Below are 115343 nucleotides of genomic sequence, written 5' to 3'. Positions count from 1 at the left end.
AGCACGATCACCGCAAACAGGATCGTCGCCACCGCGCTCAGCTTCGGCTCGGCCCGGGTCATCGCGGCAGGGGCCACCGCCCGCGCCCCCAAGCCAAGCGTGACAGGCACCACCGTCAGGGCAAACATGGTGACAGCGGTTTTGGTGATATCGATCTCGGGCGCGGCATCGCCCATGAAATATCCCATCGACAGGCCCAAAATCAGCGGCACGGTCACCACACTGGCAAGGCTGATCACCGCCGTCAGCGACACCGACAGCGCCACATCCCCTTTCGCCAGCTTCGAGATCACATTGCTGGTCACCCCACCGGGGCAGGCCGCCAGGATCATGAACCCCACGGCCATTTCCGCGCGGATGCCAAAGGCCAGCACACAGATAAAGGTCACGAGCGGCAGCAGGATGCTTTGGTTCAGCGCCCCGATGAAAAACGCGAGCGGCCGCTGCCCGACGCGGGCGAAATCCGCAGGTGTCAGCCCGACACCCAAGGTAAACATGATAAACGCCAAGCCAAGCGGCAAGACGACCGAAATCAGTACATCCACGATTATCCCTCCCAAGACATCTGTGAAAAACAGAATATATTTCCGGTATAGCCGTCAAGTGCCGATTCACCTAAGAGAAATCCGCTCTGCCGTAACGTCGCGCGATGGCCCCCGATGGACCCTTCCCCAAAGTAAGGTTACCTTAGCGTAAGGGAACGAAACAACTTGCCCGCCCGAAGGTGGCGGGCAGGCATTGGCACGATGGGAGTACATCTAATGTCGGATACGGTGATTGCGGATTTTGATCGCAAGCTTGCACGAGAAGCGTTTGAACAGCGCGCGGCACAGGGCGCTGCAGCGCTCACGCGTCTGGGGGCGGGGGCGGATGTGCCTGTGGCGCTGATCATGCGCAACGATCTGACCCAGCTCGAGGTCATGCGCGCGGCGGCGATGGCGGGCACGGTCATCGTGGCGCAGAACTGGCACGCTGCGGCAGAAGAGGCCGGCGCCATTTGCGACGACAGCGGCGCACAGTTCGTGATCATCCACCGTGATCTGATCGACGCGCTGCGTCCCGCTCTCGAAGGGCGCACGGTCATCGCGGTCACCCCTGATACCGCGCTGCGTCAAGCCTATGGCATTGATGACGCCGCCGCAAAGACCGACCCCGAGACACCGGAATGGTCCGCGCTGGTAGAGGCTGCCGACCCTATCAACCCGCGCGAGATGATGCGCCCGCTGATGCGCTATACCTCGGGCTCGACCGGCAAGCCCAAGGGCGTGCGGCGTTTGGGGGGCGGGCCCAAGCGCGACTTTGAAGAGGTGCTTTCACGTGTAGGCACCGAGATGTTGCAGCTCAAACCCGGCTCGCGGTTCTTTACGGCCGCGCCGATTTATCACTCGGCACCGTCAACGCTGACCTCTGCCGCGCTGGTCACCCCGGGCGTATCGACCTTTGTCGCGCCCAAGTTCGACCCCGAAAGCTTCCTTGCCACGATCGAGGCTCAGCGCATTACCCATATCTATCTGGTCCCCACCATGATGAGCCGGATGCTGAAGCTCCCCCAAGAGGTGAAGGCGAAATATGACCTGTCCTCGGTGGAATTCTGCGTCTCAACGGGGTCACCGTGGCCACATGACTTGAAAGTTGCGATGATCGACTGGTGGGGGCCTGTGTTCTGGGAAAGCTACGGCGCGACAGAGATCGGGTTCATGACGATGGTATCCTCGGCAGATGCTTTGGCACGGCCTGGCACCGCAGGGCGGATGCAGATGGGCGGCACGTTGATGATCCTTGACCCCGATGGGAACGAGCTGCCCGCCGGTCAGGTGGGCGAGATCTATGCCCGCATGGATGCCTTCGGCGGGTTCGACTATTCCAACGATCCCGAAAGCCGCGCCTCGGCTGAAAAGCACGGGCATTTCTCTGTCGGGGATCTGGGATCGGTGGATGACGACGGGTTCCTGTTCATCACGGATCGCAAGAAAGACATGATCATCTCGGGCGGGGCCAATATCTTTCCCGCCGAGATCGAAGCGGTGCTGATGCGCGCGCCTTTCATCCGCGATGTCGCCGTCTTTGGCGCGCCTGACCCCGAATTTGGCGAACAGATCGTCGCGGCGGTTGAACTGGCCGATGGGCACAGCGCCGACAAACAGAAGGTGCTGGATTTCCTTGACGGCAAACTGGCCCGATTCAAAGCGCCTCGGATCGTCGATTTCCACGAGGCCCTGCCCCGCGAAGACAGCGGCAAGATCTTCAAACCCCGCCTGCGCGCGCCCTACTGGGACGGGGCGGGCCGGTCGATCTGACCCTGACCTGACGCCCTTACACCAACTAAGACCGGTGCGAATTGCGCCGGTCTCCTTGTGTTGGGGCGCGGGGTTTCCTACATCGCGCCGGTACACACGCCGCCCCGAGCGGCCAAAAACAGGATGATCACGATGACCAGCACCCTACTAGAGCAGTTGAACTGGCGCTATGCGACCAAGAAGATGGACCCGTCCAAGAAAGTCCCTCAGGAAAAAGTCGACACCATCGTCGAAGCCATCCGCATGACCCCCACCTCAAGCGGCACCCAGCCCTTCGAGCTGCTGGTCGTAACCAACCCCGACAAGCTGGCGCAGATCCAGAAAGCCGCCAGCGACCAGACCCAGATCACCGAAGGGTCGCATCTGCTGGTATTCGCGGCGTGGGATAACTACACCAAAGACCGCATCGACGCGGTCACCGATCTGAATGTCGAAGCCCGTGGCGACCTGCCCTTGCTCAGCGCCTATTACGAGAACCTGAAAAACAACTACCTGCCCCGCGATGCCGAGGTAAACTACGCCCATGCCGCGCGTCAGGCCTATATCGCGCTTGGGGTGGCACTGGTTGCCGCCGCTGAACAAGAGGTCGACAGCACCCCGATGGAGGGTTTCGACCCAGCGAAGGTAGACGAGATTCTGGGCCTTAAAGAGCGCGGCCTGCGGTCGGTGATCCTGCTGCCTCTGGGCTACCGCGACGCGGAATCCGACTGGCTGGCCCCGATGAAAAAGGTACGCAAATCCGCGGAAACGCTGGTCACCCATATCGACTGATTGTTGCGGGGCGAAGGGGCGAACACCCGTCTCGCACCGTCAGAAGCATACCAACGCGGGGCCGGTTCTTTGCGACCGGCCCCGCGGTTTTCGTCAGACCGCCGCCTCGCGGGTCAGACGTTTTGATGCCATCCCCGGCTCTGCCCCCCAGACCGCCACATAGCGGTAGAACACCGGCGTGAGGAATAGGGTGAAGATGGTGGCAAACCCAAGCCCGCCCACGATCACCCAGCCCACGGCGATGCGCGCTTCGGCCCCCGCGCCCGAGGTCAGGATCAACGGCAAGCCGCCAAAGACGGTCGATACCATCGTCATCATCACCGGACGGATCCGCAGACGCAGCGCGTCCCGGATGGCGCTGTCGATATCCTGCCCCGCCTCGCGCAACTGATTGGCAAATTCGACGATCAAGATACCATTCTTCGCCATCACCCCGATCAACATTACCAGCCCGATCTGACTGTAGTAGTTCAACGATCCACCGCTAAGCGAGATCGCGAAAAGCGCCGCCGCCAGACCAAAGGGCACGGTCAGCATGATGACGACAGCGCTGGCGATGCTTTCGAACTGCGCGGCCAGCACAAGGAACACCACCACCAACGCGACGCCGAACACCATATACATCTCTGTCTGGCTGTCGCTCAGCGTCGCCGCCTCGCCGGTAAAGATGATCCCCATCCCGTCGGGCAGCACGCTATCGGCAATCGCCGTCAGACGGTTCATCGCGACGCTAAGATCGATACCGTCGTTCAGGTTCGCCTGCGCCGACACCGCCAGCGACCCGCCCTGCCGTTCGAGCGTGGACTGGCTGACCACGGGCACCAGCTCTGCCGCCGCGGACAGGGGCACATAGGCACCGCCGGGCAACTGCAGCTGGATGTTATCAAGATCAGACGGGTCATCGATCGGCGGGCCACCGGGCACGACATTCACATCCGTCTCGATCTCGTCTGCAAAGACGGTGACGGCGACCTTGCCTTGGGTCATTGCGCCGATGGTCTGGGTGATCTCGGCCTTCTGTCAGGCCAAAGACGCTCGCCATTTCGGGATCAACGCGGACCTCGTATTGCGCCTGCACCGCGTCGTTGGAAAGTTGCGGGTTCAAAAACGCCTCATCCTGCGCCATCGCCGCGACCAAAGCCTCGGTTGCCGTGGTCATCGCCGCGATGTCCTTGCCCGTCACCGCGAATTGCAAGCCCTGCCCGCCGCCGCGGATATTGAGGCTGTTGGTTCCCCGCGCACTGGCCTGAACGCCGGGCACCCGCGCCAGCTTGCCGCTGATCTCGGCGACCAGTGCGGATTGGCTGCGGTCACGATTGCTCCAGTCATCGAGCCGCACGATGATGAAGGCGCTGGTGCCACCGCCGACGCCAACGATGCTTTGAACCGAGGTAACCTCGCCGCTTTCCTGATAGGGGGTCAGGATCTCTTCGACCTGATCAACCTGGGTATCAAGGTAGTCGATCGTGGTATCAGAGGCGCCGCGCGCCTGTACCAGAAAGAACCCGCGATCCTCGTCGGGCGTGATGGCAGAGGGCAAAGTACCCGCCGCGCCCGCCGCCACGATCACAAAGGCCCCCGCCGCCCCCAGCACCACCAACGGCATGCGAATGGCTTTGTCCATCACCGTGTCGAACATCCGCCCGGCCCAGCCTTGCGGCTTTGCCGTTGCCTCAAGCGCGGATTTCCCCGGATCAAGAAAGGCCGCTAGAACCGGTGCCAGAGTCAGCGCGGTGATGGACGACAGCGTGACAGCAAAGGCCAGCACAAAGCCGAACTCGCTGAACACCCCGCCGGCCTGACCGGGCAGGAAAGAGATCGGGATAAACACCGCCGCCAGCGTCGCCGTGGTAGAGATCACGGCAAAGAACACCTCGTTCGTGCCCGCCGCCGCGGCTGCAAAAGCCCCCATTCCCTGTTTACGTTTGCGCACGATATTCTCGATCACGACAATCGCGTCATCCACCACCATCCCCGTTGCCAGCACCAGCGCCAGCAGGCTGATGGTATTGACCGAGAACCCCGTCAGCCAGATCGCGGCGACCGTGCCCACCAGCGACACCGGAATGGTCACCGCCGGGATCATCACCGCACGGGGGGAGCGTAGAAAGGCAAAGATCACCACAACCACAATCCCCGTCGCCAAAGCGATGGATTTCATCACCTCGGTCAAAGACCCTCTGATGAATGTCCCGTCGTCAGAGGTCACGAAAAGCCGAACGCCGTCAGGCAGCGCCGATTGCAGATCAGCCACCGCAACGGCAACATCTTCCGAGATCGACAGCGTGTTGCCCACGGATTGCCGCGTGATGTCCATGCCCACGGCGGTCTGCCCGTTCACGCGGGTCAGCACGGCGTCCTCTTCCGGCAGCAGCCGCACGAACGCCACGTCAGAAACGCGCGTATTCGCATCAATCGGGATCTGGCCCACGGTATCAACAGTGACATTCGCGTTGCCGACCCGCAGCGCCAAGGTTTGCGCATCTGAATCCAGCGATCCCAGCGGCGTGTCATCGCGCAGCGCTGCCAGCGCGTCAGAGACATCGAACAGGGTCATCCCCCGACTAAGCAACGCGGGCATATCCAGCGTCACGCGGAACTCGTTGGGTTGTTCGCCGCGCAGGGTGACCTCTGCAATGCCGTCGATAGTGGACAGCCGGTCATAGACGACGCCCTCGGCCAGCTCGGTCAACGCATCAAGGCTCGCGTCGCCCATGAGCGCCAGCCGGATGATCGCATCCGCGTTGCTGTCGCTTTTGGTCACGGTCGGATCATCCTCGATATCATCGGGCAGGTCGCGCAACGTGGACGAAACGATCTCGCGCGCCTCATTTGCCGCGACATCGACATCGGTGCCTTCGGACAGATCAATGGTGATCCGGCTCGACCCCGTGGTCGAGGTGGATTCCATATAGGATAACCCCTCAAGCGCGCTCAGGGCATCCTCAAGCACCTGCGTCACCTCACGGTCGACGGTTGCGGGCACCGCGCCTTCATAGGTGGTGCGCACGGATAGAACCGGCTGGTCAACGTCGGGCATTTCCCGCACGTCCACAGCCACAAGCGCCGCGAGACCTGCGATCAGGATCAGCAGGTTGATGACGATCCCGAAAATCGGCCGCGAGACGAATAGATCGGCGAGCCCGCCACGGGGCTTTGCAGGGGTATCGCTCATGACGGTGCCTTTTCAGTCTCGGCACCGACCGCCGTGATTTTCGCCCCGTCCCGCAGTTTTTGCGCGCCTTCGGTTACGACCATCGCGCCATCGGCGATGTCGGCCTCGACCCAGACGAATTCGTTTTTACGGTAAAGGATCGTGATCGGCACCCGCACCGCCGTCCCGCCGTCATCGACCCAGACCGCAGGCCCCATGCGCGACCACGTCACCGCGGTCGATGGCAAGACCGGCAGCGGTTCGCTTTCATGCAGCAGGCGCACCGCAAAGGTCATGCCCGGCCAGAGGATGCGTTCCGCATTGTCGATCTTGGCCTTCACCGTGACCGAGCGCGTGACCGCATCGATCCTGCTGTCGAACGAAAGGATCTCTCCGGTGATCGACCTGCCTACAAAGGCAGAGGTAGAGACCAGCACCTCATGCGCCTGCCCCAACACGCCAATAGCGCGTTCGGGCAGTTCGAATTCGACCACGAGCGTTTCGGTCTGGTCAATCGTCGCAATCACGTCATTCGCGCCGAGAATGTCGCCGACCTCAACCTCGCTAAGCCCCAAACGCCCCGAGATGGGCGCGCGAATGGTGCGGTCTTCCAGCGCGACTTCGGCCAGACCCACCTCGGCATCGGCCAGTTGCTGGGCCACGCGCGCCTCTGACTGTGCGACATCGGTAATGGTGGAATTGCCGCCGGCCCGCAGCCGGTCATAGCGGTCGACCGTATCGGTTGCCTGCTGCAAATTGGCGCGCGCGATTTCAAGGTTCAGCTCTTGGGTCCGCGCATCCAACCGCACAAGGACTTCGCCCTGTTCAACGTCGCGGTTCGCGGTCAGTCGGGTTTCGACCACTGTACCGGCGGTTTCAGTCACCACATCCGCACTGCGCAAAGAGGAGGCCGTGCCGGTCGCGTATAAAGTCACCTCGTAGGGGCGTTGTTTCAACGCGGTCGTCACCACCGAAGTCGCCCCCCGTGTACGCCCGGCCCCAGGGGGGCCACCTGCAGTGCGCCCACCCGCCGCGGATTGAGGCTGCGCCGCCTCGCTTGTGGCATCCGTGCCGGGCAGGCCAAAGGTGATGGCATACGCCCCGAACAAAAGCCCGACGGCCACCAGCAAACTCACAAATTTCCGCATTATTCCAACTATCCAGATCAGGTCATCAAGCCGTTTAACGTAGGGCGCGAAAATTCCGTCGCTGAAAACGCGACTAAATGCAGAAAAAATTCCAACTGTCCTGGGGTAGCCTATTTATCGGGCTTCACGCTCAGGGTGACCACGCGCCAGGCGTCATCCTCGCCCACCAGCTCTTTCGCGCGCTCTGGATCGGGCAGCAACTCGTCGTCGTCGCCGATAACCACGTGCAGATAGCGTCCGGCCTCGCGCAGCTTGACGACGGGCGCGCCGTCCATGCCTTTCTGAACACGATCCGCCAGATGTTGACGCTCGGCAGAGCCAAGCTTGCGCGGCGCACCGTCCAACAGCTCCGCGACCGAGATACGCAAGTTGCGCCCACCGTCCTTCAACACGTCCAACCCGATCAGCCCCGCGGCCACGGCATCGGTCCACCAGAACCCCATGGAAATACCGATGATGCCCAGAATACCCGCAACGCCGGTCTTCCAGTCTGCGGCGTTCATGTCAGCGTCCGCATGCAACACCTTGTCTTGAATATCAGGCGCAATGGCCAGCTTCTTGCGGCCCAAGATCACCGGCGGGATGATCGAATAGACCAATGCCGCCACCATCAGCCAGCCCATCCAGACCTCGGTGCCGAACAGGTCGATACTGCCGATGGTGGGGTGTTCTTGCCGCACCAGCGTGACCACCGCATCATACACCAGATAGCCGCCCATCAAGGTCAGCGCCGCCGCCGAAAGGGCAAAGGCCAGGGTGCCGATACGGTGCAGGCCAAAGGGGTACTTCGGGCTTGGTGGCATCCGTTCAAGCCGCGCGGCGATCAAGAACAAGATCGGCGGCAACAGCGATAGCGTGTCTTCGATCCACGCCGCCTGCATCGCCTGACTTGATCCCATGACCATGAACATCACGAAAATGATCGTGGCCAGCCAGAACAGCGTCCACCATTCCAGCCGACGCGCTTTCGCGATTTTCTTGGCAATCTCTGGCGGCAGCGGGGGGTAGCGGTTCATTCTTGCGCCTCCCGCGTCAGCGGACGCAGCGCCATATTGGACCGCATGAGAAACCGGTTCTCGCCGCGCCGCAACAGCAAGACCCGTTCGGGACGGTCGGCCCCGACGGTCACATATCCGATGGGGTTGGTCACGCCCGTATGCTCTGTCAGCGGTGAATCTTTCGGTATCCCGCCCGCCAGCAGATGCAGATCGCCCCCCTCAAGCGCGTCGAGCATCTGGTGCGGGTTCTCGCGATGCCATTCGATTTGGGCATCCAGCGCCGCGGCGATCAGTGTTACCGCCTGCAAGTCTTGCTCCGGCAAAGGATCTTGCAACGCGCCGACCTTCAGCACGGCACCTTGCACGGTATCAGTCGTGTTTTCGGGATCTTTCGGCAACTGGCAGGCAGCCAGAACGACCAAAAGAGCAGCGGCGATGAGGTGGCGGTACATGATCAAAACCCTTCAGGGCGTCAACTGCACAGATCATGATTTCGTTCCCAAGGGACCGACACCCGCAGGAACCAGAGGCACCACAGCCCCCTTAAGCAACAGATCACCCGTTAAAGCGGGGTGCCCGTTTTTCAAGGAACGCGGCCACGCCCTCTTTGAAGTCTGGGGTATTCCCCGCCTCTTTTTGCCACTTGCGCTCGTTCGCCAGTGCGGTGTCAAAATCAGTGTCGGCAGCGCTCCACGCGGCTTTGCGGATCAGGGCAAGGCTGCGCACCGGCCCGTTTGCCAGTTTGGTCGCGATCTCAAGCGCGGTGGCGTCAACCGCGTCATTCTCGACCAGCCGCGTCACCAGCCCCCAGTCAAACGCCGTCGGCGCGGGAATTTTCTCGGCCAGCAGCATCATCTCCATCGCGCGTACGCGGCCCACGGCGCGGGTCAGCAGCCACGTAGCCCCGCCATCGGGAATCAGCCCGATCCGCGCAAATGCTTCAAGGAAATAGACATCACGACCGGCGACAATCACATCACAGGCCAGCGCAATCGACGCGCCCACACCCGCGACCGCCCCCTGCACGGCAGAGACCACGGGCACCGGCAGATCGCGAAGCGTCATCATCAACGGGTTGTAGGCATTTTCAAGCGCGGCACCCGCGTCGAGCTCTTTTCCGCTTTCGATCGTCCCCTGCTTGAGGTTCGCCCCCGCCGAAAACGCGCGCGGCGACCCCGCCAAGACAATCGCCCGCGCTGTCTGTGATTCCTGTTGCAGCAGGTCACGCAGTTCTAGCGCCATGGCCGATGTCAGCGCGTTCATCGTCTCGGCATCATCAAGCCGCAGCACTGTCGCCGGTCCGTGCCGTTCGACCTTTATCTTATCCGTCATCCTGCTCTCCTCCCACGCATTCTACGGTCTGTGTCGGGGTATCCCACCACGGGAACAGGGCATGGTAAAGGCACCATCACCGGAACCCGCAGCGTCGAAGGCTCAGCAATCAAATATCGCCAAACGTCGCGGCGACCCACTCCGGCAAGGTCACCCGCTGCTCGAACACTGTCGATTTCGCTCGCAGCACGTTTTCTTTGGCGTCGCGCACCGGATCCGCGCTGATCGTGGCATAGGCGTGATCGCGCGCGACCTCCCATGTCTCGTCGCGATATCCCGCCAATCGGGCATAGAACCGTGCCGCCGTCTGGTCCGCCTCCTTCCACGCGGCACCGGGCAAGCCCCGCCCCGGCATGTTCCCCACATCGACCCGATGCTGGTTTGCCGTCTCTAACGCGTCGATATTAGCGTATTTTAGGTGCATCAAATAGACACCGCGCGGCAGTTCAAACACCGCCGTTTCAATGCGCTTGGGCCCGACCCATATGCCGTGGCGCCACAGGCCCGTGCCGCGCTTTGTCGCCCATGCCTTACTGTAGTGCCCCGAGAACACCGCCGTGCGCCGATGGCCAAGGGCCATTTGCCCCGTCGCGAGCACATCATCCTCCAAGGTCTCTGCCACATTGAGACCAAGCGCGAACATCGACTTTGCCGATGCCGTCTCTAACACCGCGTGCAGAGACGTATAAAGTGCGGGATCATAGCAGATCAGCTCGTCCGCATCGGTGCGGATCACCCAGTCGAAAGACACAGCCAGCCCATCGGCAAAACTGTTCAGCACCTGCCCACGTCGCCGGTCGAACCCTTCCAGCGTTTCGCGGGGCACGGTGATCACGGTCGCACGCGGGCAAAGGCTGGCGATCTTGGCGTCGGCCCCGTGGGCGACGATATAGAGGTTATCAAACCCCAGCATGCGCCCATAATGCGCGTACCACTGGGACAGCGCCCAGTAGTCTTTGTAAACCATTGTGATCGCGCAAATATTCATGGTTTCTTTCTACGCGCTTTGCGATTTTCCGAACAGGGTATTTTGACGCGCACCGGTTCGAGGCCTTCACGCGCCTATATAAACAAGGCGAACCGCCTTATTCCGACCATATTTTATGTTGCTTTTTGGCGACACCGTTGCCATTATGTTGCCTAGGCTGGGGGGCGAACATGTCATTGGAAAAGCTGATCGATTTGGCAGGTGCCGCGAAAGCGGGCACGGGCGATGTTGCGTTTTGGGACAGCTGCACCCAAACCTTCGCCGATCTGGGCGTCACCGGCATCGGCTATGGCATCATCCCTTACGCCAGTGACGCGACCGTGCGCGGGTTTACCCAAGCCGGTTTCTTTCGCCACACCTACCCCGAAGACTGGGTCACCGCGGTCGAGGAACAAGCGCTGGTGGATGACGATATCTCGGTCGAGTTAATCGCCAATGGCACGAAAGAGGTGCTGTGGAATGACGCCAGCCTGTTGGACCACGCGACCGAACCGCAACAGATGCAATCCGAGCTTGAGAATGACATCGGCATGCAGTTCGGTGCGTCTTTCGCGCTGAACCGCACGCCTGCGGGTCAGGCTATCTCCGGCATCGGTCTTTGGGTGAGCGAGACACGCAGCGACCGCGAATTTGCGCTCTACTGGCAGCAGCATCGCAGCGCGCTACGACGTTTGTCCTTTGCAATGGATGAAGCGATCCGCCGCGATCACATGAGCGTGCTGGTCAACCTCACCCCGCGCGAACGGGACTGCCTCAGCTATCTTGCCATTGGCCTGCGCCCGGCCGAGATCTGCTGGACCCTCAAGATCAGCGAAAAAACCTTCGAGAAACACATCAAGGGCGCGAAAGAAAAGCTGCGGGCCAGCACACGCGATCATGCGGTCGCCAAATCACTGGTTTTAGGGCTAATCCAACCGTAGATGGGGGTTTTCCCCCGCTTGATCTACCCTTGGGTTACTGGCAGGTAGGGCGCATAGAACGGCATCACGATTTTCTCCAAGCAGGCCGGTGAGATAGGGCATATTCACGCTGCCTTTTCTCGTCATACTGGCATTGCTTCGCAAGTAATTCTTAGACCAAAGCGCGGGGTGGCAGTAATGCCGCCCCCATTTTGTATCCACTGGTCATAAAACGTGAACCGTCGCCCCATCCACAACTGACACGAGAAGGCCGCTACGTCAACTTATCACAAAGCCGTTAAATCCGTTGCCAGATGCGCATACCGCGATAAAAGAACGTTAGTTTTTTCACGATTTGCGAAACCTTTGCCGACTTCGGACCGTGGTTTCTTGCAGAAATCACGCGGAGCAGACGACAATGGCAGCGATCAACGGCACGACGGGGACAGACACCCTTCAAGGTACAGCAGAAGACGACCGGATCGATGCAGGTGCCGGCAACGACCGCGTGTCTGGCGAAGGCGGCGACGACCGGATCGACGGTGGCGCGGGCGATGACCTGCTGTATGGCGATGCGGGCGTAGGCACGGCCCCGGGCAACGACGCGTCCCCGATCACGTTGTCTTATGCCAGCCGCCTTTTCAACACGGGTAACTCTGCCGACGAAGGCGACAGCGTCTTTTATGACAACGTGGCAACGTTGGACAATGGCGGCGGCGTTTTTGCGCGGCTGGTGCTGGTCGACACCTCGAATGACGACATGCCCATCGACCTTACCGGTGGCACCGGCTTCGAGATCCTGCTGAACTCCGGTGATGGAAGCAGGAGCAGGTATGCCGGTGAAACCGCGACCTTCCGGCTCGAATTCTACGACCGTCAGCACTACATCGATACGGGCGAGTTCAAGCCGATCGCGCTGAATTCCACCGCGACCTTCAACGATCTGGATCGCAACAACCCCGGCGATCAGGAATCCGTGACGCTGGACACCAACAGCTTCACCTCCTTCGCGACCAGCGATGACACGTCGTTGAATGTCACCAATGCCGATGGCACCGTAACCGCAGCGGGCACCGAGGCGAACTCCCCCGACGATCAGGATGCCTGGTTCTCTGGCCAGTTCGAGAACCGCGAGTTTATCGAGTTCACGCTCGAAACCCGTTCCACACAGTCGGGCTTCACACTGTCTGGCGACCTGATTGATGACGCCGTTGTGACCCCGATCGAAGCGGGCAATGACACCATTCTGGGCGGCGAGGGCGACGACACGATCTTTGGCCAGGGCGGGAACGACAGCCTGGACGGTGGCGAAGGCGACGATCAGATCGAGGGCGGCGACGGGCAGGATACCATCACCTCGGGTGGCGGCAACGACCGCGCCGAAGGGGGTCAAGGCTCTGACCTGTTCAACTTTACCTCGGGCGGCAATCACACCATCGTGGGCGGCGAAGATGCCGACGGAACAGATGTCGACGTTCTGAACCTCAGCGGGCTGGATCGGTCGCAGTACACGCTGACCAAAACGGGCCCTGAATCCGGCACCATCGAATTCCGCGATGCCGACGGCAACGTGACCGGCACCACAACCTACTCCGAGATCGAAGAGGTCGTGATCTGCTTCACCCCCGGCACCACCATCGCCACGCGACGCGGCGAGATTCCGGTGCAGCAGATCAAGGTCGGCGATCTGGTCGTCACGCGGGATAACGGCCTGCAGCCGGTTCGCTGGGTGGGCCGCCGCAATCTGGGGCGCGACAACCTGCTGCGCACCCCCGGCTTTAACCCCGTTCGGATCAAGGCCGGTGCCTTTGGTGAAGGCGTGCCGCAGCGCGATATGATGGTCAGCCCGAACCACCGCATGCTTGTCGCCTTCTGAGACGGCCGAGGTGATGTTCAGCGAACGCGAAGTTCTGGTCGCGGCGAAACACCTGGTCGGCCTCGACGGGGTCGACACTGTCACGCCGGACAAGGTCAGCTACATCCACATGCTGTTTGACAACCACGAAGTCGTGTTTGCGGACGGCACATGGGCCGAAAGCTTCCAGCCGGGGGCACATTCGATGGCCGGAATCCAGTCCGAACAGCGCAGCGAGATCCTGTCGCTGTTCCCCGAGCTTGAGCTGGCTGACGGCATGTCCAACTTTGTCGCCGCGCGCCGGTCCCTGCGCGCGCATGAGGCGCAACTGCTGGTATCCGCCAGCGCCGCGTAAGGCGCGCCATCCGGTTCAACTAACGAAAAGGCAGCCCGTTCACCGGCTGCCTTTTTTGTCTCAATGACAGCGCGTTACCAAAAGGCCGAGATATAGGACCGCTCGGCCGCGCCGCCATGCTCTTTCCACGTCTTGCGCACCTGCGCCGCCAACGCCTTTTGCCCCGCGAACCATAAAAACCCGTCCGCTGCAGATAACACCGCGTCGCAGGCCGCCTGCCCCATCGTGGCACGCTCGGCCTCGTTGGCGATGACGACTTCCAGACCTGTGTGCTTTGGTAACGGATAATGCGCGGCATCTACATGGGAGGGGTAGAGCATGATGCGCCCGGTCAGATCGGGGTTCGCCTCCATGATACGGGCGATGGCCGGAAAGGCGGTATCATCGGCAAATCCGAACACCGGGCCCGTAATCGTACAGCCGCCACCGCCCGGTCCGGTGACAAGGATTTGCGTCCCCAGTTCAACGCTGCGCGCCCAATCGGTGGTGCGCCCACCTTCGTGAATAAACAGATCAAACACCAGCAGCCCGTTTTCCCGATCCACCCGCCGCGCGGTATAGACCGGCAGATGCAGCTTGTGTTCACCCTTGGGCCAGACCGTTGCCCCGTTCTCTCCGATGCGGGGCCATTGGGGGGGCTTGCCGGGTTGCGCGATGCCAAGGCGGAAATGGATCGCACTGTCAGAGAACCGCGCCACATCGCCCGCCAGCGTGACCCGCATAAACCCGCAGTCCAACATCTCGCGGTGCTGCACCGTCATCAACCGTGCATTGTCGGGCAAGGCACCCTGACGTACCCCATCCGACCAGCGGATCGCCTGCGCCGCATCGGGCATGACGCTGCCGATCTGATCTACTAGGCTGTCCTTCAATGTCTGCAAGAAATCGGCGCGCGCGGTCGAAATCTCGGCCTTGCAATGGGCACCCGACGGGGCAAAGGCGATCCGCCCATAATAGGTGCCCACGACAATCCCCTGCGCGCCATCCTGTTCGACGTGCAGGTCATGCTCTGCCGCTTCGGCCAAGGTGGCCTGACGCAGCGCGGCGAAGTTGACGCCGGGCAATTCGGTTTGTGCAGTATGATCAGACATGGGCCACCCCCTGTTGCGGTGCGCGCTGCCCCGAGACCCGCCAGATCAGCGGCAATGCCGCAAGCGAGACGGCACAGGCCACACCAAAAAAGAAACCGTAACCAAGATGCTCGGCGATGATCCCGGCGACCATGCCCGAGACCATGCTCACCGCCGCATCCATACATTGGAACAAGGTAAAATCGACGCCGCCCTGCCGCGGATCGGACCAGTTCATGAACTGCCCGTAAAGGGCGACGAACCCGAAGGCCATGACGGCCGCGCTGCTGACCATCGCAATCGGGGCCACCGTCGCGGCGGCGAAAATGCCGCCCGCCGCCGACAGGCCAACCACCCCGAGGATCAGCGCCTGAAGCGCCACCGCGCCGGCCAGCACCACGCGGGTGCCGAAACGGCGCACCACCGCGCCACCGGTCAGCGCCCCCGCAAAGCCCAGGGTCAGGCTGCCGACCCCGCTGAGCAGCCCAAGCTGGCCCAGATCATAGCCCGCATCGATAAAGTAAGGCCCGAACATCCCCATCGCGGTTTTCTGCGCCACGACATAAAGCGCCGCGACCAGCAAACCCTGACGCACCTCGGCGCGGGCCAAGGCGGTTCTAAGCCGCGGCTGATGCGGTCGCGCCTGCGCCGTTTTCGCCCGCGCGATGATCGCAAAGGGGACGCAGAGCACAGCAATCACCGCCGCCATCCCCCATGCGCCCACCAGCCATCCGGCGCGGTCCACGAGGATCAGGAACACGCCCCCGCCGATCGCAGCCCCCAGATAGGCGCCGCCCACCTGCGCCGCATTGCCCCAGCCGTATTCCGTGTCCTTCAACGCCGCCACGGCATAGCCGTCGCAGGCAATATCCACCGTGGCCGTCGCAAAGGCCGCCACCATCAGCACCGCCAAAACAGGCAGCACCGGCGACGGGCCGATCAGCCCCACCACGAAAAGCGCCGCGACCACCACCGCGGCGCCCAATGTTACAACTGTGACCGACCGGTCCCGCCCGCCGTCGGGCAGGCGGAACCGTTCAACCCTCGGTGCCCAAAGGAACTTGAGCGCCCAAGGCAGCACCAGCACCGAGATCAACCCGATCTGGTCCAGCGGCAGGTTCTGCGCGCGCAACACCCCCGGCAACCCGGACCATGTGACGCCCGCAATGACGCTTTGCGCGATATAGATGCCGCCGATCGCGCCGACGACACCCCAAGTTCCCTCAAGCCGCGCCATCAGAAGCGGTAGCTGACGCTGGCCGTCGCTGTGCGCCCTTCGTAGCGATAGCAATAGTCCGCGCTACAGGTCTGGTCGGTGTTGTCAAAGACGTTCTTGACGTTGATCTGCGCGCTCAGCCCGTCATAGCCGACTTCGCCAAAGTCATAGGACAGCGACAGATCAGCAAAGACCTCGGCATCGTTCTTGTAGGTATTTGCATCGTTGCCATAGCTTTCGCCGACATAACGCAGACCCGCCCCGAAGCCAAAGCCCTTGAACGCCCCGCTTTGCGGCTCGTAGAAGCCCCAGATCGATGCGGTGTGATGCGGCGTGGCCGACAGCTGGTTGCCCACGGTGCCGGTGGACCCTGCCTCGATCTCCATATCCAGATAGGTATAGGCGCTAGTCACGCGCAAACCATTGGCAAAGTTGAACTGGCCTTCAATCTCCAGCCCGCGCGACCGCAGATCATAGGGCACCTGCACTTGGTTCAAGCCATTGAACGTGGCCGGATCAACCGTTTGGAAGACCACACCGTCCTCTTGACGGATGTCAAACAGCGACGCGGTTACAAGGCTTTCGGTACCTGGCAGTTGGTATTTCACGCCCACTTCCTTTTGCAGCCCGCGCGTCGGCTCTGCTGCGCGGGCACTGTTGGGATCGCTGCTGTCGTCATAAACCAACCCTGTGGTCGGCACGAAAGAGCTGGACACATTGGCATAGACCGACAGATCGGTGTTGAACGCATAGCTCAGCCCGACACGACCCGAGAAACCGTTGTGCGATGTATCGGTGCCGTTCTGATTGGCATCAAAGGTGGTCATGTCGACCCAGTCGTAGCGCCCGCTAAGGAACATCGTCCACGGGCCGGAGCTCAGCTGGTCGTGCACATAGACGCCATACTGATACATTTCCTGACCGTTGGAATAGGGTTGTTCCACCGCGTCCGTGTCAGCGGCAGAGACATAGCCGACACCACCATAATAGGCGTCATAGGACGATTGCGTATAATCGAAACCGGCCACAACCGTGTGGTCAAACGCACCGGTAGAGAAATGCCCCTCGGCATAGGTATCGACCGAGAAATTCTCGGAGTTCTCAAGGTAATAGCCCCAGTAGCGCCCGAACCCCGTGCCCGCCGCATAGATGCCGCTAAACTCAAGATCGGCATCCACTTCGGAATACCGCAGGTTCTGGCGCAGGGTTACGCCATTGTCCATTTCGTGCTCAAGCTCGTAGCCGACGCGCCATTGTTCGTTCACAAAGTCATTGTAATCAGGATCGCCGACATAAATATCAGACGCCTCGCCCTGTGACGGGTTGTAGTAAGACGCCGTGCCGCCGCGCGTTGATTTAGAATATTCTGTCAGCACAGTGATCTTGGTCCGGTCCGTCAACTGATAGGTGAAGGACGGGGCCAGCAGCGCCAGATCATCGCTATAGCCCGGCAGCGGCGTATCCGCATCCCGCGCCACACCGGTCAGACGATAGCTGAGCCGTCCGTCGGTGCCGACGGGGCCGGTGAAATCGAACGCCAGCTCTTTGCGGCTGTCGGTGCCAAAGGTCAGCTTCAGCTCGTTATATTCTTCGTCCTTGGGGCGTTTGGAAATGATATTCACCAGACCGCCCGCACCGCTGACGCCATACATCGACGACGATGGCCCCTTGAGCACGGAAACGCCCTCGAACGTGTAGGGGTGGTTCTGGAACCACGCCGACGGCCCATTCACCTGACGCAAGCCATCGCGGAACAGCCCGTCATAGTAGGCCGAGAAGCCGCGTAGATAGACCGCGTCATAGCGCGAGTCGAAACCGAAGTTGGTGACATTGGCGCCCGAGGTATAGCCCAAGGCGTCCAGCAGCGTGCGCGGCTCCTGATCTTCGATCTGGTCCTGCCCGACGGTGCTGATCGCTTGGGGGATGTCACGGATGGGGGTGTCGACCCGCGTGGCCTGACGACCCGATTCGGCCACGTAACCGTTTTGCAGCAGCGTCGCGTCGCTTTCCGCCTCAAGCGTGAGCGTCCCCAGATCAAGCGTATCCGCCTCCTGCGCATAGGCGGGGTGTGATGCAGCCAGCGCGGCCACCAAGGCAATCCTTGAAATTTGCATGGAATTCTGTCCCTTACTGTTTTAGTCGGAAATGAACCGCCACGCGGCTATTGTCAAACTGAAATAGTAAGGTATTCGCCCACCCGAGACCTAATCAGGTCAGCGCGTCGGGGCAAGCCGCTGCGTCACAAACTTAGCGATCACAGGCGGAATCCCGCCTATACCCATGTATTTACATAATATTTTCAAATACCCCACTAAAACACTCCCCCTTGTCGGGGCGATGGTTATACCCTATAAATAAAGTAAGATATTCAACCGGACAGGTCCGAACCCTGCCCCATGTATGGACTTCTCTTGATATGGCATCTCTGGCGACCCTTCGGATCCTCGACCGCGACGACGCACCAGCACAGGCTCCCGCCCCCCGTATCACCCCCGAACAACGCGCCGCGCTGACCCATTTCCGGATGTCGGCGATGGCCTGTCGCGTCGCCGCGCGCACCGATCTTTACGAAGCCTGCGCCCTGCTCAGCCTTGATGGCGAGGACGCGAAACGCACATTTGTGGATACGCTGATCAAATGTCTGCCGAATGCAGTGCAGCGCAAGGTCGTCTGGTTCGCGCCGGGCACAGACACGCTTTCGTTTGACGAAGCATGGATCCTGCGCTGCCTGACCAGCATCCGCGAGGACGATCCCGCCAGTCTCAACTTCCTGATCAAGTCGCGCGTCGCCCCCGCGGACCGACGCTATATCGGCTATCTTCTCGGCCAAATTTCCGAGCAGTTTTCTCAAGTTTAGAATAATTCCAAAAAGACCTTGGCAAACCGTTTTTGGTGTCTATGTTGAATGGACAGCAAGCTAGTACCGTGCCAGCCAGTCAGAATTTTAATCACTTGGGGACGAGAAAATGAACCAGACAGCAGCTGCTTTGACAACCGATGCGAAAACAGCAATCGCCGATGCATTGAACCAATGCGTTGCGGAAACCGCCGTGACGACAATGCTGGCGCAAAACTTTCACTGGAACGTAAAAGGCATGGGTTTCGGCCCGCTGCATGACCTGTTCCAGAAGATCTACGAAGACCACTTTGTCGCGCAGGATGATCTGGCAGAGCGTATTCGCGCCCTTGATGTCCATGCCGAAGGGATGCTTGCGGGCATGCTGAAGCGGTCCAAGATCAACGAACACGATGGCTACGCCAACGACAAGGAAATGATCCGCATCATGATGGAAGCGCAGGAAACGCTGGCCTCCACCATCGCGGGTGCGGGCCAGTTGGCCGCCGACCACGGCGATACGCTGACAGAAGATCTGTGTATCGCACGCGGGACAGAGCACGAGAAATTCGCGTGGTTCCTGCGCGCACACCTCGCAGGCTAAATAGCCCGCCCGCTGATCCCGTCAGCACCCAAAATCAAATCGCGGCTAGAGAAGCTTCTCGGCCGCGATTTTGCGTTTTGCCAGCTTCTTGCGATAGGCCAGATCCCAATGGCTGTATTTGCCCAGACGTTCCTGTTGCGCGGTCAGCATCTGGATAAAGCCGACGCGGTGGCTTTCTTTCTTCAGCGATTTGAACATGGATTTCTGCGCCTTGGTCATCGAACACCCGATGCAATGGCCTTCGCGTTTGAACTTGCACACGTCGATACAGGGGCTGGGTGTTTTTGCCATGGGAAACCTTGCTGATTGATCCGGCGGTTTGCCCCCTGCCCGTGCAGGGTGCCAGCGGTAGCCTATGCCAGCAAAAGCAAGGCCGCGCCAGTGGGGGCGCGGCCTTGGTCGTTCAAATCATCGTTTGCCGAAGGGTGATCAGGCGGGATCAGCACCAAAGACACCGCAGGCAATCCGATCGCCCGCATCGCCTGAGGGTTGCGAGCTGTAGTCATCCTGCCCGCCGTGAATAACAAAGGCAGCGCCGTCATCATCCATCAGATGCTCTTCGACATTCAGGAACGGTAGGAACACTTCCTGCTCTACGGTGCCATCAGTGCTCACCGTGACATTCGGCATATCACCGGGGTGTGGGCCACCGGCGGTCAATACACCATGTTCGCGGTCCCCCGCGATATGTCCGCCCGCAGACTTGAACCCGTCGCCCGAACAATCACCGGTTTCATGCAAATGCACCGCGATGCTCCCTGCGGGCAGGTTGGACAGCGACAGTTTTGCCAGCGCCACGCCGGACTCGGTATCCTGGACCGTCACGGTCCCGACCTCTGCCCCCTCGGCATCCATAACCGGCGCAGTCGTCTCGGCGGCGAAAGCGGCGCTTGTCATCAGCCCGCAGGCCACGGCGGTGGTGAGTGCGAATTTCATTGGAATCTCCCTTTTCATGCTTGGGTTTGAACCGGCCAGCTGTGGTCGATTGGTCAAAGACCAACCCGCCGCATTTACCCAAAGTTCCAAGCCCCCGTGCCCACACGGCCAAACAACGCGCATCGGCAGAAGTTAGCCGCCCGCAGGAGGACGCGGAACCGCCGCGCCGCCTCTGTCGTTTCAACTACAGGTAACCACGACACAGGAGAGTTTCGACATGACTGCGACAACACATTCTAGCCTCGTATCTTCCTTCTGACGTGAATGGTACGAATGTTTACAGCCGCGACGGCACGCATATCGGGTCCATTGATCATCTGATGATCGACAAGCAATCCGGCAAGGTCGCCTATGCCGTGATGGGCTTTGGCGGGTTTCTGGGCTTGGGCGAGGATCACCACCCCGTGCCGTGGGGCAAGCTTGAATACGACACCTCGAAAGACGGGTTCATGACCGACATCACCGAACAGCAGGTCAAAGGCGCACCAACCCGCAGCGACGGTTGGGTGACAGACCGCGAATGGGAACGCCGGACCCACGAACACTATATGGTGCCGAACTACTGGATTTGATCCACAGAAGTTGACCACCGCAGGCCGTCCCCGCATTGGGGGCGGTCTTTTTCTGTCACCGCCCTATATCCAACCCAACAGCTTTCAAGAGACCGGATTGCCCCCATGCCCAGTTCCGCCCCCTGCACCCCTCTCCCGCACCCGTCTTGCGCGCAGGAGACGCGCTGATGTGGGAGGATCTGCTGAACGAATTCGCCCTTGCCCCCAGCCTGCCCCTGTCGGTCGTTGTGGCACGCACCCTTGCGACGGTGGTATTCTGCGGGCTGATCGGGCTTGAACGCGAAACCTCCAAACGGCCGGCGGGTCTGCGCACACATATGCTGATCGGCCTCGCGTCCTGCATCTACTGTCTGCTCACCCTCGCCCTGCTCGCCCGCAGCGCCGAATTCGGCGACACCATCCAGATGGACCCCCTGCGTATCATCGAGGCGGTGACCAGCGGCGTCGCTTTCCTTGCCGCGGGGCTGATCGTCTTTTCCCAAGGCAAGGTGCGCGGCCTGACAACGGGGGCCAGCATGTGGGTCGCCGCCGCCGTTGGCGTGGCTTGCGGCTTAGGCGAATGGACGATCGCGGGCATGACCGTAGTCCTCGCGCTGATCATCATCGCGCTGGTGCGAAAGCTAGAAAAACACGCAGGTACCTATGAAGAGCACGACTAGTCGCGGCCATCGGCAGCAATGCAACAGTTTGTGACCCAGAAACACGCGCCCTTGTTTTACAACTCCGGCGAAATACCCTAGCTGCATAGCAAATTCATATGAGGAATATCACGATGAGCGTTCGGGTTTGGATTGCAGGCTGTGCCGTATTGGCGCTGGCTGCTTGTGCGGATGTACAGACCACCACTGACAAGATGACAACGGACGACGGGTTCTTCAAGGAACTGCCCGAAGGGGTACGCCTGGTCGCGGCAAAAAATCAGGACCTCACAGCGGTTAAGATCGACCCCAGCAACGGATGCTACGTCTATCGCTACCGCGGGCCGGTCGAAACCACCTTCCTGCCCCTGCGCGCCGACAATGGCCGTCCGATCTGCACCCAAACGATCGCGGCTGCTGCGGCGGGCTAATCGCGCCCCGCGTCGTGACGTAAGAAAGCCGCCCGAAGCATCTCGCTTCGGGCGGCCCTTTCATGTCTGCAAAGGTCCGGACTTAGGTCGCAGCCGTCACCAGCTCTTCCGGCGGGTACAGGACCGCGCGCGATCCGGTGTTCACGTTCTCGTACAGGTCGTTGATATGCGCCATGATCATCCGCACGCAGCCAGAGCTTGCACGCCCGCCGATCGATTGCGGGTTAGGCGACCCGTGGATGCGCAGATAGGTGTCGCGGTTACCGACAAAAAGATACAGCGCACGCGACCCCAAGGGGTTCTGCGGGCCTGCGTCCATCCCATCGGCGTGTTGTTCATAAAGCTCTGGATCGCGGCGGATCATGTTCTGCGTCGGCGTCCAAGTTGGCCATTTCGCTTTGCGCTTGATCGAATAGGTGCCGGGCTCGTACAGGTCACCCCGCGCGATCGCCACGCCATAGCGCATGGCGGTGCCATTGTCCTGAATGTGGTACAGATACCGCGCGACCGCATCGACGTGGATATCGCCCGGCGTCAAACCGGGGTTCGCCTCTACCAGTCGGGGCAGAAAGCGGGGCGCGACGCCCCAGGGATTCGTCGTTGCAGGATCGTAGCCCGCAGGCGTTACCTGCGCATCCCATGCGTCCCACATCGACTTGTCTGTTGTCGCAGCGGCGGCGAGACTGGGGGCCAGAGGGGCAGAAAACAACGCGGCAGCGGAGCTGGTGATAAAATGGCGTTTGGTCAGCATGCGTGCACGCTCCTATTTAGTTAGTGCTTGACGATGTAACCCCCAATAGCGCGACCCTGTTCCCAAGAACCAGTCACATGGCTGTGTGAGTTTGTTTCGGCCCGCGCAAAATAGACCGCCCCCGGCAGAAACGCCACGGCTAGTTTCGCCTTAATTTCATGCAAAAACTTGGAACATTCCCGCGGGGGAGGCGTTATTTTAACAAGTGACCAATCTTTTGGGGTTTGCATGCCCATGTATTCCAGACGATCAGTTCTATTCGGCTTCGGTGCCGCAGTCGGCCTTGCGTCCCTGCCGCGCCATGCCTTTGCCGCCCTTGATGGCACCCCCTTCACCTTCCTGTCCGATACCGAGGCCCGAAGCCTCGCGCTGCTGTGTGACACGCTGATACCGCAGGATGATTTTCCCTCGGCCAGTCAGGCCGGCGTGGTCGATTTCATCGACCTGCAGCTCGCGGGCGGATACGGGCGCGGGGAGCATCTGTATATGGACGGCCCCCACCCCCAAGGCACACCGGAACAAGGCTATCAATCTCCCATGCCCCCCGCCGATCTGTGGCGCGAGGGGCTGGCGGCGATGCAGACCGTCATCGGCCCGCTTGAAGGGCAACCGCAATCCGCGCTTGACCAGCTGATGACCGACCTGTCCGAGGATAGGCCCGCGCTTGCCGGTCGTGTCGGGGCCAAAACATTCTTTACCGAACTCCACGCCCTGACGAACCAGGGCTATTTTGCCGACCCGATCTATGGCGGCAACAAGGGCTATGCCGGTTGGCATATGGTCGGCTTCCCCGGCGCATTCGGCTATTACACCGACACGGTCGACGACCACAATCGCCCCTACCCGCAGCCCCCCATGGGCATTGGGCATCAACCGGGCACAAGCGACTTCAACTCGGAAAGGTAGATCATGGCACGGCGGCTGGCGAAAACAGATGTGGTCATCATCGGGGCCGGTTGGACGGGTCTGACAGCTGCATATGAACTTGCCCATGCCGGGAAACGCTGTGTGGTGCTGGAGCGCGGATCCTACCGCCATGATGCCGATGATTTCGCCGCCCCCAAGGAACATGACGAACTGAAATATGCGGTGCACCACGCGCATATGATCAACACCCGCAAAGAGACCCTGACTTTCCGCAACAACGCCAACCAACAGGCGCTGCCGATGAGAAGGCTCGGGTCGTTCCTGCCCGGTGTCGGGCTTGGCGGCGCGGGCATCCACTGGAACGGCCAGCTTTGGCGGCCCCTGCCGTCTGACCTCAAAATGCGCAGCCACTACGAAAACCGCTATGGTGCCGACTTCATTCCCGATGATCTGAATGTGCAAGATTGGGGCGTCACCTATGACGAGCTTGAGCCTCATTTCGATTTCTACGAGAAGATCTGCGGCACCTCTGGCACCGCGGGCCAGATGGCAGACGGCCCGCGTGAAGGCGGCAACCCCTTCGAAGGGCCGCGCAGCGCCGAATATCCCAACCCGCCCATGCGCCAGCCCATCGGCCCCACAAAATTCGGCGAGGCGGCGCAAAAGCTTGGCTATCACCCTTTCCCCATGCCTGCCGCCAACGCCACCAAGGAATACACCAACCCCTACGGGGCCAAGCTGCATCCCTGTACCTATTGCGGCTTTTGCGAACGCTTCGGCTGCGGCTACTATGCCAAGGCCGACCCGATCATCTGCGTCTATGACCAGATCAAATCCCACGAGAACTTCGAGATCCGCTATCAGGCGCAAGTCTTGCGGGTCGAGAAGTCAGAGGACGGCAAGACCGCCACCGGTGTCACCTATCTGACCGACGCGGGCGAAGAGGTGTTCCAGCCCGCCGATATCGTCTGCATGAACGCCTATGGCCTGTGGAACGCGCATCTGATGCTGGTCTCCGGTCTGGGCAAACCCTACGACCCGAAAACCCGCAGGGGCACCGTGGGCCGGAACTATGCCTATCAGACGATGGCAGGCGTGAACGTATTTTTCGATGATCAGGTGGTGACCAACCCTTTTATGGGGGCGGGGGCGCTCGGCACGGTGATCGACGATTTCAACGGTGACAACTTTGATCACAGCGATCTGGGGTTTCTGGGCGGCGGCTATATCGCCTGCACGCAGACCAATGGCCGCCCGATCAACTACCAGCCCACGCCCGAAGGCACGCCCGCATGGGGTGCCGACTGGAAACGTGCCGTGCGCGAGAATTACCTGCACCACGCCAGCCTGACCGTCCACGGGTCATCTATGGCGACGCCCGATAACTACCTTGACCTCGATCCAACATGGAAAGACGCCTATGGCCGCCCGCTGCTGCGGATGACCTTCAACTTCCCCGAAAACGACCGGCGCATGGCCGACTATGTGATGGGCAAGGCGCATGAGATCGCGCGCAATATGGAGAACGTGACATCCACCTCCGCCAGCAACCGCGCGGCGAAGGGCAGTGATTATTCCATCGTGCCCTATCAGACCACCCATAACACCGGCGGCACGGTGATGGGCACGGACCCGACCACCAGCGTCGTGAACCGTTTTGGCCAGATGTGGGATCATCACAACGTCTTTGTCTTTGGCGCAGGGCTGTTTCCGCAGAACCTTGGCTACAACCCAACGGGGCCGCTGATGGGCGTCGCCTATTGGACGCTCGATCACATGAAGAACGACTATATCGCCAACCCGCGCCCGCTGATGGACGCCTAAAGCAGAGGAGCCACCATGAAAATCCGTCACCGCCCCCTGCTCTGCCTCGCCCTCGCAGCCCTTTTGCCTGCGCTGGCCACCGCGCAGGCGATCCCTGCGGATCAGCCCTATGGTACGGCGCGCGATCTGTTCAACATGACGGTCGATACGCCGCCCGACGCCGACACGCTGGCACGGGGGCAGGCCATCGCGCTGCAAGGCGCGGGCGATGTGCAATCCTGCGTGACCTGCCACAGTGTCGACGGTCAGGGTGACGGGTCGGGCAGCTTCCCACGGCTGACCGGACAACCGGCGTGGTACCTCGACAAGCAGCTGGATGATTACGCCAGCGACGCGCGGCCCGACGACCTGATGACGCCCGTCGCGCAATCCCTCTCTGAAGATGACCGCGCCGCGGTCAGCGCCTATTACGCCTCTCTCGCCGCGCCGCTGCGGGTGGCGCGCGGGCAGGTCTCGATGCAAGACATCCAGAAAGGTGCCGCCATCGCGCGGGCCGGATCGCCTGACAAGGGCCTGCCCGCCTGCACCAACTGCCACGGGCCCGACGGCACGGGCAACCCGCCCTCGGTGCCCTATCTTGCCGGTCAATACGCCAACTACATGGTCCTGCAACTGGACCGCTGGAAACGCGGCCAGCGGGACAATGACTTTGGCGGCATGATGTCCGCCATCGCCCGCAAAATGACCGCCGAGGATATGCGCGCCGTCAGTGAATACTATGAACGCGTGGCCAACCCGCTGACGACGAAAGACCCTGAATGACCCACCACGCCCCTTCCCCCGCAACGCAACAGCACCGGAGACCCCATGTTTGACTGGATCACCGGCCTACTGGACGCCGCAGGCTATCTGGGCGTCGCGTTTCTGATGTTCGCGGAAAACGTCTTCCCGCCCATCCCGTCCGAGCTGATCATGCCGTTGGCGGGGTTTCTGGCCTATCAGGACCAGATGAACTTTGTCGGCGTGGTGATCGCGGGCAGCATCGGTTCGCTGGCGGGCACTTACCTTTACTACATCATCGCGCGCAAGATCGGGCACGATCGCGTGCGGCACCTTCTACAAAAGCATGGCCGCTGGCTCACCATGTCCCCCGAGGATCTTGACCGCGCGTCGGACTGGTTCGACCGCCACGGCAATCTGGCCGTGTTCATGGGGCGCATGGTGCCCGCGATCCGCACGCTGATCTCGGTGCCCGCGGGGCTAACGCCGATGCATCACCTGCCGTTTCTGGCCTTCTCGCTGGCGGGCACGGTGATCTGGAACACATTGCTGACCGGGCTCGGCTACGCGCTTGGGTCGCAATACGATCTGGTCGCGGACTACATGAACCCCGTGTCCAACGTTGTCATCGGCGCCTTGGTGCTGACCTACATCTACCGCGTGATCCGCAAGAAAGGCGGCAGCGCACAAGACGCCACGGGCTAGCCGTCGCTACGGGCGTGAACTGGTGACGGCTGTGATGTCGGGGCCACGTCCCCGGCAAGGGGGAAGGGAGTGTCCCATGACCAAGGATGTTTCAACAACGCCGGATCAAGACGGCGAGAAAACCGAACTTAAACGCGTGATGGGGCCCGGCTTGCTGCTGCTTTTCGTGGTGGGCGATGTCTTGGGCACAGGGATCTACGCGCTCACAGGCGAAGTCGCGGCAAAGGTCGGCGGCATTGTCTGGCTGCCGTTCCTCGTGGCCTTTGTCTTGGCCACCGTGACCGCTTGCAGCTACCTTGAACTTGTCACCAAATACCCCAAGGCCGCCGGTGCCGCGCTTTATACGCAAAAGGCCTTTGGCGTGCACTTCCTCACCTTCCTCGTGGCTTTCGCTGTGATGTCGAGCGGGATCACCTCGGCCTCGACCGCCTCGCAGGCCTTTGCCGAGAATTTCGGCAAAAGTTTCGGTCTGGGCGACGGGGCCTTCCTGATCACCGCCATCAGCATCGGCTTTATGGTGCTGCTGGGGCTGATCAACCTGCGCGGCGTCGGCGAAAGCGTGAAGGCAAATGTGGTGCTCACCTGCATCGAACTGACCGGCCTGCTGATCATCATCATGATCGGCGCCGCCGCGCTCATGGGCGGGCAAGGCGATTTCGGGCGCGCGTTCGATTTCAGCAGCGCCGGAGAGCAGGGCCTGTTCTGGCCCGTGATCGCCGCGACCACGCTGGCCTTCTTTGCGATGGTCGGCTTCGAGGATTCCGTGAACATGGCCGAAGAGGCCAAGAACCCCTCGCGCATCTTCCCCAAAGTCCTGCTTGGCGGGCTGCTGATCACCGGCGTGATCTATCTGCTGGTGTCGATCACCGCCATCGCCCTTGTCGACGCGAAGGCTTTGGGCGAAGGGGCCACACCCCTGCTCAAGGTCGTCGAAGCCGGCGCGCCCTGGTTCCCGCTCAGCGTCTTCGGCATCATCACCATGTGCGCCGTGGCGAACTCCGCACTGATCAACATGCTGATGGCCAGCCGCCTGCTGTATGGGATGGCGCAGGAAAAAGTCCTGCCCTCCATTCTGGGCAAGGTGCTGCCCAAGCGGCGCACGCCCTATACGGCCATCGTCTTTACCACCGGGCTTGCGATCGCGCTGATCACCTTTGTCGGCGCGGTGCCTGATCTGGGGGGCACCACGGCGCTGCTGCTGCTTGCGGTGTTCACGCTGGTCAATATCGCCGTGCTGGTGCTGCGCAGTGATACGGTGGACCACGACCATTTCACCAGCCCCCTCGGCCTGCCCTATATCGGCGCGATATCTTGCGCCTTTTTCGTCGGCCCGTGGACGGGGCGCGACAGCGTGCAATACCTCATCGCCGCGGTGCTAATCGGCTTGGGTGTGGTGCTCTGGGGTGCGACCGTGTTCTACATGAAATCAAAGGGGCAGGACCCGCTTGCCTCGGACATGGACAAATTGTCAGAGTGAAAGGAGCCCCCTTGCAACACCCTTGGCGCATCTATGCAATCGCCCCGGCCGCCCTGCTTCTGGCGGGCTGCGAGGGGCGTCAATCCGTGCTTTCCCCCGCCGGTCAGGACGCGTCGGATGTGCTGAACCTCTTTTGGGTGATGCTGGTCGGCGCGGTGATCCTGTGGACCCTCGTCGCAGTGCTGTTCATCTACGTCACGCGCATCAACCCCGGTGCCATGCGCCGCTGCACTGCCGAGATGCTGATCGTCGGCGGGGGCATCCTCTTTCCCGTGGTCCTGCTGGGGGGGCTGCTGATGTACTCGCTGCCGCTGATGGGACCGACCCGCGCCGAAGGGGACGGGCTGGTCGTGCGGGTCACCGCCGAACAATGGTGGTGGCGCGTCGAATACCAACAGCAAGGAGAGACCAGAACAATCGTCTCGGCAAATGAGCTCCGCCTGCCCGCCGGCGCCCGGACCGAGCTTGTGCTGAACGCCCATCGGGTGATCCACTCCTTCTGGGTGCCGGCCCTTGGTGGCAAGACCGATATGTTCCCGGGCCGTGAAACCCGCATGACCCTCGCGCCCACCGATCCCGGCATCTACCGTGGCCAATGCGCCGAATTCTGCGGTGCCTCCCATGCGTTGATGGCCTTTGAGACCGTGGTGATGCCCCCCGATGAATTCGACCAATGGCTTAGCGCAGAGGCGCGCGATGCCAAGCCGCCCCAAGACGCGCTGGCCCAAGCTGGCGCGACCCTGTTCATTGATGAAGGCTGCGGCGCCTGCCACAGCATTCGTGGCACCAAGGCCATCGGCAAGACCGGCCCCGACCTGACCCATCTGGCAAACCGCCACTCGCTCGCCGCGGGCACTCTGCCCCTGAACGCGCAGGCTATTGCCAGATGGATCGGCCACACCGACACGATCAAACCCGAGGTCAATATGCCCACCTATGACTTCCTGTCCGACGACGACCTCGCGGCGCTCGCCGCCTATCTGGGGGGGCTGGAATGACCCGCAGATACCCCGATGTGCTGGACCCCCAAGGCACCTACCCCCCGACCGAGGATATGCTCGCCGAACCCGTCCCGCAGGATGTCCAAGAGGCGCAGAAAAAACGCCTGCGTGCGGCTTGGAAAACGCCGCAAGGCTGGCGCTACTGGTCGGCGGTGAACAACACCGAGGTCGGCATCTGGTACACGATGACCGCGTTCTTTTTCATGCTCTGTGCGGGTATTCTTGCGGTGCTCATGCGCACCCAGCTTGCCGTGCCCGAGAATGACTTCCTCGACGCCGACCGCTATAACCAGTTCTTCACCATGCACGGCTCGGCGATGATGTTCCTCTTTGCCGTGCCCATGTTCGAGGCGATCTCGATCCTGCTGCTGCCCGGGATGCTAGGCGCGCGCGACATGCCGTTCCCGCGGCTCAGCGCCTATGGCTACTGGTGTTTCCTGATCGGCGGCATCTTTGTCTTCGGGTCCATCCTGTTCGATTCCGGCCCCAAGGCGGGCTGGTTCATGTACCCCCCGCTCGCCACGAAGGAAGAAGGCATCGGCCCCGATGTCTGGCTTCTGGGCCTCTCGTTTATCGAGGTCGCCTCCATCGCCGCGGCGGTCGAGCTGATCGTCGGCGCGCTCAAATGCCGCCCGCCGGGGATGCGCGTCAACATCATGCCGCTGTATGCGTGGTATGTGATGGTCGTCGGCGGGATGATCCTCTTTGCCTTCCCGCCGCTGATCGCGGGGGATTTCCTGTTCGAACTCGAACGTTCCTTCGATTGGCCGTTCTTTGATCCCGTCCGGGGCGGCGACCCGATGCTCTGGCAGCATCTGTTCTGGATTTTCGGCCATCCGGAGGTCTACATCATCTTCCTGCCCTCCATCGCGATCGCCGCGATGATCGTGCCCACCGTCGCGCGCACGCCCATCGTGGGCTATTCGTGGATCGTGCTCAGTGCGGTTGGCACGGGGTTCTTGTCCTTCGGGCTTTGGGTGCATCACATGTTCACCACCGGCCTGCCCCAGATCAGTCTGGGTTTCTTCTCGGCCGCGTCCGAGGCCGTGGTGATCCCCACCGGCATCCAGCTTTTCGCCTTTGTCGCGACGCTGATGGTGGGACGGGTCAAGATGACCCTGCCGATGCTCTGGATCGCGGGGGCGCTGGCGATCTTTGTCACGGGCGGGCTCACAGGGGTGATGCTGGCCATCGTGCCCTTCAACTGGCAGGCGCATGACAGCTATTTCGTGGTGGCCCACCTGCATTACACGCTGTTCGGTGGCATGGTGTTTCCGGTCATGGCGGGGGTCTATTATTTCTTTCCGTTCTTCCGTAAAAAGCTTCTGTCCGAAACCCTTGGCCGTTGGGCCTTCTGGCTGATCTTTGTGGGCTTCAATGTCACCTTCCTGCCGATGCATCTGACGGGGCTCAAGGGGATGCCGCGCCGGATCTTCACCTACCCGGGCAGCGCCGGCTGGGACTGGCTCAATATGATGTCCACCGTCGGGGCCTATATCACCGCCGCAGGCTTTGCCGTCTTCGTCTACGATCTGCTGCGGCCCAAAGCCTATCAGGGCCAGATCAAGCGCAACCCTTGGGGCGGCGGCACGCTGGAATGGGCCCATGACGTGCCCGAAGAGGCATGGGGAAACCGCTCCGTGCCCTATATCACCTCGCGCTACCCGCTGTGGGACCAGCCCAAACTGGTCGAGCGTATGGACGCGGGACGCTACTATCTGCCCGACGCCCCCGAGGGCAAACGCGAGACGCTGATCACCTCGGTCATCGACGCAAAACCGCTGATGGTGCAGCGCGTCACCGGCCCCGCGTGGATCACCATGCTCGCCGCCTTTTTCACCGGCGGGGCGTTCATCTTCCCCACCTTCCACATCTACGAACCCGCCATCGTCTGCGGCGCCTTCGCCATTGTCTGCGTGCTCTACTGGCTCTGGACCAGCACAGCACAGGTGCCGGATCAGGAACGTAAAGACGTGGGCCTCGGCCTGAGCTTGCCGACCTACGCCTCGGGGCCGACCTCTGTCGGGTGGTGGGCGGTCTGGATCACGATGCTGGGCGACAGCACCGCCTTCGCCAGCCTCGTCTTCGGATTCTTCTTCTACTGGACCGCACGCCCGGACTTTATCACCATGGGCGCGGACCACGCGACGGGCACCGCCGTGGCGCTCGGGGTCACGCTGTTTGTGGTCTCATGGGCCGCGACCGTGCTCGCGCGCGAGGTCAATAAACGCAGCCATATCACGCTGGCACGCCTCTCATTGGCACTGGCGGCGATCTGCACCGCGGGCGGAGCGGGGCTGATCATCCTGTCGGTCCTCGACCTTGAGCCCACAACCCATGTCTACCCCGCGACCATGTGGGCGCTGATGGTCTGGCTGGTGGCCCATGCCCTGCTGGGGGTCATCATGCAGCTTTACGCGCTGGCAGGGTCGATCTTTGGCAAGGTGACCCCGCAATATGACGCCGATCTGTGCAACGTCACGCTGTTCTGGCACTTCATGGTGCTGACCGCACTGGTCACCGGCTTTATTATGGGCGTGGCCCCAAGGTTGCTGGCATGAACCAGATCTCTACCGAAGAAGAGCAAGAGGAATTCCTCGAGGAACAAGACAGCCTCTGGCGGCTCGCCCTCAGCCCCACGCTTTGGGCGCTGCACTTCGTGATCTGCTACGGTGCCACAACCGTATTCTGCGCCGATCATATTCTTGGCGTGGATTACCTCAGCACGCTGCGCCTTGGCATCGGGCTGCTGACCATAGGCGTTCTGGCGGCGATCATCTGGCTGGGCTGGGGCGCGTGGCGGCAATGGGATGTGGTGCGCGACCGCGAATGGGAAAACGACGCGGGCAACAACGAGGACCGCCACCAGTTCATGGGCCACGCGGCCTTCCTGCTGTCGCTGATCTCGGCGGTCGGGGTGATCTATGTCTCGCTCCCCGTGCTCCTGATCGCCAGCTGCGCATGACCCGCGTGGCGACATATCTGGGGTTTGCCCTGCTTGGCCTGCTCTGGCTGGTCCCGCTGGAACGGCTGACCGGTGCCGCCTTCCCCGTCCATATGCTGCGGCATATGGGGCTGGTCGCCGTGGTCGCACCGCTGCTCGCCTTCGGACTGGGCGACCGGCTGCGCTGGCTGATGATCTCTCCGCTGATCGCGACGGTGCTTGAATTCATGGTGGTCTGGGCATGGCACCTGCCGCAGCTGCACGGGATGGCCTATCTGCTGCCCGCGGGCTTTGCGCTGGAACAGGGCAGCTTCCTGATCGTCGGGCTGCTGGTCTGGGTCAGCGCCCTGCGCGCGCACAACGGTCTGGCGGGGGCCGGATCGCTTCTGCTGACCTCGATGCATATGACCCTACTGGGGGCGCTGCTGATCCTCGCCCCCCGCGATGTCTTTGCCGAGATTTGCGGCCGCGCCGCCGATCTTGGCGGGCAACAACTGGGAGGGCTGCTGATGCTGGGCATCGGCACACCGGTCTATCTGATCGCCGGATTGTGGCTGGTGGGCCGCGACCTGCGCAGCACCGACCCCGCACCCCAAACGTAACGGAGCAAACGCAATGAGAACCGTGATCAAAACCCTGATCGTTCTGGCCCTGCTGGGGGCTGTCGGCGCGGTGACCATCGTGGGGCTGGGGCTGTTCAACGTCTCTGCCCGCGCGGGCCATATTCCGGGCGTGTCCTGGGTGCTGCACACCGCCTATCGCCAGTCGGTCAAACTCCGCGCCCCTAACGCCGAACAGGTGCCCGACCTGTCCGACCCCGATCTCGTCGCCCTCGGCGCGGGGCATTTCGACAGCGCCTGTAGCTTCTGCCACGCTGCCCCCGACCGCATCCATTCCGCCACCGCCGACGCCATGTCGCCCGAACCGCCCCATATCACCGACGCCGTCGCCGACTGGCAGCCGCAGCATCTGTTCACCATCGTCAAGGATGGCGTCAAGATGAGCGGCATGCCCTACTGGCCCGCCGAAAACCGCGAGGACGAGATCTGGGCCATGGTCGCCTTCCTCACCCATGTCCGAACGATGGAGGGCGCGGGCTTTGACGCGCTGCTGGCGTCAAACGCACCGGCCGAAGACATCGCGCTGACCTATTGCGCCTCTTGCCACGGCGCAACGGGCGACAGCAAAGGCAACGGCCATATCCCTCGCCTCGATATCCTCGACGAAGGATACATGCAGGACGCGATCACCGCCTATCGCACAGGCGCGCGGGACAGCGGCTTTATGGCCCACGCAGCGACGCAGCTTCCCCCTGATGCCCTGACCCGCGTGATCCGCCACTATGCCGCATCTTCGCCCGATGGCCCGACCCCGACAGCCCCCCTGCCCCCGACAGAGCTTGAGATGATGGAGCAAGGCGCCGGCGTCGCCGCCATCGGCAATATCGACGCGCCGTCTTGCGCGTCCTGCCACGGCCCCGGTCTGGAACAAACCAAACCCGGCTTCCCGCGCATCAGCGGCCAGCCGCGCCCCTATCTGGCGCAGCAGCTGAAGCTTTGGCGCGATGGCACACGCAGCGGCGGCCCCCGCAAAGAGCTGATGGAAAAAGCCGCCCGCAACCTGTCAGATGCCGAGATAGAGGCGTTGGCGCTGTATTATTCCCAACTTCCCGCGGAGTAGGCAGAGAGGGTAACCCTAGTTGAGCGCGTCGTAATCGCTGCGCAGAAACATCTTTTTGCGCCGCGACCAATGCAGCCCGACATCGCGGGCCGTCCGCTCCATCCCGCGGTGCAGGGCGCGGTGCCGCAGATAGGGCACCCAGCTGCGCAGTTTGATCACATTCGGATCGCCAAACCCGTCCACGATCAGCGGTTGCCACTTACCCTCCTGCTGTCCCCAGACGATGCAGCGGGAGTTCAACCCTGGGGCCACCACCCCAAGCGCAAAGACCGCGCGCGAGAAATCGTTCAACGCCTTCAGCGCCGCCGTATCCAGCAGATCCCGCGCGACGAATTCGTCCAGCGTCATCCCCAGACCGCCGCTTTCCGGCCCGACCCGCTGCATCAACAGCCCCATATCCGTCCGCATCACCCCGCTGGTGAATGCAATCGGCGAAGCAATGCCCGCGTCATGGCTGCGAATCCGCACTTCGATGTCATGGGTCAACTGGCGCAACAGCATGCGGTGTCGCGTCGTCGGGAAATGTTTGTAAAGAAACGGTCTGACCCGCCCCGTGTCCTCCGCCCGCAGCGCTTTCATCGGTACTTTCACAACAAGATCATCGGGCGCTTTCACAGCAAAGACCGCCCGGCCCTGCTCTTGTTTAAGCAACGTACCGGTTTCCATGTGAAGCAATTCGGCTGACTGTGTCATCTACACTATTTATCTTTAACTGTTGGTACTTACTAAGCAAAGCGCGTCACACCGCATGCGTAACCTGAAGTTGCGCACACTGTCAAAAATTATCTTAAAAAGGGCGGACAGCCGCCGCAGATGCGCAATATTTCGCACAGTGAAATGCTGAGACCCCGCTTGACATTCCCCTGCGGCACTTTGATTGACATGCGTTAAGAACGATAGAAACCATAGAAAAGGGTGGAATGTGCGTTTTCTCGCTGGAGTAGCATCCCTCATCTGCGCTGTTAATCTGATTATCGGAAAAGTCTTTTCCTGGCTCGCGCTGGCCATTGTCGTCGTCTGCTTTACCGTAGTGGTACAAAGATACCTCTTTGCCACCAGCTATGTCTGGATGCAGGATCTCTATATCTGGCTGAACGGGGCGATGTTCACCGCGGTGGCAGGCTTTGCCCTGCTGCGCGACGATCACGTGCGCGTCGATATCTTTTACCGTCCCGCCAAACTGCGCACCCGCGCCATCACCGACCTGATCGGCGTGGTCATCTTCCTGCTGCCCTTCACATGGATCGTCTACATCTATTCGATGCCCTTCGTGCAGCGCGCTTGGGGCTATCATGAAGGCTCTGCCAATGTGGGCGGGATGCCGGGGCTTTATATCCTCAAAACCTTTATCATCGTCTTTGCGGCCCTCATTGCGGCGCAAGGCATTGCCATGGCGATCCGGTCCATTCTGGTGCTTGGCGGCAGGGCTGATCTTGTGCCCGCCGCGATGCAATACAGCCCGGACGCCATCAAACCCGCCACCACCGAGGGAGCCGCCTGATGGACCCGATCATGATTGGCGAGATGCTCGCCGCGCTGATGTTCTTTGGGGTCATCGGCTTTTTGCTTCTGGGCTTCCCCGTGGCCTTCACCCTCGCCGGGACTTCGTTACTATTCTGCGGTGTAGGCATGGCTTTGGGCGTGTTCGACCCGTCCAACTTCGGGTCTTTGCCCAACCGCTATATCGGCTTTATGACGAACGAAGTGCTCGTCGCCGTGCCGCTGTTTATCTTCATGGGCGTGATGCTGGAACGCAGCCAGATCGCTGAACAACTGTTGCTCACTATGGGCAAGATGTTCGGCAATATGCGCGGCGGGCTTGGGATCTCTGTGGTGCTGGTCGGGGCGATGCTCGCGGCCTCTACGGGTGTGGTGGGCGCGACCGTGGTGACGATGGGGCTGATCTCGCTGCCCGCGATGCTGCGGGCGGGCTATGACCCGAAACTGGCCACCGGCGTGATCTGCGCCAGCGGCACCCTGGGCCAGATCATCCCTCCCTCTACCGTGTTGATCTTCATGGGCGATATGCTGTCGGGCATCAACTCGCAGGTGCAGATGGCCAAGGGCAACTTTGCCCCCACGCCTGTCTCTGTCGGGGATCTCTTTGCCGGGGCCCTGCTGCCCGGGCTGCTGCTCGTGTCGCTCTACCTCGGGTACGTGCTGTTCAAAGCCGCAACAGACCCTAAATCCTGCCCTGCCACCCCCGTTCCAGCGGATGAGAAATCAAAGCTGCTGCGCGAGGTCTTTGTGGCGCTTGTCCCGCCACTGGCGCTGATTTTGGCCGTGTTAGGGTCTATTCTGGGCGGTATCGCCACCCCGACAGAGGCCGCATCCGTCGGTGCCGTTGGTGCCATGATCCTCGCCGCATTGCGCTGGCGTCTGTCCTTTGGCGTGCTCAAGGAGACGATGGTCGCCACCGCCACAATCACCAGCATGGTCTTTGTGATCCTGTTGGGGGCCTCGGTCTTTTCGGTCGTGTTCCGTATGATGGGCGGCGACAATCTGGTGCATGAGTTCCTCAGTAACCTGCCGGGCGGCACGCTCGCTGCGGTGGCCGTTGTCATGCTGATCATGTTCTTCCTGGGCTTCATCCTCGACACCTTCGAGATCATCTTTATCGTGATCCCGATCACCGCGCCGGTGTTGCTGATGCTGGATGTCGATCCGATCTGGCTGGGTGTGCTTGTGGGGGTGAACCTGCAAACGTCGTTCCTGACCCCACCCTTCGGCTTTGCGCTGTTCTACCTGCGCGGCGTCGCCCCTGCGGACCTGCCCACCAGCGCAATCTACAAAGGCATCCTGCCCTTCGTGATGCTGCAGGTGGTGGCAATCGCGATCCTGTTCATGTTCCCGCAGATCGTGACCTGGTTGCCCAAACTGATCGCAGGCTAAGGGTATCGCCCTCCCTGGGGGGCGATCCGCAGGTTTGAAAGTGGTAGCCCCGGTGCATCAACCGCTGACCGATGCAGATGGCACACCGGGCGGGACGGGGATTAGGCCCCTGCCCCATCACAAAAAAAGGCCCGGTGTTTCCACCGGGCCTTTTCTGTATCCGACGGGCGGAGCTTAGTATTTCAGGAAGCTCTGACGCGCCTGAATGTAGGGGCTGTCGATGTTCTCTGTCCGGGTGCGGACAAGGTTCAGCGCTTCGACAAAGCTTTCTGCGGTTTTCTTGACCAACGGATCGTCGCTGCTGCGCAGTTCTTCGACCACCTCGACCGAGGCTTTGGCACCGGCTTCCATAATGTCGTCGGGGAAGTTGCGGACGGTCACGCCGTGCTCTTCCACCAGCGTTTTCAGCGCGCGTGGATCGTTGGCATAGAAGTCGGCCGCGACCTGATCGTATTCCGCCTGGCTTACATCACGGATGATCGCCTGCAGGTCTTCGGGCAGTTCCTGATACTTCTTCTTGTCGACGACAAGCTCGGTCGCGAGGCCGGATTCAACGAAGGACGGCATGTAGTAGTTCTTGGCAACCTGATGGAAACCGAGCGCCAGATCGTTGTAGGGGCCGACGAATTCGGCTGCGTCCAGCGTGCCCGATTGCAGCGCCTGAAAGATCTCGCCTGCGGCCATGTTGGTGACCGTCGCGCCCAGTTTCTCCCATACGCGACCACCCAGGCCGGGGGTCCGGAAGCGCACGCCTTTGACATCGTCAAGGCTGGTCAGCTCGTCGCGGAACCAACCGCCTGTCTGCGTGCCGGTGTTGCCCGACAGGAAGCCCTGAACGCCGAACTGGTCATAGATCTCGTCCCAGATTTCCTGACCGCCCATATAGCGCATCCAGGCTGTCAGCTCTGGCGTGGTCATGCCGTAGGGCACGCCGGTAAAGAACGACAGCGCAGGTGACTTGTTCTGCCAATAATAGGCGGCACCGTGGCTCATCTCGGCGGAGCCATCGATCACGGCGTCCAGCGATTGCAGCGGCGGCACCAGCTCACCAGCGGAGTAGACCTGCACGGTCAGGCGGCCACCGGAAGCGGCGGTGATGCGGTCTGCCAGACGCTGCGCGCCGACACCCAGACCGGGGAAGTTTTTCGGCCAGGTGGTGACCATGCGCCATGTGATGTTGCCTTGCGCAACGGCGGGTGCGGCGAGTGTTGATGCGGCGGCCCCTGCCCCTGCAATACCTGCGCCACGAATGAATGAACGACGATCCATGATGTTTCTCCCAAGATCAGATTATGTCGATAAGGTCTTTGCTGACATCTGCCAGCCCTCCCCTATGGGCGCACGTTAATCCCGCGTTTCAGGGGATGTCCATGGGTCAACGTCGGGTTCAGGTACTGATAGGGCGGAATCACGGTGAAATCTGCATTATTGAGCCGCAAAGCTGTTTTGAATCAACGCGTTAAGCCGATATTCCCGCCGAAAACCCCCTGTTTTATTGGGAAATGGGGCAATTGCGCTCTCGCCCCCTCAACGAACAAAAAAAGGGGGCGACTCTGCGCCCCCTTCCCTGCCATCTCTATCATTTACCCTTGCCGGTTACCCATGGGTAACCCGATGCGCGGTGGTTACCCATGGGTAACCGGGTGGGCAGCGGTTACCCATGGGTAACCGATTACCGAATCCGCGGCCCGTTGCTGAGCACCTCTTCAAAGGCGCGCACTGCTTCTTCCAGCTGCTTCTTGGGCATGGTGGCAAAGTCGATATCGCTCATCAAACGACATTCTCCGTGGCGGGCGGTGACCTTGGTCTGGCCGACGTAGAATTCAAACTTCTGCTTCGGCTCTGCCTTGGAGGCGGGCTTCTCTGTCGGTTCGGTCGAGGTGGTCAGAAAATCCTTGAGGATTTTGTTTTGCTCGTCCGGTGTCGACGCATCGGAGAGTTTCTCCTGCAAGACGCTGGCTTGATCCGGTGTGCGCAGCGCGCGCGCGACATCGACACCCAGATTACGCGGCACGGCCTTGGGCCACTGCAAGCTCCCCTCCAAAGCAGAGAGAAGGAAGACGAAGCTTTTGATGTAAGACCGCTTGGTCTTGTGCAGCGCGCTGTAAAGACGAGTCACCAGCTCTGCCGGGTCGATCTCTTTCACTGCGTCATCCTTGGCGGCGGTGATTGCAACTTGTGCCATCTCGGCAAAAGACAGGTCTTCGCGCACGACGTTCTCTTCGACCATATCCACATAGCGCGAAATGCGGTCATCCTCGCCCACTTCTACCCGCGCGGTGATCGTGCCAAAGCGGTCGTCTTTGGTTTCGGAAAACAACTGCGACAGGGCGGTGAACCGGCGCCAGCCTTTCTTGAGCTGGTAGCGCCCGTTCGGCCCGACATAGACCTCGACGGGTTCGCGCTGCCCGCGTTCGCGGATCGAGGATTTAAGCTCCTCCATCTCGTCGGACTGCGCGACTTCTTCCAGCGCAAGGCGATCGCGCGGCAGATCGTCGGTGAAGATTTCCGACAGGTCGATCTGGTAGAGCACGCGGCCTTCGCCTTGGGCCTGCCGGAAAGTCTTGGCGTCTTCGGCGTTGCGGCGGCGCTGTTCGATTTTGGCTTCAGTTGCCTCTTGCAGATTTTCAGCCACGTCCCGCACGGCGGCGCCCATTGGGCCCGGCTGGCGGTTGCGGCGACTGCCGGATGTGGGGGCTTCTACCGGCGCGAAGCCGAATTTGTTTTTACTGCTCATTCTGCCTTCTCCTTACGTTTTCCGTTTTCTTTCCACGCTTCGAGCACGGTTTGCAAAAACTCGTCATAGGCACGGTCAAAACTCTGCCGCGCCCGTTTCCATGTTTCGCGCGTCATCTGGCGATAGTCCTGTTCGTAAACCGACATCTGGAACCGGCCCGACTGTTCGACCGCGCGGGTCATTTCAATCGGGTGGGCGCAGACGTCGGCGCCGAAGACGTTCTTGAACGCGTCGATCATGGCGCTGTGCAGCGGATTGTTGGATTCAAAACGGGTCATAAGTAAACGGATGTCGGAAAACTGTTTAGGAAGCGTAATGCCTGCGTCCGCTGCGAGGCTTGCAAACCCTTCCGAGATATCGGCCATCGCGTCGCCAAGCTGGCCCAGATAGCTGGTCGTACTGTCATATTCCCAGTAGCCCGGGCCCGAGGGGATATAGAGGATATCAGCCGCAAACGCGGCGTTTAGGGACTGGTAGCCGATGGCGGGCGGGCAGTCGAAAATGATGATGTCATATTGATCGTCGGGCAGTTCATCGAGGTAGCGCGCGACGCAGCCGAAAAAGCTCCATGCCTTGTGGAGCGCGCGGTATTGGGCCGAGGCGAATTCGACGAAGGCCGCGTTGGCGCAGGACGGGATGATGTCGATCGTGGGCCAGCAGGTGGGCTGGATGAATTCCTGAAACCGCTGCGCGCCGATGGATTGCACGTCTTCGGGCAATTCGTCCGCGGCGGGGTAGGGGCAGTCATCGGGGTCATCATAGCTTTCCATGATCCGGTTGGATTCCCGGCAAAGGTCGCGGCACATGATGCCCCAGACCGTGTGGCTTTCCTTGACCTCGGTCAGCCCCATCGAATGGGTCAGCGTCGCTTGCGGGTCGAAGTCGACGCAAAGCACGCGGTAGCCGTCAAGGGCGGCGGCATGGGCGAGGTGTTGTGCGACGACCGTCTTGCCGACACCGCCTTTGAAGTTCGACACGGCCACGCGCATGGCACGGCCGCGGGGGCGTTCGGGCAGCAGTTTGCGGCCGCGGAATTTGGCACGGCGGCGCAGCTCATTGATCTCTTCGAGGCTGAACCAGCGCTGGCGGCCATCTTCTTCGGTGAGCCCTTGGGGCAGGGTCGGGTCGTCCGCCAGCTTCTTGCGCAGGGTGTCAGCGGGGACGTCAAACATGAACTGGCTGATCTCCCAGATAGAGAAGGGGCGCAGGGCCTTGATCTCTCCGGGGGAGAAGGTCGCGCGGCGCACGGCGGCCTGTTGTTCCAAGCTGCGCTCGTTCATGTTAAGAAGGTCGTTGTGATTTCTCATCTATCTACTCGCGTTTTTAAGCCTCGAATTTCGAATAACGCGAATTCGGCAATTTGGCAAAACCTAATTTTCCCGAAATTCGTGCGCTGATCCTGAAGAACGGGTTTATTTCGCTGCGGTTAACGCGGGGCAAAGAGATTTTGGTGACAGGCAAGGGGCATATGGGGCTGTTTTGGTGACAGCGATCCCCTGATATGGTGACACCTTAGCGTCCCCCTTAACCTATTAACCTTTACCAAATTGAATTTGGATTAAGGAAAAGGGTAATTCCTGTTTTTCCCAGCGGGTTGACAGAAGACGGGATTTAGAGCTTTGTAGAAAGCATAAACGGAATCGGCTCAAAGAGGCTGACCGATAAAAATAAGACGATACATCGAGTAGGCAAAACCATGAACCCATTGCGGCTGACCGGCCCTGAAGCCGGGGTGATCAAGTACGACCTTTTGACCGCTTTGAGCGTGGCGGGGTTGAACGGATCACCGACCTTGCAGACCTCGTTGATGCGGCTGATCGCGGCGGTGACCTCGCGGTATAATTGGCGCGCTGACGAGCTGAGCGTGGGGCAGCGCGACTTGGCGCGGATGTGGTCAGTGAATGAACGCACGGTAAAACGCGAGATCAAACGGCTGACCGACGCGCAGCTGTTGATTTGTACGCGCGGCGGCGTGCGGGGTAGGGTGGCGGCCTATCGGTTGAATTATGCGCAGATCGCGCGGCTGTCAGAGCCGTGCTGGCCGCTGGTCGGGCCGGATTTCGATGCGCGGATGAAAGAGCGGTATCGCAGCGAAACGCCGGTCAAGGTGGTGCAACTGGCCGATTACGCGAAACCCGAGGCGTCGGAGCCCGCGCAGGGCGGGCCGGGCACGTGGCAACGCGCGATGGTGAACCTGTCGCGGGAGAACGCGGATCAGTTCAAGGCGTGGTTCTCGCAGCTTGAATATGTGGCGTTCGAAGGGGGCGTGCTTGAGCTGCGCACCCCGAGCAAATTCGCGCAACGCTATATAGAGACACATCTTCTGCGCCCGCTTGTCGCGGCGGTGGAGGCAGAACTGGGGCCGGTGACGCGGATCGAATTCAAGGGCTAGAAACTGCCGCTGATCGCGCGGGCGGCTTCTTGGGCGATGGGGGCCGCGCGGCGGGCGAAGTCTTCGGCGCTCCATTCAGAAAGCGACCCGGCGATGTGGATGGCGCCCAAGGGACGGCCCTGACGGTTGACGACCGGAACGCCGACGGCGATTTCGCCCAATACAAATTCATTCTGCACCTGCGCAAAACCGTCTCTACGGGCCTGTTCGAGACTGTTCATGATGCTGTCGGGGTCCACGTTGGTATGCGAGGTATAGCTGTGCAGCGGGAAGCGATTGATGATCTCGCGTGCCTCTTCGGGGGGCAGGGCGCAAAGGGTCGCGCGGCCGCCGGCGGTGCAATAAGTCGGGACGCTATGGCCCACAAGCGTGGCGTAGAAGGTCTCGCGTTTGCTTTGCATGCGCAGGGCATAGATTACGCGGGTTTCATCATAGAGGCTGAAGTCGATCCGTTCGTTGATGGATTTACGCATCTCAAGAACAACGGGTGTGGCGACTTGCACCACGGGGTCCAGACGCAGGGTGTCGTGGGTGTGGTCGAGCAAGCGCAATCCGGGCAGGTAGCCGCGGTCATCCGGGCTGCGCCGGATGTGACCCAATGTCATGAGCGTATGCACAAGACGTTGCGCGGCAGATCGGTCGATCTCTGCCTTTGTGGCGATGTCTGACAGGCTGAGCGGGCCGTCGGCCTCGTGAAACGCGCTGAGCACGTGAATGGCGCGGGCGGCGGAGCGCACAAAGAGCCTGTCGGCATCTGCCTGAAAATTAGACGCGACAGAGGAATGTGGTCGTTTGGGGTCTGGCATTGAGCGCTCCGGGTTGACGCGAGGATAGGTCAGTGCCTAGCATCGTATGGCAATACAGCCGTATCGCCAAGCAATACATTCAGTTTTGTGAAGCGTTACATGATTTAAAGGTGGGTTCCCCGATGCGCGTCGCCATGGCCGGATTTCTTCATGAAACCAATACCTTTGCGCCCGAGCCTGCGGATATGGCGGCCTTCAAGGCCGGTGGCGGTTATGTCCCTATGGTGGGTGGCCCCGCGATGATCGACGCCTTTCAGGAAGTGAACCTTGGCATGACCGGTGCGTTGAAGGTGGCGGCGCGTTCGGGCTGGGATGTGGTGCCCGTTCTTTGGGCGGGGGCTATTCCATCAGCACCTGTGACGCAGGATGCGTTCGACACTATTCTGGGCGAGATTCTGGACGGGCTACGTGCCGCAGGGCCGTTGGATGGTGTGTTTCTGGACTTGCACGGCGCGATGGTGGCGACGCATCACGATGACGGTGAAGGAGAGATCGCCCGTCAGGTGCGCGCATTGGTGGGGCCGGATGTGCCGATTGCCGCCGCATTGGACCTGCATGGCAATATCTCGGAAGAATTTGTGAACACGGTGGATGTGCTGGCGGGATTCCGCACCTATCCGCATATCGATATGGCCGATACCGGAGCTATGGCGGCGCGGTTGCTGGATCATGTGATGCAGACCGGCACGCGTCCGGCCAAAGCGTTCCGCCGCATGTCTTATCTGGTGCCGATCCCGTTTCAGACGACGGATATGCAGCCCGCCAAGGGATTGTACGAAAACCTGACAGAGGTTGAGGCGCAAGGCGCACTGTCGGCGTCGCTGTTCATGGGCTTTCCGGCGGCAGATATTGCCGATTGTGGCCCCACGGCGGTGGCCTATGCCGAGACTCAATCGGCGGCGGATGCCGCAGCAGATGCGGTGGCGGATGCCTATGCTGCTGCCGAATCCGAGTTCGACAATGATACATTTACCCCCGACGCGGCGGTTGCCTATGCGGCCCGCGCGGCAAAAGGGGCAGGGCAGGGGCCTGTGGTGATTGCCGATACCCAAGACAATCCCGGTGCGGGTGGGGTGTCTGCCACGACGGGGATGTTGCGGGCCTTGATCGATGCTGATGCCCAAGACGCGGCGATCGGGCTGATCGTGGACCCCCATTCCGCCGCCCAAGCCCATGAGCTGGGGGAGGGCGCACGCGCTGTTTTCCGCATTGGCGGGCACCCCGGTCTGCCCGACGATAGCCCCGTCGAGGTCGAGGCCGTTGTCGAGATGCTGTCGGATGGCAAAGTGAAAGCCACCGGTCCTTATTACGGTGGAACGATGCTGGATCTGGGGCCCTCGGTCTGTTTGCGCATCGGTGGCGTGCGGGTGGCTGTTACAACGCGGATTGCGCAGATGGCTGACCGCGAGATGTTCCGCTTTGTCGGGATCGCACCAGAGACGCAGAAGATTGTCGTCGTCAAAAGCTCTACCCATTTTCGGGCCGATTTCACCCCCAGTGCGCGCGAGATTATCGTCGCGTGTGCTCCCGGCCCCATGCCGTTCGACCCCGCAGACCTGCCCTTTACGCGATTGCGCAAAGGGTTGCGGCTTTACCCTAACGGTCCCGTTTTCGGGGCCGCGCGTGCGGCTGCTGCACGCCCCGATACCGGCGGATCAACCGGCGGTGTCCAAATATAACAATGACCTCAACCAACATGGGAAATTGATATGCTGACTTTACGACCCACATTGAAACAAAGCCGGGGGCTGGCGGCGTCGCTGATGACGACGGCTGCGCTGCTGGTACCTGCCGCGAGCTTTGCGCAGGAAGAAACCACGATCACGGCGGTCATGCACTCGGGCCTGCGGGTGCTGGATCCGGTGATCACCACGGCGCACATCACACGTGACCACGCCTATATGATCTATGACGTGCTGACGGCGGTGGACGAGAATTTCGCCCCGCAGCCGCAGATGGCAAGCTGGGAGACATCCGACGACGGGCTGGTCTATACGTTCACCCTGCGCGACGGGCTGGTGTTCCACGATGGCGCGCCTGTGACCGGTGCCGATGTTGTTGCTTCTCTGACCCGTTGGGGCAAGCGCGACAGCGGCGGGCAGTTGATCTTTGACGTGACCGAAAGCCTTGAGGCGACCGATGACACGACCGTTGTCTGGACGCTGACCAAGCCCTTTGGTCCGCTGATCGACGTGATTTCCAAGCAATCCGCGGTGCCGCCGTTCATCATGCCGGCGCGTGTTGCCGAAACCTCTGCCGATGAGACGATCACGGAATACGTCGGCTCCGGTCCGTTTGTGTTCGATCAGGACGCTTACGAGCCCGGCGTGTCGGTGACCTACGATAAATTCGACGACTATGTGCCGCGCGACGAGCCCGCATCCTGGATGGCGGGTGGCAAGGTCGTGAATGTGGACAAGGTGGTCTGGACCACGATGCCCGATGCGCTGACCGCGCTGAATGCGCTTTCGGCGGGGGAAATCGATTATCTTGAGCAGGTCCAGATCGACCTGATGCCGATCCTGTCGGGCAACGAGGATGTCGTCGTCGAGAAACGCGATGATCTGGGCTATGTCACCATCGGGCGTCCGAACTTCTTGCACGCACCGTTTGATAACAAGCTGGTGCGTCAGGCGGCGATGGCGGCGTTGGATCAGGAATCCATGCTGGCGACGATGCAGGGTGATCCTGAATACTACAAAGTCTGTGGCGCGATCTTCGGCTGCTCGACCCCCTTGGGAGACGAAGCGGGATCTGACTTGCTGACCGGTGGCGCGAATACCGAGCGTGCCAAGGAACTGCTGGAAGAAGCGGGCTATGACGGGACGCCGATTGTTCTGATGGCCCCGACCGATGTGATCAGTCTCAACAACCAGCCTGTGGTCGCAGCCCAAGCGCTGCGCGAGGCGGGGTTCGAGGTCGATATGCAGTCGATGGACTGGCAGTCGGTTGTGCAACGCCGCGCACAGCAGTCGCCAGTGGCTGAGGGCGGGTGGAACCTCTTCTTCACAAACTGGATGGTGCCCGAAGTTTCTGACCCGCTGGTCAACGTGATGTTGAACGGCCGCGGCGATGATGGCTGGTTCGGCTGGCCCGATGACCCTGAAATCGAAGCCATGCGGACCGAGTATGTCTCGGCCAGCGACGACGCGACCAAGAAAGAGATCGCGACGCGTATTCAGGAGCATGTGATGGACAACGTGAACTATCTGATGATGGGCGAATACATCATCCCGCAGGCGCGTCGGTCCAACATCGAAGACATGATCCCGTCGCCGGTGCCGGTGTTCTGGAACATGACCAAAGCGGCAGAGTGATCTGCCTTGAGAGGCGCGCTGCGACGCGCGCCTCTCACCCCTACGACCGCAAGGAGCCTTCGGCATGTTTTTCTATATCCTCAAACGCATATTGGCCACGATACCGGTGATGGTGATCGTTGCGATTTTTGTGTTTCTCTTGCTGCGGCTGACGCCCGGTGATCCTGCCGCGATCCTTGCCGGTGATGCTGCCACCCCTGCGCAGCTTGAACGTATCCGTGACAGTCTGGGGCTGAACGACCCGTTGCTGGTGCAGTTCGGCACATGGATGGGCCAGCTGCTGCGCGGTGATCTGGGCACATCGCTGCTGTCGAATACCTCGGTTGCGGGGATGATCGGCGACCGTTTGGGGCCGACGTTGAATATCGCGCTGATGACGATTGTGATCTCGGTCGCTTTGGCCGTGCCGATGGGGGTGATTGCCGCCTGGCGTCACCGGTCCTGGGTGGATTTCCTTGTGATGTCATTTTCGGTGCTCGGCTTTTCCGTGCCGGTCTTTGTGATCGGCTATATCCTGATCCAGATTTTCGCCATCGACCTGAAATGGGTGCCGGTGCAGGGCTATAAATCGCCAACCGATGGCATCGGGCCGTTCTTTAGCCGTGCGATCCTGCCGTCGCTGACGCTGGCCACGATCTATATCGCACTGATCGCGCGGATGACGCGGGCGTCGATGCTTGAGGTTCTGGGCGAGGATTATATCCGCACCGCCCGTGCCAAGGGGGTGCGCGAGAATGTCGTGCTGTTCCGCCATGCGCTGCGCAATGCGGCGGTGCCGATCCTGACCATCATCGGCACGGGCTTCGCGCTACTGATCTCGGGCGTGGTGGTGACCGAGAGCGTGTTCAACATCCCCGGGATCGGGCGGCTGACGGTCGATGCCATTCTTGCGCGCGACTATCCGGTCATTCAGGCGATGATCCTGCTGACCGCGGGCATCTATGTGACGGTCAATCTGTTGATCGACATTTCCTATTCATTCTTCGATCCAAGGATCCGGTACTGATATGACGCAGATCCCAAGCTCTCGGCACAGCGCCTTTCAAGTTGTGACCGGTTTATTCTCTGTCCCCAAAGCGATGCGGACCGGCGTAGGTCCGACGATTGCGGCGGTGATCCTTGTGGCGATTGTCCTCGCGGCGGTGCTGGCCCCTTACTATGTGCCCTATAACCCGCTTGAGATGAATGCGATGGCGCGGCTGAAGCCGCCGTCGGACGACTTCTTGCTGGGCACTGACCCTTACGGCCGCGATATCTTTAGCCGCGTCATGACGGGGGGCCGTGTGTCGCTGCTGATCGGTATCGGGGCGGCGGTGGTCAGTGTCGCCGTGGGGCTGCTGATTGGTCTGGTCGCAGGCTATTTCCGGCTTGCCGACAGTATCATCATGCGGATCATGGACAGCTTGATGGCGATCCCCGCGATCCTGCTGGCGATTGCACTGGTCGCCCTGAACGGGCCGAGCGTGACATCGGTGATCATCGCGATCACCGTGCCGGAGGTGCCTCGCGTCGTGCGTCTGGTCCGGTCGGTGGTGCTGACCGCGCGCGAAGAACCCTATGTCGAGGCAGCTATCGCGCTTGGGTCATCGATGCCCAAGGTCTTGTTGCAGCATCTGATGCCCAACACCTTTGCGCCGCTGATCGTGCAAGGCACCTATATCTGCGCCTCTGCCATTCTGATCGAGGCGATCCTGAGCTTTCTGGGGGCGGGCGTGTCGACCGAGATCCCCACATGGGGGAATATCATGGCCGAGGGGCGGAGCTATTTCCAGATCAAGCCGGGGCTGATCTTCTGGCCGGGGTTGATGCTGTCTTTGTGTATTCTGGCGATCAACCTGTTGGGCGATACGGCCCGCGATATCCTTGATCCACGTATGAAAAAGCGGGAGGTGTGAGATGGAATTCAAGTCCAAAGACTTTACCGATGCCAAACGCGTGCTGAAAATCCGCGGGCTCACCGTGGGATTGGCGGGGCGGCCCAAGGCTGATCCGGTGTTGCGCGGGATCGATCTGGATATCCGCGCGGGCGAGACCCATTGTCTGGTGGGCGAAAGCGGGTCGGGCAAATCTGTCACGTCGCTGACCGCCATGGGGCTGTTGCCCAAGGATGCGCTGGAGATTCAGGGCGGGTCGATTGATCTGGAAGGGATCGAGATCACCCAAGCCAAGCCCGCGCAGATGCGGGCCTTGCGGGCGCGGCGGATCGCGATGATCTTTCAGGAACCGATGACCGCGCTGAACCCCGTTTTGCGGGTGGGCGAGCAGATCGAGGAAGTGTTGAACATGCACAGCGATCTGTCCCGTGCCGAGGCCAAGGCCCGCACCATCGATATGATGGAGCAGGTGCATCTGCCGGATGTGGAACGGATCTATGCCGCTTTCCCGCATCAGCTGTCAGGCGGGCAACGGCAACGGATCATGATCGCGATGGCGTTGATCCTTGACCCTGATCTGTTGATCGCGGACGAGCCGACGACGGCGCTGGATGTGACGACGCAGTTGCAGATCCTCAAGCTGATTTCAGAGATGCAGGAACGCCACGGCACGGCGGTTTTGTTCATCACGCATGACATGGGTGTGGTGGCAGAGATCGCGGATACCGTGAGCGTCATGCAGAAGGGGCGCATCGTTGAAAGCGCGCCGATCCGGCAGCTGTTGACCGCGCCCAAGGAAGACTACACCCGCAAGCTGTTGGAGGCGGTCCCGAACCTTGATCCGCGCGCCCCTCGGGCAACGGCGGAGGCGCTGGATGTGATCACCGTGGACGGGCTAGAAATGACCTATGGCGGGGGCGGTTTCTTTCGCGCCAGCCAAGGGGTGCGGGCGGCGCAGGATGTGAATTTCACCATCCAGCCGGGGCGCACCCTTGGGATCGTGGGCGAAAGCGGGTCGGGGAAATCGACCGTGGCCCGCGCCATCATGCGGTTGATCGACCCTACGGCGGGAAAGGTGACCGTTGCCGGGACCGAGATCGCGCAGCTGTCGCGCCGTCAGTTGCAGCCGCATCGCAAGCATTTCCAGATCGTGTTTCAAGACCCTTACCGGTCGCTGAACCCGCGCTGGACCGTGGCGCGCAGCCTGTGCGAGGGGCCGATCAACTTTGGCACCAGCCGCGCCGATGCGATGGAACACGCCGCCGAGCTGATGGAGCTGGTGGACCTGCCACGGGATGCTCTGGATCGCTATCCGCATCAATTCTCGGGCGGGCAGCGCCAACGGATCGCCATCGCCCGCGCTGTTGCAATGAAGCCCGATCTGCTTGTCGCGGACGAGGCCGTGTCGGCGCTGGATGTCAGCGTGCAGGCGCAGGTGCTTGATCTGCTGGATGACGTGCAGGAAAAATTCGGCATCGCGATGCTATTCATCACCCATGACCTGCGGGTCGCGGCGCAGATTTGCGACGAGGTGCTGGTGATGCAGAAAGGCGTTGTCGTCGAACATGGACCCGCGGGCGAGGTGCTTGCCGCGCCGCGCCATGACTATACCCGCAACCTGATCGAGGCCTCGCCCGGCCGGCATTGGGATTTCGCCAACTTCCGTGCGCTGGACCGCACGACCCCCGTGACAGGAGCCACCCTATGACCACCATTCCAAAGATCGAATCCTTTGCCAGCGATCTGACCGCGATCCGTCAGGATTTCCACGCCCACCCCGAACTGGGGTTCGAAGAGGTGCGGACCTCGGGTATCGTGGCGGCACAGCTGCGCGCCTATGGGGTGGACGAGGTACACGAAGGCATCGGCGGCACCGGTGTCGTCGGGCTGATCAAGGGGCAGGGGGGTGGCAACCGCCGCGTGGGTCTGCGCGCCGACATGGACGCGCTGCCGATCGAGGAAACCTCGGGCGTGGCCTATGCGTCGACCAACCCGGGGCGGATGCACGCTTGTGGTCACGACGGTCACACCACGATGCTGCTGGGGGCCGCGCGCTATCTGGCGGAAACCCGCGATTTTGACGGTACCGTGGTGCTGATCTTTCAACCCGCCGAGGAAGGTCTGGGCGGTGCGCGCCGCATGATCGCCGAGGGGCTGTTTGAAAGCTTCCCCTGTGACGAGATCTACGGGATGCACAACGATCCCAATTCGGAACCCAATGTTGTGTCCGTCACGCCGGGGCCCGCGATGGCGGGGGCGAGCTTTTTCGACATCACGATCAAGGGCACCGGCAGCCACGCCGCCGCGCCGCATCAGTCGAAAGACCCGATCGTTATCGGGTCCGCTTTGGTGCAACAGCTGCAAAGCATCGCCAGCCGCAATATCATCCCCACCAAGCCCATCGTTCTGTCGGTGACCAAGTTCAATGCGGGCTCTGCCTATAACGTGGTGCCCGATACGGCGACGATTGCTGGCACGATCCGCTATTTCCACGACGATGTGTCCCAGCTCGCCGATCAGCGCATCCGCGATATCTGTGCGGGTATGGCGCTGTCTTACGGGGTGGAGATTGACGTGGACCTGCGCAATGTCTTTGACGTGTTGATGAACGACCCCGATCTGACCACCGCATATGTCGCAGCCGCCGCAGATGTGGTGGGCGCTGACCTCTCGTCAGAATCGACCGAGCAGGCCACGGGATCAGAGGATTTTGCCGATATGCTGAAAGTCGTGCCCGGTGCCTATTGCCGTGTCGGACACGCGGGAAATGTGCCGCTGCATAATCCGGGCTTTGTGCTGGATGACGCGATGCTGCCCGTGGGGGCGTCGATCTATGCGCGCATCGTGGAAACACGTCTGCCCAAGGCCTAAAGATACTCTATCATCAAAAAACGTCTGGCGGTGCCGCAGATTACGGCATCGCACGAGGGAGGAGACCCGACATGACCAATCCGCTTGAGCTGCCGTTTGACACGGACGAGATGATCGCAGGGCTGCGCCCCTGGATCGAAACCGAAAGCCCGACCTTTGACGCGGGGGCCGTGAACCGGATGATGGATCTGGTGCAGCATGATCTGGCGGCCTTGGGCGCGCGGGTTGAACGGATCCCGGGCCGGATGGGGTTTGGCGACAGCGTGCGCGCCACCATGCCCCACCCCCGCGCCGGCGAGGGGGGGATTCTGCTCTTGGGGCATATGGATACGGTGCACCCTGTGGGCACGTTGCAAAAGCTGCCGTTCCGCCGCGAGGGGGGGCTTTGTTATGGCCCCGGGCTGATGGATATGAAGGGCGGCAATTATGTCTTCCTTGATGCGCTGCGCAAATTGCTGGCCGCCGGGGTCGAAACTCCACTGCCTGTCACCGTGCTATTCACGCCGGATGAAGAGGTTGGCACACCGTCGACCCGCGCATTGATCGAGGCCGAGGCCAAGCGCCACAAATATATCCTTGTACCCGAACCTGCCTGCCCCGACGGCGGCGCGGTGATCGGGCGCTATGCCATCGCGCGGTTCAACCTGCAGACCCGCGGCAAACCCAGCCACGCGGGATGGGCGCTGAAGGATGGCGTATCGGCGATTGCCGAAATGGCAAAGCATGTCGCCGTGATCGAAGGCATGACCAGCGACGACTGCACCTTCTCGCTGGGGGTGTTCAACGCTGGGCAATGGGTGAACTGTGTTTCCTCTGTCTGCGATGCCGAAGTCCTGTCGATGGCCAAGACCCAGGAACAACTGGATGCGGGCATCGCCAAGATGATGGCGTTGAACGCGGACCAGGGGAATGTGGTGATGGAGGTCACGCGCGGTGTGACCCGCCCCGTCTGGGAACCGGACCAGCCCGGCACGATGGCGATGCTGGGGGTCGCGCAAGAGATCTCGCGCGAGCTGGGGTTCGAGATCACCGGCCAATCGGCAGGCGGCGGATCGGATGGGAACTTTACCGGTTACCTCGGATTGCCCACGCTCGATTCCATCGGGGTCCGGGGGCAGGGGCTCCATACGTTGAACGAACATATCGAAGTCGACAGTCTGGTAGAGCGCGCAAAGCTGGCCGCGGGGCTTTACTGTCGGCTTGGGGCATAGGGGCCGTAAAGGGGGCACAGCGCCAGCAGCACGCGATATCAGCGCGGTTCCGAATAAAATCGAAAAAACGAAGTTTTTTGAAAAAAGCTGTTGCAGCCCCCAAATCACAGGTCTATAGAGCGTTCTACCGGAGACGCAAAGACGCAGACACGGGGCGCTAGACGGAGACGACGGGTTACGGTTCGGGTCTTACGTAGCGGAGAAATTCTGAGGTAATTGAGGCGGGGCGCGCTGAGAGTTTACGGCGCATCTTGGTTTCTTTTGTCTCGACGCTCTTTGAAATTGATAGATATCTGAAGAGATATGTGGGCGGTTTGGTTCATTCGATGGATCAACGTCTGTATATCGCGCTCTTAGGCTTCGGCCGATGATGGAGTGTCAGCTTCACTGTTTGGACGGCTTGTTGTTACTTTGGTAACTTTAAGCACTTCAAACGGAGAAAACGCCTGAATCATTCAGTAAGTGATGCAGGTTTGATGTGCAGAGGTTCGACGTCAAGGATACGCAGTAATGCGTTTCAACTTGAGAGTTTGATCCTGGCTCAGAACGAACGCTGGCGGCAGGCCTAACACATGCAAGTCGAGCGCACCTTCGGGTGAGCGGCGGACGGGTTAGTAACGCGTGGGAACATACCCTTTTCTACGGAATAGCCTCGGGAAACTGAGAGTAATACCGTATAAGCCCTTCGGGGGAAAGATTTATCGGGAAAGGATTGGCCCGCGTTAGATTAGATAGTTGGTGGGGTAATGGCCTACCAAGTCTACGATCTATAGCTGGTTTTAGAGGATGATCAGCAACACTGGGACTGAGACACGGCCCAGACTCCTACGGGAGGCAGCAGTGGGGAATCTTAGACAATGGGCGCAAGCCTGATCTAGCCATGCCGCGTGTGTGATGAAGGTCTTAGGATCGTAAAGCACTTTCGCCAGGGATGATAATGACAGTACCTGGTAAAGAAACCCCGGCTAACTCCGTGCCAGCAGCCGCGGTAATACGGAGGGGGTTAGCGTTGTTCGGAATTACTGGGCGTAAAGCGTACGTAGGCGGATTGGAAAGTTGGGGGTGAAATCCCAGGGCTCAACCCTGGAACTGCCTCCAAAACTATCAGTCTAGAGTTCGAGAGAGGTGAGTGGAATTCCAAGTGTAGAGGTGAAATTCGTAGATATTTGGAGGAACACCAGTGGCGAAGGCGGCTCACTGGCTCGATACTGACGCTGAGGTACGAAAGTGTGGGGAGCAAACAGGATTAGATACCCTGGTAGTCCACACCGTAAACGATGAATGCCAGTCGTCGGGCAGTATACTGTTCGGTGACACACCTAACGGATTAAGCATTCCGCCTGGGGAGTACGGTCGCAAGATTAAAACTCAAAGGAATTGACGGGGGCCCGCACAAGCGGTGGAGCATGTGGTTTAATTCGAAGCAACGCGCAGAACCTTACCAACCCTTGACATCCTGTGCTAACCCGAGAGATCGGGCGTTCACTTCGGTGACGCAGTGACAGGTGCTGCATGGCTGTCGTCAGCTCGTGTCGTGAGATGTTCGGTTAAGTCCGGCAACGAGCGCAACCCACATCCTTAGTTGCCAGCAGTTCGGCTGGGCACTCTAAGGAAACTGCCCGTGATAAGCGGGAGGAAGGTGTGGATGACGTCAAGTCCTCATGGCCCTTACGGGTTGGGCTACACACGTGCTACAATGGCAGTGACAATGGGTTAATCCCAAAAAGCTGTCTCAGTTCGGATTGGGGTCTGCAACTCGACCCCATGAAGTCGGAATCGCTAGTAATCGCGTAACAGCATGACGCGGTGAATACGTTCCCGGGCCTTGTACACACCGCCCGTCACACCATGGGAGTTGGTTCTACCCGACGACGCTGCGCTAACCTTCGGGGGGCAGGCGGCCACGGTAGGATCAGCGACTGGGGTGAAGTCGTAACAAGGTAGCCGTAGGGGAACCTGCGGCTGGATCACCTCCTTTCTAAGGATGATCTTAGCAGCGAGAACTTGTTCTCACTCGTAGATCACTTAGCAGGTCAGTAAACAAAACTGACCATATTCAAGGCATCGCAAGATGACCTTTCGGACCGAGCCGTCCTCATATCTCTTCAGCAAGCGTCTCACGCAGTGAGGCGCGAAGCCCCGACAGGGTACCGCGCAGCGGTGTCCCGAAAGGGGCCGGGTTGCTTCATGCAGCCAACGTAACACGCAGCCCTCGGGCTACGCTGGGGCCTTAGCTCAGCTGGGAGAGCGCCTGATTTGCATTCAGGAGGTCAGGAGTTCGATCCTCCTAGGCTCCACCAAGCATACGGCCCTTGAATAACCGCTTGGGCTGGTCCCTCTCGGGACATTCCTTCGGAATGCCCTGCCGGGACGTCGCGGTTTTGCTTTGCAAAACACGCTGGGTCGGTAGCTCAGGTGGTTAGAGCGCACGCCTGATAAGCGTGAGGTCGGAGGTTCAAGTCCTCCTCGACCCACCAAGATCTTTGCCAACTAAAGATCGTCGCCCAAACAGGGTTTTGCGCAGCAAAGCACGCGTTGGGTAAGCACACGATTTGACCATTAAGCACTGTACGCAGTTCTTAATCGTCCAATCGGACGGCGCGAAAGCGCATGGGTGACATTCCTTTGGAATGCATCTGATTGACATCGTAAAGAGAGATACAGTTACTTTGAGAGTAATCTTGAAGTAACAAACAACACGATCTGATCGCACCGCGTTAGGTGATGATCTCGGTTGCTGCTCCTTTTGGAGCCGGCGTTTACTTGACTGTTTCCTCGGTCTTTTGAACGTATCGCGACTGAAAGCGACGTGTTGTCCAAGTCAAGTACACTAACCAGAGTAGTGACGCCTGCTTCCTGCACGGAAGGTAGGCTAGATGCACTACTCGCTGTCCACTCTGAGAGAGTGGGCGGGTAAAAGTATGCTTTTGATCTGGAATAAGGGAAGACAGTTTCTTACCAGCTTCTGTCTCCCGCGTTGGACTGACGTCCTGCACTCTACCGGCCGTTTGAGGGTCTAAATTGTCCTCAAGTAGCCGAATAGGCGGTAGGACATTAAATCAGTCTTTCTTTTTCTGGATCAAATCAAGCGCGAAAAGGGCGTTTGGTGAATGCCTTGGCAGTAAGAGGCGATGAAAGACGTGATACTCTGCGATAAGCCATGGGGAGCTGAGAATAAGCTTTGATCCATGGATTTCTGAATGGGGCAACCCACCTGATTGTTTATTGTTGTCCTACCGCTTTGCTACTTGAGGACGTAAGTTCGCAGGTAACAGACGGTGGGTTCATCAGTAAGCAGAACCAGGTATTTATAGACTGAATACATAGGTTTATAAAAGCAAACCCGGGGAACTGAAACATCTAAGTACCCGGAGGAAAGGAAATCAATTGATACTCCCCTAGTAGCGGCGAGCGAACGGGGACCAGCCGAGCCATGAATGTGGTTAGAATGCGTTGGAATGCGCAACCAAAGTGGGTGATAGTCCCGTATAAGAAGCATGATTGGACGTATTAAGTAGGGCGGAACACGTGAAATTCTGTCTGAAGATCGGAGGACCACCTTCGAAGGCTAAGTACTCCTTACTGACCGATAGTGAACCAGTACCGTGAGGGAAAGGTGAAAAGCACCCCGACGAGGGGAGTGAAACAGTACCTGAAACCGAACGCCTACAATCAGTTGGAGGGTCTTTACGGCCTGACAGCGTACCTTTTGTATAATGGGTCATCGACTTGGTCTCACAAGCAAGCTTAAGCCGTTAGGTGTAGGCGTAGCGAAAGCAAGTCTTAATAGGGCGTTGAGTTTGTGGGATCAGACCCGAAACCGAGTGATCTAGGCATGGCCAGGTTGAAGATAAGGTAACACTTATTGGAGGACCGAACCCACATCCGTTGAAAAGGATCGGGATGAGCTGTGCCTAGGGGTGAAAGGCCAATCAAACTCGGAGATAGCTGGTTCTCTGCGAAATCTATTTAGGTAGAGCGTCATCCGAATACCCTCGGGGGTAGAGCACTGGATGGGTAATGGGGCCCCACAGGCTTACTGATCCTAACCAAACTCCGAATACCGAGGAGTACTAGATGGCAGACACACAGCGGATGCTAACGTCCGTTGTGAAGAGGGAAACAACCCTGACCTACAGCTAAGGCCCCTAATTCATGGCTAAGTGGGAAAGCAGGTGAGACGACCAAAACAACCAGGAGGTTGGCTTAGAAGCAGCCATCCTTTAAAGATAGCGTAACAGCTCACTGGTCTAAATAAGTTGTCTTGCGGCGAAGATGTAACGGGGCTCAAGCCATGAGCCGAAGCTTAGGATGCATTAATTGCATGGTAGCAGAGCGTAGTGTGACATAGTTCCATGTCTCCTTAGCCCTTCGGGGTATTGGAGACGCGGAGCTTTCTGTGAAGCCGGCGCGTGAGCGATCCGGTGGAGAGATCACTAGTGAGAATGATGACATGAGTAGCGACAAAGAGTGTGAGAGACACTCTCGCCGAAAATCCAAGGGTTCCTGCTTAAAGCTAATCTGAGCAGGGTAAGCCGACCCCTAAGGCGAGGCCGAAAGGCGTAGTCGATGGGAACCAGGTTAATATTCCTGGGCCAGATGGAAGTGACGGATCTCGAGGGTAGTTCATCCTTATCGGATTGAATGGGCTGCTTAGAGGTCCCTGGAAATAGCTCCATCGCTAGATCGTACCCTAAACCGACACAGGTGGATAGGTAGAGAATACCAAGGCGCTTGAGAGAACTATGTTGAAGGAACTCGGCAAAATACCTCCGTAAGTTCGCGAGAAGGAGGCCCGGTTCCTAGGCAACTAGGGGCTGGGGGCACAAACCAGGGGGTGGCGACTGTTTATTAAAAACACAGGGCTCTGCGAAGTCGTAAGACGACGTATAGGGTCTGACGCCTGCCCGGTGCCTGAAGGTTAAAAGGAGGAGTGAGAGCTCTGAATTGAAGCCCAGGTAAACGGCGGCCGTAACTATAACGGTCCTAAGGTAGCGAAATTCCTTGTCGGGTAAGTTCCGACCTGCACGAATGGCGTAACGACTTCCCCGCTGTCTCCAACATAGACTCAGCGAAATTGAATTACCGGTCAAGATGCCGGTTACCCGCGGTTAGACGGAAAGACCCCGTGCACCTTTACTACAACTTCACACTGGCATTAGGCCGAACATGTGCAGGATAGGTGGTGGGCTTTGAAACGTGGACGCCAGTCTGCGTGGAGCCTCCCTTGAGATACCACCCTTGTTCTGCTTGATGTCTAACCGCGGTCCGTTATCCGGATCCGGGACCCTGTGTGGTGGGTAGTTTGACTGGGGCGGTCGCCTCCTAAATCGTAACGGAGGCGCGCGAAGGTTGGCTCAGAGCGGTCGGAAATCGCTCGTTGAGTGCAATGGCAGAAGCCAGCCTGACTGCGAGACTGACAAGTCGAGCAGAGTCGAAAGACGGCCATAGTGATCCGGTGGTCCCAAGTGGGAGGGCCATCGCTCAACGGATAAAAGGTACGCCGGGGATAACAGGCTGATACTGCCCAAGAGTCCATATCGACGGCAGTGTTTGGCACCTCGATGTCGGCTCATCTCATCCTGGGGCTGGAGCAGGTCCCAAGGGTACGGCTGTTCGCCGTTTAAAGAGGTACGTGAGCTGGGTTTAGAACGTCGTGAGACAGTTCGGTCCCTATCTTCCGTGGGTGTAGGATACTTGAGAGGAGTTGCCCCTAGTACGAGAGGACCGGGGTGAACGATCCACTGGTGGACCAGTTGTTATGCCAATAGCAGTGCTGGGTAGCTATGATCGGACAGGATAACCGCTGAAGGCATCTAAGCGGGAAGCCCCCCTCAAAACAAGGTATCCCTGAGAGCCGAGATAGACCATCTCGTCGATAGGCCAGAGATGTAAGCGTAGTAATACGTTCAGTTGACTGGTACTAATTGCTCGATAGGCTTGATTTGATCCAGTAGAAGAAAGACTTTCTACTCGGACAAAAGCATACACATACAATCAGTCGTACTGACTTGGACAAATCCTTACCCAGAATGGTGAGGGGGGCGGGAACGCGCATCCTTCGGATACGCTCTCTCCCGCTTGTTGCTCTTTTGCCAATGGCAAAAGCAGCAACATAGAGGTTTTACTCGGTTTGGTGGTCATAGCGTAAGCAAAACACCCGATCCCATCCCGAACTCGGCAGTTAAGTGCTACTGCGCCAATGGTACTGCGTCTTAAGACGTGGGAGAGTAGGTCACCGCCAAACCTAGCAAAACCTCTACGTATCTCTCAACGATGACAATTAATAAGCCAATACAAAAACATTGGCACCCGGCGCGGGATGGAGCAGCCCGGTAGCTCGTCAGGCTCATAACCTGAAGGTCGTAGGTTCAAATCCTACTCCCGCAACCAAATAAAACAAAATACGATATAAAAAACGCCCACATCGTTTGCGGGCGCTGGTCACGGCTGGATGAAAGTTCAGTGGCAGGTCAGCAAGCCGAGATGTCTTCAATGTGCATCTTTTGTTCCGTCTTGTATGATCTGAGCCATGGCCCACTTCGAATCTCACTTTCCGCTCAAGACTACCCGCACCCATGAGGTTTGCGGGGCGTCTGCCTATGCTTTTGCATATGCACTGGCCGGTCAGGTCTGTGGCGCGAATGGCGGAGCAGCGCTTTGGGTGCGTGAGGCATGGCACGGCACGCAGATCAATCCGGTGGGGGGCGCGGCATATCTTGATCCATCGCAACTGCTGATCGCGCAGGCGCCGCGTCATATCGATGTGCTCGCCTCGACCGAGGAGGCGTTACGGTCGGGGCATGTGGCAGTGGTGATCGCAGAGCTCACACAGCCCATTGGGTTAACGGAAGGGCGGCGTTTGCAACTGGCTGCGCAAGAAGGGAACGCCACAGGGCTTTGCATTTTGCCTGAAGGAATGGGGAACAATGCCGCGCAGACCAGATGGCACTGCACCCCTGTTTATGATGAAGGCAACACAGCCGAGGACTCAACTCTGCAAAATTGGAAACTTATAAAGAACAAATCAGGAACGGTAGCGGCTTGGACTGTGAAGTGGAATGCGCAAACGCGTCGCATCAGTGTGGTTTCCCCGACTGCCCAGCGATAGGGTGCTGCGCGCGCGGACGCGTGAGGCCGCCAATAGCGATCGCCCTTTCGCGCTGGTGCAACACGCGAAAAATACCGACCGCATCTACTGTTTGAACCAAGCGGCAGAGGCGCAGGGGTTGCATCGTGGCATGGGGTTGTCAGATGCCCGTGCCTATTGCCCCGAGCTTTCCAGCGCAGCAGCCAATCCCCAAGAGGACGCGCGGTTTTTGCAATCACTTGCCCGGTGGAGCAAACGATACTGCCCTTGGGTGGGGGTGGATGGGAGGGATGGTTTGGTCCTGAACATCACCGGGTCAGTGCATCTGTTTGGCGGTGAGGCGGAAATGCTGGATGATATGCGTCACCGTCTTGCGCGTGCGGGGCTGAACGGGCGTATCGCGGCGGCCGATACCCGCGGGGCAGCTTGGGCGCGCACGCATTATGCCCGCAAGCCCGATGCGGATATCACTGCATTGCCCGTTGCTGCGCTGCGTCTTGACGAGAAAACTGACACGGCGTTGCAGCGGCTTGGCTTGCGGAAAATCTCGGACCTGTTGGCTTTGCCCCGCATGACAATCGCGCGTCGTTTCGGGCCGAATGTCATGTTGCGACTGGATCAGGCAATGGGCACCCAGGACGAGACGATCACACCGATTGGCGAGGCACCGCACTATGCTGTGCGTATGACATTGCCCGAGCCGATCGGGCTGAGCGCTGATGTGATGGCGGGCACGAAAAGGTTGCTGGATCAGCTTTGCGACAAGTTGAAACGCCAGGCCATGGGGGCACGGCGATTGCAGTTAACGATGCGGCGGGTGGATCAGGGCGCGCAGCAAATCGAACTGCGTCTCGCGGCGCCAATGCGCGATGCAATGCGTATTTTGCCCTTATTTGACCGGGGGATCCGGACTGTGGATGCGGGTTTTGGCATCGACCAGTTACGGCTTGAAGCGACGCAGGTCGAAAACCTTGCCGACGCACAAATCACCGCGGCCACGGCTGCGCGCCCTGACGGGCTGGAGGATCTGATCACCCGTCTTGGTAACCGGATCGGGCTTGAAAACATTCAACGTTTTCTACCGGCAGACAGTCATATCCCCGAGCGGAGCTTTCAAATCGTACCAGCGGCCTACAGTACCGCCACGGGATCATGGTCCACTCTGCGGCTGCGCCCTTTGTGCCTGTTCCCGCCGGAACCCATCGCAGCCAGCGGGGCACGGCCGCCCGCACAGTTTCGCTGGCGCCGGATGTCGCTGACCACGGGGCGGGCGACAGGGCCTGAACGTATCGCCCCTGAATGGTGGTTGCCAGATGACAACTGGCGGTCAGGTGTGCGGGATTATTGGAAAGTGGACACAACGCAGGGCCGGCGATTGTGGTTGTTTTATACGCCGCAAAATCCGAACTGGTTTGTGCAGGGTGAATTTCCATGAAGGCGCGAAACCCGTCTCTGGATCCCGGTTATGCGGAACTGTGTTGCACGTCTAACTTTACGTTCCTGCGGGGGGCATCCCACCCAGAGGAATTGGTCTCTCGGGCGGCCGAGTTGGGGCTGAACGCCTTGGCCATCACAGACCATAATTCGCTGGCCGGGGTCGTTCGGGCCTATTCCGCTCTGAAAGAGCTTCGGCGCGAGTTGGGGGCTGATGCGCCCTTGCCAAGGCTTGTTATCGGGGCGCGGCTGATCTTGCGCGATAGCGATACCCATTGGGTCGCATTGCCCCACGATCGTGAAGCCTATGCGCGGTTGACGCGGTTATTGACCCTTGGCAAACGACGTGCCCCCAAAGGGGCCTGCTATCTGGACCTGCCCGATCTGGTTCAAGGCTGTGCAGGCATGAGCTTGATTGCAGTGCCGCAAGCGTCCCTAAAAGCCAGCCAGCCCGATATTGCGACGCTGAAAAAGCACTTTCCTGCGGATGTCTTTATCGGTGTCGCGCCGCGCTATGATGGCAGTGATCAACGCTATTTTGATGCCTGCGCCACCCTCGCGCATCGCACCGCAGCGCCGATGGTGGCCGTGGGGGATGTGTTGATGCACCACGGTGCGCGACGGCAGTTGGCTGATGTTCTGACCTGCCTGCGCCACAATATTACGATCGATCAAATCGGCACGCGTGCCTTACCCAACGCTGAAAAACGGCTCAAGCCCGAAGCTGATATGAAGCGCCTGTTCGCCCGTCACCCGGCGGCCTTGCGCCGCACGACACAGATCGCGGCAAAATCCAGCTTTTGCCTGTCCGAACTCAGCTATGATTATCCGGACGAGATCGCAGACAATGAAACGCCCCAAGACCGTTTGGCGCGGTTGGCGTCCGAGGGGCTGAAGGTCCGCTATCCCAAGGGGGCACCCGCGCGGGCGATTGCGCAAATGGAAAAAGAACTGGCGTTGGTCAAGACGCTCGATTTTCCGGCCTATTTCCTCACGGTGCATGACATCGTTCAATTCGCGCGCTCCAAGGGGATCTTGTGCCAAGGGCGGGGGTCTGCGGCCAATTCGATCTTGTGCTATCTGTTGGGCATCACCGACGTCAGCCCCGAGACGATTACCATGGTGGTGGAACGCTTTGTGTCGGAACATCGCGGAGAGCCGCCGGATATCGACGTCGATTTCGAACATGAACGCCGCGAAGAGGTCATCCAGCATATCTACGCCAAATACGGCCGGCACCGCGCCGGGCTTTGCGCCACGGTGATCCATTTCCGCTCGCGCGCGGCGATCTCCGAGGTGGGCAAGGTTATGGGCTTGTCCAAGGATGTCACGGCCAATCTCTCGGGGCAAATCTGGGGCACCAGCAATGGCGGGCCGGACCCCGAGCGCGTTAAACAACTAGGGCTTGATCTATCGGAACCGCGTCTGGCGCTGACCATCAAGCTGATTGGTGAAATCATCGGGTTTCCGCGACATCTGAGCCAGCATGTCGGCGGGTTTGTCATCACCAAGGGGCGATTGGATGAGCTTTGCCCTATCGAAAACGCCGCGATGGATGACCGCACGATCATCGAATGGGACAAGGATGATATCGACGCTCTGAATATTCTGAAGGTCGATATCCTGTCGCTTGGGATGCTCACCTGTATCCGCAAAAGCTTTGATCTGATCGCGCAACATGGGGGCAAAAAATACAGTATCGCCAGCATACCCCAAGATGATGCGCAAACCTATGACATGCTGTGCGTTGCGGACGCCATTGGTGTGTTTCAGGTGGAAAGCCGCGCGCAGATGAACTTTCTGCCGCGGATGAAGCCCCGCGCATTCTATGATTTGGTGATCGAGGTGGCGATTGTGCGCCCCGGCCCCATTCAGGGCGGCATGGTACACCCCTATATCAATCGCAGGCAGGGGAACGAAGCCGTGGTTTTCCCCTCGAAAGAGCTTGAAGACGTGCTGGGCAAAACGCTTGGCGTGCCATTGTTTCAGGAACAAGCCATGCAGATCGCTGTCGTCGCAGCCGGGTTCCTGCCAAGCGAGGCAGACCAGCTGCGCCGGTCTATGGCGACCTTCAGGCGGATGGGGACGATTGGCCAGCTTCGCGATAAATTCATCAATGGCATGTTGGCGCGGGGCTATGAAAAAGCTTTCGCCGAGAATTGCTTTTCCCAGATTGAGGGTTTTGGCGAATACGGTTTCCCTGAAAGCCATGCCGCTGCTTTTGCAATGCTTGCCTATGTATCGGCCTGGCTGAAATGCCACCATCCGGCAGCCTTTGCCTGCGGGTTGCTGAATGCGCAGCCTATGGGGTTTTATGCGCCCGCCCAGATCGTGCGCGATGCCCGCGAGCATCACATCGAAGTGCGCCCCGTCTGTGTCAACACAAGCGAATGGGACAACGCGCTTGAAAAGCGCAGCGACGGGTCGCTGGCTTTGCGATTGGGGTTTCGCCAGATCAAAGGCTTTCGTGAAGAGGATGCAGGGTGGATCGTTGCCGCGCGTGGCAATGGCTACCCCGATCCCGAAGCTTTGTGGTTAAGGGCAGGGCTTTCGCCCTCGGTTCTGGAACGTTTGGCCGAAGCCGACGCCTATGCAGGGCTTGGCTTGGGACGACGCGACGCCTTGTGGGCGGTAAAAGCGATCAAAGGCAACGCGCCCTTGCCGTTGTTCAATGATAAGATCGAGGGCGAGGGCATTGCCGAACAGCCCGTCACCTTGCCCGCAATGCATTTAGGGCAGGAAGTGGTCGAGGATTACGTGGCCATGCGCCTGTCGCTGAAAGCCCACCCGATGGAACTGTTGCGCCCGGCCATGACGGGGCTGACAGCTCATGACGCGCTGCCCGAGGTGCCTTTGGGGCCTATGGCACAAAGGCCCATTTCTGTCTGCGGTCTGGTGATCACGCGGCAACGGCCCGGTACGGCGTCGGGTGTCGTTTTCCTGACGCTTGAGGATGAAACAGGTGTGTCAAATGTGGTGGTCTGGAAAAAGGTCTATGCACAATTCCGCCGCGCGGTGATGACGGGGCGCTTGCTGCGCATCACCGGGCATGTACAACGCGAAGGTATCGTGGTGCATGTGATTGCGCATAGCATCGAAGACGTGTCGCACTATCTCAGCCGTCTCGGCCACCCGATGGATGATGCGGTAGGCATCACGCAACCCCAAGCCGACGACGCACCAAGATCCTGCACCCAACCCCGTGCCATGCACCCCCGCGATCAGGCCAAGCGCTTGTTCCCAAGCAGAGATTTCCACTAGTCGTGCGCTTAGCAGGGCGACCCATGAGCGGGTGCGCATGATGTGGGCAAGCCTTCACGCCGCGCGAAAGTGCAGCCCTGTGGTCAGGCCGTCGAGCATTCAAGAAAGCTTTTTCAATTATAGGCCCAGCCTATTTGCGTAGAAACGGCGATCCGTATTTCTTCTGTTCCAAATAATGCACAACAGGAGAGACCAAAATGAAATCCCCCACCACATTGATCAAAGGCGGCCTGCTGGCGGCCAGCCTTATGGCCTTTGCGCCGCTTACCGCCCTCGCGGATGACGTGTCGATCCGTCTGGGCCACGTTCTGCCGGAAAGCCATAGCTGGCACGTTGCTGCCACTGGTTTCGCCGAAGAGGTCAACAACCGCACAGAAGGTCGCGTTTCGATCAAGGTCTTTGAATCGCCCCGGATTTACCGGAGACCTATAGCTTCATTTCACGCGACCATATCGAGCACGTCGTGCTGTGCATAGAAGTTCTGTTCAGCCTCTGCTGGCGGGATGTTTCCGATGGGACCAAGTAGACGCCGGTTGTTGAACCAATCGACCCAGCCGAGGGTGGCCAGTTCCAGATCCTGCATGTTGCGCCACGGTCCTTGGCGATGGACCAGCTCTGTTTTGTAGAGACCGTTAATTGTCTCAGCGAGGGCGTTATCATAGGAATCCCCGACGCTGCCTACCGACGGTTCGATGCCAGCCTCAGCCAAACGCTCGGTGTAACGAATGGACAAATATTGACCGCCGCGATCCGAATGGTGAACCAATCCACTTTTCTGGACCGGCCGTCGGTCATGCAGGGCCTGCTCCAAAGCATCGAGAACAAAGTCCGTTTTGGCGGATCGTGAGACCCGCCATCCGACGATGCGATCAGCAAACGTATCGATGACGAAGGCCACATAGACAAAGCCCTGCCACGTCGACACATACGTAAAATCGCTGACCCAGAGAAGGTTCGGAGCTGGTGCTCGGAACACGCGGTTCACCTTGTCACGCGGACAAGGCGCTGACGTGTCAGGCACGGTTGTTTTGACCACCTTGCCCCGCACAGCCCCACGGATGCCAATCTGTTTCATCAACCGTTGCACCGTGCATCTTGCAACCTCAAAGCCCTCACGTTTCAACTGATGCCAGGCCTTGCGCACCCCGTAGACCTGATAATTCTCATCCCAGACACGTTTGATCTCCGGGCGCAGCTCTGTATCCCGCTGATACCGGGCAGAAGCTTTGGCCGGATCAGCGAGGCATGCCAGACGATGGTAATAAGTTGACGGCGCAATCGGCAACACCCTGCAGATTGACTCGACACCGTAAACAGCCCTTTGATCATCAATGAAGCCGATCATCGCTTGAGTGGGCGGTCGAGTTCCGCCTGCGCAAAATAAGCTGATGCCTTGCGGAGAATTTCATTCGCTTGGCGCAGCTCACGGTTTTCCCGTTCCAGCGTCTTGATGCGATCACGCTCTTCGGTTGTCACTCCGTCGCGCATGCCGCTGTCCTTCTCAGCCTGCTTGACCCATCCGCTCAAGGTTTGGGGAATACAGCCGATCTTGGGTGCAATGGCCGCGATCGCGCCCGCCTGCGTTTCGTAGGAGCCTTGATGCTCGAACACCATTCGGACCGCGCGAGCGCGGACCTCTGGCGAGTAGCGATTTGCCATTTTGCTTTTTGTCATAACCATCATCCTTACTTAAGTTGATGGTCTCCGACAAACTCGGGGCGATTCAGTGCGGCCTATAGTCCACAGCGATCGCGGAGGCCACTATCGCTGGCCTGGCTGGCTGGAACGTATCGATGCAGCAAAGCTCGTTCGTTCGATGTCACGAAAGGCGAGTTCGCAGGACAATGCCGCATGTGAAGGCTTCTTCGGACGCCTGAAGACTGAGTTCTTCTATCCTCAAGATTGGCGAGCCTTCACCGTGGCCCAGTTTATTCACGAGGTTGACGCCTACATCCGTTGGTATAACGAAACACGCATCAAGATGTCCCTTGGTGGCAGAAGCCCAATCGAGTACCGTAAAAGCCTCGGCCTTATGCCTTAAAAACAGTCCAAGTTTTTGTCCGCACCCCCCAAGGGGTCAGGATTGCCTGCCGATTGACAGTTATGGGGAGCAACTGCGACTACCAGAGATGAACCCTCGTCGATTCCGAACAGCTGGGAAACCGAAGATACGAAGCCACCTTAGAGATGGGGCGCTACGTACCTCACAGCTGCGCTAGATAACGTCGCCAATCGCCGATCTGAGTGATGTCTGTACCATCTGCAACGGCTTCGGCTTCACAAATGAACCCTTTTACCTGCCGCCCGTCGGACAGATCGACAGTGCCGATACCAAGAGGGGCGGGAATGGCTTCCAGAAAGCCGCCGACCTTTTCAAAGGGCAGGGACCACAGTTCTACCGCAATGGAAGCACCTGATCCGGGGGTGCCTTTCACCAAGCCCGGCCTTGCAGGAGGGTCGCCGGCGAGCGCGTAGAAACGATAGCTATCGGTGGTCGTCGCTGTGCCGTGATAGGTCGCGCCCCGCTTGGTCAATTGATGGTTCAACGGCAGCCCGTGCATGTGAGCGCCGCAGACCGCGAGGATCAGACCGTCGGTCGTTGCAGCTTCAAGCGTGGGCGTGCCGTTGAACGGCCAACCTGTTGCGCCTAGGTTCCGCTTCCCTGCGGCCTCCAGTGCAAGACCTGAGGCGGCGATATCCGCATCTTTGCCCGCGGCTGCTAGCAATGTGACGCTGCCCGGACGGCCATCACTGCGCGCCGGCACGGGCACGGCGATACCGCACATATCCAGCAGGTTCACAAAGTTCGTATAGGTGCCGAAGTTCGAGTTCGGACCGATCGGGTCGGCCTCTAGCTCGGCGACAGTGTGGAAGGTCGGAATGGTTGGCACGCAGAGCATATCCAAGCCCTCCAACGCGGTTTCAGCAATGCGCGACAGCTCTTTCAGACGGTACATGCCGCGAAACGCATCTGCGGCAGAAAGCGCTTCGGCCTTGCAAATGACCTGGCGCGTGACAGGCAGGATCGCCTCTGGGTCTGTATGCAAAAGATCCTCGATGACGGTATACCGCTCCGCGACCCACGCCCCTTCATAAAGCATATCCGCCACATCATAGAGCGGCGTGAAATCAATCTCGCGTATCTCGGCCCCTTGGCCGCGTAGCAGGTCCACCGCTGCGTTGAACGAAGCCTCTTGAACGGCGTCACCCGAAAAGCGGATGCTGTCACGGCTGGGGATGCCGATCACTGGGGCGGATTTTGGCGCAGCGAGGGCAGGGGCCGAGATGTGGCGTGCATAGGCATCGGCGGCGTCATAGGCGTAGGCGACAGAGAAAGCAGTATAGGCGTCCGCGACGGTGAGCGCGAAGATCGAGATCGTCTCGACCGACCGGCACGCGGGCACGACACCAGTTGCAGATAAGGCACCGAGTGTTGGTTTCAGGCCTACAATATTGTTCAGCGCTGCCGGCACCCGCCCGGACCCTGCGGTATCGGTGCCAAGCGAGAAGGCGACAATACCATGCCCCACCGCCACGCCCGAGCCGCCCGAGGACCCACCGGGCACGATTTCAGGATCGATAGAATTGCGCGGCGCGCCATAAGGGGTGCGGACGCCCACAAGCCCTGTCGCAAATTGGTCAAGGTTGGTCTTGCCGATGAAAATTGCCCCCGCCTCGCGCAGTTTGTCGACGACGAATGCGTCTTGCGTCGGGGTATAGGCATAAGCGGGGCAGGCGGCGGTTGTCTCGTACCCCGCGACATCGATGTTGTCTTTTACCGCAAAAGGGACACCCCAAAGCGGTTTGGCAGGGTCATATGGGCCAAGAGCGGCCGCTGCTGCTTGGGCGTCGGCCTCGCTTGCCATCGATAGAAAGATGCATGGGTCGTCCACTTCACGCAGTCGGGTATAGACCTGTGCGATGATTTGTTCAGGCGACACACCGCGCGCATAGGCCGCGTGAAGGTCTGGGATAGTCATCGCAATATCGGTCATAGGAGGCTCTTTTATAATTCAAATATGGTAGCCGTCGCGGGCCGTACCGCTGGCTTGCCTCAGTCGTCCTCTGTTGCGCTGCGGAATTCAAATGCTAAGAATTCACAAAAGCGGTGCAAAAAATGCATCATTATAGGTCAGGAGGTCTTTTCGGTGAAACATCTGCAAACTTTCCGCTTCATCGAGGCAGTGTCGCGCGCGGGCTCAATCCGGAAAGCGGCGGACGATATGAACATTACGGCCTCTGCCCTGAACCGTCGGATCCAACGGTTCGAAGAAGAGTTTGGCGTCGAAATTTTCGAACGCCTGCCGCGGGGTGTGCGCTTGAACCCGGCCGGTGAGTTGCTGATGCAGCATTTCCTGATGCAGGAATCCGACTTGCGGCGGGTGAGAAGCCAAGTGGCTGATCTGTCTGGCGAACGACGGGGCCATGTGACGGTAGCCTGCTCTCAGGCGCTGATCCCGTATTTTATGCCTGCGCACACCGCAGCTTATCGGCGTGACCATCCGGGGGTGTCTTTTTCAGTTCAAGTGCGTGATCGCGAAGATGCAGAGCGCGATCTGGCCGAATTCAGAAGCGATCTGGCCTTGGTATTCGAGCCTGTCCATATGGTAGACCTCGATGTGCTGATGCGTATCCCTCAGGTCATCCATGCGATTGTGCGGCATGATCACCCCTTGGCGACAAAGCCCGAGGTGCGATTACGTGACTGTCTGGACCAGCCGCATGTCATCCCGTCCCGCCGGTATGGGGTGCGGGCCATGCTGGACGATGCTGCGGCGCGGGGGTCGCGCCCGCTACGCCCCATTGCCACATCCGACAGTTTCGAGTTCATGCGCCACTATGTGCTGCATGAAGATGCCATCGCATTCCAGATCCCGATCGGGTTGGATATGGAGCGCTGCGCCGAACTGACCTCTCGCCCGCTGTCGTTACGTGACGTCGCGGCGGGTAGTCTGGTCCTGTGTCAGTTGCGTGGTCGAACCTTGCCGGTGGCTTCCGCCCGTTTCGGCTTGGCGCTTTCCACTGCATTGGAACAGTTTTCCGACGTCTAGAACGCGGCCTCGGCGCGACCGCACACCGGGTGATGCATTTTTTGCACCACTTTGTAGAAAAATGAGCAGACGTAAACACCACTTAGATTTTGTAGTCATTGAATCACATCAGATGCGCTCTCTCCTCCCAGGGCGGCGCACCATCATTGGAGATTTGAATGACACATGCACCGTTCCTGAACCGCCGTGGTTTCCTTGGTACTTCCGCCGCTTTGTTGGGCACCGCCGCAATCGGCGGTCTGGCCCGCCCCGCGATGGCGGCTGACCCTTTGACCGTGGGGTTCATCTACGTCGGGCCGAAAGACGATTTCGGCTATAACCAGGCGCATGCCGAAGGGGCAGAGGCGGTCAAGGCGATGTCTGGCGTGGTCGTGCTGGAAGAAGAGAACGTCCCCGAAAGCCAGGACGTGCAGAACTCCATGGAATCGATGATCAATTTTGACGGGGCCAAGCTGATCTTCCCCACGTCCTTTGGCTACTACAAACCTCATGTGCTTGAGACAGCGCCGAAACATCCTGACGTGCGCTTTCAACATTGCGGGGGCCTGTGGTCAGAAAGTGACCCGTCGAACGCCGGGTCCTACTTTGGCTATATCGGCATGGGGCAGTATCTGAACGGCGTTGCCGCAGGTCATGCAACCAAGAGCAAAAAGATCGGTTTCGTCGCGGCCAAGCCGATCCCTCAGGTGCTCAACAATATCAACTCCTTCCTATTGGGTGCGCGTTCGGTTGATCCCACGATCGTCTGTCAGGTGATCTTTACCGGTGAATGGTCGCTTGCCGTAAAAGAAGCCGAAGCGACCAATGCCTTGGCAGACCAAGGGTGCGATGTAGTCACCTGCCACGTCGATGGGCCGAAGGTGATCTGTGAAACTGCTGTTTCGCGCGACATTTTTGTTTGCGGTTACCACGCCGACCAGACGCCGATTGCAGGGGACAAATACCTGACAGGGGCTGAATGGAACTGGGCCAATGTATATACCGACATGGTGGCCAAGACCTTGGCAGGGGAACCGATCCCGAACTTCGTGCGCGGCGGGCTGGCGGATGGCTTCATCAAGATGAGCCCCCTCGGCCCCGCGGTCAGCGATGCGGCGCGTGCACAGTTTGAAGCCACGAAAGCAGAGATCGAGGCAGGCGGCTTTGCCGCGATCAAAGGGCCGCTGAAGGACAACAAAGGCAATGTGATCGCCGCCGAAGGGGAATCCTTTGTCGAAACCGATGTCGCGATCGAGAGCATGGACTACCTTGTCGAAGGCGTGATCGGGTCCACAAGCTAAGATGACGTTGGTTGCTCAAGCTGAAAAGCCCGCGGCCACTGCGGCGCGGTCCTTTATCGGGATCGCGCCGCGGGCCGAGGCTGTGGTGATCCCGATCTGTGCTTTGCTGGCCGGTTTCGCGTTATTTAGTGTCTTTTTGCTGATGGTCGGGAAATCCCCGGTCGCGTTTTACCAGCTGGTCTGGAAGGCGGGATTCTCGTCTGCTTTCTCGTGGCAGAACACGCTGTCGCGCGTGGCACCTCTGGTGCTGGCGGCACTGTGCGTCGCACTTCCCGCGCGGCTGGGGCTTGTGGTTATCGGCGGCGAAGGTGCGATTGTCCTGGGCGGTCTTGCCGCTGCCGTTGCAGGCACCGTCGTTGCGGGGATGCCCGCCGCTTTTGGCATGGTCACAATGGCGATTGCCGCGATTATCGTCGGCGGTGTCTGGATCGGTGCCGTGGGCGCGCTGCGGATCAAACGGGGCGTGAACGAAACAATTGCATCCTTGTTGATGGCCTATATCGCGATTGCGCTGTTGAACCACTTTGTCGAGGGGCCGTTCCGCGATCCGGCATCGCTCAACAAACCCTCCACCGTGCCACTGACAGAGAGTTTGCGCGTCGGGGATATGCCGTTTCTGCCGTCGCATTGGGGCATTCTTGCGGGCGTGCTTGCCTGCCTCTTTGCATGGGTCTTGATCGAACGCACAACGCTGGGGTTTGCCGCGCGTATTGCGGGTGACAATGTGCGTGCCGCGCAGGTGCAAGGGCTACCCGTCGGGCGTCTGGTGATCGGCTTTACCGCACTTGGCGGTGCCTTTGCAGGGCTGGCGGGCTATTTCGAAGTGGCGGCGGTGCATGGCTCTGCAAACGCTTCGCTGATCGCGAGCTATGGCTATACCGGCATCCTGATCGCCTTTCTCGCACGGCATAACCCTTTGGCGATCCTGCCGGTTGCGGTTCTGTTCGGCGGGTTCGAAGCCTCTAGCGGGTTGATTCAGCGACGTATGGAGCTGCCCGATGCGACGATCCTTGTCTTTGAAGGCATCGTGTTCCTGGTGATCCTGCTGAGCGAGGCGCTGTACGGGCGGGTGCCAATCTTTACCGCTGCATATTGGGAGAAACGCTGATGGAACAGGTAGATGTCGGCCTTTGGGGCGTTCTCATCGCCATACTGGGCGGTGCCATCCGCGTCTCGACTCCGTTCATATTTGTCTCGCTGGGGGAACTGCTGACCGAACGTTCCGGCCGGTTCAACCTTGGCTTGGAAGGGACATTGGTCTTCGGCGCAATGAGCGGCTACGCCGTTGCTTACGAGACCAACAGTGCGTTTGTCGGCGTTTTGGCGGCGGCTGCGGCGGGGGCCTGCTTTGGGTTGTTGCACGGGTGGATCTGCAAGTTCAAAGGGGTGAACGACATTGCTGTCGGGATCGCGATGATGCTGCTTGGCATGGGGCTCGCCTTCTTTTGCGGCAAACCCTACATCCAGCCGCAGGCACCTGATCTGCCTGCAATCAGCTTGGGCTGGTGGTCGGATATCCCGCAGCTTCGGGCGGCACTCGAGGTAAATGTGTTGTTCATCGTCGGCGGGCTGCTGGCGCTTGCCATTGCATGGATGCTGCGTACCACCCGCATGGGGCTGCGCTTGCGCGTTGTCGGGGACAGTACCGACGCGGCACGTGCCATGGGATTAAACCCCGATCGCATCCGGCTGCTGGCAACCGGCGCAGGCGGGGCGTTGGCAGGCGTCGGCGGTGCCTATCTGTCGCTTTACTATCCCGGCAGCTGGACGGAAGGCATTTCTTCGGGCCAAGGCCTGATGGCCATTGCGCTGGTGATCTTTGCCCGATGGAACCCGATCAACTGCTTTTGGGCGGCATTGCTCTTTGGCGGGGCGGGCGCACTTGGCCCGGCCTTGCAATCGGTGGGCATCACCGAAGGCTATTACCTTTTTGGTGCGGCACCCTATGCCCTGACACTGGGCCTTTTGATTCTCACCAGCGCGCCCGATCGCGCGGTACAAGGCGCACCGCTTGCGCTGACACTGACGAAATAAGGATAGAGATTATGAATGGTTTAGGTGGACTGAACAAATCTGACCAAGGTGTTGTGATTGGCATGGTTCAGTTGCAATTGCCGACTGTCGCGACCAAAGCCGAGCTAACAGCACAAACCGCCCGTGTGGTTGATCTGGTGGGCAAGGCGCGCCGCAATATGGCGACGATGGATCTCGTGGTATTCCCTGAATACATGTTGCATGGCCTGTCGATGAACACTGATCCCGAGATCATGTGTACGATGGATGGGCCCGAAGTCGCGGCGCTCAAGCAGGCCTGCGTCGACAATGACATCTGGGGCTGCTTTTCGATTATGGAGCTGAACCCCGGCGGCTACCCTTATAATACGGGCCTGATCATCGACCCGCAGGGCGAGGTCCAGCTGTACTATCGGAAAATGCATCCTTGGGTCCCCGTAGAACCGTGGGAGCCGGGGAATGGCGGCATTCCGGTCTGTACCGGTCCCAAAGGGGCCAAGATCGGGCTGATCATCTGCCACGACGGGATGTTCCCCGAAATGTCCCGTGAAGCGGCGTACAAAGGGGCCGAGATCATGATCCGCACCGCGGGCTATACCGCCCCGATGCGCGAGGCGTGGCGGTTTACCAATCAGTCCAACAGCTTCTGTAACCTGATGATCACCGCGAATGTGTGTATGTGCGGCTCTGACGGGACGTTCGACAGCATGGGCGAGGCAATGATCATCGACCACGAAGGCACCGTCATCGCGCATGGCAAAACCGGACGCGTGGACGAGATCATTACCGCCGAGGTCCGCCCCGATATCGTCCGCGAGGCGCGCGTTGGCTGGGGCGTGGAAAACAACCCCTATCAGTTCGGGCATCGCGGATATGTTGCCGTGAAGGGGGGCGCGCAGGATTGCCCCTATACCTATATGACCGATCTCGCGAAGGGGGCCTATCGCCTGCCATGGGAGGATGAGGTCAAGGTCACTGACGGCACAAGCTGTGGCTTCCCGCTGCCCAACCGTAGATTCAACGAGCAGGAGCCGCAGACGTGACCACCGTTCAAAGCCACCCCTACGTCTGGCCCTATAACGGCGATCTGCACCCCGAGAATACGGCGCTGGTGATTATCGATATGCAGACCGATTTCTGCGGGGTCGGCGGGTATGTCGATCACATGGGCTATGACCTGTCGCTGACCCAAGCACCTATTGCGCCAATCAAGTCGCTGCTGGCGGACATGCGGGCCAAGGGCTACCACATCATCCACACCCGCGAAGGGCATCGCCCCGATATGGCGGATCTGCCCGCGAACAAGCGCTGGCGCAGTCAGCAGATCGGGGCAGGGATCGGCGACAGCGGCCCCTGCGGCAAGATCCTGATCCGCGGCGAGGCGGGGTGGGACATCATCCCAGAGCTCGCCCCGCTGGAGGGAGAGACAATCATCGACAAACCCGGCAAGGGCAGCTTCTATGCCACTGATCTGGAGCTGATCCTGCGCACAAGGCAGATCGAAAATCTGATCCTCACCGGTATCACAACCGATGTTTGCGTTTCCACCACCATGAGAGAGGCGAATGATCGCGGGTTCGAATGTGTGGTCGTCGAGGATTGCTGCGGTGCCACCGACCCCGCAAACCATGCTGCGGCGATCAAGATGGTCACAATGCAGGGCGGCGTCTTTGGGGCCGTGACCACCAGCGCTGATCTGATTGCGGGGCTACCGGCATGACAGCCGCCACGCATACCTCAGGCGGGGCCATTAGCGTCGAAGCCGTCGGCATGACCATGCGCTTTGGCGATTTCACAGCGCTCGATGATGTCTCTCTCAAAATACCGGCGGGCAGCTTCCATGTGTTGTTGGGCGAAAACGGTGCCGGTAAATCGACACTGGTGAAATGCCTCATGGGGTTTAACCGCGCGACACATGGCGAGATGATCGTGGATGGGGCGCAGGCCTTCATGACCGATCCGAAGGTCGCGCAATCGCTGGGGCTGGGAATGGTCTACCAGCATTTCACGCTCGTGCCCGCGCTGACCGGTGCCGAAAACCTGGTGATCAGCCGCACCGACACCCCAAGCGTTATCGACTGGGCACAAGAACATCAGTCGCTTCGGTCCTTCATGGCGACGATGCCGTTCAATGTACCGCTCGACCGTCCGGTCAGCCAGCTTGCCGCAGGCGAAAAGCAAAAGCTCGAGATCATCAAACAGCTCTACCTTGGCAACCGCTTTCTGATCCTAGACGAGCCGACATCCGTGCTGACCCCCGCCGAGGCAGATGAGGTTCTGGGCCATATCCGCGCTATGACGGACGCGGGCGCGCTGACTGTGCTCATGATCTCGCACAAGTTCCGCGAGGTGACGGCATTTGCCGATCACGTCACGATCTTGCGCCACGGTAAATACGTCGCCGGTGGCGCAGTGTCCGAGATGAGCGTGGAAGACATGAGTGCGGCCATGATGGGCAAAGCGCCTGTTCACAATCCGCGTGTTCGCGTTGATACGGCACGCAAACCTGTGCTGCACCTAAACGGCATTCGGGCACAAGACCGTAGCGGGTTGAACAGCATCCAGATCGACGACGTGACCCTGCATTCCGGCGAGGTTCTGGGCATCGCTGGCATCTCGGGTAACGGCCAGATGGAGCTGATGGAAATCCTGACAGGACAGCGTCGTCTCCAAGCTGGAGAGATACGGGCAAACGGCACCCCCTACACCGCCACACGGGCGGAGGCGCGGCAGCATAAAATCCGCTACCTGCCCGAAGAACCTCTGCGCAACGCCTGCGCCCCCAAGATGAGCGTCGCCGATAATCTTGCTTTCAAGATGTTCGACGTCGACCGCAACGGCCGGCCGGCCTTCTGGTGCAATCGCAAAGATATGGCGCGCAATGCCGATCGGTTGATTGCCGATTTCAACGTCAAGACAACCTCGCCCGATGCCCGTATCGCCTCGCTTTCCGGCGGGAACGTGCAGCGGGCTGTTCTGGGGCGCGAGCTGACCGGCGAGGTGAATGCGCTGATCATCTCCAACCCCTGTTTCGGGCTGGATTTTGGTGCGGTCTCCGCCATTCGCGACCGCATCATCGAAGCCCGCAACAACGGTACGGCAGTGCTGCTGATCAGCGAGGATCTTGACGAGATCATGGAGCTTTCTGACCGCATTTTGGTTATGTCAGAAGGGCGCATTGCCTTTGAAACCACCGCCGCCGCGGCGGATCTGACAGAGATCGGGCAGCATATGGCAGGGCATACCGCATGACACAGATCCCCGCCCGACCTTTCGATTTTCCGCTTGCACGTGATCGGGTTGCGCTGATCATTATCGACATGCAGCGCGATTTCGTCGAGCCGGGCGGCTTTGGTGCAAGCCTTGGCAACGATGTCCGCGCGCTGCAGGCAATCGTGCCCACGGTTGCGCGGCTGCTTGCAGGCTTTCGCGCCGCTGGCTTGCCGATCTTCCACACCCGCGAAGCACACCGTCCCGACTTGTCCGATTGCCCGCCCGCCAAACGTCTACGCGGTGCGCCTGCGCTACGTATTGGGGACGCGGGGCCCATGGGCCGTGTGTTGATCAAAGGCGCGCCCGGATGCGAGATCATCCCCGCGCTGACCCCGCTGCCGGACGAGCCCGTAATCGACAAACCCGGCAAAGGTGCCTTCTACGCCACAGACTTCGGCGACCAGCTTGCCGCACGGGGGATCACCCAACTTGTCTGCGCAGGAGTCACGACCGAGGTTTGCGTTCAAACCACGATGCGCGAGGCCAATGATCGCGGGTTTGAATGCCTCTTGGCCACCGATGCCACCGAAAGCTATTTTCCAACCTTCAAAGCTGCCGCGATAGAGATGATCGTCGCCCAAGGGGGCATCGTCGGCTGGGCAACCGATACGGATACAATTCTAGGAGCGCTCAATGGCTGAGGGTCTGCCATCACCAAACGTGTTTCGGGGGCTCGTGCCCGACGGTTGGCAAGACATGACGTTCGAGCCCTTCCGTGACGGCGTCGAGATTTGCCACCTCAGCCGAGGTGGCCCGGACGTCGCCCTGCTGCGCTACGCCCCCGGCGCCTCTGTTCCCCGCCACCGCCATCAAGGGTTAGAGGTGATCATCGTCCTGTCCGGCAGCCAAAGCGATGACCATGGGCGGTATTGGGCGGGAGATGTCGTGCTGAACCCGACGGGAAGCGAACATGAGGTCTGGTCCGAGGATGGATGTACGGTCCTGATCCAGTGGGAACGCCCGGTGACGTTTGTCGACTGAGCTGCATGTCTTTCCCGGATCGCCATGCTGATCAAAATCATTTGATTGAGTGCCACGCTACAGAGTTTTAGAAAGCCCGTTTGCACCGCATTAACTGGCCAGTCTCTCATATTTACTATTCCCATCGCTAGCGCGCGCCATCAACAAGAGATATCAAATTGCTAAAGAATTCTTGATCAATGGATCAGCTCGCGTTCCCCTACCATTGGTGACGAGATCGCGCTTTCAGTAGACACAAAACATATCCACGCGTCAGGCGTTTCTTCAGCGGTGGCAGGGTAAAAGGTCATATTTAGCACTACTACTCCGAGCTTTATCTTGCAAACTAAGGAGTTATTGGAAGGAACAAAGCCATCATCGTAAGCGAACCATTTCAATTCAACGGATGTGAGCACAGATGGAACTAAGAGGTCTTCAACGCTGGCAATATAACTCGTATGCTCTTCATCGGAACCCGACATGGACCTGTCACCCTTTCGTGCCGCTCCTGCAACTCATTTATGCGGCCTTTCGTTCAAAAGCCAAGGGGCTTTTCCAGCCGAGTGCTGAGTGTTTTCTTCGTGGGTTATAGAATCCATTTATATAGTTGAAGATTGCCAGTTCAGCAGCGCGTCTGGTTGGCCAGGATTGTCGCCAAATGAGTTCTGCTTTGATGGTTTTGAAGAACGTTTCGACGGCAGCATTGTCAAAGCAATTCCCTTTCCCAGACATGGACACCTTAAACTCGTGCTTGCGTAGGGCCTTCTGGTAGTCATGCGAGCAATATTGCGACCCGCGATCCGTATGATGGATATAATCTTTAGGCGGTTTGCGTAGATTGATTGCCATTTCCAATGCTCGGATTGCCAGATCACGCTTCATACGATTGCTAACAGCCCAGCCGATCACACGCCGGGAATGCAAATCCAAGATAACCGCCAGATACAGCCAGCCCTCGCGCGTCCAAATGTAGCTGATGTCGCCCGCCCATTTCTGGTTTGGCTTATCAGCGTTGAAGTCGCGATCCAGCAGGTTTGGCGCGATATTGAACTTGTGGTTGCTGTCTGTGGTCACCTTGTATTTCTTTGACCTTTCAACGCAGATGCTGTTCTCACGCATGATCCGACCAACACGACGGTGACCCACGTCGACGCCGGTCTCCTTCAGTTCTTCTGTCATTCTGGGGCGACCATAACTACCCAGAGATAAGGCAAACTGTTCCCTGATATGTGCCAACACAACCAAGTCTTTACGCTGGCTGGCGCTCAATGGCCTGGAGCAAAAGGCGCGATAGCCACGCGGGCTAACATCCATGATTTGGCACAGCCGATTGACCGACAGCATGTCCTTATACTTTGCAATGAACGCAAACCTCATTTGCTTCGCTCCGCAAAGAACTGGGTGGCTTTTTTTAACACTTCCCTCTCCTCGCGCAGCAGACGGTTTTCTTTGCGAAGGTCAGCCAGTTCACGTTCTATATCAGATTGCACGGTTGGCTTTTCAGGGCAGCGCTGATCGTGCTGTAACCAGCGACTCAGTGTAGAAAAGCCAACGCCAAGATCAGCCGCAACTTGTTTGCGCGACAGACCGCTGGTTAAAGCTATGTGAACCGCTTCTGCGCGGAATTCTGGAGTTCGTTGTGGTGATGCCATTTCGTTTCTCCTTTGAGGCAAAATACCAAGTCAAAGGAGCGGAACAAATCCGCGACAGGTCCATAGCGCGGAAATCAGGCAGGCGGCATCAATCGAGCGGTTACAAAAGCTATGCTAAGGTTACTGCTGAAATGAACCGCGGTTGCGGGTCTGAAGACGCTATCCGGCACGTCGATCGCAAGCATTTGAACAACCGAATTGAGGGTGATCACGGCGCGTTGAAACAACTTCTCAGGCCCAAACGGGGTTTTCGAAGTCTAAGCGCGGCCAAAAACACATTAAAAGGAATTGAAACACTCAGAGCCATCAAGAAGGGACATTTTGCAAACAACGAAACCGGCGTTCACAACGAAACCGAATTCGTTGCTAACTTGTTCGATGAAGCCGCACAATCTCAAATCCAACGCCGAGCATCTGAAATTTACAAATAATGCAACAGAACCGTTTTGAGCTAGGCATTAAAACCCAGTCATAATTGCCGCACTACGGGGGCCGACAGTCATTGCACGATCTACCTTGATGACAAAGTCAGGAAATCAGCGATCCTCGTCGCGATCAGGGCACGATCATAATCCAATGTTGCGACATGATATGAGCGCTCTAACCAGCGAAGTTGAATATCGGCCGATCCCACCAACGTCGCAATGCGATGACCATTATCGGGATCCACGACATGGTCCTGTCGCGATTGCAGGATGAGCACTGGCTGTTGGATAAGCGGCAGCAAAGCGCCGGTTGTGTTCGTGAGCAGAAAACGCTCTTTCAGCGTTTCTCGCGGGATTTGACCATAGCATATTTCAGACATCCCCGGCTCGGCGATATCCGATCCAATTCCCGCAACGGCATCCTGCCCGTCGGTGTCATAAAGCGGTGCGACGACCTCGGGCCGATAGAGACCGGTCGATCCATTGATGCTGACGACGCCATGTATTTTACTTGGCATCCGCGCAGCGAGGTTGAGCGATAAAGTGGCCCCCAAAGAAAGCCCACCCACAATGATGCGATCACATCGGGACGCCAGGGTTTCCAGCGCGGCTTCTGCGGATGCCACCCAATCGCGATGACCCGTCTGAGCCAGGGCGCTAGGGGTCTTGCCATGGCCGACCAACAGCGGGCAATGCACAGTAGCACCGCTCAGCGAATGTACGTGATGCGCGACTTCGCGTACGCTTTGGGGGGTGCTCGTAAAGCCGTGAAAAAAGAGAAAGCCGATATCGCTGCCTTCGAGAAGGAAGGGCTGCGCCTCGGGCAAATCGAAGGGATAAATCGGGGTCTGTTTCATATTTGCATACAATCGCGCTATCACCGCGCGAAGCAAATAGACTTGCGGTATCGTCCGATAGCTGGACGTGATCAGCCGAGTTGAGGAAAGTGGTTGCGAAACTGGCGCAGAAGACCGGTATCGGCTTTGGTGCTCCAGGCCATAGAGATCGTTGCTTCTGCGTCCAGCTCGTCAATCAGTGAAAGTTCCAGTGCGGCGGGAAGACTGTCGGCCATGCTCATAGGGAAAAACGTAACCCCGCGGCGCTCGGCCACGCGTTGCAATATCACCTGAACGTCCCAAGCCTCATCGACAACTACCGGGCTAAGGTTGGCCTGATCACAAGCGTTGTCGAGAAGCGCGCGCCAAGATCGCCAGTTCTCGCGCAGGCCCATAACAAAAGGCACGCCGTCCAAGTCCTTGACCCGTGCGGGTGCCTCTCCGGCAGGTGTGACGATACCGATGGACGAGCTCCAGACCGGCATCTGGTCAATCCCGGGAGCAGCTACCGTAGGATGGGACAGCAAAAATCCAAGGTCGATCCCACCAGATTTTAAGCTTTTCAACATGTTATCGGTAGACATCACATGCATCTCGACCTGCACCCCAGGGATACTACGATGAAAAGCGTCTAGTGCTTCGGAAATTTGGCGTGAAGCTGCGAGTGCGGAGTATCCGACGATGATATGCCCACGCGCACCCGCTGCATTCTTTCTTGATGCCCGGATCGTCCGCTCGAACTGCGCCACCGTCTGGCGCGCGTCATCAAGAAAGACTACCCCCTCGGGCGTAGGCACCACACGCGGCCCACTGCGATCGAAAATCCGAAAACCAAGATCAACCTCGGTGTCTTTCACCGCTTTCGAAATGGCCGGTTGCGCGATATTGAGCAGTTCAGCCGCCGCTCTGAACCCTTGCGCATCTGCGACGGCCAAGGCGTACCGCAGATGACGAAGGTCTAAGCGGGTGGGTTTCCTGCTGTCGTGCATTCACATGCTCCATGGTGATCGCGTTTCGCTATCACTCGATCAGCCATCGCTATTTGTCAACTGAACCTCGAGAGAGGAGGTTAAATCGGAATTACGGGTACACATCCCGTCTTGGTATGGGGAGGAGGCCCGATGCTGAAGTTTTTCAACAGACTGTGCTCTTGGCTGATGTACGTAGGTGGTTTCGGCGTCATTGCGATGATGCTGAACATCGTAGCTGATGTCGTTGCAAAGCTGGTGTGGAATGCGCCGATCCAAGGCACGGTCGAAATGTCTTCCTACTATTATATGGTTGCGCTGGTCATGCTGCCGATGGCGTTTGTCGAGATGCAGGACCAGCAGATATCGGTTGATCTATTGTTCAATCACTTTCCGAACTGGCTTCAGAAGTTGGCCTTGTTCCTAAGCTGCATAGCCGCCGCGGCGATCCTTGCCGTTATGGCGTGGCGAACAGGTCTTGATGCGGTGCGGGCGCTGCGTGTGGGCGAAGTGGTCATGGGCGGACGCGAGGTCATCGTCTGGCCGTCACGGATGGTTTTGCCGTTCGGTTTTGGCCTTGCCAGTCTCGCTGCTTTTATACGCGCCGTCCTTGTGGTGAGCGGACAGCCTGTGACGCAATCGCAGCTAGATGGAAACATGTCATGAGTAACCTTTTGATCGGTTGGATCGGCGTAGGAGCCTTGTTTGGTTTGTTGGCCTTCCGGATGTCCATTGGCACGGCGCTTATGGCGGTGTCCTTTGTCGGCATTACTGTGATGTTCAACCTGCAAGCCGCACTTGGGATCGTGAGTGCGATGCCTTTCAACTTGATCGGGGATTGGTCGCTGACGGCGATCCCGATGTTTCTGTTTATGGGCTTTATCGCGGCCAATACCGGCCTGACTGCGGGCGCGTTTGATCTGCTACGCGTCTTGTTGGCGCGAGTGCCGGGCGGGCTTGCTTCTGCGAGCGTCGGGGCGTGTGGCCTTTTCGCCGCGGCCTCGGGTTCGTCGATCGCGACGACCGCAGCGATGTCAAAGATTGCCGTGCCCGAGATGCTGAAAGCGAAGTACCATCCGTCGCTGGCCACAGGTGTTGTCGCGGCGTCGGGCACGCTTGGCTCGCTTATTCCGCCATCGATCCTGATGGTACTTTACGGCATCTTCACCGAGCAATCGATCGGCCAGCTGTTTATCGCAGGTGTCATTCCCGGCGTGCTATCGGCGTTTGTCTATATGGCAATGATTACCGTGCGTGCCACGCTGACGCCCGCGCTTGCACCCGCTGTCATTGAACGGGTTGATCGTAAAAAACTGCTGGGTCTGCTCTGGTCGGTCTGGCCTTTTCCTGTGCTGGTTCTGGGCGTCCTTGGCGGCATCTTCGGCGGATTTTTCACCCCGACCGAGGCGGGGGCCGTCGGGGCGTTTCTGGCTGCAACCGTCGCGCTGCTACGCCGCTCACTCACGCGCAAGGCGTTGGCCGAGGCAATCCGCCAGACGACGCTGGCGACGTCTTCGATCTTCTTTCTGTCCATCGGCGCGGTGATGTTCACCCGGTTTATGGGGCTATCCGGTGTGCCACGGGCACTGACTGATATGATGCTATCGGTCTCTGACAACCAGTTCGTAATCATCCTGATGATCGCTTTGCTGTTTGTCGTCCTGGGCATGGTAATCAACTCGATCGGCTTGATCCTGCTCACACTGCCTATCCTGCTGCCGGTGCTAGAAGCCGCCGACATCAACCTGATCTGGTTTGGCATCATCTGCATCAAACTGCTTGAGATCGGCCTTGTGACGCCGCCTGTCGGATTGAACCTTTACGTTCTACACAGCGCGCTATCGGGCGAGGTTAAGCTGCGCGACATCATCTCGGGCACCACGTGGTTCATCGCCATGGATATTTTGACCCTGTTTATCCTGATCGCCTTTCCCGCGATCAGCCTGTTCCTGCCCTCGCTCATGGCGCAGTGAAAACTTTTCAACCGGAGGAGACGACACAATGAAACTGAAGACATCCCTTTTGGCCCTCGCGGCCTGTGGCCTTGGCACTGCTGCCATCGCGCAAAACGCCAACCACTTCTTTGCCGAACGCCATTCGATGGTGCGCGGCCCCTATGTCGAGTTCGCCAAACGCGTGGCCGAGGAAACCAACGGAGACGTGAACTTTACCGTTTTCGCCGGAGGGTCGCTTCTGCCGCCGGCCGCATCCCTACAAGGCGTGCGGGATGGCGTTGCTCAAGTGACCTATCACGCCGGCACCTACACCCCGTCCGAACTGCCTGTTGCCAACCTGATCGGCAACTTTGCGTTTTATAACACCGATCCGATGGTCATGGCCTTTGCGTCAACTGAATTCGGCCTTACCAACGAGGCCGCACTGGCCGAGTGGAAAGAGAATGGCGTCGTTTTCGGCGGCGGCTATTCGACGTCGCAATATTACATGATGTGCAACACACCTGTCGCGACCTACGAGGATATTCAGGGCAAGCGTCTGCGCATGGCGGGTGGTGCCTGGTCACGCTTTGCCGAACATGTGGGCGCGGTACCCGTGTCGATCCCGTCAAGCGAGATGTACACTGGCCTCGACACAGGATCGCTTGATTGTGCAGTTGCGGCTGCGGATGCGTTGGATTCCTTTTCGCTTTCGGATGTGGTCACGCACATGAACACGCTTGCAGTAGGGAACTACTATGCCGGATTTGAATGGGGCTATAACCCTGCGTTTTGGCAAGGCTTGTCCGAGGCGTCGCGCAACGTACTGTTTGACCAGATGGCATACTATCTTGCGCAGCACCGGGTGGAGTTCGACAAGGATGTTGAAAAAGCGGTTTCCGCCGCCAAAGAAGGCGGCATGGAGATTTTCGAACCTGATCAGGCTCTGACGGAAGCGCTGGCGGAATTTGTAACTGCCGACGAGGCCGTGCTGATCGAGAACGCCAAGAACCGCGGTATTGAGAACCCGGAAGCGCTGCTGGCAGACTACAAGCGCATCGTTGATCGCTGGGCTGCGCTGCTGGCGGATGTGGACCACGGCGATACCGATGCATTGGCAGCATTGGCCAAAGCAGAGATCTACGACAAGTTGGACCGCGCAAACTACGGTATGAATTAACCCACATATATTATGGACAGTCCCGGGGCGTTGTCAAAGCGCCTTGGGGTTCCTACCGCCCTGCGACCTGATAGCGTTTTGATCAAAACGCTATCAGCAATGTAGACTGTCATTCGAAAGCGCGCAAATGATCAGAAGACTGTTTGCAGCATATGATGCAGACGCAGGTGGGGTTACCCGGCAGCGGCTTTGAGCACCTCGGTCATTTCCTCCAACTCACGCGGGCGACCAGAAACACTCAACTGCAGCAAATATCGAAAAGCGCCGTCGAAACGCAGATATAGAAGTTCCTTGGCTTTGCGCTCTGAGGCTATCGGATTCATCATCTCGATCAGCTGTTCTTCAATCTCGTCAACGACGGGAACGAAAGCTTGGTCAAATAGCGCTTGGTTTCGAATGTCGTACCAAAGTCGATGAAGCTCGGCTTCGGTACTGATCGTTTCTGCCAAAGCAGTACAGAACGCTGTCTTGATGCGATCTGGGTTGGAAATACCACTGACAGATGCAGAAATTGTTCTGGCAAACTCGCTTTTGTACTGTCGCACACAGTAGATCAGAAGCTCGTCCTTATCCTCAAAATAGTAGTGCAGACTGCCAAGCGACATTTCTGATTGCGACGCAATATCACGCAGGGTGGTACGGGCATAACCATAAAGCTTAAGCGCGCTGATCGCACTTTGCGCAATCTCGCGTTTGCGGTTCTCACGCTTGCGGGCCTTATTCGCTTTTCGGTCCGCAAGCCTACCTGTTTGGGTCATGTCGTTCATCGGGCACTCACATTTGTCCCTGCCGACCTAGCCCAAAAGGGCGTGAAAGAAAATACGCGGCAGCTTGAACCAGCTGGGTTTGTGCTGAAACCGGGTCAGCAAACGACCGATATGATGCTGACGCTTGTTTGACACAAACCAGGGCGGCCGGGGCAGCAGGCTCATCCCGCCGGATAGCAGATTGCGCGGGAAGGGGCGGAACGGGGCCTCGATCACCGTGCGTTCAACGTTTTCAAGCATGAAGGTATTGTGGACGGTGCCCACACCAGACTGGACGTTTTGCAAGGTTGCGCCAGCAAAGCCGCCCCAGGGACAGGCAGTCACCAGAAAGGCAAGGCCGGACCATGCATTGATCGCAATCGCGCCATAGCGGAATTCGGCGATGATCTCTTCGAACCGTTTGCGACCCATAGCGCGGATCGTGGCAGGGTGGATGATGATATTGCCACCCAATGTGCCATAAAGCGTATCATTTGCCCATTTAATCGCCGCGATTAGATAGGTTTCGGCATCTTTTGACTCGATGCGCATAACACCAAGCGCAGATGTGAAAACTTCGGTCTGGGCCAGCCAATCGCTATCACCCTCGGCCATATCGGCAAGATAAAGCGGAGCCACATCCGCCCCACGATCCAGCGTTTGCGGGTTTTCGGCGTGATCGACAAAAGCCTGTTGGCGATCTTCGGCACCGGGGTAGTAAGCGGCCCGTTTGGTGTGTTTGGCCATCACATCGGCAACATTCCCCATCAGCTCGGCTGTCTTATCCCAACCCTTCGGCAAAATAAGGCTCTGCACCGCGACACAGTTAAAGCCACCGTTATGCAGTTTCATGGTGGCGATGCTTTCCGCCTGAAAGCGCAAGTCCGCCTTGGTCCACGGGCCTGGTACGATGATGGTGGGGCAAACGGCACCAAGCTCGGATGTCATGTGGCGGGTGTTTTTCGGCGTGTTGGCGGCCTTGTTCTTCTCGCCTTCCTCGCCTGCGCCCCAGACGATTAGATCATGGGTGGCGCGAGCACCGGTAATGTGGATTTCCTCGACCAGCGGATGCGTCGTAAGATAGGCCCCTGCCGGACCATCGCCACGATGGATACGTAATGCGTCGCGGTCGATCAGCGGTTTCAGGGCGGCCTGCAAAGGCTCGGTCAGGTAGTCGTTGACGGGGTTCATTTTAAGCAAGACCACCTGGTTTTCCAGAAAGAGCTTCTGGAAAGCATCCAGCGGCGTGATCGCGGCGATATTGCCGGCGCCCAGAACCAGCGCGACCTTGCCACGCCGTTGGTCTGCCGGAATATCATAGGCTGATGCAGCGTTGTTCTTGAGGTTGGCGGGGGTCACGCCTTTTTGCATCCAGACATCCGCATGCACGCCCGAAATCAACAGCCGGTCCCAGATCGAATGTGGCACAACGCGCACGGCGGTTTGGCCGCTTGGCAGGCTGCGTTTCTTAAGCCCGTCCAGAAAGGTTTTGCCTTCCATCTGTGACAGTGTGTCCATCAGACCGTTGCAGCAGGACATGACCGCATAGGGGCCCGACGTCCATTCCTCCCCCAACAGGGGGGAATCTTGTGGGATGCCCTTGGCCTTGCCCGCCGCGTCGACCCATTCGTCGGCGACGCGCATCAGATTGTCTTTGACCGCCTGCAAAACCGCGATGCGGTCGTTCAGCGAGGTTTGCGCCCAACGGTGCTTGGCCGCGTCTAGGGCTTTTAGGTCGATGTCGTAGGCCGCTTGCAGATCGGGGGTGAAGTTACTTTGATGTTTCATGCGGCTCCCTCCAGAAGGATGTTCGCGTAGATCTCGCGTAGTTTGAGTTTCACCACTTTGCCTGTGGCACCTAGGGGCAGTTCATCGACAAAGATCACCCGATCTGGCACCTGCCAACTGGCGACTTTGCCGTCGTAGAATTTCAGAAGCTCCGCTTCGGAGACGTCACCAGACTTGACCGCGATCAGGATCGGACGCTCGTCCCATTTAGGGTGATGGGCAGCGATGGCGGCGGCATTTGCAATCGCCGGGTGACCGATTGCGATGTTTTCAAGTTCGACCGTAGAGATCCATTCGCCCCCGGATTTGATGATGTCCTTTGAACGGTCTCGGATCACCATGAAACCATCCGCGTCAATCGTGGCAACATCGCCAGTGTCGAACCAGCCATCGGGGGTCAGCGCCGAGTCTTCTTTGTTAAAGTAGCTGTGGACCACCCAAGGACCGCGCACCTGCAGGTCGCCCTGCGTCGTACCGTCTTCGGGCAGCACGTTACCGGCTTCATCTACCAGCCGGATTTCTATCCCGTAAACCGAGCGGCCCTGGCCCACGCGAATGTCGGTTTGCGCTTCGGTCGACAGACCCTCGTGACACTGCAGCAAACGGTTAACCGTCGCGAGGGGGCTGGTCTCTGTCATGCCCCACGCTTGAATCAATTCGACATTATATTTGTCACGGAACGTCGTATACATCGACGGCGGCATCGGTGCGCCACCGACAATGGTGCGGGTCAGACTTGGCAGCTTAGAGCCGGATTTCTCCAACGCCGCCAATAGCCCCATCCAAATGGTGGGCACGCCAAAGGCCGCGGTCACGTGTTGGGTGTCGATCAGGTTGGCCAGGCTGTCCCCATCCAGCCCCGGACCCGGCAGCACCAGTTTTGCACCGGCCGACGCCGCAGTATAGGGCACGCCCCATGCATTGACGTGGAACATTGGCACAACCGGCATCACCGTATCACAGGCCGAGATCGCAAGCCCGTCGGGCTGGTTGCCCACAAGCGCATGGAGCAAGGTCGACCGATGGGAATAAAGCACGCCTTTCGGGTTTCCCGTGGTTCCCGATGTGTAGCATAGCGACGAGGGTTGGCGTTCATCGAGTTCGGGCCAGACAAAATCCGGGTCCCCGTCAGCGATCAATTCATCATAGAATTGCAGCCCGTCAAACATCTGGGCGGCTTCGTCGTCCCGCGGGCCCAGCAGAACGTAGTGCTCGACCGTATCAAACCGGTCCTTCAAGTTTGCCACAGCGGGCAGGAAGGTTCGGTCAAAGAACATCACCCGATCTTGCGCGTCATTGGCGATATAGACCATCTGGTCGGGATGCAGACGCGGATTGAGGGTATGGCAGATAAAGCCCGCACCCGAACTGCCAAAGTAAATCTCGAGGTGCCGCCGGTTATTCCATGCGATGGTGCCGCACCGGGTTTCCTGCGGCAGGCCCAGTTTGGTCAGTACCGAACCCAAGCGCCGCGCATTCCTGGCAACCTCTTGCCAGTTTGTGACGTCGACTTCGCCCGAAGTTTCAACCGAGACAATTTCGGTGCGCCCGTGGCAGCGGGCTGCGTGATCGATAAGGGAAGAGATCAGCAACTGCTGGTCCATCATTTTGCCAAGCATAGAGTGGCTCCGTAATTTTAAGACTAAAGGGGGGCTCCCGACCCCGGTTGCCCGAGATCGGGAGGGGTCGGTCAGGTTAGGCCCGGATCAGGTCAGAGCACTTTTCGCCGATCATGATGGCGGCGGCGTTCGTGTTGCCGTTGACGATCGTCGGCATGATAGACGCATCCGCGACGCGCAGCGCGTCGATCCCGTGGACTTTCAAATCCGCGCCGACCACCGCCATGTCATCGGACCCCATTTTACAGGTGCCGACAGGGTGATAGATCGTCTGGATATTTGCCCGCAAATAGGCTCGAATTTCGTCATCAGTTTGGACATCCGCCCCCGGAAAACGCTCTTCGCCACGGAAATCATCCAGCGCAGGAGAGCTCATGATCTTACGCGCGATCTTGACCCCCTCGACCAAAATTTCCAGATCTTGAGCCTCGGCAAAAGCATTCGGGTTGATCAGCGGCGCATCCTCTGGGTTGGCTGAAGCGAGCGTGATTTCACCAACTGACTTCGTCCCAACGAGGCTTGGCATGATGGTAAAGCCTTCGCTGTCCGTTGGATTACCAGCACCGTCCGAGATGAACCAGGTCGGGGCAAAATGAAACTGAAGATCAGGGGCAGGGGCGTCCGGCATAACCGTCAGATATCCGCCTGCTTCGCCAATATTCGACGTGAGCATTCCCATGCCCTTGGCGAGCAGTTCTGCCTGCTCAGGCTCAGTCGCATGGGCGAGGGTTACGGGTTGCGTGCAGACATGGGCAACCGGTGCCATCAGGTGTTCCTGAAGGTTCTGACCAACACCGGGGAGGTCATGAACCACCTCTATCCCCAGCTCTGTCAGGGCGCTGCGTGATCCAATGCCCGACAGCATCAAAATCTGGGGTGAGCCGATCGAACCTGCCGACAGGATGACTTCAGCCTCCGCCATGACCTCGTGCATCTCTTCGCCGGATTTGAACCGCACACCGACGCAGCGGCCATTTTCGACAAGGAGCTTGTGGACATGGGCTTCGGCCTGAATCGCGAGATTGTCGCGCGTTAGGGCAGGGTGTAAGAAAGCGACGGCCGTCGAATTTCGCATCCCGTCTTTTTGCGTGACCTGATACAGGCCGAACCCTTCCTGCTCTGTGCCCGCATTGAAATCGGGCTGAGCTGGATAGCCCGCCTCTACAGCGGCATCGACCATCGCGAGCGTCACAGGATTAGGGTCCCGCAGGTCCGCTACGTTCAGCGGGCCACCTGTGCCGTGATGATCATCGGCACCGCGTTCGTTATTTTCCGACCGCTTGAACAGGGGCAAGACATCTGCGTGGCTCCAGCCGGGGTTTTCTGCCCCCCAAGCATCATAACAGACCGGATTGCCCCGCTTGTAGATCATCGCATTGATCGAGCTTGACCCACCAAAAACTTTTCCTCGGGGCATATACAGCTGAATATCGGCGGAATGCTTTTGGGGCGTGCTGCGGTAAGCCCAGTCTAGCGGGGTCTGAAATAGATTGGGAAAGGCAGCAGGAATGTGGATGAACTGGTTTTCATCCGCAGGCCCTGCTTCAAGCACGAGCACGTTCTTGTCCGGGTCCTCCGACAGGCGCGCCGCAAGGGCACAACCCGCAGAGCCGGCACCGATAATGATGTAATCATATTTTTCGGCTGCTTGCGCCTTGGCATGGCTGGCCCCTAGTGCAAGAGGTGCCGCAGCGGCCACCCCGAGTGCTGCGCTTTTGCGCATAAAGTCACGCCGCGAAATACGGCCTGCGTCAAATTCCTGTGCAACGGCTGCGTATCTTGTTTGGTTCTTTTCGCTGTTCATGATCAACTCCTCCCAAGTCATTTTCATCAAGGACTGCCCCTCCACTGGCGACCCTTGATACTGATTGGTATCTGAACAGATGAACTGGTCATATGTCCAGTGTTTTATAAATCGGGTTTCTGAGCAATAAATTATGAAACATAAACCGACAGTTAGAACTCGGAGCAGCAGTAGTTTTGACGGCTTCAATAGCGCAGCCTTTGTGTTTGTCCTGCATTATTCTAAGTTCCGCAGCGTTTTGTGTTGAGAGCCCGGCCCATATCAGAACTACCTTCGTGATCGGGTTGCAAACCCAAATCGCTGTAGTAGGTTCCGACCGAAGCAGAAATTGACGCGGCATATCATCCCCTTGCAAGCCGCAAGGGTCGCCGGATCTTGTACCTGAAACAAAGGCCGACCCGGTACATATGCTAGTGACGACGCTTTGCCGGCCATCGCGATAAACTTGCGGCCGCTAAATTGAATGAACGAACAGGAGTTTCCAATATGAATCGCTACATCCTTAGTGCTGCGCTGGCGGCAGTGATCGTCCCCGGTGTCGCTTTGGCGAATGAAGATTGTGGCGAGATCACCATCGCCGAGATGAACTGGGCCTCTGCTGGAGTTGTGGTGGCTGTGTCCAACTTCCTGCTTGAGCAGGGATATGGCTGTGATGTCACAATCGTCCCGTCCGACACTACGCCCGCTGTCACCTCGCTTTCCGAGAACAACGAGCCCGATATCGTGCCGGAGCTTTGGCCAAACTCGGCCGGTGACGCCTATAAGAAAATCAAGGCTGACGGCAAAATCGTCGAGCTGACCAGCGTTCTTGAACCCGGCGGTGTCGAAGGCTGGTGGATTCCGACCTACTTGGCCGAGGCGCACCCCGAGTTGAAAACCATCGAAGGTGTGATGGCGAACCCCGAGCTGGTCGGCGGCATGTTCAACAACTGCCCCGATGGCTGGGGCTGCCGGATTGTGAACGACAACCTGATCCGCGCGATGGATCTTGAAGGCTCGGGCATCGAAGTCTTCAACCACGGTTCTGGCGAAACGCTGGCCACGTCGATGGCATCGGCCGTGCAAAGCGAGGAGCCTTGGTTCGGCTACTACTGGGGACCTACCACACCACTGGGCAAGTTTGACATGACCAAGGTCAGCTTGGGCGAAGAGATCGAGGCGGCGCAAATAGCCAACGCGAATGCTGATTCCGCCGACGCAGCCGTTACCGAATTTGCCACAGCGCCCGTTTTGACCGTTGTCACCAAGGATTTCCAAACCTCTCACCCCGAGGTTTCCGAGCTGATGTCCAAAGTGCAGTTCGAGACGAACCAGATGAGCAGCCTCTTGGCGTGGATGGACGAGAACAACGCCAGCAGTGAAGAAGCAGCCGTCTATTTCCTGACTAACAACAGCGAAATCTGGAAGGACTGGATCAACGACGACGCGCGCACGAACCTGTCCGCGCTTCTCGGCGATTGATCCAAAGCGACACTCTGGGGCGGTCCGGTGCATGAACTACCGGGCCGCCCTTTATAGCTAATCGACTTTAAAGAACGAAGGGCCGACGTAAACGCCCTCACGGGGGATGCATGGCAACATATGATTTTATCTTCGACAAGCTTGGCTTGCGCGATTGGTGCGGCGGCGTAGATGGCGGCGACACTGCCCCGATGTCGATGGCTGAACTGCTGGGCAAAACAACCGGCACCGCCGACGAGGTCTCGGCATGGGACACACCCTTTCCATCGCTCGATAATCTGCACGATGCTTGCAACGCAATCCCGCAGTCGCGCGATCTGACCACTGGTCTTGAAAGCGGGTTCTTAAACATCAAGGACAGTCTGAAGGTCGTCGTCGACCCTCTGACACAACCCCTTAGCTGGGCGCTGAACGAAATGCTCTGGGTGATGCAGGCGGTGCCTTGGTGGATTATGATCCCGCTGCTGATGCTGATCACCTTTGTGGTTGGGCGGTCGCTCAAGCTGGTCGGGCTTGTAGCGCTTTGCTTCGGGTTTCTCGCATTTGTCGATTATTACGATTACACCATGCAAACGCTGGCGATTATCTTCGTCTGTGCCTTCATATGCGTGCTTCTTGGGGTGCCGATAGGGATTGCGATGTCACGCAGTGACCGCACCCAACGAATTATGATCCCGATCCTTGATATGCTTCAGACCCTGCCGCCCTTTGTGTATTTGATCCCGCTGATCTTCCTTTTTTCGGTCACCGAACCAAAGCTGTATGGGATCGCGATCATCCTGTACGCTATCGTGCCCGTCGTCCGCTTGACCGACCTTGGTATCCGCCTTGTCGACAAGGATGTGATCGAGGCAGCCGATGCCTTCGGTATGACGAGCCGCCAAAAACTGTTCGGGGTGCAAATACCACTGGCGTTGCCCAATATTATGGCCGGCGTGAACCAAACAATCATGATGAGCCTCGCGATGGTCGTGATTGCCTCGCTGGTGTCCGCTCCGGGGCTTGGGGTGCTGGTTTTGCGCGGTATTCGCAGTCTGGAACTGGGCGTAGGCCTGCTATCGGGGTTAGGAATCGTGCTTCTCGCGATCATTCTTGACCGGGTAACCAAAGCAGCGCTGGCCCGCATCAACGCCGGCCAGTCAGAATAAGGAAACGGACATGTCAGACGAAATCAAAATCAAAATCCGTAACCTTTTTAAGATCTTCGGCGATGACCCGAAAGCTGCGCTAGAGCATGTAAAAAATGGCATGGGAAAGACCGAGCTTCTGGCCGAGCATAACCACGTGCTGGGGCTAAATGACATCAACGTCGATATACCCGCCGGAAAGACCACGGTGATCATGGGCCTGTCGGGATCGGGGAAATCGACCCTAATCCGCCATTTGAACCGCCTGATTGACCCCACCTCGGGCGAGGTGCTGGTCGATGACGAAGATATCTTGTCTTACAATGACAAGCAGCTGCGCGATTTACGGCAACACCGGATGTCGATGGTATTCCAGAAATTCGCACTGTTCCCCCACCGCACAGTTCTGGAGAACACCGGTTTGGCCCCGTCAATCGAAGGTCAAAGCCTGAAGAAGTACGAAAGCGAAGCACAAAAATGGCTCGCCCGTGTCGGCTTAGAGGGGCAGGGCGATCAATATCCCCATCAGCTGTCCGGCGGGATGCAGCAGCGTGTCGGCATTGCCCGCGCACTGACCAGCAATTCAGATATTATGCTGATGGACGAGGCATTCTCGGCGCTGGATCCGCTCATCCGTACGGATATGCAAAACCTATTGGTCGAACTTCAGGAGGAGCTGCAAAAGACCATCGTCTTCATCACCCACGATCTAGATGAATCCCTCAAGCTAGCGGACCATCTGGTTATTTTGAAAGACGGTTTCGTCGTCCAACAAGGCGAGCCCCAGCATATTCTGTTGAACCCCTGCGACCCGTACATCGAAGATTTTGTCAGCGACATCAACCGCGCGCGCGTTCTGCGCGTCCGGTCGGTCATGCGGAAAACGACCGACGTGACAGGTGAAATCAGCGGAGAAGTGGATCATAATGACAATTTGGAATCCTTGATTGAAAAATCAGGGGGTGACACGACCATCCGCTATCGTGTGATGAAAAATGGAGATCAGGTCGGAACACTAGAAATGGCCGATTTGGTGCGCTCACTGGTTCCAAAAGGCGGCTCTTCCGACCCTGACGCCGCACGTCGAACCGGATAACTCTATTTTCAAAAGCGCCGACATACCGTGTCGTCGTGATTGCTGCGTACGAAACAATGAGACGTGATTAGGTATATAGAAATTCGATGGGCATTCTAAACCCGCTAAACCTCAAAAGTGTTCAACTGCCGGAAAACAATGTGGATAACATAATCCTAATTATCGGTTCACGTATCGCGCACAGGCGCGCGCTACCTTCAAGTGCGACTCTTGTTAGAAAACAGTAGTTTATCTAATGGGAGGAATCGTTATGGGAGCCGTTTACGACCAACTGAGTATCACAGAACGACGCAAGATTGAACGCTGGAGACACGCGAAGGTCCCAGTTGACGAGATTGCGCGCGTGCTGAAACGCTGCAGATCAACGATATTCCGCGAGCTAAAGCGCAACCATTTCTCGGACGAGAGCATGCCGGGATGCGATGGCTATTACGGTGCTGCTGCCCACCTGATGCAAGCGGAACGTCGTGCTCGAGAGCGCAAGCTGATCAAACATCCTGAGCTGTGCAGACGCGTGATTGAACGCATCAAGAACGGCTGGACACCTGAGCAGATCAGTAACCGCATGATCCACGAGGATGCCCCACTCAGGGTCTGCCAAGAAACCATCTATCGTTACATCTATTCCAAGGAAGGTCAGCGCGAAGACCTGTGGTGGTATCTACCGACCCACCGTGTCGCCCGTAGACCACGTCGTACCAGAAGACGCAGAGAACCCAAATTCCACCGCGATGTCAGTATCCTGTTCCGCCCTGATGATGTCGCGCATCGCCGTCAGTTCGGTCACTGGGAGGCCGATTTGATGCTGTTCAAACAAAAGCTTGGCCAGAACAACGTCACCTCACTGGTCGAGCGCGTCAGCCGCTTCACTGTGATCCTGAAAAACCCAAACAAGCGCACTACGCCGGTTATGGGAAAGATCATAAAGTCGATCAAAGACCTCCCCCTTGTCGCCCGCCGGTCCATCACTTTTGACCGTGGCACCGAGTTCGTCAGCTCGCCGCATCTACAAGCCGAGATTGGGACCCAGACGTGGTTTTACGACCCCTCCAGTCCCTCTCGGGACATCGCTACGCAATACCCTGCCGGGCCACGCATGGCAGAAAGGCACAGTCGAGAACACGAACCGACGCCTTCGAAGGTGACTGCCCCGCAAACGCGACATCCGGCAATGCACAGATGGGAATCCCCCCCGATTTAAATGGGATGCGGAAGTAGAATATTCTCGGCAGGATGAACGAGGAGATTCCGATGAAGAAGACACGTTTCACAGAAGCGCAGATCATGGCTGTGCTGCGCCAGATGGAAGGCGGAGTGCCTGCTGCTGAGTTGTGCCGCGAACATGGCATGAGCAGCGCTACGCTTTACAAATGGCGGGCGAAGTATGGCGGCATGGATGCAAGCCTCATCAGTGAGATGAAGGCGATGGCCGAGGAGAACCGACGCCTGAAGCGTATGTTTGCGGATGTCAGCATGCAGAACGACTTGCTCAAAGAGGCCTTGGGAAAAAAGTGACGCGGCCAGCTCAACGCCGGGAGCTGGCCGTAAAAGCCGTGGCAATGAAGGGCGTCAGCATCGCGCTGACCTGTCGGGCATTCGAGGTCAGCGAGACGTGCTACCGATACAGCCCGAAGATCGATGACGAGAACGAGCAGATCGCCGATCTGCTGCTCGGGCTGGTGAAGGCGAAGAAGACCTGGGGCTTTGGCCTGTGCTTTCTTTACATGCGCAATGTCCAGGGACATGGCTGGAACCACAAGCGGGTCTACAGGATCTACCGCGAACTGGAACTGAACCTCAGGATCAAACCCCGCAAGCGGCTGAAGCGGGACAAGCCCGAAGCGCTGACGGTTCCGGAGGCTGCGAATGAGGTCTGGTCCATGGATTTCATGGCCGATCGCCTCGGTGTCAATCGCAGAGTAAAAGTGGGCCAGGTCGCGGCATAAAAAGGGGCCACTGCGTTTGATGTTGTTTTGCGCTTTGGCGCGCGTGCTCTTCACAAAGCTGAAGCGGGCCAAAGCGCATGCTGGCCCTTGGGCCAGCATTTTCCTGTCTTTGATTGTGGGTGGATTATTGTCGGTTTTTGCGACTGTGTTTGAGCCGGTAGCTTTCGCCATTCATCTCGAGGATGTGGACGTGATGGGTCAAACGATCCAGCAACGCGCCAGTCAGGCGTTCTGATCCAAAGACCTCGGTCCATTCATCAAAAGGCAGATTTGAGGTTATGATGACGGATCCGCGTTCGTAGCATTGCGATATGACCTCAAAGAGCAATTCTGCGCCGGATTTGCTGAGGGGCACAAAGCCCAACTCATCAATGATCAAGAGGTTCTGGCTGGTCAGTTGTTTTTGAAGACGCTGCAATCGCCGCTCATCTTGGGCTTCGATCAGATCATGAACCAAGGCTGCCGCCGTTGTGAAGCGTACTTTCAACCCGCGTTGACATGCAGCCAATCCAAGTCCCAAAGCGATGTGCGTCTTGCCCGTGCCTGACGGTCCAAGGGCGATGATGTTTTCCTTGCGATCAACGTAATCACAGCGTGCCAGCTCCATCGTCAGCGGCTTGTTCAAGCTGGGTATGATCTTGAAGTCAAAGCTATCCAAGCTCTTGGTACTGGGGAACTTTGCCGCTTTGATGCGCCGCTCAATCATCCGGCGCTCGCGATCAATCAGTTCCATCTCACACAGCCGTGCCAGGTAGTGCACATGGTCTTTGTTCTCGGCCGCACAAAGCTGCGCTTGTTTGGCATACTCGCCTTGGAACGTTGGCAGTCGCAGCTTTTTGAGATGGTGGTGCAGAAGGATTTGAGGCGCGTCAGTCATGCTGCTGTCCCTCCGATCAAACTCATGTAGCTGGATGGCCGCGTCATGGCGACATTGGCCTTGGGCAGATACGGATAGAACTCTAAATCCAACCTCGGCGGTCGTTTCTCAACCCGGCACAGCACGAGATGCTTTACAGCGTCATAGCCAATTGCACCCAGATCAATGGCATGACTGATTGCGCCCTGTACAACATCCATGTCGAATGTTTCCAACAGACGCAGGACCTGAACGTATTCCCGCTTGCCCGGTTTGCCCATGCGGGCTTCGAGCAGGCGGTGCAGGGTCGCGAAGACGTCCGGCAGTTCCCAACCCTGCAAAGGCGCTGCCTGATCCAAGGCCCCAACCTTCTGCTCAATCAGCGGCAAGAAGTGCAGCGGATCAAAGATCATATCCGCGGATGCGTAAGACCGCTGGTGCCGTGCGATCACCTCATTGCCGCAACCGATCAGTACCTCGTGTACAAAGCCACGCACATGAACGTCATGGTGTGCATAGGCCACCGGTACCGAGTAATCATTGCCTTTGTAGCGCACCATCGAGATCGATGTGGCCCGTGTGCTGACGTGATCGCAGGCTTCATACTCCGCAACGGGCAATCCCATCAGCGCATCCAAATCAGATATCAAGCGCTCGCCGATGGTTTTGTCGTGGCCACGAAGTGTCTCGCCCTGTCGGGCCAGGCACTTCGCTTCAAGGTGCGCATTGAGATCATCAAAGCTGTCAAAGCGTGGCGCGGGCACCATGAAGTTGCGGCGGGTGTAGCCAACCATCCCCTCAACATTGCCTTTATCGTTGCCTCGCGCAGGCCGCCCAAACTTGTCATCAAACAGGTAATGCGATTGCAACTCTGTGAACCGCTGGGTCCGGACGCGGGTTTTGTCCCCCAGAATGCGGGCGACTGCGATCTTCGTGTTGTCGTAAAGAATGGACTGCGGGATGCCGCCAAAAAACGCAAAGGCTGACACGTGGCCGTCACAGAACGCCTCGGTTGTCTCGGCGGGATATCCCTTCACAAACACCGCATCCGAATGGGGCAAGCTCATCACAAAGAAGTGGATCTTGCATTCCACGCCGCCAATCACACCCAGCGTCTCGCCAAAATCTACCTGCGCATGGCCCGGAAGATGCGACAACGGCACAAACACCTCTTTGGTCCGCCGCTTTTGCTCACGAACGTAATAGGTCACCGTCGTTAAGCTGCCCGCATATCCATGTTCGTCGCGCAAACGCTCGAATATGCGCTTTGCTGTGTGTCGCTGCTTTTTGATCAAGGCTTTGTCAGTGCGAAGGATCTCATCGATCACACCAACAAACCCATCAAGCGTCGGGCGGCGTGGCGGTTCTGAACGCTGATAGCCGGGCGGCAGCTCATGGCGCAGCATCTTGGCAATCGTCTTACGATCTTTATTGAAGTAACGCGCGGCCTCCCGCGCTGACATGCCGTCCTTCAAACACGCGCGGCGCACGCGGCTATAAATATCCACAGAATACATCTCCCGCCCTCCGCATAAACGAAGGGCACAAACTGGCGGACTTTTACTCCGCTACAACTGCAAAACGCAGCCGCTTCCGTGGCCCAATATTGCTCCGCGTTTTACAGAACGTGATCGCAGCAAGACACTGGAACGGAAAAGCCGTGAGCTGCGCAAGGTGAATAAAATTATCCGCAAGGCGTCAGCTTATTTTGCGCAAGCGGAACTCGACCGCCCACTCACGCGATGATCGGCTTCATTCACCGCCCGGTAGGTGATTTGCATGGCATATCTGCCGAGAGGGGACGATCAAAGAGCTGTTTACGGTATCGATACGATCTGCAGGGTGTTGCCGATCGCATCGTCAAATTACTACCACTGTCAGGCATGCATTGTTGCTCCTTCTATGGCCAGCCTAGGCTAGGTCGATTGGTTCAACACCAGTCGACTGCTCGGGCCTATCGGAAACAACTCGCCAGCAGAGACTGAATAGGACTTCTATGCACAGCACGATGTGCTCGCGTAATATGAAACTACAGGTCTCGGGTAAGGCCGGGGGGATTCAAACGCTGGTCATTGCGCCCCTTCATACGCTCCAACTCAACATTGCCTCCGCACCCAATCCGTCCGACCATTTGGGGGTGCTGCGCTTCGACCGAGGGTCGAAAAATGGTGAAAATTTCGACCACATACCAAACCGGCAAAACGTAAATTTTTATGAAACCTTCTAGTATTATAAATATTTGAGCGGTCCGAGAAAATACATTCTCGTTGCTCAAATTCGTTTTTATACAGGAGATTTTCATGAACCAAACTATAAAAAATTTCATTACCACAACAGCATTAGGACTGGCGTATTCCGCCCGCGAGACCAACGCCGCGATTGAATTCCATCTACGTAAAACACGTAGGTCTAACCCTCCTGGCACCTGGGATAATGCCGGTAGATTTTACGCTGCGGAGCGCACTGACGCCGTCGAAATGTGTCGCGCCCCGTCCAGGGCCTATCCGTATTCACAAATGACCGCGGCACCGAGTTTGTCAGTTGGCCGCATCTCCAAGCCGAGATCGGAACCCAGACGTGGTTTTGCGACCCCTCCAGTCCCTGGCAAAAAGGTACCGTTGAGAACACTAACCGACGCCTTCGAAGGTGACTGCCCCGCAAACGCGACATCCGGCAATGCACAGATCACGATATGAAGGTGATCTGTGATCGCCTCAACAATACGCCGCGCAAGTGCTTTGGATGGAAGATGCCAGCCGAGGTCTTTCGCGAAAAGATATTGGAGGAAATGCGATGACACCCCTCCTGAGTTCAATAAGAGTCGCGGTTCAAGTATCGCGTACACTTTCTAGGTTCGGCCAGTACAATGTGGTGTGAAACCGTATTACCAGTAGTGTTAATCTCGAGTGTTCGTGGCTCTAAGTCGGCAGGCAAGTACCTGTAATCTATCGGCGGCTGGTCATCGAGGCCCTTACACACGCAGTGCTTCGCCCTGCGAGCGCCAAGAGGGTGGAAGTTTGGCCGCATAAAATAAGCAATACTTCCAAAGCCTTGATACGGAGCGCTGAAAAGGTCATATTTATGATTAAGCGGGCTGACCTAAATGTCGCCGTTATGTCAACCAAGACAGTACGTATGTGTGTCTCGGTCTCGTACACCACGGTAATGGACTGACTATTTCGGGCTCAGCTTCGGCTGAGCATCCAGACGGTTACAGCGATAAAGATGGGCATAATCGACGCACATACACCCGTGGCAAACAACGCCACTGCACAACCTATACGACACCAGCGCAACAAAAAATTTGCTTAGCATAAAACCCGTTCCCGGATTTTAGACCCCTCAGGGTTGATCTGGTAGAGACTCAGAAGGTCGCCGTGAGCCCACGTAGGAGATGCAGGGGAGCGCTTGCCACGAAACGCTCTACCAGCTCGTCATCTGGACCCGTTGTGAACGGCGGAGCAATACTCGGCCACGGTAGCGACGGCATAGTGTTGTCGCGGGCGGCGTAAAAGTCGTCCACTTTTGCCCTTTCGGATTTCGGGAGGGCTTGGGGATATACACCGTGGACTTGTATTTGAAGGTGCGTCACGCTCATTTCCAGGATGGATTGAGCGGGCGTCAGATTGCCCGGGATTTTGGGATCAGCCGGGACAGTGTTGCGAAGATGTTGGCCTATTCGGAACCGCCGGGATATCGGCGGACAGCGCCGATCAGGCGCCCGAAGCTGGATGCGTTCACCAGCCAGATGGACCAATGGCTTGCTGAAGACAGGAGCCGCCCTCGCAAGCAGCGTCACACCGCCAAGCGTATTTTCGAGCGGTTGCGGGACGAGTGCGGTTTTGATGGCAGCTACACCATCGTCAAGGATTACGTTCGAGACCGTAAGCGGACCGGCAAGGAGATGTTCGTGCCGCTGAGCCATCCGCCCGGTCATGCACAGGCCGATTTTGGTGAAGCGCTTGTCGTGATCGGCGGCGTCGAGCAGAAGGCACACTTCTTTGCCCTCGATCTGCCGCACAGCGACGCATGCTTCATCCGGGCCTATCCTGCGGCCAATACCGAGGCGTGGCTTGACGGCCATGTCCATGCCTTTGCGTTCTTCGGCGCGGTTCCCCAGTCGGTTCTTTATGACAATGACCGCTGCCTGGTAGCCCGGATTCTGCCGGATGGCTCCCGGCAAAGAACCCAGCGGTTCAGCGCGATGTTGTCGCATTACGTGATCCGGGACCGCTATGGCCGTCCCGGCAAGGGCAATGACAAAGGGGCCGTGGAGGGGCTGGTCGGCTACGGACGTCGCAACTTCATGGTGCCGATCCCGTCCTTTCCGGACTGGCACGCGTTCAACGCTCACCTGGAAGAGCAGTGCCGCAAGCGCCAGGGTGATGTTCTGCGTGGCCACAAGGTCAGCATCGGGGAACGGCTGAAGGCCGATCTCGCGGCGATGCGGGATTTGCCCGGCACCCCCTTTGAGGCCTGTGAGTTGCAAAGTGGCCAGGTCACATCGACATCGGTGGTGCGTTATCGCGGCAATGATTACTCGGTGCCGGTTGCCTACGGCCACCGTGCGGTCTGGATCAAGGGCTTCGTGACCCGGGTTGTTATCGGCTGCGGCGCCGAGGTGATCGCTGAGCATTCGCGCTCCTATGACACCGGCGACATGGTGTTTGATCCACTGCATTACCTGGCGCTGATCGAACGCAAGATCATGTCCTTCGATCAGGCCGCGCCTCTGCAGGGCTGGGAGTTGCCCGAAGCGTTCAAAACCCTGCGCCGACTGCTGGAAGCCCGGCAGGGAAAGGCCGGCAAGCGCGAGTATGTGCAGGTCCTGCGCCTTCTGGAGCGCTTCGAGATTGACGTGCTGCATCTTGCCGTCAAAGATGCCCTGCGAATGGGAGCGGTCAGCTTCGATGCAATCAAGCACCTGATCTTGTGCAGGGTCGAGCAAAGGCCTCCGAGGCTGGATCTGGATGTCTATCCCTTCCTGCCCAGAACCAACATCACCACCACCTCCGCCGCATCCTACATGAGCCTGCTGGCAGGAGGTGGGGCATGACGGATGCACCCGAACTGCTGCTGGCCCACCATCTCAAAACGCTTCGGCTGCCCACGTTCTTGCGTGAACATGACAAGCAGGCCCGTATCTGCGCCGCTGAAGGCGTAGATCACGTGCGTTACCTGGCCCGGCTGACCGAGCTGGAACTGATCGACCGGGAACGGCGCATGGTGGAACGCCGGATCAAGGCCGCAAAGTTCCCGACCATCAAAAGCCTGGACAGCTTCGACTTCAAGGCGATCCCGTCGCTCAACAAGATGATGGTGCTGGAGCTGGCGCGCTGCGAATGGATCGAACGCAAGGAGAATGTGATCGCGCTCGGTCCCTCCGGCACCGGCAAGACCCATGTCGCCCTCGGGCTGGGACTGGCTGCCTGCCAGAAAGGATTGCCTGTCGCCTTCGTGACCGCCGCAGCCCTCGTGCACGAGATGATGGAGGCCCGCGACGAAAAACGCCTCCTGCAACTCCAGCGCAAACTCGCCAAGGTCAAACTGCTGATCATCGACGAGCTGGGATTCGTCCCCTTGAGCAAAACCGGCGCCGAGCTTCTGTTCGAGCTGATCTCACAGCGCTACGAGCGAGGGTCGACCCTGATCACAAGCAACCTGCCCTTCGAGGAGTGGACCGAAACCTTCGGCACCGAACGCCTGACCGGCGCGCTGCTGGACCGGCTGACACACCACGTCAACATCCTCGAGATGAACGGCGAAAGCTACCGCCTCAATCAAAGCCGCGCCTGCCTCGCCGCCGCTAACAAATGAACCTCACAGAATTGGCCTGACGGCCAATGCGCCTTGGACCGGGCTTGCTATATGAGGGCCGCACGCTCCAAGGCGCTCGCCCCAAACTGGCCGACTTTTGCTCCGCCACAATGGCCGAATTTTACTCCGCCGTTGACACCGCCGCGTTGGGCAACGACGCTGAAAACGCGAAAATCGCCATGCTTGATCTGGCCGTGAGCCAGCCGACTGTCGGCGTTCTGCGCGATCAGGGCTTCTTGCAGGGCTTTGGCATTGATCTGGGCGATCCCAGCAAATGGGGTGACGAGACCGACCCCCGTATCGTTGGGAACGACGTGACTGCCGGCAACGAAGAAGGGGGCCGCAAAGCGATGGAGAACCTTCTCGCGCAGGACCAAGACATCAACGTCGTCTACACGATCAACGAGCCAGCCGCCGCCGGTGCCTATGAGGCGCTTAAGGATATTGGCCGCGAGAACGACGTGCTGATCGTTTCTGTCGATGGCGGCTGCCCCGGCGTTCAAAACGTCGAAGAGGGCGTGATCGGGGCCACCTCGCAACAATACCCGCTGTTGATGGCGTCCAAGGGGATCGAGGCGATTGCCGCATTTGCCAAGGACGGGACGAAGCCCCAAGCCACCGAAGGCAAGGACTTCTTTGACACCGGTGTCGCCCTGGTTACCGACAAGCCGGTTGATGGCGTCGATAGCATCAGCGTAGCCGAAGGCAAGGACCTGTGCTGGGGCTAACCCCTTAACGAGTAACGAGTAAATGCCGGGCGATGATAATCGCCCGGCCCCCGTCTCGCGCGCGAGGCTAACGATCACAGTCGAACGAATTGGAGCGACAAATGTCCACCGGAGATAATTATGAGGCCGCAGCCTCGAAGAGCGCGACGGATGTCGCACGTTTCGATGGCACCTCTGACGGATTTGTCAAAAAGATGCACCACGCCCTGCATGTCACGCCAGCGCTTGTGCCGCTGATCGTGCTCCTGGCGTCCATCGCTGTCTTCGGTTTGCTATTGGGGTCCCGCTTCTTCTCTCCCTTCGCGTTGACGCTGATTTTGCAACAGGTGCAGATCGTCGGGATCGTTGCTGCCGCCCAAAGCCTTGTTATTCTAACGGCAGGCATCGATTTGAGCGTCGGCGCGATTGCCGTCATCTCCTCCGTTGTGATGGGGCAATTCACATTCCGCTATGGTCTGCCCGCCGAAGTCGCCGTGGCCTGCGGTCTTATCTTTGGAACGCTGATCGGGACTATTAACGGTTGGCTTGTGGCCGTGATGAAACTGCCCCCCTTTATCGTGACACTTGGGATGTGGCAGATCGTGCTGGCCGCCAACTTTCTATACTCCGCCAACGAGACGATCCGCAGTCAAGAGATTGCGGCCGAAGCCCCACTCCTTCAACTTCTCGGCGTGAAATTCAATCTGGGTGGTGCGATCTTTACCCTAGGTGTGGTCTTTCTTTTGGTCTTGGTTCTTGTACTGGCATACGTGCTAAAGCACACCGCTTGGGGGCGGCATGTTTACGCTGTCGGTGATGATCCCGATGCCGCCGAATTGTCCGGCGTTAACGTAAAGAAAACCATCATCTCTGTTTATGCCATAGCAGGCCTGATTTGCGCCTTCGCTGGATGGGCCTTGATCGGCCGCATCGGGTCGGTTTCCCCTACGTCCGGCCAGTTACTGAATATCGAAAGCATCACGGCGGTCGTGATCGGTGGAATTTCACTCTTCGGCGGCCGGGGCTCTATCTTAGGAACGTTCTTCGGAGCCTTGATCGTCGGCGTCTTTACTCTGGGGCTGCGGCTGGCGGGCGCGGACGCTCAATGGACATATCTCCTGATCGGCGTGCTGATCATCGCCGCCGTCGCAGTGGACCAATGGATTAGAAAGGTAGCAGCCTAATGGAACCTATGTTGAAAGCCCGTGGTCTGGTGAAACGCTACGGCAAGGTTACCGCCCTTGATCACTGCGACTTCGATCTCATGCCGGGCGAGATCCTCGCGATCATTGGCGACAATGGTGCCGGCAAAAGCTCGTTGATCAAGGCGATCTCGGGCGCTGTGATCCCCGACGCAGGAACCGTCACGCTAGAAGGTAAGGAAATTCACTTCCGGTCCCCCATCGATGCGCGCAACGCAGGCATCGAAACGGTGTACCAGACGCTTGCCATGTCCCCCGCACTTTCTATCGCAGATAATATGTTTATGGGACGCGAGCTGCGCAAACCCGGCTTTCGCGGCTCTGTGCTGCGCCAGCTTGACCGTAAACGCATGGAAGAAGTTGCCCGCGAAAAACTTTCCGAGCTTGGGCTGATGACGATCCAGAATATTAATCAGGCGGTGGAAACACTCTCGGGCGGGCAGCGACAGGGCGTCGCTGTGGCACGGGCGGCTGCGTTCGGATCTAAGGTTATCATTCTTGACGAACCGACGGCTGCGCTTGGCGTAAAAGAAAGCCGCAAGGTCCTTGAACTTATCCTCGAGGTAAAGAGCCGCGGTATTCCCATCATCTTGATCAGCCATAACATGCCTCATGTGTTCGAGGTTGCCGATCGCATCCACGTACACCGTCTTGGCAAGCGCCTGTGTCTGATCAACCCCAATGAGCATTCCATGTCCGACGCGGTGGCCTATATGACCGGTGCCGCCGTGCCAGACGCCGCATAGAGCACGCCTGTGAATACCGAGCTACTCGCCAGAATTGAGGCTACATCTTTCTCTGGAAAACGAAGACTGGTTGCCCTGGTCGGCGCACCGGCCAGCGGCAAGTCCACCTTGGCCACAGCCTTGGCCGAAGGGAACGAAACCATTCAAGTCGTACCGATGGACGGTTTTCACCTCAGCAACGAGATCCTGTCCGAACGCGGTCTGCTCGATCGCAAGGGCGCGCCAAATACGTTCGACAGCGCGGGGTTTGTCCATCTCGTAAAACGGCTTAAAACCGAGGATGACGTCGTGTTCCCTTTGTTTGACCGAACGCGCGATCTTTCTATTGCAGGGGCTGGCGTACTGCGCCCCGAGACCACGACAATCATCGTAGAGGGCAACTATCTGATGCTGGACCAGCCCCACTGGCGGGAACTTGCACCATTGTGGGATCTATCGGTACAGATCGACGTACCGCTTGATGTATTGCGGCAGCGGCTTCTGCAACGCTGGGCCGATCACGGCTGCGAACCGGCGAAGGCGGCTGAAAAAACAGACAGTAACGATGTGCCAAACGCCATTTTCGTGCTTGAAAACAGTCCGCCGTGTGATGTCGTCCTTTCCGACAATCAGATTGTAGGCGAATCGCAGCCGGCTCAGCCCCCCATTTCCAAGATATAGTGATTCAATGATTTTATGCTGCGGCGAAGCTTTGATCGATATGATCCCCACCCCGACCTTGGCTGGGTCTGAGGGTTTTGTTCCGCATGTCGGCGGTGCCATATTCAACACCGCAATCGCCCTAGGGCGGCTCGGTATTCCCACCGGTATGTTGACAGGTCTATCAACGGATATGTTCGGTATACAGTTGGCGGCGGCCCTCAAGGCCAGCCACGTCGATACCTCCCATGCCGTGGTATCAAACCGCCCGACTACGCTCGCATTTGTCCAGCTAAACGGCGGCCAAGCGACCTATAATTTTGTCGACGAAGGCTCCGCCGGACGGATGTTGACCCCCGTTGATATGCCCACACTGACCACTGACGTCTCGGTCTTATATCTCGGCGGGATCAGCCTAGCCTGTGAACCCAGCGCGGACGCGTATATCGCGCTACTCAAGGCCGAGGGCGCGCACCGCCCCGTCATGATCGATCCCAATATCCGTCCGGGTTTAGTAGACAATATACCGGCCTACAGATCGCGCCTTGAAGGTGCCATAAGGCTCGCCGATCTCGTCAAAGTGTCTGACGAAGATTTGGAGTGGTTGGTTCCAGGGCCGTCGTCCCTCAAAAGCAAGGCAACCGCGCTGCTTGAACTGGGCCCCGCCGCAGTAATCCTGACCCGCGGTGCCGAGGGCGCGACCGGCCACCTCAAATCAGGGGCCGAAATACAGGTACCCGCTGTCCGCGCAAAAGTCGTCGATACCGTAGGTGCAGGCGATACATTCAACGCTGGGATTCTAGCACAGCTGTTTGACGCCGGAAAACTGACCAAGACAGCGATATCAGACATCTCGCCAAAAGCCCTTCAAAGCGCCGTCGAATACGGCGCAAAAGTCGCCGCAATCACAGTAACCCGCGCGGGAGCAAATCCGCCATGGCGTAGTGAAGTTGACTGAGCGTGGCCTTTGACATGTTTCGCGACAGCTGATCTCGGCTAAAGCGATCCTTATGAAAGAGCGTTAGTTTCTGGGATCATTTTATAACCAAGGCTCAGCGTTTGCTAAAATGGATAAATTGCCACACTCGGCAAAACTGCGCTATCGGTTGTGGCGGCCCTGTTCCCACTGCGTTGACATGGAGCTTTGCATCTGCTGCGAGGGTCTCCTCTCCGCCCTTCCTATTGAAAGACGCGAACGGCCCTTAGCGGACATCCGACCAGACGTCACTCGCTGCACCGCAGCTTACTCTCGCCGATCTTTATCTGAAGTTGCGCGGACGCTATTTGCGCGAAGGTAGGCAGCGTCAAGGAATTCGACGTCTGGCAATTTTTTGAGTTCGGGTTTTTTCTAACCTTGCTTCGCAGCGTTGTTGAATTTAACAATTTCTCGAAAAAGTGATTGCACGGTTTTAGATTTTACTTTCATGCCATTAGGCTTCGTCTGTGCGCGGATCATCCCTTATCACGTCGGGGTTTCAAAACGTATATTTCGGAGCGTATCCTCGATGAGCAAGCTTACTCAGACATTCCATGTTGGGCTTGGCCAGCGTATAAAAAAGGCCTTCAAGGATGTCGGACTCGGAGTGGCATTTATCGGCTTCGCGCTCATGGGGATTTTCTGGAACGAAGGCAATTCGGTCAAAGTTGCGCGGGCGTTAGACGAGGGCGCGGGCGTTGTTGTGCCCCTGACTGATCTGACACCAAGCGCGGAAAATCAGGGTGCGCTGGTTCATATTAGCGGGCCATTGGCGCTCGACGAAAAACTGACAGACGCGGTGCTCGGCATTAAGGGGGGCGCGCAAACCGTGCGGTTGGAACGCAAGGTCGAGCAATTCGCGTGGATCGAAGAGACCCGCACCCGCACCACAACCAACGCGGGCGGCTCGCAGGATCGTACCACCCATTACACTTACCGCATGGGGTGGACGGACAGCCCCGAGTTTGGCGCGTCTTTTCACGTCACCGATGGCCATGAGAACCCGCGGGCCCCGATCCGCAGCAATACGCGTCGCCACAAGACGGGACAAATCGGCGGCTTCATGGTGAGCGACGGCGTAGGTGATCTCGGTAGTTCGGAGCAGATGATCTTGACGAAGCCACAGGCGGATAAGATCAGTGCCGCGCTTGAGTTGGAACACGAGGTGCATTTAACGGCGGGTGTTCTGCAATTCTCCGAGGATATCCAAGATCCGCAACTGGGCGATTTGCGCATCAGCTATTTTAGCTCCGACATTGATATCGCAAGTGTCGTCGGCCAGCAGGATCAGGGCACGTTGGTCCCTTATACGGCGGAGAATGGCTCCATTGTTTTCCTGCTTGAAGAGGGCCTTCAGCCCGCAAATCAGATGTTTGAGACCGCGCAGGCCGTAAACCGCAGCAAGACCTGGGTATTCCGCGGGTTGCTGCTCGTGTTGATGTTCATCGGGTTTAAGGCACTTTTCTCGATCATCGACGTAACCGCCACCGCCGTCCCCGCATTGGGCCGGCTGACCTCCAAACTGACAACTCTGATCGCCATTGGTCTGACGGTGCTGATCGGCGGGGGTGCGATGGCTCTTGCCTGGGTTCTGGTGCGGCCCCTTCTGTCGGGCGCGATCCTGATAGGCGTGCTTACCTTTGCCGCCATTCTGGGCGAAAAGCTGCGCCGCAAAGTCCAAACGGTTTCTTTCCAATCACTCTAACTTCTCAAAAGGATATACTTATGCGACGTGCTTTTCTGACGGCTTTGGCTGTGATGACTTCCTTTGCCGCGACGGCCGGCTCTTACTGCGAACTGGACGGATCGGAGATGTTCACTTGCACCTTTAACGGCGGCGCAAAGGCAGTTGAGGTTTGCGATGCCTTTTGGATGGACGGGGATATGGCCTCTTACGGCTTTTTTAAAAGCAGCGGCGAAGTCGAGAAGGAGATCATCACCGACAAAGCCTCCCTGCTTTACAACGAGGGCACGGGCATGGGCACGATGATGAGCGAGTCCGTCACCTTCCAGACCGAAGACGGCTATGGCTACGAGGTGTTCTGGTGGGCAGAACAGGGCGATGTAGAGGCCAGCGGCGGCGTCAACGTTCATAAAGACGGCAGCGAGATCGCCAGCCTGTCCTGTGATCCGGGCTCTGTTCAGCAAAACCTTGGTGAGTTCATCATGATGATCGACAACGCGCAGGTCTCCCCGTGAGACCTTGGGCTGCGGCTATGATTGCGGCGGGCCTCGGCTCTGCCGCACAGGCGCAGGGCGTTTGCTCGGGCGAGGTGGTGTTTCAATGCGCCACCGACGCGCCCGAGGAGACCCGCGACCAGATCACTGTGTGCCTGTCTGACGGGCGATTTGAAATGGTGCGGCATCATTTGGCCACCGGTGGGATGCGCTATGACGTGCCTCTGACCGCCGATGGGGCGCTGACCCACTACACTTTTGGCTGGCTCGACGACGAAACGATCAAGGTTGAACTGGGCTTTTGGGACGAACCCTACGCCATGCCGCGCATTCTTCATATGGCGGTGCCGTGGAACGAAGAGGAAGACGAACAGCGTCTTGACCTTCCTGCCGAAGCCTGGCTGCAAACCGCCGATTGGCAGATGCCGATTGAACAGGAGCTGTGCCTGGCGCGGACCGTCTACGCCGACCTCGCCGCGATGGACGCGGGGTTTGCGGATCGCGGGCCTGTTGGCTTGTTCTTTTCTGGTGATGAATTTGTGCCGACCCCCGAAACCGTCGGGCGCGCGCGCGTGCAGGCCGATACATCGGTACCTGTCTACCAGTGGAACAGACCCAATGCCGCAACGCCCGTGTGGTGGCAGCTATATGACGGCGACGATGTTGAAGTTCTGGCCATGCAAGGCGATTTTCGCGCGGTGGCGATCCCGACAGGTGTGAGTGAGTGCGTGATCCGACCCGAAGACATGGGGCATCCCTACAACGGCCCTTGTGCCACGGGTTGGGTGGATCAGCGGTTTTTGGAGATGATCCAGTAACAAGTCGCGGAAGCGTAGACCAGAGACGCAAACAAAGCACATTGCAGTTTCCATTGTGACCAGCGGGGTAAAAAAAATGCGGAAAATCATGACCATTGCGGCCTTGCTGGCCGCAAACCAAGCCCATGCCTTTTGCGACGACGCCGTCCTGGAAACAGATGTGCTCTGTGTAACCGAAGAGGCCGAAGAAATTAAACTCTGCCGCACGGTACACCCGATGACCGAAATGGAGATGTTGACCCTTCACGTTGCTCCGGCGATCTCCGAGGGGCCGCTCAGTGAGGTGGCACGGGACATTCCGTTTGCGATGATGCTCGGGACAGGTGGCTATCCTTGGGACAGCTATGGTCTTACATTCTTGCACGAGGGCGGGCGCGCCGTGCTCAACCTGCGCCGCGCGATTGATGCCGTGGATAACAGCCAAGTTGAAATATCGCTCGATCTGTTCGGACGCGAGGCCGAACCGCAGCGCACTTTAACCTGTATGGTGCCCGCCCTGCGCGCCGAAATCGAAGCGCTGCTGACAGCACGTGGCATTGAGCCAAACGACGAGCGCACGGGCCCTTCCGCAGACAGCCGCCCCTTCTACATCCCGCGCCAACGACTGCCTGGAGATACGCCTTATGGCGGCTATGCCTGCCGCGAAGTCGGTCTGGTCGAAAGTAAGGAAGGCTCTGACGCGGGTCAAATTGCGCTTTACACCGCCGCCTTTGAGGACGCCGCGATCATGGGTTACGTCAGCCCCTACGACGCCACGGGAGCCTTCGAGTGCTGGAATGAAAACGGTTTCAGCGGCATCGTCTGGCCCGATAGGGACAAGCGCGGCGATGACCTTCCGTGGTCCATGCTCGATTTCGACGCCCGTCTGGCCGCCTGTGGCCTGAACAAGGCCAACTGGCCGCCGAATCTTGCATATGACGGCAAATGCTCCAGCGCATGGGTGACGTCCGGTTCGGTTGCTGGTTTCGGCGGCTGACGCAGGTGTCACTTTGAACTGCCACCTGCCGATCATGCACTTTGGCACCGCATCGCGCACGTACAGCGAACGACCGGTTTCCGCCCCGGACTGCCAGAACCTAACTCTGCTCTGCCGCTAATATCTGCGAAATAATCAACACTTCTGCTGACGTCACGCCATCAATGACAACATATGGACCAAGTTTATCCATGCTCAGCTCGATACGGACCCGTAACGCAGTTGATATCTTTTTGAGCACAGTATGACTGGCATGAAGCTTTAAAACCGTTGGTGGTCCGCTCTGTTTCCGCCCACTGGCGTTGTCTTCGGGTTTTTCTACTCTGCCCATTTTTGCCAGCTCCTTCAGATCTTTTTACCTTGTGCTTGCTTCAAACGTAATCAAAAGCCGCGCCGCCAATCGCTCTACCGCCCATGCGCGGTGCATTGAATGACATCCACAGGCACATCCGCAGGCCAATCAACATCAGCGCTGACCTGAGCGCTCATGTCAGCGCTGACAGTATGGACCACCGTTACGGACCGCGCCTGCCGTCGGCCCACGCCTCTACGATACGCCGTATCAGCTCTGGTCGACTGGGGAGGTCTTCTTCACCTCGGCGCGCTTCATCCAGGGCCGCTATCAGTTCAGACGGCATCCGAACCATAATCGGCTGTGTGTCGACTTTGGGTCGTCCGCGTGATTTCATAATATTACCTATTGACGTCATGATTTCTTAGTATCATATATAAACACGTCGGCACCGGAGCTGCAACTCCAACGCCGACGCTAACCACAATGATCGATAGGAGATCACAATGGCTGCTCAAACACGTACCATCCTTCATGCGGTGCCTGAACCGATTAATCACATGACCCGGCTTGACCGCTTGGAGTTTCGCAAGCTCCTGGACCTCTATTTCGCCGCGCTCCGGGCTGATTGGGTTTTCCACGAGACCCGGCAGAAACGCGGCACGCAAGCGGCAGCAGACCTTGCACATGCGGCTGCGTCGGGCTGGAGCGCTTGCACCGTTTCTTTGCTTGTCTTGCGCGATATGCGCACAGTGGACCCCGACCTGCGCGCCGCAGTTGAGATCTTACTCAAAACCTGCCCCGGCGAACTGCCGAGCAGCTGCGATCTGATGCGCTGCTCAACGGAGATGCTGGCACTTGCCAACAAGCAAAAAGGCTCCCGTTCTGGCCTTCTGGCTCTCTTGGACGAAGCATTCTGTTTGCTTGAGGCCCACTACGCCAATCACGCGTTGATCTCAGCGCAGCGCGCCGTTTAACGGCTAGGCCTCCAGCGCCGGTGCTCTCGAACAAGAGCATTGGGGCGCTCAGTTTTTCAAAATTTTCGCCTTCCCGAACACAGCGCGCCAGGCACTGTGTCAGAGGGCGTGCCTTTTCACGGAGTTTTATCAATGCCACTTAGCAAAGTTACGTATCCTTTCCCGATTGATGATGATTTCCAGCAAATTTTCAAAGGTGCAAGCCTGGATCATTGGAAAAAAGCCGCCATGCGGAATGGCTTTACCATTCTCGGCCGTGCAAAAGATCGGTTGCACGTGGTGCTGGGGTGCCAGTCGTGCGGGACAGCTACATTAAAACGCGTCAGCGTTGTGCTCGGCCACAAACCCGAATGTCCACACTGTATTCACACGCGTCGTGCCGCGGCAGCGCAGTCCATTGGTGCTACACTGATCGGCGCAGATCCTGATGGCGATCGGCACTACGGGCTTTTCGAACTCGACTGCGGCCATGTCGATCGGCGTCAATACCATCGCATTGAAACCGCCGCTGCCGGCGGTCACAAAGCAAGCTGTTCGATTTGCACCGAAGAACGCTATGCGGAGGAAGCGCAATGTCATAGCTGGACGCTGATGGGCCACGCTGCTCGGAAAGGGCCGAACTATCGCAACTACCAACACACTTGCGGGCATGCTCAAGATGTGGCCGTCGTGAACATGCGGAACGGTGACCTAGACTGCGCCGGATGCGGCGAAACCTGGTCTTCGAAGCCGAGTGAGATCTATATCCTCGCCTTCGCAATCCCGAATTTGCGTGTGATTAAGCTCGGCTACAGCAGCAACTCTGAGTGCCGCATGCGACAGGTCCAAATTGACCCCGCGCAGACATGCGGCTCGGTTCTGCGCAAGATCGATATTGAGACGGGTCACCGCGCGATCTGCTTGGAAAAAGCGCTCCACAGCCACATCCGCCGCAACCGCCCTGATCTGGTCGTACCGCCTGAGCTCTTCCGTGCTCACCTCCGCACGACCAGCGAGATTTATCACCGCCACGGGAAACCATATATCGAAGCGCTTCTCGATGCTGTCGCCAGCGGCTGGGACCCGCGCATCCAAGACGCCATCGCTGCCTGAGCGCGCGCGGAGGCTGCAGTCCTGCGGCCTCCCTCCCTTCATCTGGTGGACCCTATCTATGCCCCCCCGCCGTGCCCGCCAGTGCAACCGACAAAATCGAGCCTTTGCTTCGAGCAGCTCACATCAGAGCCGCCGAGATCATCGAAATGCAGCGCCCTCTCATCATCAAACTCGCAGAGGCTCTGCTGGCTGAACGGGAACTGCCCTCGGAGCGTCTGCAAGACATCTTGCAGGACAATCAACGTACCCGCCCGCCAAGCTAGGATGCCAGCTTCAGCACGGGCACTGGACGAGCAGAGGCGTGCTTTACCGGAAACTTCTGCGCGGGCTTAAGCTTGGACATGTCATCAAAAAACCGGGTGAGATCGACGCCTGTGTTTGCCAGTGCCGGAAAGACCCACCCGAAAACCCGGTGGGCGCGCGGAAAGCTCTTAAACAAAGCATAGGGTTGGTCGAAGGACATAAGGCCGATGAGCTTTTTGGAATACTTGTCGGCAGCCATCAGCAACGACATCATGATCAACCGCGCACCGGGCATATCGAGGAGCGCAAGGCGCTTGGACATTTGCGCCTGTTCCGGCGTCTTAAGATTTGCGCCCTGTGAAATCGCGTGCCGCGTCCAGAAATATCGCGGGTCATTGAAACTGCGAGTATTCAGAGTAGCAAATTGCGCAGTGGTCGCATCAATGGACTTGATCAACCGGTCGCCACTTGCCATGCTACGGCAAACCTGTGCGCCCTGCGGCGCGCGGTAATAATCCAGAACGTTGGACCCGAACGCAAACAAAGGATCACGCACGCCCAACAACATATTTGAGACCTTCATCTGCTCACTAGATGGCACGGCCCGAGACCACAGCGCATGGCCGACATAGATGGCTGGATTGGCATTGACGTGACGTGCCACGAGTTTGAAGGGTGTGTGCATAAGGGGCTCCTGTTCTCCCCATCAGTTTAGACCATCGACGTGAAGACACATATACGTCGGCACTCGATAATTGTGGATAACCGGACGAAGTACAGCATCATCGCTGGCAAACACTCACCGGGCTAAACCTACCGCGTTGACCTGCCACTGCAGTAGGCACGCATCGTCAAGTTGGTTAGGGAGCACCACCGGCTCAACTCGGCCAAAGCTCGTGTTACGCCCTCTGTTACAGATAATGCATTGAAATCATTGATGTAATTTCGACCGATTCACCGAAAATTGCCGAAATAGCCCCTCTGTTACAAGCATATTCAATAATATCAATGACTTAAGGAGCGTAACGCGTAACAAAAACATATGTCTTTATATAGAGACAACGACATGAGGAGATATGTCTGACTCCTATGTACACTTTTTCTATATTTCTGTTACAGATATCATTATATATATATTTACCAATGATTTCATAAGCTTAAGGGCGTAACAAAACCCGTAACGCACCTGTTACAGCGTTACACCATTGATATTTAACGATATTTTACATTATTCCGGCCAATTTTGGGGGGAAGTAGGGAAATTTCGACCAAAATGTCACGGCATCTGCCATAGCGTCGATAAGAGCGTCCTACAACTTTAGGTTGAGATTCTGGTCCGCAATCAAAAAATGTCGGATCATGTGCAAGATTGTGTTAGGTCATGCTTATTCATATCGGCCCGTGTTTTGCACCATAGCTTCCAGGCGAAGCGTTACCGATAAGCTGTCCTTTGAAAACCTCATCGAGGACAAGATTACCGGGTGCCGTCTGGAAGGATCCCAAAGCCACGAAGACCGCCTTATTCGAGACCAATCCATCACTGCGGATGTTGACACGGATCGCGTCTATTACCCAGCAGGCGAATCTGCAGGATGCTGCCGGCAGGGCATGAACACTATAGGATAGCAGGGTTCGGGGGGGCTCTGCCAGGCGGTGACCTCGTCCATCACGGCCTCGGTAATCGCCGATATCAAGCTGGGTGATGCCTTAAAGCCGTAAATCTCTTCGATGTGCCCTTGGATCTCACGGGTCGTCATTCCGCGTTCATACACGCTGACGATCTTGTGGTCGAACTCGGGAACGCGACGCTGATACTTGGCGATCAACAGCGGATCAAAGGTGCCGTTGCGGTCGCGCGGACTTTGCAATCGAAGGATGCTCACCATACGCTCGGTCAGCGTTAAGGGGCTGCACGGTTACGCCTGAATAAAGTCGACAACACTGTTTTCCTCGGCCGTTCCGCTGCCGTCGCTTTGTCCCCTCGCAGGGTTCGCTTTTCGCCAAATATCAACAGAGCCGGTGTCAGGATGAGGGTCAGAAGGGTCGCGACAACCAGACCGCCTACAATCGCGCTCGACAGTTCGGTCCAATACTGGGTCGACGGCGCGCCAAAGACGATTTCGCGCGTGAAGAAATTCAGGTTGGCCCCCAGCACCATCGGCATCAGGCCAAGCGCCGTGGTAATTGATGTTAGAAGTACGGGCCGAAGACGTTGTGCGCCTGTGCGCAAGGCCGCCTCGCGCGGGTTCATGCCAGAGGATCGTAGATCATTGTAGGTATCAATCAGAACAATGTTGTTGTTCACCACAATGCCCGCCAGCGCGATAATCCCGATGCCCCCCATCACAACGCCAAAGGGGCGCCCCGTGACGATCAAGCCAAGCAAAACACCCGCGACCGAGAAGATGATCGCGCTCATCACGACGAAGGCTTGGTAGAAGCTGTTGAACTGAAGAACGAGGATCACCAGCATCAAAACAATTGCCGACACGAAGGCACCAACAAGGAACACCATCGCTTCGGTCTGGTCCTGCGCTTCGCCTGCGAAGCTATAGCTGACCCCGTCGGGCAAATCTGCGGCGTCCAGGGCTTGTTGCAAAGCGGTCACCTGATCGTTGACCAGCAAACCGGGTGCGACATTTGCCTCTATCGTCACGACGCGCTTTTCATCAACCCGTGTGATCGTGCCCGTCCGTTCAACAGGCTCAAAG

The 115343-nt window shown here is 58.6% G+C and carries 100 protein-coding genes, 3 tRNA genes, 3 rRNA genes, 5 pseudogenes and 1 other annotated feature (1 of these 112 running past the window's edge); of the genes and pseudogenes, 75 read left to right on the top strand and 36 right to left on the bottom strand.

Annotation, left to right across the window (positions count from 1 at the left end; all coding sequences use genetic code 11):
- Window positions 1–545, bottom strand: the 5' portion of a protein-coding gene (locus SJY36_RS16595; RefSeq protein ID WP_386176616.1) for a bile acid:sodium symporter family protein. Its footprint begins 322 nt before the window's first position; 545 of the gene's 867 nt are visible here — the first part of the coding sequence; the start codon lies at window positions 543–545; its stop codon lies off the left edge, out of view.
- Window positions 546–746: 201 nt separating this feature from the next.
- Between SJY36_RS16595 and SJY36_RS16590 the strand changes: the two genes are divergently transcribed.
- The gene (locus SJY36_RS16590; RefSeq protein WP_386176615.1) at window positions 747–2297 is read left to right on the top strand and encodes an AMP-binding protein; all 1551 of its coding nucleotides are present in this window, start codon (window positions 747–749) and stop codon (window positions 2295–2297) included.
- Between the two features lie 123 nt (window positions 2298–2420).
- Window positions 2421–3068 carry an NAD(P)H-dependent oxidoreductase gene (locus SJY36_RS16585; protein ID WP_288960228.1) on the top strand — a complete coding sequence of 216 codons (648 nt, stop codon included), beginning with the start codon at window positions 2421–2423 and terminating at the stop codon, window positions 3066–3068.
- Between the two features lie 93 nt (window positions 3069–3161).
- On the opposite strand, the gene SJY36_RS16580 is transcribed toward SJY36_RS16585, so the two are convergent.
- The 7 genes from SJY36_RS16580 to SJY36_RS16550 all read right to left on the bottom strand — a co-directional run bounded on the left by SJY36_RS16580 (window position 3162) and on the right by SJY36_RS16550 (window position 10667).
- Complete coding sequence (locus SJY36_RS16580) at window positions 3162–4055, bottom strand: efflux RND transporter permease subunit (protein ID WP_386176614.1); 894 nt, start codon at window positions 4053–4055, stop codon at window positions 3162–3164.
- A complete protein-coding gene (locus tag SJY36_RS16575) occupies window positions 3967–6243 on the bottom strand; it encodes an efflux RND transporter permease subunit (RefSeq protein WP_386176613.1) in 2277 nt (758 codons plus the stop codon). The genes SJY36_RS16580 and SJY36_RS16575 overlap by 89 nt, the downstream gene beginning before the upstream one ends.
- On the bottom strand, window positions 6240–7370 hold the full coding sequence (locus tag SJY36_RS16570) for an efflux RND transporter periplasmic adaptor subunit (RefSeq protein WP_037967010.1): 1131 nt from the start codon (window positions 7368–7370) through the stop codon (window positions 6240–6242). Before SJY36_RS16570 ends, SJY36_RS16575 begins: the two co-directional genes overlap by 4 nt.
- Before the next feature lie 110 nt (window positions 7371–7480).
- Window positions 7481–8386: a cation transporter gene (locus tag SJY36_RS16565; protein ID WP_037967011.1), complete on the bottom strand. Its 906-nt coding sequence runs from the start codon at window positions 8384–8386 to the stop codon at window positions 7481–7483.
- On the bottom strand, window positions 8383–8820 hold the full coding sequence (locus SJY36_RS16560; RefSeq protein WP_037967013.1) for a hypothetical protein: 438 nt from the start codon (window positions 8818–8820) through the stop codon (window positions 8383–8385). Before SJY36_RS16560 ends, SJY36_RS16565 begins: the two co-directional genes overlap by 4 nt.
- 103 nt (window positions 8821–8923) lie before the next feature.
- Window positions 8924–9700, bottom strand: coding sequence for an enoyl-CoA hydratase-related protein (locus SJY36_RS16555; RefSeq protein ID WP_386176612.1), 777 nt, complete (start codon window positions 9698–9700; stop codon window positions 8924–8926).
- Between the two features lie 109 nt (window positions 9701–9809).
- Entirely contained in the window at window positions 9810–10667 is an 858-nt protein-coding gene (locus tag SJY36_RS16550; protein ID WP_235208590.1) for a glycosyltransferase family 2 protein, read from the bottom strand.
- Between the two features lie 191 nt (window positions 10668–10858).
- On the opposite strand from SJY36_RS16550, the gene SJY36_RS16545 reads away from it, so the two are divergent.
- The 3 genes from SJY36_RS16545 to SJY36_RS16535 all read left to right on the top strand — a co-directional run bounded on the left by SJY36_RS16545 (window position 10859) and on the right by SJY36_RS16535 (window position 13797).
- Window positions 10859–11608 (top strand): helix-turn-helix transcriptional regulator, encoded by a 750-nt coding sequence (locus tag SJY36_RS16545; protein ID WP_386176611.1) that lies wholly within the window; start codon window positions 10859–10861, stop codon window positions 11606–11608.
- A 397-nt stretch (window positions 11609–12005) separates the two neighbouring features.
- Window positions 12006–13463 carry a Hint domain-containing protein gene (locus tag SJY36_RS16540; RefSeq protein WP_386176610.1) on the top strand — a complete coding sequence of 486 codons (1458 nt, stop codon included), beginning with the start codon at window positions 12006–12008 and terminating at the stop codon, window positions 13461–13463.
- A complete protein-coding gene (locus tag SJY36_RS16535) occupies window positions 13450–13797 on the top strand; it encodes a Hint domain-containing protein (RefSeq protein ID WP_386176609.1) in 348 nt (115 codons plus the stop codon). Before SJY36_RS16540 ends, SJY36_RS16535 begins: the two co-directional genes overlap by 14 nt.
- Window positions 13798–13871: 74 nt before the next feature.
- Here SJY36_RS16535 and SJY36_RS16530 read toward each other — a convergent pair whose 3' ends face one another.
- The 3 genes from SJY36_RS16530 to SJY36_RS16520 are packed head-to-tail and all read right to left on the bottom strand — an operon-like array spanning window position 13872 to window position 18197.
- Window positions 13872–14888, bottom strand: a complete 1017-nt coding sequence (locus SJY36_RS16530; RefSeq protein ID WP_037967021.1) for a siderophore-interacting protein — start codon at window positions 14886–14888, stop codon at window positions 13872–13874.
- On the bottom strand, window positions 14881–16104 hold the full coding sequence (locus tag SJY36_RS16525) for an MFS transporter (RefSeq protein WP_037967023.1): 1224 nt from the start codon (window positions 16102–16104) through the stop codon (window positions 14881–14883). Before SJY36_RS16525 ends, SJY36_RS16530 begins: the two co-directional genes overlap by 8 nt.
- Complete coding sequence (locus tag SJY36_RS16520) at window positions 16104–18197, bottom strand: TonB-dependent siderophore receptor (protein WP_386176608.1); 2094 nt, start codon at window positions 18195–18197, stop codon at window positions 16104–16106. The genes SJY36_RS16525 and SJY36_RS16520 overlap by 1 nt, the downstream gene beginning before the upstream one ends.
- Window positions 18198–18499: 302 nt before the next feature.
- Here SJY36_RS16520 and SJY36_RS16515 point away from each other — a divergent pair, with 302 nt between their 5' ends.
- Both SJY36_RS16515 and SJY36_RS16510 read left to right on the top strand, forming a co-directional pair.
- Window positions 18500–18940 (top strand): hypothetical protein, encoded by a 441-nt coding sequence (locus SJY36_RS16515; protein WP_037967025.1) that lies wholly within the window; start codon window positions 18500–18502, stop codon window positions 18938–18940.
- Window positions 18941–19049: 109 nt separating this feature from the next.
- On the top strand, window positions 19050–19523 hold the full coding sequence (locus SJY36_RS16510; protein ID WP_037967026.1) for a Dps family protein: 474 nt from the start codon (window positions 19050–19052) through the stop codon (window positions 19521–19523).
- A 45-nt stretch (window positions 19524–19568) separates the two neighbouring features.
- Here the strand turns inward: SJY36_RS16510 and SJY36_RS16505 are convergent, their stop codons facing one another.
- Both SJY36_RS16505 and SJY36_RS16500 read right to left on the bottom strand, forming a co-directional pair.
- Window positions 19569–19814 carry a DUF1289 domain-containing protein gene (locus tag SJY36_RS16505; RefSeq protein WP_009824242.1) on the bottom strand — a complete coding sequence of 82 codons (246 nt, stop codon included), beginning with the start codon at window positions 19812–19814 and terminating at the stop codon, window positions 19569–19571.
- Between the two features lie 138 nt (window positions 19815–19952).
- On the bottom strand, window positions 19953–20459 hold the full coding sequence (locus SJY36_RS16500) for a superoxide dismutase family protein (RefSeq protein ID WP_037967027.1): 507 nt from the start codon (window positions 20457–20459) through the stop codon (window positions 19953–19955).
- 260 nt (window positions 20460–20719) lie between these two features.
- Between SJY36_RS16500 and SJY36_RS16495 the strand changes: the two genes are divergently transcribed.
- From SJY36_RS16495 to SJY36_RS16485, 3 genes are all read left to right on the top strand, one after another.
- A complete protein-coding gene (locus SJY36_RS16495) occupies window positions 20720–21031 on the top strand; it encodes a PRC-barrel domain-containing protein (protein ID WP_037967070.1) in 312 nt (103 codons plus the stop codon).
- A 167-nt stretch (window positions 21032–21198) separates the two neighbouring features.
- Entirely contained in the window at window positions 21199–21690 is a 492-nt protein-coding gene (locus tag SJY36_RS16490) for an MgtC/SapB family protein (protein WP_037967028.1), read from the top strand.
- A 113-nt stretch (window positions 21691–21803) separates the two neighbouring features.
- On the top strand, window positions 21804–22100 hold the full coding sequence (locus SJY36_RS16485) for a hypothetical protein (protein WP_005848750.1): 297 nt from the start codon (window positions 21804–21806) through the stop codon (window positions 22098–22100).
- Window positions 22101–22182: 82 nt separating this feature from the next.
- Here SJY36_RS16485 and SJY36_RS16480 read toward each other — a convergent pair whose 3' ends face one another.
- Complete coding sequence (locus tag SJY36_RS16480) at window positions 22183–22851, bottom strand: L,D-transpeptidase (protein ID WP_005848752.1); 669 nt, start codon at window positions 22849–22851, stop codon at window positions 22183–22185.
- Between the two features lie 234 nt (window positions 22852–23085).
- Here SJY36_RS16480 and SJY36_RS16475 point away from each other — a divergent pair, with 234 nt between their 5' ends.
- From SJY36_RS16475 to SJY36_RS16430, 10 genes are all read left to right on the top strand, one after another.
- On the top strand, window positions 23086–23757 hold the full coding sequence (locus SJY36_RS16475) for a gluconate 2-dehydrogenase subunit 3 family protein (protein WP_235208591.1): 672 nt from the start codon (window positions 23086–23088) through the stop codon (window positions 23755–23757).
- Between the two features lie 3 nt (window positions 23758–23760).
- Window positions 23761–25542 carry a GMC family oxidoreductase gene (locus SJY36_RS16470; protein WP_386176607.1) on the top strand — a complete coding sequence of 594 codons (1782 nt, stop codon included), beginning with the start codon at window positions 23761–23763 and terminating at the stop codon, window positions 25540–25542.
- 15 nt (window positions 25543–25557) lie between these two features.
- Window positions 25558–26304, top strand: a complete 747-nt coding sequence (locus tag SJY36_RS16465) for a c-type cytochrome (RefSeq protein WP_386176606.1) — start codon at window positions 25558–25560, stop codon at window positions 26302–26304.
- A gap of 45 nt (window positions 26305–26349) precedes the next feature.
- The gene (locus tag SJY36_RS16460) at window positions 26350–26967 is read left to right on the top strand and encodes a DedA family protein (protein ID WP_386176605.1); all 618 of its coding nucleotides are present in this window, start codon (window positions 26350–26352) and stop codon (window positions 26965–26967) included.
- A gap of 76 nt (window positions 26968–27043) precedes the next feature.
- The gene (locus SJY36_RS16455; protein WP_037967033.1) at window positions 27044–28444 is read left to right on the top strand and encodes an APC family permease; all 1401 of its coding nucleotides are present in this window, start codon (window positions 27044–27046) and stop codon (window positions 28442–28444) included.
- An 11-nt stretch (window positions 28445–28455) separates the two neighbouring features.
- Window positions 28456–29442: a cytochrome c oxidase subunit II gene (coxB, locus tag SJY36_RS16450; RefSeq protein ID WP_386176604.1), complete on the top strand. Its 987-nt coding sequence runs from the start codon at window positions 28456–28458 to the stop codon at window positions 29440–29442.
- Entirely contained in the window at window positions 29439–32006 is a 2568-nt protein-coding gene (gene ctaD, locus SJY36_RS16445) for a cytochrome c oxidase subunit I (RefSeq protein ID WP_386176603.1), read from the top strand. Before coxB ends, ctaD begins: the two co-directional genes overlap by 4 nt.
- A complete protein-coding gene (locus SJY36_RS16440) occupies window positions 32003–32410 on the top strand; it encodes a hypothetical protein (RefSeq protein ID WP_037967035.1) in 408 nt (135 codons plus the stop codon). Before ctaD ends, SJY36_RS16440 begins: the two co-directional genes overlap by 4 nt.
- Window positions 32407–32991 carry a cytochrome c oxidase assembly protein gene (locus tag SJY36_RS16435; protein ID WP_037967037.1) on the top strand — a complete coding sequence of 195 codons (585 nt, stop codon included), beginning with the start codon at window positions 32407–32409 and terminating at the stop codon, window positions 32989–32991. The genes SJY36_RS16440 and SJY36_RS16435 overlap by 4 nt, the downstream gene beginning before the upstream one ends.
- A gap of 13 nt (window positions 32992–33004) precedes the next feature.
- A complete protein-coding gene (locus SJY36_RS16430; protein WP_386176602.1) occupies window positions 33005–34069 on the top strand; it encodes a c-type cytochrome in 1065 nt (354 codons plus the stop codon).
- A 15-nt stretch (window positions 34070–34084) separates the two neighbouring features.
- On the opposite strand, the gene SJY36_RS16425 is transcribed toward SJY36_RS16430, so the two are convergent.
- Window positions 34085–34762 (bottom strand): YrbL family protein, encoded by a 678-nt coding sequence (locus SJY36_RS16425; RefSeq protein ID WP_386176601.1) that lies wholly within the window; start codon window positions 34760–34762, stop codon window positions 34085–34087.
- 229 nt (window positions 34763–34991) lie between these two features.
- Here SJY36_RS16425 and SJY36_RS16420 point away from each other — a divergent pair, with 229 nt between their 5' ends.
- Window positions 34992–35570, top strand: a complete 579-nt coding sequence (locus SJY36_RS16420) for a TRAP transporter small permease subunit (RefSeq protein ID WP_200867211.1) — start codon at window positions 34992–34994, stop codon at window positions 35568–35570.
- Entirely contained in the window at window positions 35570–36961 is a 1392-nt protein-coding gene (locus SJY36_RS16415; RefSeq protein WP_386176600.1) for a TRAP transporter large permease subunit, read from the top strand. Before SJY36_RS16420 ends, SJY36_RS16415 begins: the two co-directional genes overlap by 1 nt.
- Window positions 36962–37135: 174 nt before the next feature.
- On the opposite strand, the gene SJY36_RS16410 is transcribed toward SJY36_RS16415, so the two are convergent.
- From SJY36_RS16410 to SJY36_RS16400, 3 genes are all read right to left on the bottom strand, one after another.
- Complete coding sequence (locus tag SJY36_RS16410; protein WP_037967047.1) at window positions 37136–38230, bottom strand: TRAP transporter substrate-binding protein; 1095 nt, start codon at window positions 38228–38230, stop codon at window positions 37136–37138.
- A 403-nt stretch (window positions 38231–38633) separates the two neighbouring features.
- On the bottom strand, window positions 38634–39698 hold the full coding sequence (locus SJY36_RS16405; RefSeq protein ID WP_037967048.1) for a ParB N-terminal domain-containing protein: 1065 nt from the start codon (window positions 39696–39698) through the stop codon (window positions 38634–38636).
- Window positions 39695–41005 carry an AAA family ATPase gene (locus SJY36_RS16400; protein WP_107277637.1) on the bottom strand — a complete coding sequence of 437 codons (1311 nt, stop codon included), beginning with the start codon at window positions 41003–41005 and terminating at the stop codon, window positions 39695–39697. The genes SJY36_RS16405 and SJY36_RS16400 overlap by 4 nt, the downstream gene beginning before the upstream one ends.
- A gap of 389 nt (window positions 41006–41394) precedes the next feature.
- On the opposite strand from SJY36_RS16400, the gene SJY36_RS16395 reads away from it, so the two are divergent.
- Window positions 41395–42090 (top strand): DnaA N-terminal domain-containing protein, encoded by a 696-nt coding sequence (locus SJY36_RS16395; protein WP_037967049.1) that lies wholly within the window; start codon window positions 41395–41397, stop codon window positions 42088–42090.
- Here the strand turns inward: SJY36_RS16395 and SJY36_RS16390 are convergent.
- Window positions 42087–42896, bottom strand: a complete 810-nt coding sequence (locus tag SJY36_RS16390) for an IclR family transcriptional regulator (RefSeq protein WP_235208592.1) — start codon at window positions 42894–42896, stop codon at window positions 42087–42089. The genes SJY36_RS16395 and SJY36_RS16390 overlap by 4 nt on opposite strands.
- Before the next feature lie 134 nt (window positions 42897–43030).
- On the opposite strand from SJY36_RS16390, the gene SJY36_RS16385 reads away from it, so the two are divergent.
- The 17 genes from SJY36_RS16385 to SJY36_RS16305 all read left to right on the top strand — a co-directional run bounded on the left by SJY36_RS16385 (window position 43031) and on the right by SJY36_RS16305 (window position 64430).
- A complete protein-coding gene (locus SJY36_RS16385; RefSeq protein ID WP_386176599.1) occupies window positions 43031–44575 on the top strand; it encodes a M81 family metallopeptidase in 1545 nt (514 codons plus the stop codon).
- Between the two features lie 30 nt (window positions 44576–44605).
- The gene (locus tag SJY36_RS16380; RefSeq protein ID WP_037967052.1) at window positions 44606–46213 is read left to right on the top strand and encodes an ABC transporter substrate-binding protein; all 1608 of its coding nucleotides are present in this window, start codon (window positions 44606–44608) and stop codon (window positions 46211–46213) included.
- Window positions 46214–46277: 64 nt separating this feature from the next.
- Window positions 46278–47219 carry an ABC transporter permease gene (locus SJY36_RS16375; RefSeq protein WP_005848795.1) on the top strand — a complete coding sequence of 314 codons (942 nt, stop codon included), beginning with the start codon at window positions 46278–46280 and terminating at the stop codon, window positions 47217–47219.
- Between the two features lies 1 nt (window position 47220).
- Complete coding sequence (locus SJY36_RS16370; protein WP_037967053.1) at window positions 47221–48108, top strand: ABC transporter permease; 888 nt, start codon at window positions 47221–47223, stop codon at window positions 48106–48108.
- Window position 48109: 1 nt separating this feature from the next.
- The gene (locus tag SJY36_RS16365; protein ID WP_386176598.1) at window positions 48110–49795 is read left to right on the top strand and encodes an ABC transporter ATP-binding protein; all 1686 of its coding nucleotides are present in this window, start codon (window positions 48110–48112) and stop codon (window positions 49793–49795) included.
- Complete coding sequence (locus SJY36_RS16360; protein WP_037967057.1) at window positions 49792–50958, top strand: M20 aminoacylase family protein; 1167 nt, start codon at window positions 49792–49794, stop codon at window positions 50956–50958. Before SJY36_RS16365 ends, SJY36_RS16360 begins: the two co-directional genes overlap by 4 nt.
- Window positions 50959–51029: 71 nt before the next feature.
- The gene (locus SJY36_RS16355) at window positions 51030–52169 is read left to right on the top strand and encodes a M20/M25/M40 family metallo-hydrolase (RefSeq protein WP_037967059.1); all 1140 of its coding nucleotides are present in this window, start codon (window positions 51030–51032) and stop codon (window positions 52167–52169) included.
- A 518-nt stretch (window positions 52170–52687) separates the two neighbouring features.
- A 16S ribosomal RNA gene (locus tag SJY36_RS16350) occupies window positions 52688–54147 on the top strand.
- A 246-nt stretch (window positions 54148–54393) separates the two neighbouring features.
- Window positions 54394–54469: transfer RNA gene (locus tag SJY36_RS16345), tRNA-Ala, on the top strand.
- A gap of 100 nt (window positions 54470–54569) precedes the next feature.
- Window positions 54570–54646: transfer RNA gene (locus tag SJY36_RS16340), tRNA-Ile, on the top strand.
- A 605-nt stretch (window positions 54647–55251) separates the two neighbouring features.
- Window positions 55252–58117, top strand: a 23S ribosomal RNA gene (locus SJY36_RS16335).
- A 184-nt stretch (window positions 58118–58301) separates the two neighbouring features.
- Window positions 58302–58416 (top strand): 5S ribosomal RNA (gene rrf, locus SJY36_RS16330).
- The 16S, 23S and 5S rRNA genes sit together here with 3 tRNA genes alongside, the layout of an rRNA operon.
- A gap of 69 nt (window positions 58417–58485) precedes the next feature.
- Window positions 58486–58562: transfer RNA gene (locus tag SJY36_RS16325), tRNA-Met, on the top strand.
- 139 nt (window positions 58563–58701) lie between these two features.
- Entirely contained in the window at window positions 58702–59280 is a 579-nt protein-coding gene (locus SJY36_RS16320; RefSeq protein WP_037967355.1) for an ImuA family protein, read from the top strand.
- Entirely contained in the window at window positions 59231–60694 is a 1464-nt protein-coding gene (locus SJY36_RS16315; RefSeq protein ID WP_200867217.1) for a DNA polymerase Y family protein, read from the top strand. The genes SJY36_RS16320 and SJY36_RS16315 overlap by 50 nt, the downstream gene beginning before the upstream one ends.
- Window positions 60691–63954 carry an error-prone DNA polymerase gene (locus tag SJY36_RS16310; RefSeq protein ID WP_081781313.1) on the top strand — a complete coding sequence of 1088 codons (3264 nt, stop codon included), beginning with the start codon at window positions 60691–60693 and terminating at the stop codon, window positions 63952–63954. The genes SJY36_RS16315 and SJY36_RS16310 overlap by 4 nt, the downstream gene beginning before the upstream one ends.
- Before the next feature lie 197 nt (window positions 63955–64151).
- On the top strand, window positions 64152–64430 hold the full coding sequence (locus SJY36_RS16305; protein ID WP_386176596.1) for a hypothetical protein: 279 nt from the start codon (window positions 64152–64154) through the stop codon (window positions 64428–64430).
- Here the strand turns inward: SJY36_RS16305 and SJY36_RS16300 are convergent.
- Window positions 64394–65628, bottom strand: a protein-coding gene (locus SJY36_RS16300; RefSeq protein ID WP_386172136.1) for an IS3 family transposase whose coding sequence is annotated in 2 segments (ribosomal slippage) — window positions 64394–65334 and window positions 65334–65628 — 1236 coding nt in all. Because the reading frame shifts where the segments join, the coding sequence is not laid out codon by codon here. The two genes, SJY36_RS16305 and SJY36_RS16300, sit on opposite strands and share 37 nt — an antisense overlap.
- Window positions 65225–65341: a sequence feature (AL1L pseudoknot), on the bottom strand. It overlaps the preceding gene by 117 nt.
- A gap of 55 nt (window positions 65629–65683) precedes the next feature.
- On the opposite strand from SJY36_RS16300, the pseudogene SJY36_RS16295 reads away from it, so the two are divergent.
- Window positions 65684–65995 (top strand): annotated as a pseudogene (locus SJY36_RS16295) (transposase); the annotation flags it as partial.
- Window positions 65996–66158: 163 nt separating this feature from the next.
- Here the strand turns inward: SJY36_RS16295 and atzF are convergent.
- Window positions 66159–67934, bottom strand: a complete 1776-nt coding sequence (atzF, locus tag SJY36_RS16290) for an allophanate hydrolase (RefSeq protein ID WP_367580983.1) — start codon at window positions 67932–67934, stop codon at window positions 66159–66161.
- A 168-nt stretch (window positions 67935–68102) separates the two neighbouring features.
- Between atzF and SJY36_RS16285 the strand changes: the two genes are divergently transcribed.
- The 9 genes from SJY36_RS16285 (at window position 68103) to SJY36_RS16245 (ending at window position 76552) form a co-directional block, all read left to right on the top strand.
- Complete coding sequence (locus SJY36_RS16285) at window positions 68103–69005, top strand: LysR family transcriptional regulator (RefSeq protein ID WP_386176594.1); 903 nt, start codon at window positions 68103–68105, stop codon at window positions 69003–69005.
- Between the two features lie 158 nt (window positions 69006–69163).
- Window positions 69164–70285, top strand: coding sequence for a BMP family ABC transporter substrate-binding protein (locus SJY36_RS16280; protein ID WP_037967440.1), 1122 nt, complete (start codon window positions 69164–69166; stop codon window positions 70283–70285).
- 1 nt (window position 70286) lies between these two features.
- Window positions 70287–71393: an ABC transporter permease gene (locus SJY36_RS16275; RefSeq protein ID WP_386176591.1), complete on the top strand. Its 1107-nt coding sequence runs from the start codon at window positions 70287–70289 to the stop codon at window positions 71391–71393.
- Window positions 71393–72319 (top strand): ABC transporter permease, encoded by a 927-nt coding sequence (locus tag SJY36_RS16270; protein WP_037967436.1) that lies wholly within the window; start codon window positions 71393–71395, stop codon window positions 72317–72319. The genes SJY36_RS16275 and SJY36_RS16270 overlap by 1 nt, the downstream gene beginning before the upstream one ends.
- A gap of 11 nt (window positions 72320–72330) precedes the next feature.
- Window positions 72331–73341 (top strand): formamidase, encoded by a 1011-nt coding sequence (locus tag SJY36_RS16265; RefSeq protein WP_037967434.1) that lies wholly within the window; start codon window positions 72331–72333, stop codon window positions 73339–73341.
- Window positions 73338–74018 carry a cysteine hydrolase family protein gene (locus SJY36_RS16260; RefSeq protein ID WP_200867218.1) on the top strand — a complete coding sequence of 227 codons (681 nt, stop codon included), beginning with the start codon at window positions 73338–73340 and terminating at the stop codon, window positions 74016–74018. Before SJY36_RS16265 ends, SJY36_RS16260 begins: the two co-directional genes overlap by 4 nt.
- Window positions 74015–75550 (top strand): ABC transporter ATP-binding protein, encoded by a 1536-nt coding sequence (locus SJY36_RS16255; protein ID WP_386176588.1) that lies wholly within the window; start codon window positions 74015–74017, stop codon window positions 75548–75550. The genes SJY36_RS16260 and SJY36_RS16255 overlap by 4 nt, the downstream gene beginning before the upstream one ends.
- Window positions 75547–76212, top strand: coding sequence for a cysteine hydrolase family protein (locus SJY36_RS16250; protein ID WP_037967423.1), 666 nt, complete (start codon window positions 75547–75549; stop codon window positions 76210–76212). The genes SJY36_RS16255 and SJY36_RS16250 overlap by 4 nt, the downstream gene beginning before the upstream one ends.
- Window positions 76205–76552 (top strand): cupin domain-containing protein, encoded by a 348-nt coding sequence (locus SJY36_RS16245; protein ID WP_037967421.1) that lies wholly within the window; start codon window positions 76205–76207, stop codon window positions 76550–76552. Before SJY36_RS16250 ends, SJY36_RS16245 begins: the two co-directional genes overlap by 8 nt.
- 176 nt (window positions 76553–76728) lie before the next feature.
- Here the strand turns inward: SJY36_RS16245 and SJY36_RS16240 are convergent, their stop codons facing one another.
- A complete protein-coding gene (locus SJY36_RS16240) occupies window positions 76729–77013 on the bottom strand; it encodes a hypothetical protein (protein ID WP_037967418.1) in 285 nt (94 codons plus the stop codon).
- A 37-nt stretch (window positions 77014–77050) separates the two neighbouring features.
- Window positions 77051–78183 (bottom strand): IS3 family transposase gene (locus SJY36_RS16235; protein ID WP_386176585.1). Its coding sequence is split into 2 segments (ribosomal slippage): window positions 77051–77922 and window positions 77922–78183, totalling 1134 coding nucleotides; the frame shifts between segments, so codons are not numbered across the junction.
- Between SJY36_RS16235 and SJY36_RS16230 the strand changes: the two genes are divergently transcribed.
- Window positions 78177–78614, top strand: a complete 438-nt coding sequence (locus SJY36_RS16230; protein WP_152540677.1) for a DDE-type integrase/transposase/recombinase — start codon at window positions 78177–78179, stop codon at window positions 78612–78614. The two genes, SJY36_RS16235 and SJY36_RS16230, sit on opposite strands and share 7 nt — an antisense overlap.
- An 80-nt stretch (window positions 78615–78694) precedes the next feature.
- Here SJY36_RS16230 and SJY36_RS16225 read toward each other — a convergent pair whose 3' ends face one another.
- Together SJY36_RS16225 and SJY36_RS16220 are read right to left on the bottom strand one after the other, a co-directional pair.
- Window positions 78695–79465 (bottom strand): carboxylesterase, encoded by a 771-nt coding sequence (locus SJY36_RS16225; RefSeq protein ID WP_037967394.1) that lies wholly within the window; start codon window positions 79463–79465, stop codon window positions 78695–78697.
- Window positions 79466–79536: 71 nt separating this feature from the next.
- Window positions 79537–80433: a LysR family transcriptional regulator gene (locus SJY36_RS16220; protein WP_037967391.1), complete on the bottom strand. Its 897-nt coding sequence runs from the start codon at window positions 80431–80433 to the stop codon at window positions 79537–79539.
- 132 nt (window positions 80434–80565) lie between these two features.
- Between SJY36_RS16220 and SJY36_RS16215 the strand changes: the two genes are divergently transcribed.
- Genes SJY36_RS16215 through SJY36_RS16205 form a run of 3 tightly spaced genes read left to right on the top strand, consistent with a single transcriptional unit; the run spans window position 80566 to window position 83526 of the window.
- The gene (locus tag SJY36_RS16215; protein WP_051577644.1) at window positions 80566–81078 is read left to right on the top strand and encodes a TRAP transporter small permease subunit; all 513 of its coding nucleotides are present in this window, start codon (window positions 80566–80568) and stop codon (window positions 81076–81078) included.
- Window positions 81075–82385 (top strand): TRAP transporter large permease, encoded by a 1311-nt coding sequence (locus SJY36_RS16210; RefSeq protein ID WP_386176581.1) that lies wholly within the window; start codon window positions 81075–81077, stop codon window positions 82383–82385. The genes SJY36_RS16215 and SJY36_RS16210 overlap by 4 nt, the downstream gene beginning before the upstream one ends.
- A 28-nt stretch (window positions 82386–82413) precedes the next feature.
- The gene (locus SJY36_RS16205) at window positions 82414–83526 is read left to right on the top strand and encodes a C4-dicarboxylate TRAP transporter substrate-binding protein (protein ID WP_235208616.1); all 1113 of its coding nucleotides are present in this window, start codon (window positions 82414–82416) and stop codon (window positions 83524–83526) included.
- Window positions 83527–83699: 173 nt separating this feature from the next.
- On the opposite strand, the gene SJY36_RS16200 is transcribed toward SJY36_RS16205, so the two are convergent.
- The 4 genes from SJY36_RS16200 to SJY36_RS16185 form a co-directional block, all read right to left on the bottom strand.
- Window positions 83700–84293 carry a TetR/AcrR family transcriptional regulator gene (locus tag SJY36_RS16200; RefSeq protein WP_260005924.1) on the bottom strand — a complete coding sequence of 198 codons (594 nt, stop codon included), beginning with the start codon at window positions 84291–84293 and terminating at the stop codon, window positions 83700–83702.
- 27 nt (window positions 84294–84320) lie between these two features.
- Complete coding sequence (locus SJY36_RS16195) at window positions 84321–86060, bottom strand: aldehyde dehydrogenase family protein (protein ID WP_037967384.1); 1740 nt, start codon at window positions 86058–86060, stop codon at window positions 84321–84323.
- Entirely contained in the window at window positions 86057–87679 is a 1623-nt protein-coding gene (locus tag SJY36_RS16190; RefSeq protein ID WP_037967382.1) for a long-chain fatty acid--CoA ligase, read from the bottom strand. Before SJY36_RS16190 ends, SJY36_RS16195 begins: the two co-directional genes overlap by 4 nt.
- Window positions 87680–87755: 76 nt before the next feature.
- Window positions 87756–89483 carry a GMC family oxidoreductase gene (locus SJY36_RS16185; RefSeq protein WP_235208615.1) on the bottom strand — a complete coding sequence of 576 codons (1728 nt, stop codon included), beginning with the start codon at window positions 89481–89483 and terminating at the stop codon, window positions 87756–87758.
- A gap of 486 nt (window positions 89484–89969) precedes the next feature.
- Here SJY36_RS16185 and SJY36_RS16180 point away from each other — a divergent pair, with 486 nt between their 5' ends.
- The 5 genes and pseudogenes from SJY36_RS16180 to SJY36_RS16160 all read left to right on the top strand — a co-directional run.
- Window positions 89970–90944, top strand: coding sequence for an ABC transporter substrate-binding protein (locus tag SJY36_RS16180; RefSeq protein ID WP_037967381.1), 975 nt, complete (start codon window positions 89970–89972; stop codon window positions 90942–90944).
- Window positions 90945–91054: 110 nt separating this feature from the next.
- Entirely contained in the window at window positions 91055–92092 is a 1038-nt protein-coding gene (locus SJY36_RS16175; RefSeq protein ID WP_037967378.1) for a proline/glycine betaine ABC transporter permease, read from the top strand.
- A gap of 10 nt (window positions 92093–92102) precedes the next feature.
- Window positions 92103–93167: a glycine betaine/L-proline ABC transporter ATP-binding protein gene (locus SJY36_RS16170; RefSeq protein WP_037967375.1), complete on the top strand. Its 1065-nt coding sequence runs from the start codon at window positions 92103–92105 to the stop codon at window positions 93165–93167.
- Window positions 93168–93417: 250 nt separating this feature from the next.
- Window positions 93418–94368 carry an IS30 family transposase gene (locus SJY36_RS16165; protein ID WP_386176576.1) on the top strand — a complete coding sequence of 317 codons (951 nt, stop codon included), beginning with the start codon at window positions 93418–93420 and terminating at the stop codon, window positions 94366–94368.
- A 50-nt stretch (window positions 94369–94418) separates the two neighbouring features.
- A pseudogene (locus tag SJY36_RS16160) lies at window positions 94419–95095 on the top strand (transposase); the annotation flags it as partial.
- Between the two features lie 142 nt (window positions 95096–95237).
- Here the strand turns inward: SJY36_RS16160 and istB (SJY36_RS16155) are convergent.
- Window positions 95238–95990 carry an IS21-like element helper ATPase IstB gene (gene istB, locus SJY36_RS16155; protein ID WP_286699791.1) on the bottom strand — a complete coding sequence of 251 codons (753 nt, stop codon included), beginning with the start codon at window positions 95988–95990 and terminating at the stop codon, window positions 95238–95240.
- Complete coding sequence (gene istA, locus SJY36_RS16150) at window positions 95987–97486, bottom strand: IS21 family transposase (protein ID WP_286699790.1); 1500 nt, start codon at window positions 97484–97486, stop codon at window positions 95987–95989. The genes istB (SJY36_RS16155) and istA (SJY36_RS16150) overlap by 4 nt, the downstream gene beginning before the upstream one ends.
- Window positions 97487–97592: 106 nt before the next feature.
- Between istA (SJY36_RS16150) and SJY36_RS16145 the strand changes: the two are divergent.
- The 13 genes and pseudogenes from SJY36_RS16145 to SJY36_RS16085 form a co-directional block, all read left to right on the top strand.
- Window positions 97593–97880: pseudogene (locus SJY36_RS16145) on the top strand (hypothetical protein); the annotation flags it as partial.
- A gap of 112 nt (window positions 97881–97992) precedes the next feature.
- Window positions 97993–98196: a hypothetical protein gene (locus SJY36_RS16140; protein WP_156775889.1), complete on the top strand. Its 204-nt coding sequence runs from the start codon at window positions 97993–97995 to the stop codon at window positions 98194–98196.
- A gap of 1329 nt (window positions 98197–99525) precedes the next feature.
- Complete coding sequence (gene istA / locus SJY36_RS16135) at window positions 99526–101025, top strand: IS21 family transposase (protein ID WP_386176464.1); 1500 nt, start codon at window positions 99526–99528, stop codon at window positions 101023–101025.
- Window positions 101022–101786 carry an IS21-like element helper ATPase IstB gene (gene istB / locus SJY36_RS16130; protein ID WP_386173760.1) on the top strand — a complete coding sequence of 255 codons (765 nt, stop codon included), beginning with the start codon at window positions 101022–101024 and terminating at the stop codon, window positions 101784–101786. The genes istA (SJY36_RS16135) and istB (SJY36_RS16130) overlap by 4 nt, the downstream gene beginning before the upstream one ends.
- Before the next feature lie 140 nt (window positions 101787–101926).
- Window positions 101927–102514, top strand: a pseudogene (locus SJY36_RS16125) (substrate-binding domain-containing protein); the annotation flags it as partial.
- Window positions 102515–102615: 101 nt separating this feature from the next.
- On the top strand, window positions 102616–103677 hold the full coding sequence (locus SJY36_RS16120) for an ABC transporter permease (protein WP_009827124.1): 1062 nt from the start codon (window positions 102616–102618) through the stop codon (window positions 103675–103677).
- Entirely contained in the window at window positions 103677–104441 is a 765-nt protein-coding gene (locus SJY36_RS16115; protein WP_009827123.1) for an ATP-binding cassette domain-containing protein, read from the top strand. The genes SJY36_RS16120 and SJY36_RS16115 overlap by 1 nt, the downstream gene beginning before the upstream one ends.
- Before the next feature lie 9 nt (window positions 104442–104450).
- Window positions 104451–105101, top strand: coding sequence for a phosphoribulokinase (locus tag SJY36_RS16110; protein ID WP_037954895.1), 651 nt, complete (start codon window positions 104451–104453; stop codon window positions 105099–105101).
- Window positions 105102–105108: 7 nt separating this feature from the next.
- Complete coding sequence (locus tag SJY36_RS16105; RefSeq protein WP_009827121.1) at window positions 105109–106038, top strand: carbohydrate kinase; 930 nt, start codon at window positions 105109–105111, stop codon at window positions 106036–106038.
- 412 nt (window positions 106039–106450) lie between these two features.
- The gene (locus SJY36_RS16100) at window positions 106451–107761 is read left to right on the top strand and encodes a TMEM43 family protein (RefSeq protein WP_386176572.1); all 1311 of its coding nucleotides are present in this window, start codon (window positions 106451–106453) and stop codon (window positions 107759–107761) included.
- A gap of 20 nt (window positions 107762–107781) precedes the next feature.
- Window positions 107782–108255 carry a hypothetical protein gene (locus SJY36_RS16095; protein WP_386176570.1) on the top strand — a complete coding sequence of 158 codons (474 nt, stop codon included), beginning with the start codon at window positions 107782–107784 and terminating at the stop codon, window positions 108253–108255.
- Window positions 108252–109052, top strand: coding sequence for a hypothetical protein (locus SJY36_RS16090; RefSeq protein ID WP_156775875.1), 801 nt, complete (start codon window positions 108252–108254; stop codon window positions 109050–109052). The genes SJY36_RS16095 and SJY36_RS16090 overlap by 4 nt, the downstream gene beginning before the upstream one ends.
- 88 nt (window positions 109053–109140) lie before the next feature.
- Window positions 109141–110028: a hypothetical protein gene (locus tag SJY36_RS16085; protein ID WP_386176567.1), complete on the top strand. Its 888-nt coding sequence runs from the start codon at window positions 109141–109143 to the stop codon at window positions 110026–110028.
- Between the two features lie 100 nt (window positions 110029–110128).
- Here the strand turns inward: SJY36_RS16085 and SJY36_RS16080 are convergent, their stop codons facing one another.
- The gene (locus tag SJY36_RS16080) at window positions 110129–110359 is read right to left on the bottom strand and encodes a hypothetical protein (RefSeq protein WP_037954893.1); all 231 of its coding nucleotides are present in this window, start codon (window positions 110357–110359) and stop codon (window positions 110129–110131) included.
- 184 nt (window positions 110360–110543) lie between these two features.
- Window positions 110544–110666 carry a ribbon-helix-helix protein, CopG family gene (locus SJY36_RS16075; protein ID WP_254655204.1) on the bottom strand — a complete coding sequence of 41 codons (123 nt, stop codon included), beginning with the start codon at window positions 110664–110666 and terminating at the stop codon, window positions 110544–110546.
- A gap of 160 nt (window positions 110667–110826) precedes the next feature.
- Here SJY36_RS16075 and SJY36_RS16070 point away from each other — a divergent pair, with 160 nt between their 5' ends.
- The 3 genes from SJY36_RS16070 to SJY36_RS16060 all read left to right on the top strand — a co-directional run bounded on the left by SJY36_RS16070 (window position 110827) and on the right by SJY36_RS16060 (window position 112652).
- Window positions 110827–111297 carry a hypothetical protein gene (locus SJY36_RS16070; RefSeq protein ID WP_037954891.1) on the top strand — a complete coding sequence of 157 codons (471 nt, stop codon included), beginning with the start codon at window positions 110827–110829 and terminating at the stop codon, window positions 111295–111297.
- A 132-nt stretch (window positions 111298–111429) separates the two neighbouring features.
- Complete coding sequence (locus SJY36_RS16065; RefSeq protein WP_009827115.1) at window positions 111430–112389, top strand: hypothetical protein; 960 nt, start codon at window positions 111430–111432, stop codon at window positions 112387–112389.
- 104 nt (window positions 112390–112493) lie between these two features.
- Window positions 112494–112652, top strand: a complete 159-nt coding sequence (locus SJY36_RS16060) for a hypothetical protein (protein WP_386176564.1) — start codon at window positions 112494–112496, stop codon at window positions 112650–112652.
- Here SJY36_RS16060 and SJY36_RS16055 read toward each other — a convergent pair.
- From SJY36_RS16055 to SJY36_RS16045, 3 genes and pseudogenes are all read right to left on the bottom strand, one after another.
- Window positions 112649–113317: a hypothetical protein gene (locus tag SJY36_RS16055; RefSeq protein WP_386176562.1), complete on the bottom strand. Its 669-nt coding sequence runs from the start codon at window positions 113315–113317 to the stop codon at window positions 112649–112651. The genes SJY36_RS16060 and SJY36_RS16055 overlap by 4 nt on opposite strands.
- Before the next feature lie 812 nt (window positions 113318–114129).
- Window positions 114130–114506, bottom strand: a pseudogene (locus SJY36_RS16050) (transposase); the annotation flags it as partial.
- A gap of 26 nt (window positions 114507–114532) precedes the next feature.
- A partial coding sequence (locus SJY36_RS16045) for an efflux RND transporter permease subunit (RefSeq protein ID WP_386176560.1) occupies window positions 114533–115343 on the bottom strand: 811 nt, incomplete at its 5' end.

This window comes from Sulfitobacter sp. R86518 (assembly GCF_042466275.1).
In the GTDB taxonomy this organism is placed as follows: Bacteria; Pseudomonadota; Alphaproteobacteria; order Rhodobacterales; family Rhodobacteraceae; genus Sulfitobacter; species Sulfitobacter pontiacus.
Note: the sequence above shows the minus strand (reverse complement) of the source record. Positions and strands in the feature narration are given on the sequence as shown.

Excerpts from the sequence above, each read along its gene's own strand:
- SJY36_RS16575 (WP_386176613.1), bottom strand. The coding sequence starts at position 6,243 with ATGAGCGATACCCCTGCAAAGCCCCGTGGCGGGCTCGCCGATCTATTC.
- SJY36_RS16225 (WP_037967394.1), bottom strand. The coding sequence starts at position 79,465 with ATGAAACAGACCCCGATTTATCCCTTCGATTTGCCCGAGGCGCAGCCC.
- SJY36_RS16205 (WP_235208616.1), top strand. The coding sequence starts at position 82,414 with ATGAAACTGAAGACATCCCTTTTGGCCCTCGCGGCCTGTGGCCTTGGC.
- SJY36_RS16545 (WP_386176611.1), top strand. The coding sequence starts at position 10,859 with ATGTCATTGGAAAAGCTGATCGATTTGGCAGGTGCCGCGAAAGCGGGC.
- SJY36_RS16455 (WP_037967033.1), top strand. The coding sequence starts at position 27,044 with ATGACCAAGGATGTTTCAACAACGCCGGATCAAGACGGCGAGAAAACC.
- SJY36_RS16550 (WP_235208590.1), bottom strand. The coding sequence starts at position 10,667 with ATGGTTTACAAAGACTACTGGGCGCTGTCCCAGTGGTACGCGCATTAT.
- SJY36_RS16425 (WP_386176601.1), bottom strand. The coding sequence starts at position 34,762 with ATGACACAGTCAGCCGAATTGCTTCACATGGAAACCGGTACGTTGCTT.
- SJY36_RS16560 (WP_037967013.1), bottom strand. The coding sequence starts at position 8,820 with ATGTACCGCCACCTCATCGCCGCTGCTCTTTTGGTCGTTCTGGCTGCC.
- istA (WP_286699790.1), bottom strand. The coding sequence starts at position 97,486 with ATGTATTCTGTGGATATTTATAGCCGCGTGCGCCGCGCGTGTTTGAAG.
- SJY36_RS16405 (WP_037967048.1), bottom strand. The coding sequence starts at position 39,698 with ATGAGCAGTAAAAACAAATTCGGCTTCGCGCCGGTAGAAGCCCCCACA.
- SJY36_RS16220 (WP_037967391.1), bottom strand. The coding sequence starts at position 80,433 with ATGCACGACAGCAGGAAACCCACCCGCTTAGACCTTCGTCATCTGCGG.
- SJY36_RS16065 (WP_009827115.1), top strand. The coding sequence starts at position 111,430 with ATGCCACTTAGCAAAGTTACGTATCCTTTCCCGATTGATGATGATTTC.
- SJY36_RS16245 (WP_037967421.1), top strand. The coding sequence starts at position 76,205 with ATGGCTGAGGGTCTGCCATCACCAAACGTGTTTCGGGGGCTCGTGCCC.
- SJY36_RS16280 (WP_037967440.1), top strand. The coding sequence starts at position 69,164 with ATGACACATGCACCGTTCCTGAACCGCCGTGGTTTCCTTGGTACTTCC.
- SJY36_RS16180 (WP_037967381.1), top strand. The coding sequence starts at position 89,970 with ATGAATCGCTACATCCTTAGTGCTGCGCTGGCGGCAGTGATCGTCCCC.
- SJY36_RS16190 (WP_037967382.1), bottom strand. The coding sequence starts at position 87,679 with ATGCTTGGCAAAATGATGGACCAGCAGTTGCTGATCTCTTCCCTTATC.
- SJY36_RS16460 (WP_386176605.1), top strand. The coding sequence starts at position 26,350 with ATGTTTGACTGGATCACCGGCCTACTGGACGCCGCAGGCTATCTGGGC.
- SJY36_RS16570 (WP_037967010.1), bottom strand. The coding sequence starts at position 7,370 with ATGCGGAAATTTGTGAGTTTGCTGGTGGCCGTCGGGCTTTTGTTCGGG.
- SJY36_RS16270 (WP_037967436.1), top strand. The coding sequence starts at position 71,393 with ATGGAACAGGTAGATGTCGGCCTTTGGGGCGTTCTCATCGCCATACTG.
- SJY36_RS16080 (WP_037954893.1), bottom strand. The coding sequence starts at position 110,359 with ATGGGCAGAGTAGAAAAACCCGAAGACAACGCCAGTGGGCGGAAACAG.
- SJY36_RS16240 (WP_037967418.1), bottom strand. The coding sequence starts at position 77,013 with ATGTCGGGTTCCGATGAAGAGCATACGAGTTATATTGCCAGCGTTGAA.
- SJY36_RS16580 (WP_386176614.1), bottom strand. The coding sequence starts at position 4,055 with ATGACCCAAGGCAAGGTCGCCGTCACCGTCTTTGCAGACGAGATCGAG.
- SJY36_RS16505 (WP_009824242.1), bottom strand. The coding sequence starts at position 19,814 with ATGGCAAAAACACCCAGCCCCTGTATCGACGTGTGCAAGTTCAAACGC.
- SJY36_RS16140 (WP_156775889.1), top strand. The coding sequence starts at position 97,993 with ATGAAACTACAGGTCTCGGGTAAGGCCGGGGGGATTCAAACGCTGGTC.
- SJY36_RS16255 (WP_386176588.1), top strand. The coding sequence starts at position 74,015 with ATGACAGCCGCCACGCATACCTCAGGCGGGGCCATTAGCGTCGAAGCC.
- istB (WP_286699791.1), bottom strand. The coding sequence starts at position 95,990 with ATGACTGACGCGCCTCAAATCCTTCTGCACCACCATCTCAAAAAGCTG.
- SJY36_RS16520 (WP_386176608.1), bottom strand. The coding sequence starts at position 18,197 with ATGCAAATTTCAAGGATTGCCTTGGTGGCCGCGCTGGCTGCATCACAC.
- SJY36_RS16315 (WP_200867217.1), top strand. The coding sequence starts at position 59,231 with ATGCGCAAACGCGTCGCATCAGTGTGGTTTCCCCGACTGCCCAGCGAT.
- SJY36_RS16360 (WP_037967057.1), top strand. The coding sequence starts at position 49,792 with ATGACCACCATTCCAAAGATCGAATCCTTTGCCAGCGATCTGACCGCG.
- SJY36_RS16555 (WP_386176612.1), bottom strand. The coding sequence starts at position 9,700 with ATGACGGATAAGATAAAGGTCGAACGGCACGGACCGGCGACAGTGCTG.
- SJY36_RS16470 (WP_386176607.1), top strand. The coding sequence starts at position 23,761 with ATGGCACGGCGGCTGGCGAAAACAGATGTGGTCATCATCGGGGCCGGT.
- SJY36_RS16085 (WP_386176567.1), top strand. The coding sequence starts at position 109,141 with ATGACCATTGCGGCCTTGCTGGCCGCAAACCAAGCCCATGCCTTTTGC.
- SJY36_RS16375 (WP_005848795.1), top strand. The coding sequence starts at position 46,278 with ATGTTTTTCTATATCCTCAAACGCATATTGGCCACGATACCGGTGATG.
- SJY36_RS16265 (WP_037967434.1), top strand. The coding sequence starts at position 72,331 with ATGAATGGTTTAGGTGGACTGAACAAATCTGACCAAGGTGTTGTGATT.
- SJY36_RS16590 (WP_386176615.1), top strand. The coding sequence starts at position 747 with ATGGGAGTACATCTAATGTCGGATACGGTGATTGCGGATTTTGATCGC.
- SJY36_RS16370 (WP_037967053.1), top strand. The coding sequence starts at position 47,221 with ATGACGCAGATCCCAAGCTCTCGGCACAGCGCCTTTCAAGTTGTGACC.
- SJY36_RS16365 (WP_386176598.1), top strand. The coding sequence starts at position 48,110 with ATGGAATTCAAGTCCAAAGACTTTACCGATGCCAAACGCGTGCTGAAA.
- SJY36_RS16585 (WP_288960228.1), top strand. The coding sequence starts at position 2,421 with ATGATCACGATGACCAGCACCCTACTAGAGCAGTTGAACTGGCGCTAT.
- SJY36_RS16075 (WP_254655204.1), bottom strand. The coding sequence starts at position 110,666 with ATGCCGTCTGAACTGATAGCGGCCCTGGATGAAGCGCGCCGAGGTGAA.
- SJY36_RS16440 (WP_037967035.1), top strand. The coding sequence starts at position 32,003 with ATGAACCAGATCTCTACCGAAGAAGAGCAAGAGGAATTCCTCGAGGAA.
- atzF (WP_367580983.1), bottom strand. The coding sequence starts at position 67,934 with ATGACTATCCCAGACCTTCACGCGGCCTATGCGCGCGGTGTGTCGCCT.
- SJY36_RS16355 (WP_037967059.1), top strand. The coding sequence starts at position 51,030 with ATGACCAATCCGCTTGAGCTGCCGTTTGACACGGACGAGATGATCGCA.
- SJY36_RS16195 (WP_037967384.1), bottom strand. The coding sequence starts at position 86,060 with ATGAAACATCAAAGTAACTTCACCCCCGATCTGCAAGCGGCCTACGAC.
- SJY36_RS16500 (WP_037967027.1), bottom strand. The coding sequence starts at position 20,459 with ATGAAATTCGCACTCACCACCGCCGTGGCCTGCGGGCTGATGACAAGC.
- SJY36_RS16475 (WP_235208591.1), top strand. The coding sequence starts at position 23,086 with ATGTATTCCAGACGATCAGTTCTATTCGGCTTCGGTGCCGCAGTCGGC.
- SJY36_RS16390 (WP_235208592.1), bottom strand. The coding sequence starts at position 42,896 with ATGCCAGACCCCAAACGACCACATTCCTCTGTCGCGTCTAATTTTCAG.
- SJY36_RS16525 (WP_037967023.1), bottom strand. The coding sequence starts at position 16,104 with ATGGCGCGGCTTGAGGGAACTTGGGGTGTCGTCGGCGCGATCGGCGGC.
- SJY36_RS16385 (WP_386176599.1), top strand. The coding sequence starts at position 43,031 with ATGGCCGGATTTCTTCATGAAACCAATACCTTTGCGCCCGAGCCTGCG.
- SJY36_RS16305 (WP_386176596.1), top strand. The coding sequence starts at position 64,152 with ATGAAATCCCCCACCACATTGATCAAAGGCGGCCTGCTGGCGGCCAGC.
- SJY36_RS16530 (WP_037967021.1), bottom strand. The coding sequence starts at position 14,888 with ATGTCTGATCATACTGCACAAACCGAATTGCCCGGCGTCAACTTCGCC.
- SJY36_RS16175 (WP_037967378.1), top strand. The coding sequence starts at position 91,055 with ATGGCAACATATGATTTTATCTTCGACAAGCTTGGCTTGCGCGATTGG.
- ctaD (WP_386176603.1), top strand. The coding sequence starts at position 29,439 with ATGACCCGCAGATACCCCGATGTGCTGGACCCCCAAGGCACCTACCCC.
- SJY36_RS16430 (WP_386176602.1), top strand. The coding sequence starts at position 33,005 with ATGAGAACCGTGATCAAAACCCTGATCGTTCTGGCCCTGCTGGGGGCT.
- SJY36_RS16485 (WP_005848750.1), top strand. The coding sequence starts at position 21,804 with ATGAGCGTTCGGGTTTGGATTGCAGGCTGTGCCGTATTGGCGCTGGCT.
- SJY36_RS16165 (WP_386176576.1), top strand. The coding sequence starts at position 93,418 with ATGGGAGCCGTTTACGACCAACTGAGTATCACAGAACGACGCAAGATT.
- SJY36_RS16070 (WP_037954891.1), top strand. The coding sequence starts at position 110,827 with ATGGCTGCTCAAACACGTACCATCCTTCATGCGGTGCCTGAACCGATT.
- SJY36_RS16320 (WP_037967355.1), top strand. The coding sequence starts at position 58,702 with ATGGCCCACTTCGAATCTCACTTTCCGCTCAAGACTACCCGCACCCAT.
- SJY36_RS16515 (WP_037967025.1), top strand. The coding sequence starts at position 18,500 with ATGGCATCTCTGGCGACCCTTCGGATCCTCGACCGCGACGACGCACCA.
- SJY36_RS16095 (WP_386176570.1), top strand. The coding sequence starts at position 107,782 with ATGCGACGTGCTTTTCTGACGGCTTTGGCTGTGATGACTTCCTTTGCC.
- SJY36_RS16210 (WP_386176581.1), top strand. The coding sequence starts at position 81,075 with ATGAGTAACCTTTTGATCGGTTGGATCGGCGTAGGAGCCTTGTTTGGT.
- SJY36_RS16200 (WP_260005924.1), bottom strand. The coding sequence starts at position 84,293 with ATGAACGACATGACCCAAACAGGTAGGCTTGCGGACCGAAAAGCGAAT.
- SJY36_RS16380 (WP_037967052.1), top strand. The coding sequence starts at position 44,606 with ATGCTGACTTTACGACCCACATTGAAACAAAGCCGGGGGCTGGCGGCG.
- SJY36_RS16410 (WP_037967047.1), bottom strand. The coding sequence starts at position 38,230 with ATGGATCGTCGTTCATTCATTCGTGGCGCAGGTATTGCAGGGGCAGGG.
- SJY36_RS16170 (WP_037967375.1), top strand. The coding sequence starts at position 92,103 with ATGTCAGACGAAATCAAAATCAAAATCCGTAACCTTTTTAAGATCTTC.
- SJY36_RS16215 (WP_051577644.1), top strand. The coding sequence starts at position 80,566 with ATGCTGAAGTTTTTCAACAGACTGTGCTCTTGGCTGATGTACGTAGGT.
- SJY36_RS16055 (WP_386176562.1), bottom strand. The coding sequence starts at position 113,317 with ATGCACACACCCTTCAAACTCGTGGCACGTCACGTCAATGCCAATCCA.
- SJY36_RS16185 (WP_235208615.1), bottom strand. The coding sequence starts at position 89,483 with ATGAACAGCGAAAAGAACCAAACAAGATACGCAGCCGTTGCACAGGAA.
- SJY36_RS16120 (WP_009827124.1), top strand. The coding sequence starts at position 102,616 with ATGTCCACCGGAGATAATTATGAGGCCGCAGCCTCGAAGAGCGCGACG.
- SJY36_RS16310 (WP_081781313.1), top strand. The coding sequence starts at position 60,691 with ATGAAGGCGCGAAACCCGTCTCTGGATCCCGGTTATGCGGAACTGTGT.
- SJY36_RS16540 (WP_386176610.1), top strand. The coding sequence starts at position 12,006 with ATGGCAGCGATCAACGGCACGACGGGGACAGACACCCTTCAAGGTACA.
- SJY36_RS16490 (WP_037967028.1), top strand. The coding sequence starts at position 21,199 with ATGTGGGAGGATCTGCTGAACGAATTCGCCCTTGCCCCCAGCCTGCCC.
- SJY36_RS16565 (WP_037967011.1), bottom strand. The coding sequence starts at position 8,386 with ATGAACCGCTACCCCCCGCTGCCGCCAGAGATTGCCAAGAAAATCGCG.
- SJY36_RS16435 (WP_037967037.1), top strand. The coding sequence starts at position 32,407 with ATGACCCGCGTGGCGACATATCTGGGGTTTGCCCTGCTTGGCCTGCTC.
- istB (WP_386173760.1), top strand. The coding sequence starts at position 101,022 with ATGACGGATGCACCCGAACTGCTGCTGGCCCACCATCTCAAAACGCTT.
- SJY36_RS16400 (WP_107277637.1), bottom strand. The coding sequence starts at position 41,005 with ATGAGAAATCACAACGACCTTCTTAACATGAACGAGCGCAGCTTGGAA.
- SJY36_RS16230 (WP_152540677.1), top strand. The coding sequence starts at position 78,177 with ATGCCATTTCGTTTCTCCTTTGAGGCAAAATACCAAGTCAAAGGAGCG.
- SJY36_RS16510 (WP_037967026.1), top strand. The coding sequence starts at position 19,050 with ATGAACCAGACAGCAGCTGCTTTGACAACCGATGCGAAAACAGCAATC.
- SJY36_RS16105 (WP_009827121.1), top strand. The coding sequence starts at position 105,109 with ATGATTTTATGCTGCGGCGAAGCTTTGATCGATATGATCCCCACCCCG.
- SJY36_RS16415 (WP_386176600.1), top strand. The coding sequence starts at position 35,570 with ATGGACCCGATCATGATTGGCGAGATGCTCGCCGCGCTGATGTTCTTT.
- SJY36_RS16275 (WP_386176591.1), top strand. The coding sequence starts at position 70,287 with ATGACGTTGGTTGCTCAAGCTGAAAAGCCCGCGGCCACTGCGGCGCGG.
- SJY36_RS16465 (WP_386176606.1), top strand. The coding sequence starts at position 25,558 with ATGAAAATCCGTCACCGCCCCCTGCTCTGCCTCGCCCTCGCAGCCCTT.
- SJY36_RS16480 (WP_005848752.1), bottom strand. The coding sequence starts at position 22,851 with ATGCTGACCAAACGCCATTTTATCACCAGCTCCGCTGCCGCGTTGTTT.
- SJY36_RS16395 (WP_037967049.1), top strand. The coding sequence starts at position 41,395 with ATGAACCCATTGCGGCTGACCGGCCCTGAAGCCGGGGTGATCAAGTAC.
- SJY36_RS16115 (WP_009827123.1), top strand. The coding sequence starts at position 103,677 with ATGGAACCTATGTTGAAAGCCCGTGGTCTGGTGAAACGCTACGGCAAG.
- SJY36_RS16250 (WP_037967423.1), top strand. The coding sequence starts at position 75,547 with ATGACACAGATCCCCGCCCGACCTTTCGATTTTCCGCTTGCACGTGAT.